This is a genomic window from Burkholderia sp. BCC0044 (assembly GCF_902832955.1).
In the GTDB taxonomy this organism is placed as follows: Bacteria; Pseudomonadota; Gammaproteobacteria; order Burkholderiales; family Burkholderiaceae; genus Burkholderia.
Window position 1 is genome coordinate 1,821,471 of record NZ_CADFDO010000001.1, and the last position, 111,161, is coordinate 1,932,631.

The window sequence follows — 111,161 nt, forward strand, 5'->3', positions numbered from 1 at the left end:
GCGCGTCAGGCGCCCTGCGCGCACACGAATACGTGCAGGTCGCGTGCGAAGCCGTCGAGTTCCTCGGCGAGCTGCCGGACGAGCCGGCCGAGGATGTTGTACGCGAGCACCGCGGGAATCGCGACGACCAGCCCGAACGCGGTCATGATCAGCGCCTCGCCGACCGGCCCCGCGACGTTCTCGATCTGCGCCTGCCCGCTCGCGGCGATGCTGCCGAGCGCGTGATAGATGCCCCATACGGTGCCGAGCAGCCCGACGAACGGCGCGGTGCTGCCGATCGACGCGAGCAGCACCTGGCCGAATTCGAGGCGCCGCTGCGAGCGCAGCATCGCATGACGCAACGCGCGCAGCACGCGTTCGCTACGCTCGACGCGCGCGGCGAGCGCGGTGGGGTCGTGGTCGTCGGCCGCGTCGCGCGCGGCTTCGGCGAGCGGCACGAACACGCGCTCGCGATCGGCGCCGGCCAGCGCGGCGATGCCCGCGTCGAGCGACGGCGCACGCCAGAACGCGGCGAGCGCGCGCGGCCCCTGCCGCTTCGCGCGGACCAGCAGCCAGGCTTTCATGAAGAGGAAGCACCAGCTGGCGACGGACATCGCCAGCAGCACATAGGAGACGGCGTGCGTGATCGCATCGCCGCTTTCGAGGTAGTGGACAACGCCGGTGGGAATCGCCATCGGAGTTTCCTCGCGGTGTCAGCGCAGGCCGAGCACGTCCTGCATGTCGAACAGGCCGGCGCCGCGCGCCGACAGGAAGCGGACCGCACGCAACGCGCCCTGCGCGTACGACACGCGGCTCGACGACTTGTGCGTGATCTCGATGCGCTCGCCGATCCCGGCGAACAGCACGGTGTGATCGCCGACGATGTCGCCGCCGCGCACCGCGGCAAAGCCGATCGACGACGGATCGCGTTCGCCGGTCACGCCGTGGCGGCCGTACACCGCGCAGTCGTCGAGCGAGCGGCCGAGCGCGCCGGCGACGGCCTCGCCCATCATCAGCGCGGTGCCCGACGGCGCATCGACCTTGTGGCGGTGATGCGCTTCGATGATCTCGATGTCGTAGCCGTGCGAGAAATGCTGCGCCGCGAATTCGAGCAGCTTCAGCGTGACGTTCACGCCGACGCTCATGTTCGCCGCGAACACGATGCCGATCTTGCCCGCCGCGGCCTGCAGCCCGGCCTTCTGCTCGGCGGTGAAGCCGGTCGTGCCGATCACGAGCTTCACGTCGTGGCGCAGCGCGGCCTCGATGTGGGCCATCGTGCCTTCCGGACGCGTGAAATCGATCAGATAGTCGGCCTGCGCGAACACGGCGTCGAGGTCGTCGGTCAGCTTGACGCCGGTGTCCTTGCCGAGGAACGCACCGGCGTCCTGGCCGAGGAACGGCGAACCGGCGCGGTCGAGCGCGCCGACGAGCTGCGCGTCGGCATCGTTGAGAACGGCTTCGATCAGCATCCGGCCCATTCGGCCCGATGCGCCGGCAATCGCAATCTTCATGGCTTTCTACACGACAGGTCTAAAGGCGGGCGGCGCATGCCGCCCCGTTTCCGCAGGCCGGCCGCTTACTGCGCCGGGGCGGTGAGCGGCTGGTTCTGCAGGTTGTCCGAGCCTTGCGGGCCGACCGGCGGCGGCGCCTCGTTCGACACGTTCGGCTGCGGCGGACGATGGAACTGGAACTGCGGCTGGATCGCCGGCGCGGCGCCCGGCGGCTGGCCGCCCGGCACCGGCGCGCCGCCCGAGGCCTTCGCGGCCGGCGTGAACCGGCGCGAACCCGAACCCTGCCCCGACACCTGGTTGGTCGCGCGGTTCGCCGCGCGCGCCGCCTGGGCGTTCGCATCCTGGTCGACCACCGCGCCGGGCGCCGGCTCGGCGGCCGGGCTCGCGGCCGCGGCAGCCTGCGCGGCGCTCGCGGCGGCGGCAGCTTCCGAAGCCTTCTTCGCCGCGGCAGCGGCCTTCGCCTTCTTGCCGCCGCGATCGCCGTCGATGTCGGCCAGCAGGTCGAGTTCGGACGGCAGGTTGTCGGCGCCGGTCCAGCTCGCGACCCGATCGCCCGAGAAGGTCACCACGAGGTCGCGCTGCTGGACGATCGACGTCGAGCCGCGCTTGAAGTAGAAGAGGTAATCCCAGCGATCCGCGTGGAACATGTCCGCGAGCAGCGGCGTGCCGAGCAGCGCGCGGACCTGCTCGCGCGTCATGCCGACCTGCAACTGTGCGGCCTTCTCCTGCGACACGAAGTTGCCTTGCACGACGGTGATCCGATACGGCGTGATGCTCTGCGCGATGCGCTGCGTCACGCTGTCGTACGACGAACAACCCGCCAGCGCGACAACGGCGGCGGCAGCGATGATGGCACTCCGCATGCGACTCCTCTGAAAGTGCGAAAGCGATTCTGGGATCATTTCCTTCACCGTGCTGGCCCGCGTGCAGGCCGCGCGTATATCTGGAACGGCGAAAAGCCGGTAACATTGAAGCCCTGCATTGTACTCTAGGGATGCCTAGCCATGACCAATCCGACGGATCTCAAGAATATCGGGCTAAAGGCCACCCTACCGCGCCTCAAGATTCTCGAGATCTTCCAGCAGAGCCCCGTGCGCCACCTGACGGCCGAAGACGTCTACCGCAACCTGCTCAACGAGCAGCTCGACATCGGGCTCGCCACCGTCTACCGCGTGCTCACGCAGTTCGAGCAGGCCGGCCTGCTGTCGCGCAGCAACTTCGAATCCGGCAAGGCGGTGTTCGAGCTGAACGAAGGTTCGCACCACGACCACCTCGTGTGCCTCGATTGCGGCCGCGTCGAGGAATTCTTCGACGCCGAGATCGAGAGCCGCCAGCAGGCGATCGCGAAGGAGCGCGGCTTCCGGCTCCAGGAGCACTCGCTCGCGATGTACGGTTCGTGCACGACCGAGAACTGCCCGCACCGCAAGCACTGAATCGCGCCAACTCGCGCACGCAGCACGGCCCGGCCGGCATCTCGCCGCCCGGGCCGTGTGCTTTTCCGGCGCGCGCCGGGAATCCTTACGAAAGCCCTTCGGCGCTCGCGCAGGCCGGCTCGAAATCGAGCGCCCACGCGCGTTCCAGCGGGATCTCGTCGCAGTTCGGCTGCGGCCCGCCGCGATCGACGATCACGAAATCGCTGACCGCGTCGAGCGCGAGCAGCGGATGGTGCCAGACGCCCTTCGCATAATTGACGCCCTGCCAGCCCTCGGCCAGGAACGCGCGCATCGCGTCGGGCCGGAATTCGCCGGCCGGCGCGACGACGATCGCGTAGCGCGACACGGCCGCCAGCGGGATGAACGCCTGGCTGCCGTGCGGGTGACGCTCCATCAGCGTGACCGCGACCGGCAGCGCGCGCGGCTGCGCGCGAAACACGCTGACGAGCGGCCGGCCGCCGTCCGCGCACACGTCGATCGTCGCGAGATCGTGAAAGCGCTCGGTCGTGCCGCCGTTGATCGGGAAATGCCGCGCGCCTTCGAGCGCGATCACGTCGCCGAACGGCGCGAACGCTTCGCGGGTCAGGCGCTCGACGCGCAGGATCGGGGTTCCGCTCATGCCGCCGCCCTCCTTCAAGCCGGTTCGCCCCACAGACGCAGGCGCGACACGCCGCCGTCCGGGAAGATGTTGAAGCGCACGTGCGTGACGGGGCCGAGCGCCGCGAGCTGATCGAACGTGTGCACGTGGTCCATCTGCAGCTTCTGCTCGCCGAGCAGTTCGGCCCAGAACATCGCCTGCGTGACGAGCGAATCGTCGGTGCCGCCCGTGACGTGCGCGGCCTGCAGCGAGCAGCGGTCGGGGAAATTGCCCTTGAAGAAGGCCGTATCGACCTCGACGCGCCGGATGATGCCCGGCCGCGCGAGCGCGACGATCGCCCAGTCGTTGCCGGGCTCGCGGCGCCGCCGCGTTTCCCAGCCGTCGCCCATGTTCACGCCGCGCCCCGGCATCAGCATCTGCGAGGCCGGGCCGAAGTGCTGGTTGTTCGCGGTCACGAGATAAGCGCCGTTCTCGATCGCCGCGAGATCGACGAGCTCGCCGGCCGGCACGTGGCGCCAGTCGCGCTGCGGCTGGCCGTACACGCGCAGCCGCGCGAGCCCGCCGTCGGGGTACAGGTTCACGCGCAGGTGGGTGACCGGCTGCGCATCGTCGACGCTCACGTAGTGATGCGAATTGCCCTGCAGCGTCGTCGCGGGGACGATCGTGCGCCATGCGGCGTCGTCCGGCGGCGTGTCGCCGTCCGCCGCGCACCCCTCGATCGACGCGGCCGGCGGGAAGTTGCCGGTGAAGTGGCTCGTATCGAGATCGACGCCGTGGATCACGCCCGGCCGCGCGAGCCGCACCACGCAGAAATCGTGGCCGGTCGTGCGCTTGCGGCGCGTTTCCCAGCCGTCCATCCACTTGCCGTGGTCGTCGTACTTGCCGGGAATGAACACGGCCGGCTCGGGATTGAGCATGCGCTCCTTCGGCGCGAAGAATTCGTCGCTGGCGAAGAGCGCCTGCGCGCCCAGGCGCGGGTCGGCGAGGTTCATGTAGCGCCGCGTGAAAGCCGGCGCGTTCGGATCGAGGATGGGGGCTGCCATGTCGTCTCCCTTATTTTCACAAGCGCCGGCGCGTCAGCGCGCCGGTCGCATGAAGGTCGGTCGCGCACCGCGGCCGGGGAAGCCGCGCCGCGCGAGCGTCGTGTTCAGAGCGCGTGGGCCTGGTCGCCTGCGACCGGTGCGGCGCTGCCCGGCGCATCGGCCACGTAGCGCAGCTCGCGGTTCAGCACGCGCGTCGCGCGGGCGCGGTCGATGTCGTTCTCCCACACGGCAACCACCACCGTCGCGACGCAGTTGCCGATCAGGTTGGTCAGCGCGCGGGCGATGCCGACGAACCAGTCGACCGGCAGGATCAGCACGAGGCCGAGCACCGGAATCGCGGGAATCGCCGACAGCGTCGCCGCGAGGATCACGATCGCCGAGCCGGGGATACCGTGCGCGCCTTTCGACGTGACGAGCGACACCAGCAGCACGACGATCAGGTCGTGCGTGGACAGCGGCGTGTTGGTGGCCTGCGCGATGAACAGCACGGCGAGCGTCAGGTAGATCGAGAAGCCGTCGAGGTTGAACGAATAGCCGGTCGGGATCACGAGGCCGACCGTCGAATCCTTGATGCCCATGTATTCGAGCTTGCTCATCACCTGCGGCAGCACCGCGTCCGACGACGCCGTGCCGAGCACGATCGACAGTTCCTCGCGCAGGTAGCGGATCAGCTTGAACACCGAGAAGCCCGCGAGCCGCATCACCACGCCGAGCACGACCGTGACGAACACGATGCAGCTCAGGTAGAACACCGCGACCAGGTAGCCGAGCTGCTTGAGCGACGACACGCCGTACTTGCCGGTCGTGAACGCGATCGCGCCGAGCACGCCGAGCGGCGCGAGCTTGATGATGAAGCCGATGATCTTGAAGAACACGTGCGACAGTTCCTCGATCAGCGAATTGACGCGCTGCGCCTTGTCGCCGAGCAGCGACAGCGCGGAGCCGAACAGCACCGCGAACACGAGGATCTGGAGGATGTCGCCCTTCGCGAACGCGTCGATCGCGGTCTCCGGGATGATCTTCATCAGGTAGCCGGCCGTGTCCTTCAGGCTTTCGGCGTTCTTCGCGTACGTCGACAGCGACGCCGCGTCGAGCGAGCGCAGGTCGATGTTCATCCCGACGCCCGGGCGCGTGACCCAGGCGAGCACGAGCCCGATGCCGAGCGCGAGCGTCGTCATCACCTCGAAGTAGATCACGGCCTTCAGGCCGACCCGGCCGACCTTCTTCAGGTCGCCCGCATTGGCCATCCCGCTGACCACGACGCAGAACACGATCGGGCCGATCACCATCTTGATCAGCTTCAGGAAGCCGTCGCCGAGCGGTCGCAGCGACTCGGCGAAATGCGGGAAGAACGCGCCGAGCGCGACCCCCAGTATCAATGCGACGACTACCCGGCCAAACAGCGAATTGAGGAATTTCGACACGGCGCTCTCCCGATCCAACGGTTGCAGTTTCGTCTGTTCATACTGGTAAGACCAGTGATGTTATGGTGGATAGTAGGAAGCCGATATAGTGGCGTCAAGGACGGACAAAATAGGGATTTCCCGCCCCTCGCCGGGGTCGGAACGTGCCGGAATCGGCTTGATCGTGGCTTACCCGTAGGCCGTTCATGCACTGCCCGCGTGCGGATTACAATGCTGGTCAGACCGGCCATCGCTCACATCATGAAGAACGTTCCGCATACCGTGACCGACGCCGCCATCGCGACGATCCGCGACCGGATCGAGGCAGGCGTGTATCCGGTCGGCAGCCTGCTGCCGGCCCAGCGCCAGCTCTCCGAAGAGCTGGAGATCAGCCGCGCGTCGCTGCGCGAGGCGCTGTCGACGCTCGAGGCGCTCGGGATGCTGCGCATCCGCGCCGGCAAGGGCGTCTATGTCGAAAGCGCGCAGGCGTCGGCCGCGCATCCGTGGCAATTCGCCGAGCAGTCGTCGCCGCCCGACACCTACCAGATGCGCTATGCGCTCGAAGGGTTCGCCGCGCGGATGGCCGCGCGCGTCGTGAGCGACGACGACATCGCGTGGTTCGAGGACAATCTCGCCGACCTGCACGTCGCGCTGACCGAAAGCGCGCTCGACGAGGCATCGCGGCTCGACTTCGACTTCCACATGCGGATCATCCACCTCGCCGGCAACGCGGCGATCGAGTCGATCCTGCGCAGCAGCGCGGACATCATGAAGGAAAGCCAGCGCATGCCGTTCTACCGACGCGAGCTGCTGCTGTCGACGTGGCACGAACACCGCACGATCGTCGACGCGCTGATCGCGCGCGATGCGGCGGCCGCCGGCACCGCGATCGAAACGCACATCGCGAACGCCGCGCAGCGCGCGGGCGTCTTCTTCCCGACGCCCGGCGCGTAATCCTCCCGCGCCGCGGCGGCCTGCCGCCCGGCCGTGCCGGTCACCGTTCCGACGGATCGCGATACGCGAGCACGCGCTCGATGAATGCGCGCGCCGCGACGCTGCGGTACGCGCCCTTGCGCGTGAGCAGCGCGGCCGTGCGCGTCGGCAGCGGCGGATCGATCTCCAGCGCGCACAGGTCGCCGCTCTCGCGCGCGACCGCGTCGGGCAGCACCGTCGCGAGCCGGCCGCGCCGCACGAGTTCCAGCACCGCGCTGACCGTATTCGTCTCGATCGCGATCCTGGGCTGCGCGCCATGCTCGACGAAATACCGGTCGATGCGCTCGCGTGTCGCGAACGCGCGGCTCAGCAGCACCAGCGGCTCGCCGCCGAGCTCGGCCGGCGTCAGCGCGCGACGCCGGCGCGCGAGGCGGTGCGTGCGGCCCGTCACCAGCGCGAGCGGCTCGTCCCACAGCGGCAGCGCTTCGATGTCCGGCGCGCGCGGCGGCATGAACGCGAAGCCGGCGTCGAGCCGGTCGTCGGCGAGCAGCGCCTCGATCTGCGCCTGCGGCATCGCGTCGATCGTCAGCGCGACGTTCGGATGGTCGGCATGGAACGCGTCGATCAGCGAGCCGCTCAGGTAGGCCGCGAAAGTCGGCATCATCGCGAGCCGCAGCGAGCCGCTGCCGAGATCGGCGACGTCGTGGAGCGCGCGCTGCCCGGTATCGAGTTCGCGCAGTGCGGCGCGCGCATGGCGCGCATAGATCTCGCCGAATTCGGTGAGCCGCACCGTGCGGCCCGAGCGGTCGAACAGCTGCACGCCGAGCGTGTCCTCGAGCTGGCGGACCTGCTGCGACAGCGTCGGCTGCGACACGTGCAGCACGTCGGCCGCGCGCGTGAAACTGCGCTCGTCGGCGACGGCCAGGAAATAGCGGATGTGGCGAAGGAGCATCGCGGCCAACGTATTGGTTTTGCCAATAGAGACCATAACGATCCAGTCTTGGACGCTATGGGTCGATTCCCGCATCATACGCACATCCGCTTTCCGTGCAGCGCCGCTGTCGCCGCCCCGAAGCGGCACGCCCGGGCCTGCCCTGCCTTCGCCCGCCGCACGACGATCCGCCGCCCGCCCGATCCGGGCCCGGCCGCGATCCGCCCGGCGCGCATCGGCTCACCGCCGATCCGTCGACGCCGGCCCCGATTTCCGTTACCTCCGCGCAGCCGACGGCCCCGTGCCGCCGGCCAGCGCCGCCGTTTTTTCGCGACCATGGAACCGCATCACGACAACCATCCTCCCCTCACCCGCGGCATGACGCTGCTGTTCGCGTGCGCGTGCGGCATCGTCATCGGCAACATCTATTACGCGCAGCCGCTGCTCGCGGCGATCGCGCACAGCTTCGGGCGCGCGCCGACCGAGCTCGGCTATCTCGTCACGCTGACGCAACTCGGCTATGCGGCCAGCCTGCTGCTGATCGTCCCGCTCGGCGACGCGGTCAATCGCCATACGCTGATCGTGCGGCTGCTGATGCTCAACGTCGTCGCGCTGGTCGCGGTCACGTTCAGCACGAACTTCACGATGTTCGTCGTCGCGAACGTCGCGGTCGGCTTCGTCACCTGCTCGACGCAGCTGCTGGTGCCGTTCGCGGCGTCGCTCGCCGATGCGCGCTCGCGCGGCCGCGCGGTCGGCACCGTGATGAGCGGGCTCCTGCTCGGCATCCTGCTCGCGCGCGTCGCGGCCGGCGCGATCGCCGACGGGTTCGGCTGGCGCGCGGTGTACGGCATCGCCGCGGCGATGGTGCTCGCGCTGACCGCCGTGCTCGCCGTGAAGCTGCCGAAGGATCGCCGCGACGCGCGCGTCGACTACGCGGCGCTGATGAAGTCGCTCGTCGCGCTGGTGCGCGCGCAGCCGCTGATCGCGCTGCGCTCGACCTACGGCGCGCTCGTGTTCGCGTGCTTCAGCCTGCTGTGGACGGGCCTCACGTTCTTGCTGAGCCAGCCGCCGTACAGCTATTCCGAAGGGCAGATCGGCCTGTTCGGCATCGTCGGCGCGGTGGGCGCGCTCGCGGCGACGTCGGCCGGCCGGCTCGTCGATCGCGGTCACGGCAATGCGGCCACGGGCCTGTTCGCGGCGGCCGTGCTCGCGTCGTTCGCGCTGATCGCGGCCGGCGCGCATTCGCTCGCGGCGCTGATCGCGGGCATCCTGCTGCTCGACGTCGGCGTGCAGGGCATGCACATTACGAACCAGAGCGTGATCTACGCGCTGGCCGGCAACGCGCGCAGCCGCGTGACGACGATCTACCTGACGAGCTACTTCATCGGCGGCGCGCTCGGCTCGTTCGCGGCGAGCGTCGCGTACGGCGTCGACGGCTGGCGCGGCGTGTGCATCGCGGGTGCCGCGCTGTCGGGCGTGCTGATCGCGCTGTGGCTCGCATCGCAACGCATCGGCGCGCGGCAGGTCACGCAGTGAGGCGGTAGTCCGGCCATCCGGCAGTCCGCTTCCGCCGCACGACGAAAAAGGCACGCGCCGCGCATCGCGGGCGTGCCTTTTTTTGCCAATGGCGCCGCTGCCGTCGCGACGCGCTAACGCCGTACCGTCACGCGGCCTCGTTCGCGAAATCGATCAGCACCTTCATCGCACGCTGGCGGTCGCCCGCCAGTTCGAACGCGAGATTCGCATCGCGCATCGGGAACACGCGCGTGACGGCCGGCCGCAAATCGACGCGCCCCGCGTTGATCAGCTGCACCGCGAGCGCGAATTCCGCGTGGAAGCGGAACGATCCGCAGATCGACAGTTCCTTCGCGACCACCACGTTCTGCGGCAGACTCACGTCGCCGCCGAGCCCGAGCTGCACGACGACGCCGCGCGGACGCATCACGTCCAATCCGTCGCGCAATGCACGCGCATTGCCCGAACACTCGATCATCACGTCGAACGTGCCCTTGTCGGCGCTGTAGCGTTCGATCCAGCCGGCATCGGCCGCCGCATTGATCGTGCGGTCCGCGCCGAGCGCGCTCGCCACAGCCAGCGGCGCGTCGACGACATCCGTCGCGACGATCTCCGCCGCGCCGTGCACGCGCGCCGCCGCGACCGCCAGCACGCCGATCGGCCCGCAACCCGACACGAGCACGCGCTTGCCGATCAGCGGGCCCGCGCGCGACACCGCGTGCAGCCCGACCGCGAACGGCTCGGCGAGCGCCGCGAGCGACAGCGGCACGTGGTCCGCCACCTTCACGCACTGCACCGCGTCGCACACGAGCGCGTTGCGGAACGCGCCCTGCACGTGCGGCATCCGCATCGCGCTGCCGTAGAAGCGCATGTCGAGACACTGGTTCGGCAGCCCTTCGAGACAGTAGCGGCACGCGCCGCACGGCCGGCTCGGATTGACCGCGACGCGATCGCCGACCTGCACCGACGTCACGTCCGGCGCCACTTCCGCGACCGTGCCGGCGACCTCGTGGCCGAGCACCATCGGCTGCTGCAGCCGGATCGCGCCGAAGCCGCCATGCCGGAAGTAATGCAGGTCGGAACCGCAGATCCCGCCCATCGCGACGTCGACGCGCACCTGGCCCGGGCCGATCTCGCCCGCGTCCTGCTCCTCGACCCGCAGGTCGTTCGGCCCGTGGATCACGACACACATGCAACGCATACGCATGACACGCTCCTTGTCAGACGGCACTCGTCAGCCCGCCATCCACGAACAGCGTCTGCCCGTTCACGAAATCGGATGCGGCCGACGCGAGGAAGATCGCCGCGCCGCACAGCTCGTCGACCTGCCCCCAGCGGCCGGCCGGCGTGCGCTTGCACAGCCAGTCCGAAAACGCCGCGTCGTCGACCAGCGCGCGATTCAGTTCGGTTTCGAAATAGCCGGGCGCGAGGCCGTTCGCCTGGATGCCGTGGCGCGCCCAGTCGGCGCACATCCCCTTGGTCAGCATTCGGACCGCGCCCTTGGTCGCCGCATACGGCGCGATCGTCGGCCGCGCGAGCTCGCTCTGCACCGAGCAGATGTTGATGATCTTGCCGCGGCCGCGCGCGATCATGTGGCGCGCCACCGCCTGCGCGACGTTGAACACGCCGTCGAGGTTCACGCGCATCAGCGCATGCCAGTCGTCCGGTTCGAATGCGTCGAGCGGCGCGCGGCGCTGGATGCCCGCGTTGTTCACGAGAATGTCGATCGCGCCGACGCGCGCCTCGAAATCGTCGACCGCCGCGCGCACCAGCGCGTGCTCGGCCACGTCGAACACCGCATGGTCGGCCGCGAAGCCTTCGTCGCGGAACTGGCGCGCGAGCGTCGCGGCCTTCGCTTCATTGCGATCGTTGATGACGATTGCCGCGCCGGCTTCCGCGAGCCCGCGGGCGAGCGTCAGCCCGATCCCGCGGCCGGAGCCGGTGATCAGCGCGCGGCGGCCGTCGAGGCGGAACCGGTCAAGTGCGTGGGTCATGGATGTCTCCTCGTGCCAGTCGAGCCGGCTGCCTGTCGCGGCCGGTCTCGCGTTGACGGTATCTTCGGCCGCCGGCCCGGTCCGCGCCAATGGTCTTTTTTGATCCGGTTATCATGAAAATTGATTACCGTCTGCTCTCGTGCCCCTCCCCCATGGAACTCAAGCAATTGCGCGCCTTCGTCACGCTCGCGGAAGAGCTGCATTTCGGGCGCGCCGCGCAGCGCCTGTGCATCGTGCAGCCCGCGCTGAGCATGCAGATCAAGGCGCTCGAGGCCGAACTCGGCGCGCGCCTGTTCGAGCGCGACCGGCACAAGGTCGAACTGAGCGACACGGGGCGCGTGTTCCTGCCCGAAGCGCGCGCGACGCTGCAGCAGGCCGCGCGCGCGGAACAGATGGCGCGGCTGTCGAGCCGCGGCGAAATCGGCACGCTGCGGATCGCGTTCGTGTCGTCGGTGTTGCCGGCGCTGCTGCCGGCCGTGCTGCGCACGATGCGCGAGCGCTATCCGTTGATCGCGCTCGAACTGAAGGACATGCCGACGCCCGACCAGATCGCCGCGCTGCGCGACCGGCGGATCGACTTCGGGATGATCCGGCTGCCGGCCGCGTATGCGGGCATCGACATGCGCGTGGTGCTCGAGGAAGGCTTCGTCGTCGCGCTGCCGCTCGACCACCCGCTCTCCGCGCACGCCACGATCGCGCCGGCCGCGTTGCGCGGCCACCCGGTGTTCGTGCTCGCGCGCCGCTACGCGCCCGGCTTTCACGACGACATGCTGCTCGCGCTGAGCCGCGCGGGCACGACGCTCGAGATCGCGCAGGAGTTCGGCGAATTCACGACGATGCTCGCGCTCGTCGCGGCAGGAATGGGGATCGGGCTGATCCCGGCGGAAGCGGCCAGCGCGCTGCCGCCGAACGTGCTCGCGCGGCCGCTCGACCTGGCCGGTCACCGCAGCGGCATCGGCCTCGCGTGGACCGATCTCGACAGCCCGCTGAAGCGCGCGTTCGTCGACGCGATCGAGCACGTGACGGCGAACGCCGGGCAATAAAAAACCCGGCCGGGAAACCCCGGGCCGGGTTCGTTCGCCACGCGGGCCGCCTTGCAGCGGCCGCGCAACGTGCAGGATTACTTCGCGTTCGCGAATGCGATTGCCGTATCGAGCATGCGGTTCGAGAAGCCCCACTCGTTGTCGTACCAGCTCGACACCTTCACGAGACGGCCCGACACCTTCGTCAGCGTTGCGTCGAACGACGACGAAGCCGGGTTGTGGTTGAAGTCGATCGACACCAGCGGTGCGTCGTTGTAGCCGAGGATGCCCTTCAGCGCGCCTTCCGATGCTTCCTTCATGATCGCGTTGACTTCCTCGACCGTCGTGTCGCGCTTCGCGATGAACGACAGGTCGACGATCGACACGTTGATCGTCGGGACGCGGATCGCGTAGCCGTCGAGCTTGCCGTTCAGTTCCGGCAGCACGAGGCCGACGGCCGATGCGGCACCCGTCTTCGTCGGGATCTGGCTGTGCGTGGCCGAACGCGCGCGGCGCAGGTCTTCGTGATAGACGTCCGTCAGCACCTGGTCGTTCGTGTACGCGTGGATCGTCGTCATCAGGCCGGTTTCGAGGCCGATCTTGTCGTTCAGCGGCTTGACGAGCGGCGCGAGGCAGTTCGTCGTGCACGATGCGTTCGAGATGACCGTGTGCTCGGCCTTCAGCACGTCGTGGTTCACGCCGTAGACGATCGTCGCGTCGACGTCCTTGCCGCCCGGCGCCGAGATGATCACCTTCTTCGCGCCGCCCTTCAGGTGCGCGCTCGCCTTTTCCTTCGTCGTGAAGAAGCCCGTGCATTCCATCACGACGTCGACGCCCAGCTCGCCCCACGGCAGTTCGGCCGGGTTGCGGTTCGCCAGCACGCGGATCTTGTCGCCGTTCACGACGAGGTAGTCGCCGTCGACCGACACTTCGCCCGGGAACTTGCCGTGCGCGGTGTCGTACTGGGTCAGATGCGCGTTGGTCTTCGCATCGCCCAGGTCGTTGATCGCGACGATCTCGAGATCGTGCTTCTTGCCGTTTTCATAGAACGCGCGCAGCGTGTTGCGGCCGATACGGCCGTAGCCGTTGATTGCGACGCGAATCGTCATGGTCTATCTCCTGATGGCTGAAAAAATTCGTTTCGTGCAGCTTCACGGTGCGACGCGCGCAACGGGTGGCGCGCGCCGCGTATGCTTTTAGGCCAGCACGGCCTTGGCCGTCTCGACGACGTGCTCGACGGTGAAGCCGAAGTACTTGAACAGCACGCCGGCCGGCGCCGATTCGCCGAACGTGTCGATCCCGACGACGCCGCCGTCGAGGCCCACGTACTTGTGCCAGAAGCTCGTCACGCCCGCTTCGATCGCGACGCGGCGCACGCCGTGCGGCAGCACGCGTTCGCGGTATTCGGCGTCCTGGCGGTCGAACACGTTGGTCGACGGCATCGACACGACACGGGCCGCGATGCCCTGCTGCGCGAGCGGCTCGACGGCCTTCATCGCGAGTTCGACTTCCGAGCCCGTCGCGATCAGGATGATCTTGCGCGCGACGATTTCCTCGTCCCAGTCCTTCAGCACGTAACCGCCCTTCTCGATGTTGGCGATCTGCGCATCGGTACGCGGGTTGAACGCGAGGTTCTGGCGGCTGAAGATCAAGCTCGACGGACGGTCGGCGGCGATCGCGTGGGTCCAGGCAACAGCCGTCTCGACCGTGTCGGCCGGACGCCACACGTCGTGGTTCGGGATCAGGCGCAGGCTCGACACGTGCTCGATCGACTGGTGCGTCGGGCCGTCTTCGCCGAGGCCGATCGAATCGTGCGTGAATACGAAGATCGACGGCACCTTCATCAGCGCGGCCACGCGCAGCGCGTTGCGGCTGTAGTCGGAGAACGTCAGGAACGTGCCGCCGAACGGCTTGTGGCCGCCGTGCAGCGCGAGGCCGTTGATCGCGGCGCTCATGCCGAATTCGCGCACGCCGTAGTTGATGTGGTTGCCGAGCTGCACGCCCGCGCCTTCCGGATTCGCACGGACCGCCTTCGACGCCTTCCAGTTGGTCAGGTTCGAGCCGGTCAGGTCGGCCGAGCCGCCGAGCAGTTCGGGCAGTGCGGCGGCGAGGCCTTCGATCGCCTGCTGCGATGCCTTCCGCGTTGCGACCGTCTCGGCGCGCTCGTTCGCGCCGGCGATGATCGCCGCAGCCTTCTCGGCCCAGTCGGCCGGCAGCTGGTTCGCCATCCGGCGCTCGAATTCGGCGGCTTCCGCCGGGAACTTCGCGCGATACGCGGCGAACGTCGCGTCCCACTCCGACTCGGCGCGCTTGCCGGCTTCCTTCGCATCCCAGGCCGCGTAGACTTCCTGCGGAATCACGAACGGCTCCCACTTCCAGCCGAGCGCTTCGCGCGTCTTCGCGATTTCTTCCGCGCCGAGCGCCGCGCCGTGCACGTCGTGGCCGCCGGCCTTGGTGGCCGCGCCCTTGCCGATCACCGTCTTGCAGCAGATCAGCGTCGGCTTGTCCGACAGCTTCGCCTTCGCGATGGCCGCATCGACCGCATCGACGTCGTGGCCGTTCACGTTCGGGATCACGTTCCAGCCGTATGCCTCGAAGCGCTTCGGCGTGTCGTCGTGGAACCAGTTGACGACGTCGCCGTCGATCGAGATGCCGTTGTCGTCGTACAGCGCGATCAGCTTGTTCAGCTTCAGCGTGCCCGCGAGCGAGCAGGCTTCGTGCGAGATGCCTTCCATCAGGCAGCCGTCGCCGAGGAACACGTACGTGTGGTGATCGACGATCTTCGCGCCGTCACGGTTAAACTCGTCGGCCATCAGCGCTTCGCCGAGCGCCATGCCGACCGCGTTCGCGAGACCCTGACCGAGCGGGCCGGTGGTCGTCTCGACGCCCGGCGTGATCCCGTACTCCGGGTGGCCCGGCGTCTTCGAGTGCAGCTGGCGGAAGTTCTTCAGCTCTTCGATCGGCAGATCGTAGCCGGTCAGGTGCAGCAGCGAGTACAGCAGCATCGAGCCATGGCCGTTCGACAGCACGAAACGGTCGCGGTCGGCCCAGTGCGGGTTCGTCGGGTTGTGCTTCAGATGGCGCGACCAGAGCGCGACGCCGATTTCGGCCATGCCCATCGGCATGCCGGGGTGGCCGGAGTTCGCTTGCTGGACGGCGTCCATCGCGAGCGCACGGATCGCGTTGGCCATCAGGGTGGTGGAGGCGGGAGACGAAGTCGTCATGTCGAGTCCGGAGAACGAGTCGAGGAAACGGGGGCACGGCGGCATCCGGAAGCTCGAGCGTCAATCGTTCCCGGCGCGCGGTGCGGCGCCTGACGGACGCGAAGCGGACGGAGCCAACGGACGAGGCTGCAAAGCTCGTCATTTTAACAGATGGGCCGGCATTTCCCTTGTCGGCGCGCAGTGTTCCGGCACGGTTTTCCGTCAAACCATCCGCCTCCTATAATTCAGGCGTCGGAACTGCCTGCCCCAGCGGCCCGCCCGTGAGCACCACCCTTCTCTTTCACCCGACCCCCGACGCCACCTACGGCTTCCCGAATGCGCGGCGGCTCGCGCACGTCGCGTCCGCGCACCAGCAGATCGAGGTCTGGGACACCCCGCAGCTCGGCCGGCTGTTCACGCTGGACGGCCGGCCGATGACGTCGGTCGGCGACGAGTTCGTCTATCACGAGTGCATGACGCACCCGGCCGCGCTCGCGCATCCGGCGCCGAGGAAGGCGCTCGTGCTCGGCGGCGGCGACGGCGGCGCGGCGCGCCAGTTGCTCAAGCATGCGTGCATCGAGCGGATCGTGATCGCGGAACTCGACGACGAGGTGGTCGGGATGGCGCGCCGCTATCTCGACGACGTGCACCAGGGCGCGCTCGACGACCCGCGCGTCGAGCTCGTGATCGGCGACGCCGCGCATTTCGTCGCGTCGACCGTCGAGCATTTCGATCTCGTCGTGTTCGACCTCACGCCGCCCGACTCGCCGGCGGCCGGACTCTACACGCGCGCGTTCTACGCACGACTCAAGCGAATCCTGACGCCGCGCGGCGCGATCTCGATGCATCTCGGCTCGCCGGTGTTCCATGCGGCGCGCATCGCCGCGCTGCTCGACGACCTGCGCGCGAGCTTCGCGGTCGTCGATCCGTTGTCCGCGCACGTGCCGCTGTACGGCTCGCAGTGGCTGATGGCGATCGCGAGCGACACGCTCGATGCGGCCGCGCTGTTCGCGCACGACGTCGACGAACGGCTCGCGGCCCGCCGCGTCCATGGCCTGCGCTACTACGATGCGCGGCTGCATGCGTCCCTCTTTGCCCTGCCGCGCGCGCTGCGCGATACACTGGGCGTTCGCCGCTGAACCTCCGGACGGCCGCAACGTTCCATTGTTCCCGCATGAGACCGGTGCAGGCGCGCAAGCGCCGACACCGTGCAACAGGAGATTTTCATGACCGATCCACGTCCGGCCAACGTGCCTTGGTTGACGCCCTACCTGGCCGTACGCAATGCGCGCGCGGCCATCGAGTTCTTCAAGGCCGCATTCGGCTTCACGGTGCGCGACGTGCACGACGAGGACGGCGCGATCATGCACGTCGAGATGGCCTATCGCGGCCAGCTGATCGTGATGTTCGCGCCCGAAGGCGCGTTCGGCTCGCCCGCGCTCACGCCGAAGCGCGCGAACGCCACCGCGCCGCAATCGTTCTATCTGTATGTCGACGACGTCGACGCCACCTGGCAGCGCGCGCTCGACGCGGGCGCGAAATCGCTGAGCGCGCCGCAGGATCAGTTCTGGGGCGACCGGTTCGCGCAGATCGAGGATCTCGACGGCTACCGCTGGGCGCTCGGGTGCCGTCTCGACGCATGACCGAAACCGCCACACGCATGAACGAAGCCACCACCACCGCGGCCGTGCCGCGCTTTTTCGTCGATGCCGCGTTGCGCGTCGACGCCACGCTCGCGTTGCCGGCCGACGTCGCGCGCCACGTGCAGGTGCTGCGCCTGCAGCCCGGCGACGTGCTCGCGTTGTTCGACGGCACGGGCGGCCAGTACCGCGCACGGCTCGTCGAAGTCGACAAGCGCAGCGCGCTCGTGCAGGTCGATACGTTCGAGCCCGCCGAGGCGGAGCCGCCCTATCGCGTGACGCTCGCGCAGGGAATCGCCGGCGGCGACAAGATGGACTGGGTGATCGAGAAGGCCGTCGAGCTCGGCGTCGCGGCGGTCGTGCCGCTGTCGACCGCGCGCGGCGTCGTGAAGCTGTCCGGCGAGCGCGCGGACAAGCGCGTCGCGCACTGGCGCGGCGTCGTGCGCGCGTCGTGCGAGCAATGCGGACGCAACCGCGTGCCCGACGTCGCGCCGGTGGCCGGCTTCCACGCGTGGCTCGATGCGCTGCCGGCCGCGCCGGCCGACGGCGAGTTGCGGCTGCTGCTGTCGCCGCGCGCGAGCATCCCGTTCGCGTCTCTGCCCGACGCGCCGCCCGCGGCGGCCGTCACGCTGCTGATCGGGCCCGAAGGCGGGCTGTCGCCCGACGAGGAAAATGCGGCCCGCGCACGCGGGTTCACCGCGCTGTCGCTCGGGCCGCGCGTGCTGCGCACCGAGACGGCCGGCGCGGCCGTGCTCGCGGCGTTGGCGGCGCGATGGGGCGGGTGGTGAAGCGCGTCGGCGCGCCGCGTTCAACGGCTCGGGATGCCGGCGTCGTGCCACGCACGCCACACCACGTCATGTAGCCGAGCGCGAATCGCGGACGCAAAAAAGCCCGCTCGAGGCGGGCTGATTGCCGGGTCGGCCGCGGGCCGACGTCCGCTGATGCGCTTACGCGAACGAGTAGAACACCCGGAACGCGACCTTGCGCTCGGCCCAGAATTCGGCCGCCTCGCGGAACACGTCGAGCAGCGTCTCGCGCCCTTCCTTGTCGAATTTCTGCGCAATCGGCAGCCCTTCGAGGACGATCACGAAACCGGGCTGCGCGCCGGCCTTCGCGACGAGGTCGGTCAGGCAGTCGTACAGCGCGTCGTAGTTCTTCCCGAAATGCTTCGGAAACAGGAACGAGGTCGCGATCGTTTCCATCACTTCCTGCTTCGACTGCGCGGCGCCGCAATACGCATACAGGAAATGCTGGCCGAGCCGACCGGCTTCGTCGGCGAGATCCTGCACGCGGAACGCGCGGATCGACTGCACGAGATTGGGTCGCACGGTCGTGAAAAGGCTCATAGGCTCCTCGTTCGATGAAAGCCCGGGCTCGGCTTCCTGTTGCTCCGGCGTGCCGCCGGCCTGCGCCGCCGCGTGCAGCTGAATCACACGCTGAAACAGATTGCCGTCGCCGGCCGCGAACAGTTCCGCCGCCGCCGTATCGTGCGCGTAGATGGAGTCGCTCATGCCATTCGTCCCGAAGTCATTCAACAATACGTTTAAAACTGTTGTAGTGGTCGCCCGTGTAATAACAGTTGTCGATCCGGCGCAACGGCCCGCCACAGACGATCCGGCGCGCGCCGCGATTGCGCGCACGCGGCGTCGGCACCGTGTACTCATGGTAGTAGCCGCGCTTCGCCTTCGGCAGGATTCGCTCGCGATTGCCGAACACGACGCCGTCTTTCTCGTACGGATAGGGACCGCCGGCGCCGATCAGGCCCAGCGTGGTCACGGCCTCGCGCGGAAGACGGGCGGTCGGGATCGTATCGAGCCCGCTCGCGGCCACGTCGGCCGAAACGGCCTCCCGTGCGTAAGCGGCGGAAACCAGACTGCCCGTCGGCGTGCCGACGATACCCATCGCGAACATCGCGAAGACGGACGCGAGCGCGCCGTTGCGGAGCCACTTGCGTGCCATGAACCAGGGTTCCCGCTGTTAAATCAAGTAGTTGACGACCAACAAAGGCGTTAGCGTAGCGTTATTGGCCGCGCGAATCAATGTCCGTTTGGGATTCGAAAGCCTCGCGATACCCGTCATTCCGTATTTCTTACCGAAATTACACTACATTTATCTTACATGAGATAAAATGCGTGCGGCATCTTTCATATGGCGAGACTCTGCCTCCTTGCCACACTCCTTACCCGAAGTGGAAAGATGCTGCTGTTGCTTTAGGGGAGGCGCGGTTGCGCCCTGCCCGCGGCGTGCCCATTGCGGGCACGCCTCTTTTTGCTTTTGTTTACAATTTTGCCCGACGCGCGGCACCGGTTCGACCGGCGCCGCGCGTTCGTTTCGGCTCAGCGCGCGGCGTTGACGTCGGCGACCAGCAGCGCCGCCATGTTGACGATGCGACGAACGGTCGCCGATTCGGTCAGCACGTGCACCGGCTCCGCGGCGCCCAACAGGATCGGCCCGATCGCGATGTTGTTGCCCGCGGCCGTCTTCAGTAGGTTGTACGCGATGTTCGCGGCGTCGATGTTCGGCAGGATCAGCAGGTTCGCGTCGCCTTCCAGCGTCGATTCCGGCAGGATTTCCTTGCGCAGCGCCGCGTCCAGCGCGACGTCGCCGTGCATCTCGCCGTCCACCTTCAGGTCCGGCGCGGTTGCCTGCAGGATCGCGAGCGTATCGCGCATCTTCTTCGCCGAAGGGGCGTTGCTCGTGCCGAAATTCGAGTGCGACAGCAGCGCGACCTTCGGCTCGATGCCGAAGCGGCGCACTTCTTCCGCGGCCATGATCGTGATCTCGGCCAGTTCTTCCGGGGTCGGATCGACGTTCACGTGCGTATCCACGAGGAAAATCTGGCGGCCCGGCAGCACGAGGCCGTTCATCGCCGCGTACACGCTGCAGCCCGGGCGCTTCCCGATCACCTGGTCGATGAAGTGCAGGTGGCGGTGCGTGGTGCTGATCGTGCCGCAGATCATCCCGTCCGCTTCGCCCTTCTTCACCAGCATCGAGCCGATCAGCGTCGTGCGGCGGCGCATTTCGACGCGCGCGAGCTGCTCGCTGATGCCCTTGCGCGCCATCATCTTGTGGTACGTCTGCCAGAAGTCGCGGTAGCGCTCGTCGTGCTCGGTGTTGACGACCGTGAAATCGGTGCCGGGCGTGAGACGCAGCCCGTAGCGCTGAATACGATGCTCGATCACCGACGGGCGGCCGATCAGGATCGGCTTCGCGAGTTTTTCGTCGACGATGATCTGAACGGCGCGCAACACGCGCTCTTCCTCGCCTTCCGCGAACACGACGCGCTTCTTCTCTTCCGGCGCGGCGCGCGCGATCTGGAAGATCGGCTTCATCGTCGTGCCGCTGTGATACACGAACTGCTGCAGGTGCTGCTTGTACGCGTCCATGTCCTCGATCGGGCGCGTCGCAACGCCGCCGTCCATCGCGGCCTGCGCGACGGCCGGCGCGATCTTCACGATCAGGCGCGGATCGAACGGCTTCGGAATCAGGTATTCGGGCCCGAACGACAGATCCTGGATGCCGTACGCGGTCGCGACGATGTCGCTCTGCTCGTGCTGCGCGAGTTCGGCGATCGCGTTGACTGCGGCGATCTCCATTTCACGCGTGATCGTCGTCGCGCCGACGTCGAGCGCGCCGCGGAAGATGAACGGGAAGCACAGGACGTTGTTGACCTGGTTCGGGTAGTCGGTGCGGCCGGTCGCGAGAATCGCGTCGGGGCGCACTTCGAGCGCCGCTTCCGGCAGGATTTCCGGCGTCGGATTCGCGAGCGCGAGGATCAGCGGGCGTTCGGCCATGCCCTTCACCATCTCCTGCTTCAGCACGCCGGCGGCCGACAGGCCGAGGAAGATGTCCGCGCCGTCGATCACTTCGGCGAGCGTGCGGGCGTCGGTTTCGCGCGCGAAGCGCTCCTTGTCCGGATCCATCAGCTCGGTGCGGCCCTTGTAGACCACGCCGGCCAGGTCGGTCACCGTGATGTTCTCGAGCGGCAGGCCGATGTCGACCAGCAGGTCGAGACAGGCGAGCGCGGCCGCGCCCGCACCGGATGCGACGAGCTTGACCTTCTTGATGTCCTTGTCGACGACCTTCAGGCCGTTCGTGACGGCCGCGGCCACGACGATCGCGGTGCCGTGCTGGTCGTCGTGGAACACCGGAATCTTCATCCGCTTGCGCGCTTCGCGCTCGACGATGAAGCAGTCCGGCGCCTTGATGTCTTCGAGGTTGATCCCGCCGAAGGTCGGCTCCAGCGCGGCGATCACGTCGACCAGCTTGTGCGGGTCCGACTCGTTCAGCTCGATGTCGAACACGTCGATGCCCGCGAACTTCTTGAACAGCACGGCCTTGCCTTCCATCACCGGCTTCGACGCGAGCGGGCCGATGTTGCCGAGACCGAGCACCGCCGTGCCGTTCGTCACGACGCCGACCAGGTTGCTGCGCGCGGTGAAGCGCGCCGCGTTCAGCGGATTCTCGACGATCTCCTCGCACGCGAACGCCACGCCCGGCGAATACGCGAGCGCGAGGTCGCGCTGGTTGATCATCTGCTTGGTCGGGGCGATCGCGATTTTCCCGGGGGTCGGGAATTCGTGATAGTCGAGGGCGGCTTCGCGGAGCTTGGCTTTGGAGGAGGCTTGGGTGGACATGTGTCTCGTGACGGGCGGATTAGAATAACTGTTCGACGGCATTGTAGCGCCAATCATCGGCCGCCAGACCGGCGATTCGGGTGCGACAGCCGCGACAAAAATGTACCGGATGGTGCAGAAGCGCCGCCGCCCGCCTCGTACAATGCCGTTCCTTCAACCGTTTCGGATCGCCCGCCGTGCCAGCCGCCCTCTCCGAGTTTTCGCTGATCGAACGCTTCTTCACGCGCCGCGCCGCGCAGGGTGCCCGCGCGTCGACGCTCGGCATCGGCGACGATTGCGCGCTGATTACGCCCCGATCCGGGAAATTGCTGGCCATTTCGACGGACATGCTGGTGGAAGGCCGCCACTTCTTCCCCGATGTCGCGCCCGACGCGCTCGGCCACAAGACGCTCGCGGTCAATCTGTCGGACCTCGCGGCGATGGGCGCCGAGCCGCGCGCGTTCACGCTCGCGTGCGCGCTGCCGCGTGCCGACGCCGCGTGGCTCGAGGCGTTCAGCGACGGCCTCTTCGCGCTGGCCGAACGCTACGGTTGCGAACTGATCGGCGGCGATACCACAAGCGGGCCGCTGAACCTGTGCGTGACCGTGTTCGGCGAAGTCGCGCCCGACGCGGCGCTGCGGCGCGATGCCGCGCGCGACGGCGACGACGTGTGGGTGTCCGGCACGCTCGGCGATGCGCGCGCGGGCCTCGGCGTCGCCCGCGGCGAATGGACGGCCGGCGCGGATGAAGCCGCCGCCTTCCGGCAGGCGCTCGAGCGGCCCGAACCGCGCGTCGCGCTGGGGCTCGCGCTCGCGGGCGTCGCGCACGCGGCGCTCGACCTCTCGGACGGCCTCGCCGGCGACCTCCAGCACATCCTGACGCGCTCGAACATGCGCGCCGAAATCGACGCCGACGCAGTGCCGCGCTCGGCCGCGCTCGCGACGCTGCCGCCCGACGTGCAGCGCCGCTGCACGCTGGCCGGCGGCGACGACTACGAACTGTGCTTCACCGCGCCGGCGGCGGCCCGTGCGGCGGTCGAAGCGGCCGGCGCCAAGGCCGGCGTGCCGGTCACGCGAATCGGTACAATACGCGCGTTGTCCGCGCCGTCGGCGCAACCCGCCATCGCGTGGCGCGACGCCGCCGGCGCGCCCCTCGCTCTCACGTTGCACGGTTTCGACCACTTCCATGCAGACTGATCCGACGCCCGCACACGCCGCGGCCGAGCCCGGCGCCGCGCAGCCCGCGCCGACCCGCGTGACGGCCCGCTTCATGCTGTCGCACCCCGCGCATCTCGTGTCGCTCGGCTTCGGCAGCGGCCTCGCGCCGATCATGCCGGGCACGTTCGGCTCGCTGTTCGGCTGGCTCACGTTCGTCGTGCTCAACCGCTATCTGACGGTACCCGAATGGTGGGCGCTGATCGCCGTGGGCTTCGTGGCCGGCACGTGGGTCACCGGTTTCACCGCGAAGAAGGCCGGCGTGGCCGATCCGGGCGCCGTCGTCTGGGACGAGATCGTCGCGATCTGGCTCGTGATGCTGTTCGTCACGCCCGCGACCTTCGTCGGCCAGCTGTGGGCGTTCGTCGCGTTCCGCTTCTTCGACATGCTCAAGCCGCCGCCGATCCGCTACTTCGACCGCCGCCTGCAAGGCGGGCTCGGCATCATGGTCGACGACCTCGTCGCCGCGTTCATGACGCTGCTCGTGATCGCCCTGTGGCGCTCCGTCGCCGGCTGACCGATTTCCCGACTCGTTTCCCGACGCGCATGCCAACCGATTCCGTCGTCCATCAGCTTGCGATCCGCGCAGGCAACAAGCTGCGTGACGAGCACCTGACGCTCGCCACCGCCGAATCCTGCACCGGCGGCATGATCGCCACGGCGATCACCGACATTTCCGGCAGCAGCCAGTGGTTCGAGCGCGGCTTCGTCACGTATTCGAACCAGGCCAAGATCGAGATGATCGGCGTGCCGTCCGACCTGATCGACAAGCACGGCGCGGTCAGCGAGCCCGTCGCGCGCGCGATGGCCGAAGGCGCGCTGCGCAACAGCCGCGCACAGGTCGCGCTGTCCGTCACCGGCATCGCGGGCCCGGGCGGCGGCAGCGAGACGAAGCCGGTCGGCACCGTGTCGTTCGCGTGGAGCAACCGGCTGCATACCGACGTCGAAACAGTCGTGTTCAAGGGCGATCGCGAACAGATCCGCACGCAGGCGGCCGCGCATGCGCTGCGCGGGCTGCTGAAGCTGCTCGACGAGCGCGAACGCTGATCGGGCCGCGCCCCTCGCGCTCTTATTGAATCGCGTCGGGCTTCACGACGATCCAGTTCTTGTCCGCCGTCACCGGCAGCCCGAGCGCCTTCTGCTTCGCGGCCGATTCGTCCGACCACGCGCGGATCTGCGTCATCTGCTTGTCCTTCTTGTTGACCCACACGCGCACGCCGCCGCGCGCGACGTCGGTCGCGTTCAACAGCATGTAGCCGTCGGACGTCGGCGTGTCGCCCGCGACGAGCACCGGCTTCTTCCACTGGTCGATCCAGCCGACGATCGAACCGAGCTTGCCTTCGTACCACGTCATCGGGTTCATCAGGAACGGCGTGATCACGAGGTTGCGGTTCTCGGCCTCGTCGTACTTGCCGGCCTTGATCTGCAGCCGCGACGTGGTCAGCGCGCCGGTCGCCGGGTTGCGCAGCAGCGTCGTCACGCCGATCACGTTCTGCGGCTTCACGTTGTAGCCGTACTTCGGGTCGGCCAGCACGAGCCGCGCGAGCTCCTCGTGCGCGGCCGTCATCACGTAGACGTCGATGCCGTTTTCGCGCAGCGCGTTGTACAGCTCCTGCATCCCGCGGAAGAAGCGCGGCGGGTTCACCGTGCCGTCGACGACCTTGTCGCCCTGCCAGTAGCGGATCGGGATCGGCTTGCCGTCGGCGAGCATCGCGTCGATATGGCGCTTCAGGTCGGCGAGCGACTGCCCGGCGAATGCCTGCGCGATCCACGGGTAACAGACCAGATCGTCGATCTCGCACAGCCGGTAGTAATAGCTCGTCAGCGATTCCTTGTAGTCGGCGGAATCCTTGAACGGGATCAGCTTCAGCGACGGGTCGAGCGAATCGCGCGTCAGCACGCCGCGGTTCTCGAGGTACGGCAGCAGCGCTTCTTCGAGGTCGTAGCGGTAGGTCGTGTTGTCGGCGTCGAACACCGCGTAGTCGCCGCGGTTCGCGTGCGCGGCGATCATCGCGTTCAGCGCCTTCGCGCTGTCGGCCGGCCAGTGCGACAGATCCGCCGCATGGGCGAAGGTCATGCACAGCGACGCGGCGAACGCGCTCAGAAGACGGCGGGACAGCTTGGGCATGGCGTCGCTCCTTTTCTTGACATTTTTGTGACGGATCGGTGACAAGAAGCAGCATCGCGCGACTAAATTGCGCACATGCGATACGGAAGCGACGGGAAATTGTTCGCGTGCGCCAGGACGGCGAACACGCGATGAAGGCGCGCGGCCCGCGAACGCGGGCCCGGCGATGCGAGGCCGCCCGGGCGGGCGGCCCGTATGTCAGCGATGCGCGTTGATCGTGTCGCGCGTCTTCTGCGCGGCGAGCGCCGCGGCTTCCGCGAAATCCTCGCCCTTGCTCGCGTACAGGATCGCGCGCGACGAGTTGATCATCATCCCGGTGCCGTCGGCCGTGCGGCCCGCGTTGACGGTCGCCTGCACGTCGCCGCCCTGCGCGCCGATGCCGGGGATCAAGAGCGGCATGTCGCCGACGATCCCGCGCACGATCTCGATTTCCTTCGGGAACGTCGCGCCGACCACGAGGCCGAGCTGGCCGTTCCGCGCGTTCCACTTGTTCGCCGCGAGATCGGCGACGACCTGGTACAGCGGCCGGCCGTTGGTATCGAGGAACTGCAGGTCCGAGCCGCCCGGATTCGACGTGCGGCACAGCACGATCACGCCCTTGCCTTCGTGCTCGAAGTACGGCTCGACCGAGTCGTAGCCCATGTACGGGTTCACCGTGACGGCGTCCGCGCGATAGCGCTCGAACGCCTCGCGCGCGTACTGCTCGGCCGTGCTGCCGATGTCGCCGCGCTTCGCGTCGAGGATCACGGGCAGGCCCGGATGCTGGAGATGGATGTGCGCGATCAGCCGCTCGAGCTGGTCTTCCGCGCGATGCGCGGCGAAGTACGCGATCTGCGGCTTGAACGCGCTCGCATACTGCGCGGTCGCGTCGACGATCTGCCGGCAGAACTCGAAGATCGCGTCGGGCTGGCCGTCGAACTGCACGGGAAAGCGCGACGGCTCGGGATCGAGGCCGACGCACAGCAGCGAATTCGTGCGCTGCCACGCGGCGCGCAGCGATTCAATGAAAGTAAGCGGGGAAGACATGGCGGATACTCGCGGCAAACCGTTGGTAGACCGCGTATTTTACCCGCGTCGCCGGGCTCCCTCGCGTGTCGCGGCATGGCTGCGCGTATCGGTGCGCTCGACCGTGAACGCGAAACGCCGCGTGAGCCGCTCGCCGGGCGCGAGCAGCGTCATCCCGTGCGCGGTCGCGCCGCCCGGCAGGTTCACCGCGTTGATCGGATGATCGACCGGCTCGAAGCAGAAGAAATCCTCGCCCGGCGGCGTATAGAGCACGTACGCGTCGGCGTCGGCCGCGACGGTCAGCGACAGCCGGCGGTGCGGCCAGCTCACCGTCGCGTGACCGCCCCAGCCGGTGAACGCATGATTGACGAGCGCGGCCGGCAGCGGATACGCGACGCCGAACTGCCAGGCCGGCGGCACGCTGACGTGCCGCACCGGCAGGAAATCGGCGCCCGACAACCACAGCCCGCCCGCCGCCGCGGCCAGCTCGGTCACCGCATCGCGCACCAGGAACGGATGCACGCCGAGCCCGAACGGCAGCCGCGCGCGGCCCGCGTTCTCGATCGTCAGCGCGATCGACAGCGTCGCGTCGTCGAGTTCGAACGACTGGATCGCGCGGAACGCATACGGCGCGCCGCCGGCGCGGTCGAGCGACAGTTGCAGCGACGTGTCGGTCGCATCGTCCACCTGCCACGGCGCGAGCCAGCCGTCGCCGTGGATCGGCAGCGGCTCGTCGCGGCGGTTGCACGGCACCGCGATCTTGCGCCCGTCGCATTCGAAGCGCCCGTCGCCGATCCGGTTCGAGTACGGCAGCAGCGGATAGCACGCAAGCTCGTTCGGGTCCGTCGCCGCCTCCGGCTGCTCGCAACGGCGGAACACCGGCATCAGCACGCCGTTGTCGCCGCGCCAGTCGAAGCGCGCGATGCCGCCGCCGAGGTGCGGCAGCACGTCGAGCCGCAGCGACGCGTTCGACAGCGTGACGACCGCCGCATGCGCGGTGCCGACGCCCTGCGCGAACACGGCCGTCTGCGGGCCCGGGCTGACCGGCTGGGCGGCGGCGGCCAGACGCGCGCGGCGCGACTGGCTGGTGGACGACGACGATGCGCGCGAGGACGTGGCGGTCATGGTGAACTCCTTTCCTTCGTCGAAGAAACGATGCAGGTCGTGCGAACGGTCAGGCCCAGCCGCCGTCGACGATCACGTCCTGCGCGGTGATCATCCGGCTGTCGTCGGCCGCGAGAAACAGCGCCATCCGCGCGAGGTCGGCCGGCAGCAGTTCGGCGTCGATGCACTGGCCGGCCTTGATCGCCGCGCGGCCCGCGTCGTCGAGCCACAGCCGGCGCTGCTTGTCGGTCATCACCCAGCCGGGCACCAGCGAATTCACGCGGATGCCGAACGGGCCGAGGTCGCGCGCGAGGCCGCGCGTCAGGCCCTGCACGGCCGCCTTCGCCATCACGTAGACGGGATAGCCGCCGTTCTTCAGCATCCAGCTGATCGAGCCGAGATTGACGATCGAGCCGCCGCCCTGCCGCTTCATGTCGTCGATCACCGCCTGCGCGGCGAAGAACTGATGACGCAGGTTCACCGCGATGCCCGCGTCGAACGACGCGGGCGTCACGTCGCCGATCGCATGGCGCGTGTCGTTCGCCGCATTGTTCACGAGCACCGCGATCGCGCCGATGCGCGCGCGGATCGCGTCGATCGCGCGGCGCAGCGCGTCGACGTCGGTCAGGTCGCAGGACAGGAACAGCGGCGCATGGCGCGCATGCGCGAGGCGTTCGGCCAGCGCGGCGCCGGCCGCCGCGTCGAGGTCGACGAACGCGACGCGCGCACCCTGTTCGGCGAAGTGCTCGACGAACGACGCGCCGATGCCGGTCGCGCCGCCCGTGATCAGCACCGCGCGATCCTGGAGGCTCGGGTATCGTGCGTAGCGCGCGTCGCTCGCCGCGGCATGCGGATCCTGCGCGGGTGTTTCGATGGTCATGCGGATCGTCTCCGTGGAAACAGGTCGGTCAGTCGCGTACGCCGCGGTTCTTCAGCTGGTCGAGCAGCACGGCCGCGAGCAGGATCGCGCCGCGCACCAGGTACTGGTAGAACGCGTCGATGTTCAGCAGGTTCATCACGTTCTCGACGGTGCCCATGATCAGCACGCCGATCACGACGCCCGAGATCGTCGCCCGCCCGCCCATCAGCGACACGCCGCCGAGCACGCATGCGGAGATCACGTTCAGCTCGAAGCCCTGCGCGGCGTTCGGCTGGCCCGACGTGATGCGCGACGCGAGGATCACGCCCGCGAGCGCCGTCACCGCGCCCTGGATCAGGAAGATGTACACGCGCGTGCGTTCGACGTTGATCCCCGCGAGCCGCGACGCTTCCGGGTTGCCGCCGATCGCGAGCGTGTTGCGGCCGTACACGGTCTGGTTCAGCAGCACGCCGAAGCCGATGAAACACAGCAGCGTGACCCAGATCGGCAGCGACACGCCGAACATCGACAGCCCGCCGAGCGCGATGAAGGTATCCGACGACACGCCGACCGCCTGGCCCTTCGACACGATGAAGCCGAGCCCGCGCACGATCTCCATCGTCGCGAGCGTCGTGATCAGCGCGTTGATCCGCAGGTATGCGATCACCGCGCCGTTCACGAAGCCGATCGCGGCGCCGGCCGCGACCGCCGCGACGATCGCGACGAACGTGTTGTCGGTCGCGTTCAGCACCATCGCGCACAGCACGCCGGAGAACGCGACGGTCGAGCCGATCGACAGGTCGAAGTCGCGCGACGCGAGACAGAACATCATCGTGCACGCGACCATGCCGATCTGCGAGATCGACAGCGCGAGGCCGAGCATGTTGTCGATCGAGAAGAAGTGATCGACGGTCAGCGACATCGTGATGAACATCACCGCGAAGATCGCGATCAGGCTGTATTCGGTCAGATGCTGCCACCACTTCTGGCGGTCGCTCTGCTGCGGAACCAGCGCGTCGGCCGACGGCTTCACGGCGGCGCTGCCAAGGTTTTCGTTGACTTGCATGGTGTGTCTCCTGCTCCTGCATCGCGCGGCCCGCGCCGCGCGTGTTCGATTCGAATGTCCCGGGCTTGTCCCGACGTAGCCGGCCGCGTCAGGCCGCCTCGACCACGCTCGTCTGCGGCAGCGCGAGGTTCAGCACCGCGTGCTCGTTCGCCTGTTCGCGCGGCAGCTCGCCGGCGATCCGGCCTTCGCGCATCACGACGACGCGGTCGGACACGCCGAGCACTTCCGGCAGTTCCGACGACACCATCACGATCGCGCAGCCGCGCTCCGCGAGCCGGTAGATCACGTCGTAGATCTCGTGCTTCGCGCCGACGTCGATCCCGCGCGTCGGCTCGTCGAGGATCACGACCTTCAGGTCGGGCTCCGCGAGCCAGCGCGACAGGATCGCCTTCTGCTGGTTGCCGCCCGACAGGAAGCGGATCTTCTGCCGCCGGTTCGGCGTCTTGATCTTCAGCCGCTGGATGAAGCGGTCGGCCGTCGCGCTTTCTGCCTTGCCGTTGATGAACAGCCCCGCGCGCAGCGAATGGCGCCGGCAGCTGATGTTGATGTTCTCGGCGACCGACGCGATCGCGATGATCCCTTCTTCCTTGCGGTCCTCGGGGCACAGCACGATGCCGTGACGGATCGCGTCGCCGGTGCGCTTCACGTCGATGCGCTTGCCGTCGAGCGTCAGCACGCCCGCGCGCCGACGGTCCGCGCCGTACACGAGCCGCATCAGCTCGCTGCGGCCCGCGCCGACGAGCCCGAAGAAGCCGACGATCTCGCCCGCGCGCACCGAGAAGCTCGCCGGTTCGCGCAATGCCGGGCCGTCGACGCCTTCGGCGGAGAACCGCACGTCGCCGAGCGCGCGCGGCGCGTAATGGTAGATGTCCGCGATCTCGCGCCCGACCATCTCGGCGACGAGTCGCTCGCGCGGCACGTCGGCCAGCGCTTCGTGCGACGCGATCTTGCGCCCGTCGCGAAAGATCGTGCACGCGTCGCACAACCGGTAGATCTCGTCCATCCGGTGCGAGATGTAGATCAGCGCACGGCCCTGCGCGCGCAGGTCCTCGACCAGCTTGAACAGCACTTCCGTCTCGCGGTGCGACAGCGAGCTCGTCGGTTCGTCGAGCGCGATCACGCGCGCATTGCGCATCAGCGCCTTGCAGATCTCGACCATCTGCCGCTGCGCGATCGACAGCCGCCCGAGCCGCGCGTCGGGATCGAGATCCACGCCCATCTCGGCGAGCCGCTCGCGCACGTAACGCTTCGCCTCGCGCTTCCTGACCCAGCCGAACGCGTTCGGCAGGCGGCCGAGCAGCAGGTTTTCCGCGACCGTCAGGTCGGGCACGTACTGCAATTCCTGGTGAATCACCGCGATGCCGGCCGCGATCGACGCGGCCGCATTCGCGAACTGCACGGGCTGGCCGTCGACCAGCACGCTGCCCGCATCGGGCTGATATTCGCCGCCGAGAATCTTCAGCAGCGTCGACTTGCCCGCGCCGTTCTCGCCCATCAGGCCATGCACCTCGCCCGCATGCACGTCGAACGAAATGCCGTCGAGTGCGCGCACGCCGGGAAATACCTTGCCGATATTGTCAAAACGCAGTGCCGCTGACACGTCGTCTCCCCACTTCCGGATCCATCGACCGCCGGCCGCGCGTCGCCGCGGCAGCCGGCGGGCCGCTTACTTCGATGCGAGCCCCATCTCCTCGCGCACCTTCGACACGTTGTCGCGCGTCGCGAGCATGCCCGTCGTCAGCGTCAACGGCGGCGGCGCCTTGCCCTGCGTGATCCACGTGTACATCAGGTCCGAGGTTTCCTCGCCGTGGCGCTTCGGGCTGATGATCACGGTGCCGTAGAAGCCCGTCGGCTGCGGCTTCTTGAACTCGTTCAACGCCGAATCGGAACCGCCGATGCCGATGCCGATCATGTTGTCGGCCTTGAAGCCGCGCCCTTCGGCCGCGCGCACCGCGCCGAGCACGGCCTCGTCGTTCAGACCGTACGCGACCCAGTGCTTGAACTGCGGGTTCTTCGTGAGCGCGATGTTCGCCGCGTTGAACGCGTTCTCGGTATCGGTCTTCGCCTGCGGCGCCGCGATCACGTTCGCCTTCGGGAAGCCGGCGGCGACCAGCGCGTCGGTCGCGCCGCTCGTGCGGTCGTGCGCGGTCGGCAGTTGCTCGTACGTGATGTCGATCGCGCCGACGTCCTTCATGTCCCAGCCGCGCTTCTTGATCTCGGCCGCGATGCCGTCGCCGACCTGCTTGCCGATGTTGTACGCGGAGATCCCCATGTGCGGCACCGCGTCGATCGGCTTGCCCGCGCCGTCGACGAGGCGGTCGTCGACCGTCATCATCTTCAGGTTGTGCGACTTCGCCTTCGCGACGATGCCCGGCCCGAGCTTCACGTCGGGCGTGCAGATGATGAAGCCCTGCGCCTTCTGCGCGGACAGGTTGTCGATCGCGCTCATCACCTTCTCGCCGGACGGCGCGCCGATCTTCACGAGCGTGAAGCCCTTCTGCTTCGCGGCGATCTCGGCGAATTTCCACTCGTCCTGGAACCACGGCTCTTCCGGCTGCTTCACCAGGAAGCCGATCTTGACCGGGTCGGCCGCGTGCGCGACCGGGCTGCCCATCACCACCGCCGCCGCGGCGGCCAGCGTTACGAACGTTCTGCGTTTCATCTCCAGTGTCTCCTTGTTTTCATCGAACAGGATGCAGCCGCTTGTTGGTTTCGACGCAGCGTGCGCGCGGCCGTCGCACGTGCGGTCTTTCAAATCGTTACGTCAGTCGTGTCAGTCGTGATACAGCGCCGCGCGCCCGCCATCGACGGTGATGCACGCGGCATTGATGAACGGCGCCTCGTCGGACGCCAGGAACACGGCCGTCATCGCGACCTCCTCCGGTTTCCCGATCCGCTTCATCGGCTGCAGCGCGAGCGTCTCGGCGCGCGCGGCGGCCGGATCGGGCTGCGCGTCCCACCAGTCGCGCGTCAGTTGCGTCTCGATGTAGCCCGGCGCGATCGCGTTCACACGCACGTTGCGCGCCGCGTATTCGATGCCGAGCGCACGCGTGAGGCCGAGCACGCCGTGTTTCGCGACCGGGTACGGAAAGCAGCCCGGGATGATCCTGAACGCATGCGTCGACGCGATGTTCACGATGCTGCCGCGGCCGCGCTCGACCATGCCTTCCAGCGCCGCGCGGCAGCCGTGCCACACGCCGTCGAGATCGACCGCGAAGCAGCGGCGCCAGTCGTCGTCGGTCATCGTCAGCGGATCGGCGAACACGTTGATGCCCGCGTTGTTCACGAGCACGTCGAGCGGGCCGAATGCGGCTTCGGTCTGCGCGAGCGCATCGCGCACCGCCTGCTGCCGCGCGACATCCGCCTGCAGCGGCAGCACGCGCGCGCCGTCGCATTCGCGTGCGATCGCGGCGGCCGTGTGCTGCGCCTGCGGGAAGTCGAGATCGACGAGCGCGACGGCCGCGCCTTCGCGCACGAACGCACGCGCGATCGCGGCGCCGATGCCGCGGCCCGCGCCCGTCACCATCGCGACCTTGCCCGCGAGGCGTTCCATCATGCGGCTCCGTCGCGCGCCGCGCGCAAGCCGGCCTGGAACGCGCGCGCGTTCGCCGCGGTCGTGTCGGCCGACTGGCCGGGCCGGTACAGCGCCGAGCCGAGCCCGAAGCCGTTCGCGCCGGCGTCGAGGAACGGCTGCATGTTGTCCGGCGAAATGCCGCCGACCGGAATCAGCGGCACCGCGCGGTCGACCACCGCGCGCCACGCCTTCACGACCGTCACGCCGAGCTGCTCTGCCGGGAACATCTTCAGCACGTCGGCGCCGTTCGTCAACGCGGCAAACGCTTCGGTCGGCGTCGCGACGCCCGGCGCGCTCGCCAGCCCGCGCTCGCGTGCGCGGCGGATCACGGCCGCGTCGCTGTGCGGCATCACGATCAGCGCGCCGCCCGCGTCCTGCACGCGGTCGACGTACTCGGCGCGCAGCACGGTGCCCGCGCCGACGATCATGTCGTCGGGCAATGCGCGCCGCAGCGCCGCGATGCTGTCGAACGGATCCGGCGAGTTGAGCGGCACCTCGACGATCCGGAAGCCGGCTTCGTACAGCGCACGGCCGTGGTCGGCCGCTTCGGCGGGCGTGATGCCGCGCATGATCGCGATCAGCGGACACGCATCGAACGCGCGCATCAAGGCGGCGTGAGGCGTGTACGGCGCGGGCAATGTCAGGTCGGACGGCATCGAAGATTCCTCTGCAAGCAGTTCACTGGTCGGCGCAGACGGGCTCGCCGTCCGCGCGCACGAGCCCGGCGCGCGACGCGATCCGCCACAGGCCGAGCTCGGTCGCGTGGGCGGCGACACGCGCATGCGCATGGCCGAATACCTGGAGCGCATCGACGTAGCGCGAACACAAGCCGTCGTCGCCGATCAGCAGCAGCGGCTGGTTCGCGAGCGCGATGCCGCGCTCCGCGAGCATCGCGTCGAGCGCATTGAGTTCATGGCCGATCAGCAGGCCGGACAGGTAGTCGCCCTGCGCATCGGGGGCGAGCCGGTCGGTCAGCCCGAGCGTGCGCGTGCTGAAAATCGTCGCGAGCAGCCCCGTGTGCTGCGCGCCGCGGGCGACCGATACGCCGCGCACGAACGCCGCGCGATCGGGCGATTCGCCCGCGCGCATCGTGCGGCCGAGGATCGTGTGATCGCGCAGCACCGCGAACAGCTCGCCGGTCATGAAGGTCTGGAAGCGTTCGATCAGCCCGTCCTTCACCCATGCCCATTTCGCATGCGTGCCCGGCAAGCCGATCAGTACGCCTGAACGATCGGCGCCAAGCGTGGGATCGCTCGCGAGTGCGCCGACGATCTGCGTTTCTTCGCCGCGCATCACGTCGGGCAATTCGCCGGTCGCGATCACGCCCGGCACGATCGAGACCGTCGTGCCGCGCGCCGTCGTCACGGTGATGAGGCCCGCGACGAGCGCGTCGGCGCCGGCCGGCACCGCGACGTACGGCGCTTCGCGCCAGCCCTGCGCGCTGCCGACCATCCCGGCGGCGAGCACCGGCAGGCCGGGCGTGCGGTCGAGCCAGTCGCCGCACGCTTCCTCGAACACCGCGTCGAACGCACGCGCGCCGCCGCCCGGCACGTGCATCACGCCGGCCGCCCGGCTGCGCGTGTCGATCGGCACGCCGTGCGCGTCGAACAGATACGCGCGCAGCGACGTGGTGCCCCAGTCGAGCGCGATCAGCGACGGGGAGGCGGAACTGGCATCCGGAACGGGCCGGGTCGAAGTCGTCATCGTTTGATCCTGCGGGTACCCTGCGGCGGGCTCCAGCCCAGTTCCGCGGAAATGGCTCGCGCTTCGCGCTGCACGAGCGGAATCAGTTCGTCCATCCGGTCGTGCGGCATGTACGGAATCGTGCTCGCGACCGACACTGCCGCGACGATCGCGCCCGACGCGTCGCGGATCGGCGCGGCCACGCAGCGGATCGACGCCTCGTTTTCCTCGAGATCGAACGTATAGCCGCCGGCCGCGTAATGCGCCATGCGCTGCAGGAACGCACTCGTCTCGGGCCGGTTGTCGGGCTTGAAGTTGACACCGGCCAGCGCGCGCCGCGCGGCTTCGAACAGCGAGCGCCACAGGTCCGGATCGAGGTCGAGCATCATCGCCTTGCCGATGCCGGTCGACGCGAGCGGCATCCGGTGGCCGACGCGCGAGCGCATCTCGAGGCCGCGCGTGCCGGGAATCTTGTCGATGTACAGCACGTCGTCGCCGTCGCGCACGCCGAGATGGATCGTGTCGAGCGTCGCTTCCGCGAGCGCTTCCAGGTGCGGGCGCGCGACCGCGGTGAGCGGCATCTGCTCGAGCGCGATCGTGCCGAGCTCGATCAGCTTCGGGCCGAGCAGGTAGCCGCCCTGCACCTGGCGCAGATAGCGCGCCTGCACGAGGCTGCTGACGAGACGGTGCGTCGTGCTGCGCGTCGTGCCGAGCGCGGCGCCGATCGCACGCATGTCGCGCGCGCCGTTCGCGATCGCCTCGAGGATCGCGAGGCCGCGCAGCAGCGTCTGCGTGCCGGCCTGCTGCGCGGCGAGGTCGAGCGGCGTGCTGGTCGCGCCGATGCTGTCGGTCAGCGACGTATCGGCCGGCATCGCGCGCCGGGCGTCGAGGGTAAGGGAATCGGGCATCTTGGTCATGGGGCGGGGCTTCTTCAACGGAATCGGTGAAGCCGCTCGCGCGGCGCCGGAACTGCGTCCGGTGCTGCGGCGTGGCGGCGGTCGATGCACCGAGTAAAGCGCCCGGCGAACTTCATGGAAGGTGTCTCCGTGTGCGACGGGCGCCGCGCGATGCGTGGGTCCGAAGCTGTCGATGTGCTTCGGATTGTAGGAGCGCACGCACTCGTCTCCAATATTTGAATGCGTTGTCCAGATAATGAGAATTCCGACGGAACCGGCCACGGGCTCGACACGGCGGCCGCGCCATGTGCACGGGGGCGGAACCCGCCGTGTCGCAGGTTCCGCCCCCGTATGTTCACGCCGTCCCGCGCTTACTGCTGGCTCGTGCTGCGCGCCTGCATGTAGCGCTGTACGTCGGCGAACGACACGCGGCCGCTGCCGCCGGCGTCGATCTGCCGGAAGTGGTTCGCGACATAGCCGAGGCCGGCCGCGCGCGCCTGCGACTCGGTGATCGCGCCCGTGTTCTGCGTGTCGGCCGCGCTGAACTGCCGCGCGAGCTTGCGCACCACCTGCGCATGCAGCGCGGCGCCGGTCGTCTGCGTGCCGGCGGTCGCGTGGCGCGCGGCCGGCGGCACGTACGGATCGCCGAGCTGCGCCTGGCGCGCACGCGCCGGCGCGGCGGCGGCGTCGCTCGCCTGCGCGAACGCGGAGAGGGAAGCGGCGGCCCCGACGCATGCGAGCGCCGCGGCAACGACGATGAAACGATTCTTCATATCAGGCTCCAGTCTGGAATGAGGTCGTCGACGGCCGGCGAGCGGCGCCGCCGAGGGCGCCCGTCGCCGGCGTCGCGCATCAGTGCGCGGCCGCGTTGTAGAAGGTCACGAGGTCAGCTTTCTCCTGCGGACGCGACGTATCGTCGAGATAGACCATGTGCCCGCCCTGATAGTCCTTGATCGTCAGGTTCGGTTGCGTGCCGAGCCGCGCGAGGTCGAGCTCGGTCTGGTAGAACGGCGTCGCGATGTCGTGATACCCGTTCAGCGACAGCACCTTCAGCGCCGGGTTCAGCGTCAGCGCCGCGGCCAGGTCGGGGATCGTGTCGGGCATCGCGAGGCCGTCGTGCGTCCAGTCCCACGTGTTGATCGCATTGCTGCTCACCGAGTAGGCCGACTGTGCGGTGTACTTCAGCTCGTTCGGCAGGTAGCTGCCGATCGTATCGGTGAACGGCTTCGTGATGAACGAGCTGGACGGATCGCCGTCGGCCGCGAGCGGGCTCGACACCGGCACGTTCACGCGTGCGTCGTAGCGGCCGATCAGCGTGCCCGGCACCAGCGACAGCTGGAAGCTGTTGTCGAAGAAGGTCGGGACCACGTTGAAGTCGGCATTCCACAGCGACTGCTTCACGCCGGTCGAATTCACCATCGTCGTGACGAGGTTCGGCGGCGGCGGCGTGTGGCTCGCCAGGTACGCGTTCACGGCGGGCGCGTAGCTGCCGGCCGTCAGCAGGCGCATCTGGTCCGCATACTGCGGCAGGTTCGACGGGTTCGGGTTGTCGAGCTGATAGTACGCGCCGACCGTGCCGTACGACGGCACGAAGCCCGCGCAGCTCACCGGGCTCGCGCCGTTGTTCGAGTTGCCGACATAGTCGCTCGCCATGTCGCAGTTGGTGTTGTAGTTCAGGATCGACGACTGCAGCACGACGCCGTCGAGCTTCACGCCGGCCGTCTCGAGCAGGTTCGCGAGCACGTCGGTGCGCGGCGTGCCGTACGACTCGCCGAACAGGTATTTCGGCGAATCGTTGCGCTGGTTCACGCTCAGGTAGCGCGTCACGAAATCGCGGAACGCGCCGGCGTCCTGGTCGACGCCCCAGAACGTCTGGTTCGTGTTCGGCGCGACCGCTTCCGAGAAGCCGGTGCCGATCGCATCGACGAACACGAGGTCGGTCGTGTCGAGCAGGGTTTCCTGGTTGTCGACGAACGGGAACGTCGACGTGTTCGCGTTCGGGTCGCCGGTCTGGATCCGGCGCGGGCCGAACGAGCCGAGGTGCAGCCATACCGACGCCGAGCCGGGGCCGCCGTTGTACAGGAACGTGACGGGCCGCTTCGCCGCGGGCTGGTTGTCGGCCGTGTACGCGACGTAGAAGAACGACGCTTCGGGCGCGCCCGTCTGCGGATTGCGGGCGACGAGGTGGCCGGCGGTGGCCGTGTACCGGATCGTCTTGCCGTTCAGCGTGATCTGATGGTGCGTGACGGCGGCCTTTTCGACCGCGGCGGATGCGTCGAGCGACGCGGTCGCGCTCGACGAATAACTGTTTGGATCGTTGTACGCGCGGTCGACCTGACCGGCAGAATCGGCTGAATTCGCGGCGCTCGCTGCAGACGACGACGTCACGTCGTCGTTGCAGGCCGTCAGAATCAGCGAAGAACACACCACTCCCAACAACAGCTTCGCTTTGCTCGCTGGCATCGTTGCGTTCCTTCTTCTCGGATGTTTTTTGTGTCGAGCAGCCGGATAAGCCACCCCCCGCCTCGATTGCGGCCGATAAGCCGAGGCGCTGGCCAATATACGCGAGCCCGTCAGCTTTGAAAAATTTTGAAATATTTGGCGCTCAGCCGGTGCAGCGCACACCTTTCAGGAATGCTTCGATTCGCGAAACGTTGTATTTCACGTCGCTTTCATCGACTTTCGCGTTTACCCGCGACGACTAAAAAAGCACCGATTTCGTGCGATGCCGGCCAACAAAATCGCGCGGTCGTCGGCATTGCTCAACAAAGCGAAATAGACGGATTCGTCTAACGGATGTGGCCCGAAATGGCGGCGACGCGAATGCGCTGCAGCGCACCAATCGCGCCGGCGCGGCGGAACGGACAATGCAGCGGCGCGGGCGCGCCGCTTACTCCGATTGCGGCAGCTCGGCCGCGCCCATCCGGCGTGCGATGACGGCCGCCCGCTGCGCCTGGTAGGCCGAGCCGCGATGCGCATCGAACCAGCGCGGCTTCGGCAGCATCACCGCGAGGCGCGCCGACTGCCACGCACCCAGCCGGCTCGCGGGAATCTTGTAGTAATAGCGGGCGGCCGCTTCGGCGCCGTACACGCCGCGGCCCCATTCCACCGAATTCAGGTAGATCTCGAAGATGCGCTCCTTGTCGAGCACCGTTTCGAGCATCCACGTGATGATCAGCTCCTGCCCCTTGCGGATGTAGCTCTTCTCGCGCGACAGGAACAGGTTGCGTGCGAGCTGCTGCGTGATCGTCGAGCCGCCCGCGACGATCCTGCCGCGCGCCTTGTTCTTCTCCCACGCCTGCAGGATCGCGTCGACGTCGTAGCCGTTGTTGGTCGCGAAGGTCGAATCTTCGGACGCGATCAGCGCACGCTTCAGGTTGCGCGAGATCTGGTCGTACGGCACCCACTGGTGGCGGATCTGCGCGGGCGGCGTGTCGCGCGACAGCCACCACGCGTCGGTACGCATGAACGCGGTCGAACCCGGGTTCACGAACGACCACAGCGCGATCTGCGCGAGATAGAACAGCTGCGTCGCGAGCCACGCGAGCGCGAACACCGATCCCGCGTAGACGATCCAGCGCGTGACGCTCACCGTCCGCGTGCGCTGCGTGCCGCTCACCGCCACCACGTGCCGCGCTCCGTTCAGCTCGCCGCGAGCGCCTGGCGCAGCGCGGCCAGCACCGGTGCGCCGTCCGGCCGCACGCCGCGCCAGATGAAGAACGATTCGGCCGCCTGCTCGACGAGCATCCCGAGCCCGTCGGCCGTGCGCGCGCCGAGCGATGCCGCGTGCTGCATGAACACGGTCGGCTGCGCGCCGTACATCATGTCGTACGCGAGCGTGCCGGCGCCGAACGCGGCCGCGTCGCACTCCGGCAGCGCGGCATCGAGGCTGCCGGCCGTCGCATTGATCACCACATCGTACGGCTCGGCCCGCACGACGCCGGAGCCGCCGCCCGCGAGCGTGCAGCCGGCATCGTGCGCGGCCTGCATGAACTGGCTGACGAGCGCCTCGGCCTTGCTCGCGGTGCGGTTCACGATCGCGATCGACAGCGGCGCGCGGTCGAGCAGCGGCAGCACGACGCCGCGCGCGGCGCCGCCCGCGCCGAGCAGCAGGATGCGCGCACCCGCGAGCGACACGCCGAGATTCGCTTCGATGTCGCGCACGAGGCCGACGCCGTCGGTGTTGTCGCCGTAAAGGCGCCCGTCGGCGTCGATGCGCAGCGTGTTCACCGCGCCCGCCGCCGCCGCGCGCGGCGACAGCGTGTCGGCGAGCGCATGCGCGTCGAGCTTGAACGGCACCGTCACGTTCGCGCCGCGACCGCCTTCGGCGACGAACGCGCGCACCGCGGCCTCGAACCCGTCGACCGGCGCGAGCCGGTGCGCGTACTCGATCGGCTCGCCGGTCTGCGCGGCGAATTGCGCGTGGATGAACGGCGACTTGCTGTGCGCCACCGGGTTGCCGAACACGACATAGCGGTCGGCGCCGCTCGTCGACGCAGCTGCGTTCATGATGCGCGCCCCTCTTCGCCGTCGTTGCCGCTCGCGGCTTCGCCGCCCGCTGCCGCCGCATCGCCCGATTCGGCCAGCGCTTCGGCCTCGGCTTGCGCCGACGCATCTTCCGCGTCGACCAGCGTGTCGTCGCCGCCTTCGGCGTCATCCTCTTCGTCGGCCTCGGCCGTATCGCCGCTCGTCACGGTCGGCGCGTCGAGCACGTTCAGCAGGCGCACCGATGCCTCGATCGTCAGCTCGTCGAGCGACATCACGTCGAGCAGCACGCGCGTGCCCCGCGCATGCACGCCGAGCCCCGGCACGTGCAGCAGCAGCGGGATGTCCTCGAGGCGCACGAGATCGCCCTTCACGACGCTCGCGACGACCTGCTTCTTCTGCTCCTGCTTGAGCCAGCGCAGGCACCAGAAATATTCCATCCGGCGCTGGTAGTCGGCGTAGGCCGTGTACGTATCGTCGAAGCCCTGCACGACCGCGTAGAGATCGGCGTCCTTCGGCTTGAACGGCGCGGCGAGCTTCGCGGTGACGCCGTGCTGCACGCACGCGAGCAGTTGCCACTGGTTCACGAGGTCGACGTAACGGCGCAGCGGCGACGTGCTCCACGCGTACTGCGCGACGCCGAGGCCTTCGTGCGGCGCGGCCGTCGTCTGCATCCGCGTGCGCTTCGGGCCCGGCGCGCCGAAGCCGCGCTGCGAGCGGTAGATGCCCGGCACCGTGTGGTCGTGCAGGAACGCGCCCCAAGTCGAGTTCGCGAGAATCGCGAGCTCCGACACGATCAGGTCGAGCGGCGAGCCGCGGCGGCGCGGCGTGATCGTCACGTGCTCGCCTTCGACGTAGAAGTTGTAGTCGGTGTTGCGCTGCACCTCGCGCTTCAGGCCGTAGCCCGCGCGCGCGACCTGGCGCTTCTCGAACAGCGCCTGCGCGAGCGGCCACAGCACGGCGATGTCGTCCTTGTGCGGATAGTCGCCGGTGCCGGCCGCGAGCGTCTCTTCGTTGACGAGCTCGTCGAGCGTGTTATGGCGCAGGTTGTTCTTCACGTACACGAGCTCGGCGCGCGTCTCGTTCGCGACGATGTCCTGCGTCTCGCGGTTGACGATGATGTACAGCGACAGCGCCGGGCGGTAATCGCCCTCCTTCAGCGTGAACACGTCGACGACGTCGTCCGGCAGCATCGTGATCTTGTCGCCCGGCATGTAGACGGTCGACAGGCGCGTACGCGCGATCGCGTCGACCGGATCGCCGCGCACGATGCCGAGCGCCGGCGCCGCGATGTGCACGCCGATCCGCACCCGGCCGTCGGCCAGGTGCTCGACCGAGAACGCATCGTCGATTTCGGTGGTCGTGATGTCGTCGATCGAGAACGCCTCGACGTTCGCGCGCGGCAGGTCGTCCGGCAGCGGGCCGACCGTGACGGGCGGAAAACCGGTGCCGTGCGGGAAGAATTCCGCGAGGAAGCGCGCTTCGTGCAGCGCACGCGGCGACTCGATGCCGCCGCAGTCGAGCATCAGCCGCGCCGGCGACACGCCGCGCGCGCCGGCCGCCGCTTCCATCGCCTTGTATTCGATCGAATTCTTGTCCGGCCGCGTCAGCAGCCCGAGCACCTTGCCCGCGAACGCTTCCGGCAGCTTGCCGGCCTTCAGCTCCTCTTCATACTGCGCCTGCACGAGCGCCTGCTGGCGCTTGCGCTCGAGCGACGCGAGCGCCATCTTGAGCTGCTCTTCCGGCGCGCGCTGGTACTGGCCGCGCCCCTTGCGGCGGAAGTAGACGGGCGAGCCGTGCAGCCGCAGCACCAGCGCCGCGCGCTCGACCGGGCCGTACGTCGCGCCGAAGTACTCGGCGGCCAGCGCCGTATAGGCGAACTCGTCGGCCGGCGCGCATTCCCACAGGAAGTCCAGATCGATCTGCTGCGCGGCCGTGTCGGCCTCCTGCATCAGTTCGCCCGCGGCCGGCTTGTCGAATTCGATCAGCACGTCTTTCGCGCGCACCTTCGCGCGCCGCCCGCCGGGCAACTCGACCTGAAATGCGTCGCCCTGGCGCGACAGCACGCTGCCCGCCTTGAAACTGCCCGATTCCTCGAAGAAAACGTTCACTCAGTACTCTCGTTCAGACTGCCGGGCGCCGCATCGGCGGCGCCGCATGATGATGGGAATTCGATCGGCACGCGGCCGGTTTAGGACGTCTTTCCGTCGCAAAACGCGAGAACGTCGTCGACATAGTCGGCAAATTCGCTGATTCCGTGATCGCTGCCGTCGATCACGCGGGTTTTCGCGCCCGGGTAATGGGCGAGCATCTCGCGATAATCGAGCACCTCGTCGCCGGTCGCCGCGAACAGATAGTAGCGGTCGGCGCGCGTGATCGCCGGCACGCGCAGCGCGTCGAGTTCGTGCAGGTGACGGCGCTCGACGACGATCGTGCCGCCGCCGTGCCACAACTGCTGCTCGCCCAGATGCTGTTCGAGATCGCGCTGCGGCACGATCGCCGGATTCAGCAGCACGGCCTTCCAGCCATGCTTTTCGGCGAGCCACGTCGCGTAATAACCGCCGAGCGAGCTGCCGATCACGGTCACGTCGCGTGCGCCCGCGACCTCGGCTTCCGCCACCGCGATCGCCTCGAGCGGCGACACCGACAGCGACGGGCACCGCCACTCGCCGGTGCGGCCGAGTTCGGCCATGCGCGCGGCGAGCAGCCGCGACTTCTGCGATTCCGGCGACGACCGGAAGCCGTGCAGATACAGGATCACGTGCGGCTCCCGAGCGCATCGAGCAGCTTCTGGTGCACGCCGCCGAAGCCGCCGTTGCTCATCACGAGCACGTGGTCGCCCGGACGCGCGGCCTCGACCACCGCCTTCACCAGCAGATGCAGATCGTCGAATGCGCGTGCGCGCTCGCCGAGCGGCGCGAGCGCTTCGGCCAGATTCCAGCCGAGCGCGTCGCGCCCGGTCGGCGCGCCGTAGCCGAACACGAGATCGGCATCGGCGAGGCTCGCCGGCAATTGCGACTTCATCACGCCGAGCTTCATCGTGTTCGAGCGCGGTTCGAGCACGGCGAGGATGCGGGCATTCTGGCGGCCGATGCGGGCACGAAGGCCGGCGATCGTGGTGTCGATCGCGGTCGGATGGTGCGCGAAATCGTCATAGACGGTCACGCCGTCCACGCTGCCGCGCACTTCCATCCGGCGCTTCACGTTGCGGAACGACGCGAGCGATTCGGCCGCCTGCGCGGGCGGCACGCCGACGTGGCGCGCGGCGGCGATCGCCGCGAGCGCGTTCATCCGGTTGTGATCGCCCTGCACCTGCCACGCGACTTCGCCGACGCGCTCGGCGTGCGAATACACCGCGAAGCGCTCGTCGACCGGCACGCCGTCCTCGGCCGGCAGCGCCTGCCAGCCGCCGTCGACGCCGAAGCGCTCGACCTCGCTCCAGCAACCGCGCGCCAGCACGCGCTCGAGCGCGTCCGACCGGCCGTTCGTGACGATCCGCCCGACGCCCGGCACGGTGCGCACCAGATGATGGAATTGCGTCTCGATCGCGGCGAGATCGGGGAAGATGTCGGCGTGATCGAATTCGAGGTTGTTCAGCACCGCGGTGCGCGGCCGGTAGTGCACGAACTTCGAGCGCTTGTCGAAGAATGCCGTGTCGTACTCGTCGGCCTCGATCACGAAGAAGCTCGAATCGGTGAGCCGCGCGGACACGCCGAAGTTCAGCGGCACGCCGCCGATCAGGAAGCCCGGGTTGAGGCCCGCGTCTTCCAGCAGCCACGCGAGCATCGACGACGTGGTCGTCTTGCCGTGCGTGCCCGCGACCGCGAGCACCCATTTGCCGGCGAGCACATGCTCGCCGAGCCATTGCGGGCCCGACACGTAAGGCAGGCCGCGATCGAGGATCGCCTCCATCAGCGGATTGCCGCGCGTGACGACGTTGCCGATCACGAACAGGTCCGGTTTCAGGTCGATCTGCTCGGCGCCGTAGCCTTCGATCAGCGTGATGCCCTGCGCCTCGAGCTGCGTGCTCATCGGCGGATAGACGCCCGCGTCGCAACCCGTCACCGTGTGGCCCGCCTCGCGTGCGAGTACGGCGAGACCGCCCATGAAGGTGCCGCAGATGCCAAGAATGTGGATGTGCATAGAGGAATGCTTTCGCGCCGCCGGGCGCCGTCGATTCGGAAAGGATGCGTGTGCGGCGCGCCGGACGAGCCGTGCGGCCGGCGCCCGGCCAACGACCTGGCCGCGACGCAAAGAGCAGTATTGTAACTGACGGCCTGCGATGCCCGGCGGCCCGAACGATGCGCGCGAACGGTGCCGGCGCCCCCGGACGACGGGCTGCCGCACCCGTGCTCGGGCGCGGCGACGATCGAGTATGATTGCCGGATCATGTCTCGCAAACCTCTTGTCGACCCGCGGCGCGTCCGCGAGGAAATCGCCCAGTCCGCCGCCCGCCTGATCGCGGAGGACGGCCTGGACTATGCCGGCGCGAAACGCAAGGCCGCGCGCCAGTTGCTGGGCGATTCGCGCGTTGCTGGCGAATGGCTGCCGGATAACGACCAGATCGAGGAAGAACTCCGCGAATACCTCGCGCTGTTCCAGAGCGACACGCAGCCGGACGAACTGCGCCGCCTGCGCGAGATCGCGCTCGACTGGATGCGCCGGCTCGCCGAGTTCCATCCTTATGTGACGGGCGCCGTGCTGAACGGCACCGCGAACGCGCATTCGGATATCCATTTGCAGGCATTCACCGACAACCCGAAGGACGTCGCGATCTACCTGCTGAACCAGAACGTCCAGTACGACGTGTCCGAGACACGGCATTTCGCGGGCCGCGGCGAGGTAGAAACGCTCAGTTTCCTGTGGCGCCCGCGGCGCGACGTGGACGCGATCGGCATCCACCTTGCGCTGTATGCGAGCGACGACCTGCGCGGCGCGGTGAAGGCCGACGCGCGCGGCCGCGTCGCCCGCGCGGACGCCGCAGCGCTGCGCGCGCTCGTCGACGCAGGCCAGGCCCCTTCCGAACCGGAATGATTCAACGATGATGATGAAACGCATGTTGGCGCTCGCGGTGGTCGCGGCCGCCGCCGTTGCCGGCGGTGTCGCCGCCGGCCACTGGTTCCGCGGTACGGCCGACGACGGCGTCGCCGTCGCCGCGCCGGCCGTCCATGGCAGTCCGGTCGACCAGCTGTGGGCGTCGTCGCTCACCGGCGTCGACGGCAAGCCGGCCACGCTGGCCGCATTCAAGGGCCACAAGGTCGTCGTCAATTTCTGGGCGTCGTGGTGCGGCCCGTGCGTGGAGGAAATGCCGGAGCTCGTCGCGCTGTCGCATCAATATAAGCAGAAAGGCATCCGTTTCGTCGGGATCGGCGTCGATTCCGAGCAGAACGTGAAGACCTTCCTGCAAAAGGTGAAGGTCGACTATCCGGTCTTCGTCAGCGGTTATGCGGGCGCCGATCTGGCCCGTAATTTCGGAAATACCGCCGGCGCGCTGCCGTTTACCGTCGTGATCGACGAAACCGGCAAGATCCGCGAGACAAAATTGGGACAAATCCAGCCGGCCGAGCTGAAAAAGACGCTCGACGCGCTGTAACCCGCCCGAACGGCAGTCCGCGCGTTGGCGGCGATTTGCAGGTCGATCGCCGCAATTTCGCGTGAATTCGCCGATACTTTGCGCCCGCACCGGTAATTCTTGCAGACCCGGCGCACTTGGCCGTTCGGCAAAACTAGACAAATTTCTCTAAATAGCGCTAAAGTTCGCGCAATTCCGCAGAAATAGAAGCGACCATGACACGATTGCTGGTGTTGCACGGCCCCAACCTGAACCTTCTCGGCACCCGGGAACCGGAGGTGTACGGCCGCGTCACGCTCGCGCAGATCGATCAGGCGCTTGCCGCGCGCGCCCGGGAAGCCGGCGCCGACCTGTCGTCGTTCCAGAGCAACCATGAAGGCGCGCTGGTCGACCGCATCCAGGCCGCGCGGGAGGAACAGACCGATTTCATCCTGATCAATCCGGCCGCGTACACGCATACGAGCGTTGCGATCCGGGACGCGATCGCCGGCGTCGGCATCCCGTTCGTCGAGGTTCACTTGTCGAACGTGCATCGCCGCGAAGCGTTCAGGCACCACTCCTACTTTTCCGACCAGGCCGAAGGCGTGATCTGCGGGCTCGGCTGGAAAGGTTATCTGTACGCGCTCGAGTACGCGCTGGACAAGCTGCAAGGCGCGTCGCGCGACTGATTTCGCGATCTAGATTCAGCGCCGGCCCCTCACCGGCGCTTTCACGTATTGAAAGGGGAATTCCCGATGGATCTTCGTAAGCTGAAAACTCTGATCGACCTCGTTTCCGAATCCGGCATCTCCGAGCTGGAAGTGACGGAAGGCGAAGGCAAGGTGCGCATCGTCAAGAACGCACCGCCGGTCTACGTACAGCCGACGGCTGGGTATGCCCCGCAAGTCAGCGCGCCGGCTCCGTCGGCCGCGCTGCCGACCGACGGCGCTGCCGCGCCGGCAGCCGCCGCCCCGGCCGTCCCGCAGGGCCACGTCGTGACGTCGCCGATGGTCGGCACGTTCTATCGCGCGCCGTCGCCGGGCGCCGACCCGTTCGTGCAGGCCGGCGACACGGTCAAGGAAGGCCAGACGATCTGCATCATCGAAGCGATGAAGCTGCTCAACGAGATCGAGTCGGACAAGGCCGGCGTGATCAAGGAAATCCTCGTCGAGAACGGCCAGGCCGTCGAATACGGCCAGCCGCTTTTCGTGATCGGCTAAGCCCGCCGCGCGGTCCTGCCGGCCGCGCGCCGCCGAGATGCTCGCCAGGCGCCGTTCGCGCGCCCCTCGAAGAGACGAATACTCGCTATGTTTGAAAAAATCCTCATTGCCAACCGCGGTGAAATCGCGCTGCGCATCCAGCGTGCGTGCCGCGAACTCGGCGTCAAGACGGTGGTCGTCTACTCGGAAGCCGACAAGGAAGCCAAGTACGTGCGCCTCGCGGACGAAGCCGTCTGTATCGGCCCGGCCCCGTCGAACCTGAGCTACCTGAACATGCCGGCGCTGATCAGCGCCGCGGAAGTCACCGATGCCGAGGCGATCCACCCCGGCTACGGCTTCCTGTCGGAGAACGCCGATTTCGCGGAACGCGTCGAGCAGTCGGGCTTCACGTTCATCGGCCCGCGCCCGGAAACGATCCGCATGATGGGCGACAAGGTCACCGCGAAGCAGACGATGATCAAGACCGGCGTGCCGTGCGTGCCGGGCTCGGAAGGCGCGTTGCCGGACGATCCGAAGGAGATCGTCAAGATTGCGCGCGCGATCGGCTATCCGGTCATCATCAAGGCGGCGGGCGGCGGCGGCGGGCGCGGGATGCGCGTCGTGCACACCGAGGCCGCGCTCGTCAACGCGGTCAACATGACCCGCGAGGAAGCCGGCCGTGCGTTCGGCAACCCGCAGGTGTACATGGAGAAGTTCCTCGAGAACCCGCGCCACATCGAGATCCAGGTGCTGTCGGACGCGCACAAGAACGCGATCTGGCTCGGCGAGCGCGACTGCTCGATGCAGCGCCGCCACCAGAAGGTGATCGAGGAAGCGCCGGCGCCCGGCATTCCGCGCCGCCTGATCGACCGCATCGGCGACCGCTGCGCGGACGCATGCAAGAAGATGGGCTACCTCGGCGCGGGCACGTTCGAATTCCTGTACGAAAACGGCGAGTTCTACTTCATCGAGATGAACACGCGCGTGCAGGTCGAGCACCCGGTATCGGAACTGATCACGGGCGTCGACATCGTGCAGGAGCAGATCCGCATCGCGGCCGGCGAGAAGCTCACGCTGCGCCAGCGCGACATCCAGTTCCGCGGGCATGCGATCGAGTGCCGGATCAACGCCGAGGACCCGTTCAAGTTCACGCCGTCGCCGGGCCGGATCACGTCGTGGCATACGCCGGGCGGCCCGGGCGTGCGCGTCGATTCGCACGCCTACAATGGCTATTTCGTGCCGCCGAACTATGATTCGATGATCGGCAAGCTGATCACCTACGGCGCGACGCGCGAGCAGGCGATCCGCCGGATGCGCATCGCATTGTCAGAAATGGTCGTCGAAGGCATCCAGACCAACATCCCGCTGCACCGCGAGCTGATGATCGACGCGAAGTTCGTCGAAGGCGGCACCAGCATCCATTACCTCGAAAACCGGCTCGCGCAGAAGCAGCAGGTCGCACCGGAAGAAGCGTAAGCATGAGTTATCGCGAACTCGTCGTCGAACTGGCCCGCGAGCATGCGGAGGCCCTGTCCGACGCGCTGCTCGATCTCGGCGCGCTGTCGGTGTCCGTCGAAGACGCCGACGCCGACACGCCCGACGAACAGCCGCTCTTCGGCGAGCCGGGCCTCGTGCCCGATCGCACCGCGTGGCAGCACTCGCGCGTGGTCGCGCTGCTGTCGGCCGATCACGAGCCGGCCGTGCTGCTCGCGGCGGCCGCGAACGAGATCGGCCTCGCCGAGACGCCGAAGTTCGTCGTGCGCGAAGTCGAGGAGCAGGACTGGGTGCGGCTCACGCAGTCGCAGTTCGAGCCGATTCCGATCGGCGAGCGGATCTGGGTCGTGCCGTCGTGGCACGATGCGCCCGATCCCGATGCGCTCGTCCTCGAGCTCGACCCCGGCCTCGCGTTCGGCACCGGCAGCCACCCCACGACCCGCTTGTGCATGGAGTGGCTCGAGCAGTCGGTAAAGCCCGGTCAGTCGGTGCTCGACTACGGCTGCGGCTCGGGCATTCTCGCGATCCTCGCGAAGAAATGCGGGGCGAACCCCGTGATCGGCATCGACATCGACCGCCAAGCAGTCGAATCGGCGCGCCAGAACAGCGAACGCAACCGGGCGGAAGTCACGTACGGGCTGCCCGATGCGTGCCCGGACGGCGAATTCGACATCGTCGTCGCGAACATCCTGTCGAATCCGCTGAAGCTGATGGCGTCGATGCTCGCATCGAAGGTCAAGCCGGGCGGGCGCATCGCGCTGTCGGGCGTGCTCGCGCGCCAGGCGGACGAAGTCGCGGCCGTTTATGCGCGCTACGTCGACATCTCGGTCTGGCGCGAACACGAAGGTTGGGTATGCCTTGCCGGAACCCGCCGCGAAAGCCATTAGAATAGCGCTGTCCTTCACTCTGGCCAGCAGGCCGCCCGGCTCGACATGCTTCTTGCGACGCGCTGCCCTCATTGCGAAACCGTCTTCCGGCTGCAGCAGGAACAGCTCTCGCTGCATCAGGGGCTCGTGCGCTGCGGCCATTGCCACGAAGTCTTCAACGCCGCCGAATCGCTCGTTCCCGAGTACGCGCAGCACCCCGAGCCGGCATTGACGGAACCGGCTGCCGCGCCGCACGGCGGCGACGCGCATCAGCAGGCCGCGCCGGCCCGGCTGTTCACCGCCGACGCGCCGCCCGAATCGCCGACCGGCACCGATTACAAGCCGGAAGGCTGGGACATGTGGGCGCCGTGGCTCGACGCCGGCGTCGATCCGTCGCTGCAGCACAGCGTCGAGACCGTGCGCACCGAGCCGCTGATACCGCTCGCGCTGCCGTCCACTGAAGCCGGCGTCGTTCACCTGTCGGGCACGCCGGAGCCGTTCGCGTCGTCGCCGGCCGAGCTCGATGCTTCGGCTGCCGTCGAGCAACCGACCGAACCGCATTCGCCGCAGGCGCAGCACGCACCGCACGAAACCGAAGAAGCCGCAGCCTCGCCCGCGCCGGTCGAGCGCGACCCGCGCGAGCCTCGCTTCGTCGCCCACCTTCCGTCGGAAACGGAAACTGCCGCCGAGCCGGCCGAACCCGTCGTCCCCACGCACTTCGCTGCGCCGGACGACGAACGCGCGCCGCGCGAACCGCGTTTCGCGTTCACGCCCGCACCGGCCTTCACCGAAGCCGAGACAGCATCGGAACCCGACAGCTTCACCCGGCACGACAACGCGTCGACCGCAGCGGCAGCCGATGAACCGGTCGCCCGGACGGTCACCCAACCGGCGGCCCAGCCCGACGTCCAACCGCCCGCCCAACCGGTCGCCCCCTTCCCCGCCGCACTGACCGACGACGATCGTCCGCACTTCGCCGTCACGCGCGAGACGCGCGCGCCGCAGCGACGCGGGATGCTCGGCGGCTTTTTCGGCGGCCTCGTCGCGGCCGCGCTGGTGGGCCTGCTCGTCGCGCAACTGGCGTGGTGGCAGCGCGAAACGGTGATGATCTACTGGCCCGTCACGCAGGGCTGGTTCCGGCAGGCGTGCGCGCCGCTCGGCTGCACGGTCACGCCGCCGCGCGCGATCGACGGGCTGCGGCTCGACGCGACCGACCTGCGCCAGCTCGACGGCCCGCGCGAGCTCGAACTGAAGGTGCCGCTGACGAACCGCTACCGCGTCGCGCTCGCCTACCCGTCGCTCGAACTCACGCTGCTCGACGACACCAATCACGTCACCGTGCGCCGCGTGCTCGCGCCGCGCGACTACGTGCGCCCGGGCACGCCGATCGACGCCGGGCTGCCGCCCGGCACGACGCAAACGATGGTCGTCCGTCTCGAAACGAACGGCGCGCCCGCCTCGAATTTCCGCGTCCAGATCTTCTATCCGTGACGCGCCGTGGCGCGCTTGCGCGCCCGTCTCAACCCGCGCGCCCGAGCGGCGCGCTATTTCGGAGCACGAACATGAGCAAAGTTACGCTGGGTGGCAACCCGATCGATCTCGCCGGCACGTTCCCGGCCGTCGGCGCGCAAGCCGCCGATTTCAAGCTGGTCGGCAAGGACCTCGCCGATCTGTCGCTCGCCAGCTTCGCCGGCAAGCGCAAGGTGCTGAACATCGTGCCGAGCCTCGACACGCCGACCTGCGCGACGTCGACCCGCAAGTTCAACGAAGCCGCGTCGTCGCTCGACAACACGGTCGTGGTGGTCGTGTCCGCCGACCTGCCGTTCGCCGCCACGCGCTTCTGCACGACCGAAGGCCTCGCGAACGTCGTGACGGCCTCGACGTTCCGCACCGGCCGCGCGTTCGCGAACGCATACGGCGTCGACGTGACGAGCGGCCCGCTGAACGGCCTGACCGCACGCGCGGTGGTCGTGCTCGATACGCAGGACAAGGTGATCCACGCGGAACTCGTCGGCGAAATCAAGGACGAGCCGAACTACGATGCAGCGCTCGCCGCACTGAAGTAAGCTTTCTTCCGCTTCCCCTGCCGCGCCGCGCCCTTCGCGCGGCGTTGTCGCGCAGGGCCCCTCATTTCTACAGGAACGCACACCTTGGCTACGCTGATTTGCGGCTCGATCGCCTACGACTCCATCATGACCTTCGAAGGGCGGTTCCGCGAGCACATCCTGCCCGACCAGGTGCACCTCATCAACCTGAGCTTCCTCGTGCCGACGATGCGCCGCGAATTCGGCGGCTGCGCGGGCAACATCGGGTACGCGCTGCACCTGCTGGGCGGCGATGCGCGCATCATGGGCACGATGGGCGCGCTGGATGCGCAGCCGTATCTCGACCGGCTCGACCAGCTCGGCCTGCGCCGCGACCACGTTCGCGTGCTGCCCGATACGTACACCGCGCAGGCGATGATCACGACCGATCTCGACAACAACCAGATCGCGGCGTTCCACCCGGGCGCGATGATGCAGTCGCACCTGAACCACGCGGGCGACGCGCCGGACATCAAGCTCGCGCTCGTCGGCCCGGACGGCTTCGACGGGATGGTGCAGCACGTGGAAGAGCTGGCCAAGGCCGGTGTGCCGTTCGTGTTCGATCCGGGCCAGGGTCTGCCGCTGTTCGACGGTGCGACGCTGCGCCGCAGCATTGAACTTGCGACCTACGTAGCGGTCAACGACTACGAGGCCAAGCTGGTGAGCGACAAGACGGGATGGTCCGAAGATGAAATCGCCAGCCGGGTCGACGCGCTCGTCATCACACGTGGCGAGCACGGCGCGACCATCCGCCACAAGCAGGGCGCGGAGCAGATTCCGGTCGTGCCGGCCGAGCGCATCGCCGATCCGACCGGCTGCGGCGACGCCTTCCGGGGCGGCCTGCTGTACGGCATCGAGCATGGCCTCGACTGGGCAACCACCGGCCGCCTCGCGAGCCTGATGGGCTCCCTCAAGATCGCCCATCAAGGGCCCCAGACTTACGACCTGACGCGCGCCGAAATCGACGCACGCTTCGAGACTGCATTCGGTTACAGTCTCAAATGAATATTGTGGGAGAGCAAAGATGTTGACGAAAAAAACCCTCACGCTCGCGGCCATGCTGACGGCCACGCTGACCCTCGCCGGCTGCTTCACGGCACCCGGTTCGGCGGATGTCTATAGCGTCGGCCAGGCGCAGCGCGAACAGACGGTCCGCATGGGCACGGTCGAAAGCGTCCGCGCGGTGCGCATCCAGTCGGACGGCGGCGGCAGCGCGATCGGCACGCTCGGCGGCGGCGCGCTCGGCGCGGTCGCGGGCAGCGCGATCGGCGGCGGCAAAGGCTCGATCCTGACGGCGATCGCCGGCGGCCTCGTCGGCGCGGTCGCGGGTAACGCGGTCGGCGAAAACCTCAGCACGGCGAACGGTGTCGAAATCACCGTGCGCCTCGACAACGGCGATCTGCGCTCGATCACGCAGGCAGCCAACGGCGAAGCATTCCGCGCCGGCGAGCGCGTCCGCCTGCTGTCGAGCGGCGGCGTCACGCGCGTCACGCACTAACCGGTATCCTCAGCACGCGGCGCAAGCCGCGGTCGAACGCATGTGCGAAGCCGCACATGCGTTTTTTTTCGTCCGCCCGTTTCCGGTCCGCGCTCGCATCGGCCAGCCGAGCGGCGACCTATCGGCGGCTCATACGGACGAAAAAAATCCCGCCACCTGAGCCAGATGGCGGGACTGATTGAGTAGCGCTACTCAACCCACGGACACCACGTGAGTGTCCGGGTGATGCTGCTCAGCCGCGATTACGGACGGCTGCCGGTCGGGAACGGCCATGCTGCTGCCGGGTTGAGCGCGGTCTTCACGCCCGATGCCGGCGCAACCGATGCGGTCGACGCGGTCGTTGCCGGCGCAGCCTTCTTCACGACGGCCTTCTTCGGCGCAGCAGCCTTCTTCGCCGGAGCGGCAGCCGTCTTCGCAGGGGCAGCCTTCTTCGCAGGCGCAGCCTTCTTCGCGGCAGCCTTCTTCGCAGGCGCGGCCTTCTTCGCAGCAGCCTTCTTCGCCGGCGCAGCCTTCTTCGCAGCAGCCTTCTTCGCCGGTGCGGCCTTCTTCGCAGCAACCTTCTTCACTGCGACTTTCTTGGCTGCAACCTTCTTCGCGGCGGCCTTCTTAGCCGGTGCTGCCTTCTTTGCAGCAACCTTCTTCACCGCGACTTTCTTCGCTGCGACCTTCTTGGCTGCAACCTTCTTCGTTGCGACCTTCTTCGTTGCGACCTTCTTTGCAGCGGCCTTCTTCGCCGGTGCTGCCTTCTTCGCGGCAACCTTCTTCACCGCGACCTTCTTCGCAGCAACCTTCTTCACTGCGGCCTTCTTCGCCGGCGCAGCAGCCTTCTTCGCAACGGTCTTCTTGGCAGCAACCTTCTTAGCAGCCGGTTTCTTCTTGGCAGTAGCCATGTTGTTCTCCTTCAGGTTCAGATGAGAGTCAGTTCAAACTACACCCTTCGTCAAAACCCGCTTCCCGCGGACGCTGTTCAGGACGTGCGCTTCGAAGCGGGCTATTCATCGGCGTACGCAGATACCGCGCGCTTACGCTAATGAATACGGTATGGCGCGCGTGACCACCCGGCCTCGCGCGCCAAATCAAGTCGGTAGCCGGCGCACCTCGCGCCGCTACCCCTAATCGCTTGATCAAGCGGACCGCCACACGGCCGTCCGCTTTTTCCGGAGGGAAGTTTGCCCATCCCACTGAAGGGTTCGCAAAGTGCCTGTCGTATCGTTGGGCCGTTAAGGCACCGGGCATGCTTTGCATCAGGCGTTCTTGCTCCTAAACCTTGGGCCGGGGCCGAGAGGCCACCGGCTGCTCCATCATGTAACGGGTTCGCTGCTGCGGGTTATTCCCAGGACAGCGCGCCCCCCGTCTGATACTCGATCACACGCGTCTCGAAGAAGTTGCGTTCCTTCTTCAGGTCGATCATCTCGCTCATCCACGGGAACGGGTTTTCCTCGTTCGGATACAGCGGGTCGAGGCCGATCTGCTGGCAACGGCGGTTGCTGATGAAGCGCAGATAGCTCTTGAACATCGACGCGTTCAAACCCAGCACGCCGCGCGGCATCGTGTCTTCGGCGTAGCGGTATTCGAGTTCGACAGCCTGCTTGAACAGCTCGCGGATCTCGGCGCGGAATTCCGCGGTCCAGAGATGCGGGTTCTCGAGCTTGATCTGGTTGATCAGGTCGATGCCGAAGTTGCAGTGCATCGACTCGTCGCGCAGGATGTACTGATATTGCTCTGCAGCACCCGTCATCTTGTTCTGGCGGCCGAGTGCGAGGATCTGCGTAAACCCGACATAGAAGAACAGGCCTTCCATGATGCAGGCGAACACGATCAGCGACTTCAGCAGCTTCTGATCCGCTTCGAGCGTGCCGGTCTTGAAGGCCGGGTCCGTCAGCGTATGAATGAACGGGATCAGGAATTCGTCCTTCGCGCGGATCGACGTGACCTCGTGATACGCGTTGAAGATCTCGCCTTCGTCGAGACCGAGCGATTCGACGATGTATTGGTACGCGTGCGTGTGGATCGCTTCCTCGAACGCCTGGCGCAGCAGGAACTGCCGGCACTCGGGCGCCGTGATGTGGCGGTACGTGCCGAGCACGATGTTGTTCGCCGCGAGCGAATCGGCCGTCACGAAGAAGCCGAGGTTGCGCTTCACGATGCGGCGCTCGTCCTCGGTCAGACCGTTCGGGTCCTTCCACAGTGCGATGTCGCGGGACATGTTGATTTCCTGCGGCATCCAGTGGTTCGCGCAACCGGCCAGATACTTTTCCCACGCCCACTTGTACTTGAACGGCACCAGCTGATTGACGTCAGTCTGGCCGTTGATGATGCGCTTGTCGGCGACATTGACCCGCGCTTCCGTACCGCCGGCGGGAACAGCCGATGCTTGCGGCGGCACCGCGAGATCGCCTTCGAAAATGTCACGGACCTGATGGGCGGCAGGCGTTGCAGCCTGCATTCCGACAGCCATCCCGGCGGAGGTGCGCATCGCGTTTTGCTGCGCTCCGCTCGCGGGGGTTACGGCAGTCTTCTCGTCATCCCAGTTGAGCATAAATTCTCACCATCAATTTAGAACGGTTTGTACCATCTTTTCCTGAGCGATAAAAGGGTTCGCTCACGAAAAATCCTTTTTTCGATTCGCGTTGCGACCTCGATACAACACTTTGAGCAACGCATCGTCGTTCATGCAGCGCGCGATGTGAGTCGCGCTTGTATCGCGAGGTGCGCTCGACGCATCGAACGCTGATCGAAACGCGACGTCGTCGGGGATGTTTCGATCGCTGGTCATTGCCTGCAACGCAGGTGTCGCGTTACAGATTCCTTATCATTTTTTTAGTTGAGAGCGGCGCACACTTCAACCTCGATCGGTCGTCGTGTGCGCCGCGCAGGCCTGCTTCTCAGGTCAGGCGCACTGCGTTACTGGCACGCTTCGCACTCGTCGAAGCCGGGGTCGCCCGGACGCATCGTGCACACCGGGCCGTCTGCTTCGACCGGCGCGAGCGCCGCTGCAGCGTTGACCGCGCCCGACGACGCAGCGCCGCCTGCCGCACCGAAGCCGCCCGCTGCGCCTTGCGCGCCGCCGCTGCTCGAGCCGCCGCCTGCACCGCCCGTCGGCACCGCGTTCAGCGCGCCGTGTGCGACCGTCGACTTCTCGACGTGCGTCGCCGCCATCGTGCGGAGGTAGTAGGTCGTCTTCAGGCCGCGCAGCCATGCGAGCTTGTAGACCTCGTCGAGCTTCTTGCCCGACGCGCCGCCCATGTAGATGTTCAGCGACTGCGCCTGGTCGATCCACTTCTGGCGACGCGATGCCGCTTCGACCAGCCACGTCGGGTCGACCTCGAACGCGGTCGCGTAGATCGCGCGCAGGTCGGCCGGGATGCGGTCGATGCGCGACAGCATCCCGTCGAAGTACTTCAGGTCGGCGACCATCACTTCGTCCCACAGGCCGCGTTCCTTCAGGTCACGGACGAGGTACTCGTTCACCACCGTGAATTCGCCCGACAGGTTCGACTTCACGTACAGGTTCTGGAAGGTCGGCTCGATGCAGGCCGACACGCCGATGATGTTCGAGATCGTCGCCGTCGGCGCGATCGCGACGCAGTTCGAGTTGCGCATGCCGTGCGTGGCGATCCGCGCACGCAGCGCCGTCCAGTCGAGCGATTCCGACGTGTCGACCTCGACGTAGCCGCCGCGCGCTTCGGCCAGCAGCTTCAGCGTGTCCTGCGGGAGGATGCCGCGATCCCACAGCGAGCCGCGGTAGCTCGAGTAGCGGCCGCGTTCCTCGGCCAGTTCGGTCGACGCGTGGTACGCGTAGTAGCAGACGGCTTCCATCGAACGGTCGGCGAACTCGACCGCCGCTTCCGACGCGTACGGCGTGCGCAGCAGGTGCAGGCAGTCCTGGAAGCCCATGATGCCCATGCCGACCGGGCGGTGCTTCAGGTTCGAGTTACGCGCCTTCGGCACCGCGTAGTAGTTGATGTCGATCACGTTGTCGAGCATGCGCATCGCGACGCTGATCGTGCGCTTGAGCTTGTCGTGGTCGAGCGCGTAGCTGCCGTCGGCCTGCTTCACCAGGTGGGCGACGAGGTTCACCGAGCCGAGGTTGCACACCGCGATTTCGGTGTCGCTCGTGTTCAGCGTGATTTCCGTGCACAGGTTCGACGAGTGGACGACGCCGACGTGCTGCTGCGGCGAGCGCACGTTGCACGGATCCTTGAACGTGATCCACGGGTGGCCCGTCTCGAACAGCATGCCGAGCATCTTGCGCCACAGCTGCGCCGCCGGGATCTTCTTGAACAGCTTGATCTCGCCGCGCGCGACCTTGTCTTCGTAAGCCGTGTAAGCCTTCTCGAAATCGGCGCCGAACTTGTCGTGCAGGTCCGGGCAGGTCGACGGCGAGAACAGCGTCCAGTCGCCGCCTTCCATCACGCGCTTCATGAACAGGTCGGGAATCCAGTTCGCCGTGTTCATGTCGTGCGTGCGGCGACGGTCGTCACCGGTGTTCTTGCGCAGCTCCAGGAACTCCTCGATGTCGAGGTGCCACGATTCGAGGTACGCGCAGACCGCGCCCTTGCGCTTGCCGCCCTGGTTCACCGCGACGGCCGTGTCGTTCACGACCTTCAGGAACGGGACCACGCCTTGCGACTTGCCGTTCGTGCCCTTGATATGCGAGCCGAGTGCGCGCACGCGCGTCCAGTCGTTGCCGAGGCCGCCGGCGAACTTCGACAGCAGCGCGTTTTCCTTCAGCGCTTCATAGATGCCGTCGAGATCGTCCGCGACCGTCGTCAGGTAGCACGACGACAGCTGCGAGCGGTGCGTGCCCGAGTTGAACAGCGTCGGCGTCGAGCTCATGAAGTCGAAGCTCGACAGCACATTGTAGAACTCGATCGCGCGCGTTTCGCGGTCGATCTCGTTCAGCGACAGGCCCATCGCGACGCGCATGAAGAATGCCTGCGGCATTTCGATGCGGGTGCCTTCGACGTGCAGGAAGTAGCGGTCGTACAGCGTCTGCAGGCCGAGGTAGCCGAACTGCAGGTCGCGGTTCGCGTCGAGCGCGTCGCCGAGGCGCTTCAGGTCGAACTGCAGCAGCTTGTCGTCGAGCAGGCCGGCGTCGACGCCGCGCTTCAGGAACTGCGGGAAGTATTCGGCGTAGCGGGTCGACATCTCGGCCTGCACGACTTCCTCGCCGAGAATCTCGCGGCGGATCGTGTGCAGCAGGATGCGGGCCGTGACCTGGCTGTACGCCGGATCCTTTTCGATCATCGTGCGCGCAGCGAGGATCGCCGAGTCGTAGACCTGGCTCATCGGCACGCCGTCGTACAGGTTCTTCACCGTCTCCGCGACGATCGGGTCAGGGTTAACCGCAGCGCCGAGGCCGTCGCATGCCGACACGATCAGCGCGCGCAGCGCGTTCAGGTCGAGCGGGCGCGTGACGCCGTTGTCGACGACGTTGATGCCGGTGCTCGACTCGCCGCCCGCTGCCGCCGCTTCCTCGCCCGCATGCTGGCGCTCGAGGTGACGCTTCTCGCGATACAGCACGTACGCACGCGCGACGTTGTGCTCGCCGCCGCGCATCAGCGCGAGTTCGACCTGGTCCTGGATGTCTTCGATATGGAACGTACCGCCGTTCGGGCGGCTGCGCACGAGCGCGCGCACGACGTTGTGCGTCAGTTGTTCGACCTGCTCGCGTACGCGAGCCGATGCCGCGCCCTGCCCGCCGTTGACGGCCAGGAAAGCCTTGGTCACCGCGATCGCGATCTTCGAAGGTTCGAACGACACCACGCTGCCGTTGCGGCGGATCACCTTGTAGTCGGCGAACGTGGCCTGCGGCGCGAGCGCCTTCGCGCCCTGTTCGGTCCCGCCGAGCGGACGGCTCGAGGCGCTCTCGTACTGGGACGTCGCGTTGTCGGTGGTTTGCATGTGCAAAGCTCCTGGTGTTGGATGGTGCGGAGAGAACCGCGGATTAAAACGAACGCTGCGCAATGCGGTGCGCGAGCGGTAAGAGGCGAGCGATGCGCCGGGGAAGCCGGTTCGGTCGATGCGCGACAACCCAGCCGGTCGTGTGCTTCGTCATGTATACCCTGCCCCGTCGATGTTCGCTGCGCTGGTCGCGACGCCCGGACCGCCCGGCCTGACGCGCCGCCCTGAGAACCCTGTCCGCCGGCGTTGCCCGCCGGCCGGTGCCGCTCGGGTTTTCCCCTGCGACACACACTATATCTAGTACAGAACTGCTCAACTGGCACCAAGTATAGTGGACATTCGGAGGACGTCCAAACGGATAATTTTTGATGGAGGTCTTGACATCGCTCGCGCGCAGACGCGGCAAGGCATTGGTCGGAGAAAAAACTTTCTCCGCTCAAAAAACCCCGCGATCAGTGCTGACGGAAAGGAAAGTATTCGGCGGAAAAACCGGCATCGCTCGCGAAGCGTTGCCAATCGAAATGCGGGCCCGGGTCGGTCTTGCGGCCCGGCGCGACGTCCGAGTGCCCCGCGAACGCGTCGACCGGATAGCGCGCGGCGAGCGCGCGGGAAAGCGATGCGAGCACCGCGTATTGGGCATCGTCGAACGGCACGTCGTCCGCGCCCTCGAGCTCGATGCCGATCGAGAAGTCGTTGCAGCGCGTGCGGCCGAAGAATTCGGACGAGCCCGCATGCCACGCGCGCTCGTCGCACGACACGAACTGCACGAGCTCGCCGTCGCGGCGAATCAGGAAATGGGCGGACACGCGCACGCCGCGCAGGTGGCTCTGGTAATAGGGGTGCGCATCGCAGTCGAGGCGATTCAGGAACAGCGCCTCGATCGCATCGCCGCCGAATTCGCCGGGCGGCAGGCTGATGTTGTGGACCACCACGAGCGTCGGCACCGCGCCGGCGGGCCGCGCCTCGAAGTTCGGCGACGGCGCATGGCGCGCTTCGCGCACCCAGCCGCTCGCGTCGACCGACAACACCGGCGCGTCGATCATCGCGCGTCGCGGCCGTTCACGCGCGCGGCGTGGCGCTGCGCATGCTCGGCGCTGCAGAAGTATTCGCCGCTCGCGGCGACGGCGTCGCCCTTCGGCGCATGCACGCCGCATTCGGCGCAGCGCACCATCGGCTCGGGCAGCGACCGCGCGTCGCCGTTCGGGCGCGCGGCGCCGGCACCGGCGCCACTACCGGCACCCGCACCGGGCGCACCGTCGTAACCGGCGCCGCGGCCGGCGCGTGCCTGCGCCTGTTCCTGCGCGTGACGCAGCTTGCGCGCGAGCCACGAACCCGCGAAGAAGAGAAGGATCAGGAGAAGAATCTGTCGCATCGGGAACCTGCGGTCAAACGACGGAGCGGTGCAGCAGCACCTCGAACACGAACCGGCTGCCGACATACGCGAGCAGCAGCGCGGCGAACGACACGAGCACCCAGCGCGCGGCGCCGCGGCCGCGCCAGCCCGACGTCTTGCGGGCCACCAGCAGCCCGCCGAACATCAGCCAAGACAGGATCGCGAACACCGTCTTGTGGTCGAGCCGCAACGCGCGCGCGTCGACCTGCTCGCTGAACAGGATGCCCGACGCGAGCGTCAGCGTCAGCAGCACGAAGCCGGCGCCGATCAGGCGGAACAGCAGCTTCTCGAGCGTGAGCAGCGGCGGCAGCGTTTCGAGCCAGCTCGCGATCCAGCCCGTCGAGCCGTCGCGCCCGCCGCTCCTCAGCGACTGCAGGCGCCGCTCGACCATCAGCATCAGCACCGCGTGCAGCGCCGCGATCGCGAAGAGGCCGTACGCGATGTTCGCGATCAGGAAGTGCAGCTTGAACAGCGGCGCCGCGGCATAAGGCAGCACCCGCACGCCACCGAACACGAGCGGCAGCAGCGACGCGCCGCACGCGAGCGGCAGCACCAGCAGGCGCAGGCTGTCGAGCGGGAAGAAGAAGCTCTCGATCCAGTAGATGCCGGCGCCGAGCCAGAACATCGCGGACAGCGCGAACGCGAAGCCGAACACCATCGCGTCGTTCGGAAAGATCGTCATGTGCAGCAGCACGCCGTGCGCGAGCAGCGCGGCGAACAGCAGCGCGCGGCCGGCCCCGCTCATCCCGGACGCGGCCGACGCGGGAACCGGCACGGCCGGCACGCTCGCGACGAGCGGCGTCGCGCCCTGGCGGTGCGCGCGCCAGCCTGCGACGGCGAGGCCGCCGTACAGGAATGCGGTGAGGGCATACAGTACAATATCCATGTTCGAAGTTTACACTAGGCCCCCTTCCCGCGACGGCTCCCTTTTGTTCGGTTCCGCCGCGCCTTCGGGCCCCACTGTCCATCGCTCCCCATGCTCGACAATCTCACTCAACGGATGGCGCGCGTCGTCAAGACGCTGCGCGGCGAGGCCCGGCTCACCGAGGCGAACACGCAGGAGATGCTCCGCGAGGTGCGTCTCGCGCTGCTGGAAGCCGACGTGTCGCTGCCGGTCGTCCGCGAATTCATCGCCAAGGTCAAGGAAAAGGCGCTCGGCGAAGAAGTGATCAGCAGCCTGTCGCCGGGCCAGGCGCTCGTCGGCGTGGTCCAGAAGGAACTGACCGCCGTGATCGGCGGCGACTACGAAGGCAAGGCCGCCGAGCTGAACCTCGCGGTCACGCCGCCCGCGGTGATCCTGATGGCCGGCCTGCAGGGCGCGGGCAAGACCACGACCGTCGGCAAGCTCGCGAAGCTGCTGCGCGAGAAGTACAAGAAGAAGGTGCTCACGGTGTCGTGCGACGTGTATCGCCCGGCCGCGATCATGCAGCTGAAAACGGTGACCGAGCAGGTCGGCGCCGACTTCTTCCCGTCCACGCCGGACCAGAAGCCCGTCGACATCGCGCTCGCCGCCGTCGACTGGGCGAAGCGCCACTACCATGACGTGCTGCTCGTCGACACGGCCGGCCGCCTCGGCATCGATGAAGCGATGATGCAGGAAATCGCCGCGCTGCACGGTACGCTGAAGCCGGCCGAGACGCTGTTCGTCGTCGACGCGATGCTCGGCCAGGACGCGGTCAACACCGCGAAGGCGTTCAACGACACGCTGCCGCTCACCGGCGTCGTGCTGACCAAGCTCGACGGCGACTCGCGCGGCGGCGCCGCGCTGTCGGTGCGCCACATCACGGGCAAGCCGATCAAGTTCGTCGGCGTCGCCGAGAAGCTCGACGGCCTCGAGGTGTTCCACCCGGACCGGATGGCGAACCGGATCCTCGGGATGGGCGACATCCTCGCGCTCGTCGAGGAGGCGCAGCGCGGCGTCGATGTCCAGGCCGCGCAGAAGCTCGCCGACAAGGTCAAGAAAGGCGGCGATTTCGACCTGAACGATTTCCGCGCGCAGATCTCCCAGATGAAGAACATGGGCGGCCTGTCGTCGCTGATGGACAAACTCCCCGCGCAGTTCCAGCAGGCGGCGGCCGGCGCCGACATGGGCCAGGCCGAGAAGTCGATCCGCCGGATGGAAGGCATCATCAGCTCGATGACGCCCGCCGAGCGCGCGAAACCCGAAATCATCAAGGCGACGCGCAAGCGCCGCATTGCCGCCGGCGCGGGCGTGCCGGTGCAGGAAGTCAACCGGATGCTGAACCAGTACGACCAGATGCGTACGATGATGAAGAAGCTGAAGGGCGGCAACATGCAGAAGATGATGCGCGGCATGAAAGGCATGATGCCCGGCATGCGCTGATTTCGTCCGTCGGCCGGCGCGCGGGTTTTTGCCGTAGCGCGCGCCTGCCGTTCTGCTTCATCCTTATTTGTATACCGACTGCCCGCCAGAACACATGAACCGCGAAGAAGCCCTCCACATTTTCGACCACTCTGAAGAGATCGTCTCGGCCGACGCCGTCAACGCGTCGATCTCGAAGATGGCCGACGCGATCCGCGCCGAGATCGGCGACGCGTTCCCGCTCGTTCTCTCGGTGATGGGCGGCGCCGCGGTGTTTACCGGGATGCTGCTGCCGCATCTCGATTTCCCGCTCGAATTCGACTACATCCACCTGACCCGCTACCGCAACACGACGCAGGGCAGCCCGGAGATGCACTGGCGCGTCGCGCCGCGCGAATCGGTGAAGGATCGCATCGTGCTCGTGCTCGACGACATCCTCGACGAAGGCGAGACGATGGCCGCGATCCGCGACCGCATCCTCGACATGGGCGCGCAGCGCTTCATGTCGGCCGTGCTGTGCGAGAAGACGCTCGCGAAGGCGAAGCCGCTGCACCCCGACTTCTGCGGCTTCTCGGTGCCCGACCGCTACGTGTTCGGCTGCGGAATGGATGCGAAGGGCTACTGGCGCAACCTGCCGACGATCCGCGCGCTGACCGCGAACGTCTGATCGCCGGGCTGTCCGCGCTATACCCGCTATATAAATGGAAAGCGGCGCTCCGGTTACCCGGAGCGCCGCTTTTTCGTGCGCACGCCGCGTGCGTTACAACTGGTGCACGAACGCGCGGATGCCGGCCAGCAGCATCTCGACCGAGATCGCGACCAGCACGAGGCCCATCAGCCGCTCGAACGCCGCGACCGTCCGTTCGCCGAGCCATTGCTGGATCCGCTCGGCCAGCACCAGCGTGATCGCGCAGACGATCATCGTGACCGTCAGCGCGCCGACCCATTCGAGCATCTTGCCGGGCGCCTGCGACGTCATCAGCATCACCGTCGCGAGCGCGGACGGCCCGGCCAGCGCGGGAATCGCGAGCGGCACGATGAACGGCTCGCCGCCCGCGCGCGGATCGCTGCCGAGCGCGCCGTCCGGATGCGGGAAGATCATCCGCAGCGCGATCAGGAACAGCACGATCCCGCCGCCGAGCCGCAGCGACAGGTCGGTGAGGCTCATCATCCGCAGGAAGCGGTCGCCGACCAGCATGAAGAACAGCAGGATCACGAACGCGATCCCCACTTCGCGCAGGATCAGCTTCACGCGCCGCTCGCGCGGCACATCCCGCATCGCCGAAATGAACAGCGGGATGTTGCCGAGCGGATCCGTGATCAGCACGAGGAGCACGGTGGCCGACAGGAACGTGTATTCCATCGTGTCGCCCGGTCGCCGCGCTTAGTGCGCGAGCGCGGCGCGGATCTTCTCCGCGACCGCCGCCGCGGCCGTGTCGGCCGGCAGCAGCGTCGCTTCGGCGTCGCGGCGGCCCTGGTACTCGATCTTGCCTTCCTTCAGGCCGCGCTCGCCGATCACGAGACGATGCGGCACGCCGATCAGCTCCCAGTCGGCGAACATCACGCCCGGACGCTCGCCGCGATCGTCGAGGATCACGTCGATGCCGGCGGCCGTCAGTTCCGCGTACAGCTTGTCGGCCGCTTCGCGCACCATGTCGCTGCGGTCATAGCCCATCGGGCACAGCACGACCTCGAACGGCGCGATCGACTCGGGCCAGATGATGCCCTTCTCGTCGAAGTTCTGTTCGATCGCCGCGCCGAGAATGCGCGTGATGCCGACGCCGTAGCAGCCCATCAGCATCGGCTGCGGCTTGCCCGACTCGTCGAGGAACGTCGCGCCCATCGCTTCCGAGTACTTGGTGCCGAGCTGGAACACGTGGCCGACTTCGATACCGCGGCAGATGTCGATCGCGCCCTTGCCGTCCGGCGACGGGTCGCCCTTCTTCACGTTGCGCACGTCGGCGACTTCCGGCTCCGGCAGGTCGCGGCCCCAGTTCACGCCCGCGATGTGATAGTCGACCTCGTTCGCGCCGACGACGAAGTCGCTCATGTTCGCGACCGTGCGATCGGCGATCACCTTCACCGGCTTCTTCGTGCCGACCGGGCCGAGGTAGCCCGGCGGCGTGCCGAACCACTCGACGATTTCCTGCTCGGTCGCGAAGCGGTGGTTCTTCAGGCCCGGCAGCTTCGACACCTTGATCTCGTTCAGGTCGTGATCGCCGCGCAGCATCACGAGCCAGATGGTCGGCTCGGCGCCTTCGTTGTCGGTCGCGAGCACGATCGACTTGATCGTGCGCTCGAGCGGGATCGACAGCAGTTCGGCGACGGCTTCGCACTTCGCCTTGCCGGGCGTCGCGACCTTTTCCATCGCTTCGGCCGGCGCCGCGCGCTCCGCAATCAGCGGCAGCGCTTCGGCCGCCTCGACGTTCGCCGCGAATTCGGACGTCGGGCAGTACGCGATCGCGTCCTCGCCGGTATCGGCGATCACGTGGAACTCGTGCGAGAAGTTGCCGCCGATCGAGCCGCTGTCGGCCGCGACCGCGCGGAACTCGAGGCCGAGGCGCGTGAAGATGCGCACGTACGCGTCGTACATCTTGCGGTACGACTCGTTCAGGCCGGCCGCGTCCTTGTCGAACGAATACGCGTCCTTCATGATGAATTCGCGGCCGCGCATCACGCCGAAGCGCGGACGGATCTCGTCGCGGAACTTCGTCTGGATCTGGTAGAAGTTCACCGGCATCTGCCGGTAGCTCTTGATCTGGTTGCGCGCGATGTCGGTGACGACTTCCTCGTGCGTCGGCCCGATCACGAAATCGTTGTCCTTGCGGTCCTTGAAGCGCAGCAGCTCGGGACCGTACTGCTCCCAGCGGCCCGACTCCTGCCACAGCTCGGCCGGCTGCACGGCCGGCATCAGCAGCTCGATGGCGCCCGCCCGGTTCATTTCCTCGCGCACGATCGCCTCGACCTTGCGAATCGAACGCAGGCCGACCGGCAGGTAGTTGTAGATGCCGCCGGCGACGCGACGGATCATGCCGGCGCGCACCATCAGCTTGTGGCTGACGATCTCTGCGTCGGCCGGTGCTTCTTTGAGGGTGCCGATAAAGAAACGGGAAGCTTTCATGCGGACGGTTCCAAAAACGGCGCCCCCAGGCGGGGCGCCCGAAAAAGTTTCAAGGTGAAAAAGCGGCGCGCCGCGAACGACGATGGCGCAGATGACGTAGCAGACTAATCAGGGACAATTCAGCCGGTGTACCCCGCGCGGATTCGCTCCGTCACGGTGCGCAGCGCCCGTTATCTGTTTATAATCAAAGCAATTTTAAAGGATTCGAAGGTGGTTGTATGCTGGATCGTGAAGGCTTTCGCCCGAACGTCGGCATCATCCTCTTGAACGCGCGCAACGAGGTGTTTTGGGGCAAGCGGCTCCGCGAGCATTCCTGGCAGTTTCCTCAAGGTGGGATCAAGTACGGCGAGACCCCCATGCAGGCGATGTACCGGGAACTGCACGAGGAAACGGGCCTGCATCCGGAACACGTCAAGATAATCGGCCGCACCCGCGACTGGTTGCGTTACGAGGTGCCTGACAAGTTCATCAAACGCGAAGTACGCGGTCATTACCGCGGCCAGAAGCAGATCTGGTTCCTGCTGCGGATGGTCGGACGCGATTGCGACATTTGCTTGCGCGCGACCGACCACCCGGAGTTCGATGCGTGGCGCTGGAACGAGTATTGGGTGCCGCTCGATGCGGTGATCGAGTTCAAGCGGGATGTCTATCAGTTGGCGCTGACGGAACTGTCGCGCTTCCTGCGCCGCCCGGCGCAGCGAGCCGAGAAGCCGCGCGGGCCGCGTGTGTCGCGCTATCCGCGCGTGATTGGCGCACAGGCCCAGACGCTGACGATTGTCGACACATCGGTAGTCTGTTCGGAGATCGAAGTGGAAGCGAGCACGCTCGACGAGATGCCGCCCCACGTGATCGTCGGCAAATGACGAGTCGGACTGCATGACCGGGCGCGACCTTGGTGTCGCGCCCTTTTTTTACGAGGAATGCATATTGAAAGCGATTGCTCTCGCGCTCGCATCGATCGCCGCGATGGCCGCCCTGGCCGGCTGCGCGAACTCGAAAGCGCCGTCCAACAAGGATGACAGCGAGTTCGTGTACCTGCTCGACCGTCAGGGAACCTGGAAGGAAAACGCCGTCGACACGCTGCCGCCGCTGCCGCAAACGAGCGATCTGCTGCCGTTCAACGTGTCGCAGAACACGCCGCTGAAGTTCTTCGTCGATGCGAAGTCGCTCGACGTCGGCTCCGACGGCGTCGTGCGCTACGCAGTCGTCATCACGAGCCCGGCCGGTGCGCGCAACGTGAACTACGAAGGTATCCGCTGCGACACCTACGAATGGCGCCAGTACGCGGGCCTGAACTCGGACCACAACGGCTGGGATCGCACCGTCGAGAACGACTGGCGGCGCATCGAGAACGGCGAGCTGAACGCCTACCACTCCGCGCTCTACCAGGACTACTTCTGCGCGAACAAGATGCCGCAGGGCTCGACCCGGCAGATTCTCGAAAACATCCGGTTCCACCGCACCGCGATGACCCAGTTGCGCTGACGGCACGCGATGCGGTTCGCCCGCATCGTCCCGCGCACGAAAAAGCCCGCATCGCGCGGGCTTTTTCATTTGAACGGCGGCATTTGGCCGGCGCTCACACCAGCACGAGGTTGTCGCGATGAATCAGTTCGGGCTCCAGCATGTAGCCGAGCACGGTTTCGATCTCGCCGCTCGGCTTGCGGTGAATCAGCTTCGTTTCCGCGCTGCTGTAGTTCGTGAGCCCGCGCGCCACCTCGCGCCCGTCCGGGCCGACGCACGCGATCACCTCGCCGCGCGCGAACGCGCCCTGCACGTCGATCACGCCGATCGGCAGCAGGCTCTTGCCGCCGGCCGTCAGCTTCTCGACCGCGCCCGCGTCGATCACGACGTGGCCGCGTACCTGCAGATGGTCGGCCATCCATTGCTTGCGTGCCGCCATCCGCGCGGTACGGGCGATCAGTTGCGTGCCGATCGCTTCGCCGGCCGCCAGACGCACGAGCACGTCGGCCTCGCGACCGCTCGCGATCACGGTATTCGCGCCGCTGTGCGCCGCGCGCTTCGCCGCGAGGATCTTCGTCAGCATCCCGCCGCGACCGAGGCTCGAACCGGCCCCGCCCGCCATCGCCTCGAGCTCCGGTGCGCCCGCATTCGCCTCGCCGACGAGCGTCGCGTTCGGATCCTTGCGCGGATCGGCCGTGAACAGCCCCGACTGGTCGGTGAGGATGATCAGCGCATCGCCTTCGATCAGGTTCGCGACGAGCGCACCGAGCGTGTCGTTGTCGCCGAACTTGATTTCGTCGGTGACGACCGTGTCGTTTTCATTGATGATCGGCACGACGCCGAGCCGCAGCAGCGTGAGCAGCGTCGAGCGCGCATTCAGGTAGCGCTCGCGGTCCGCCAGATCGGCGTGCGTGAGCAGGATCTGCGCGGTGCGGATGCCGTGCTCGGTGAAGCGGCTCTCGTAGACTTGCGCGAGCCCCATCTGGCCGACCGCGGCGGCGGCCTGCAGCTCGTCGATTTCCCGCGGCCGCTTGCTCCAGCCGAGCCGTTGCATCCCTTCGGCAATCGCGCCCGAACTGACGAGCACGACTTCCTTGCCCTGCGCGCGCAGCGCAGCGATCTGGGCCGCCCAGCGGCCGATCGCGGCATGATCGAGCCCCTTGCCGTCGTTGGTCACGAGGCTGGAGCCCACTTTCACCACCAATCGCTTCGAATCCGCGATGATCGAACGCATCCTGCACTGTCTCCTGTATCTGATGCCTGCCCGGGCTGGGCGCGATTGAACGCCGACGCCGGGCGGCCCGCCCGGCGCGTGACCGAACGTTCAGACGTCGTCGCCCGGCGTCGCACCGCCCTTCGCCGGCGGCGCATCGCGGAAACGCACGTCCGCCGCGAGATCTTCCGCCTCCGCCGCGCGATGCGCGTCCGAATGTTCGGAAAGGTAGTCGTAGATCGCGTAGCACAGCGCTTCGCAGCCCTGGCCCGTCAGCGCAGAGATCTCGAACACGGGGCCGTCCCAGCCGAAGCGGTCGAGGAAATCCGCGACGCGCGCCTCGCGCTCGTCTTCCGGCACCATGTCGAGCTTGTTGAGCACGAGCCAGCGCGGCTTCTCGTACAACGCCTCGTCGTACTTGCGCAGCTCGCCGACGATCGCCGTCGCTTCCGCGACCGGATCGACGCTTTCGTCGAACGGCGCGAGATCGACCAGATGCAGCAGCACGCCGGTACGCTGCAGGTGACGCAGGAATTGATGCCCGAGGCCCGCGCCTTCGGCCGCCCCTTCGATCAGCCCCGGGATATCGGCGATCACGAAGCTCTTGCTCGGGCCGACACGCACCACGCCGAGATTCGGCGCGAGCGTCGTGAACGGGTAATCGGCGATCTTCGGCCTCGCGTTCGACACCGACGAGATGAAGGTCGACTTGCCCGCGTTCGGCATGCCGAGCAGGCCGACGTCGGCGAGCACCTTCAGCTCGAGCTTCAGCATGCGTCGCTCGCCCGGTTTGCCGTCCGTCTTCTGGCGCGGCGCGCGGTTCGTGCTCGACTTGAAATGCAGGTTGCCGAGACCGCCGGCGCCGCCCTGCGCGAGCATCACCTGCTGGTCGTGCTCGGTCAGGTCGGCGATCAGCTCGCCCGTATCCATGTCGCTGATGATCGTGCCGACCGGCATGCGCAGCGTGACGTCGTCGCCGCCCTTGCCGTAGCAATCCGAGCCACGGCCGTTTTCGCCGTTGCGCGCGAGGTGCTTCTTCGCGTAGCGGTAGTCGATCAGCGTGTTGATGTTGCGGTCGGCGATCGCGTAAACGCTGCCGCCCCGGCCGCCGTCGCCACCGTCCGGCCCGCCGAACGGGACGAATTTCTCGCGGCGCATCGACGCGCTGCCATCGCCTCCGTCGCCGGCGATGACTTCGATTCGTGCTTCGTCAATGAACTTCATTCGTCACTCCGCCCAGTATTTCCGCTATTGTGCCGCGCGCCGGCACGCTTGAACAATCTGCCGTTCGGCCGATCGTACGCCGGCGGCGCGAGGGTCGCCGGTACGCACGTGCGCCCGGCGACCCAATAAAAAAAGGCCCCGCGAAGACTGCGGGGCCTTTCGGCTACGAAGCCCGTGGGTGCCTGACTTAGGCAGCCGCCGGGACGACGATGACCAGATGCTTCTTGTCCGCGCCCTTCGTCGCGAACTTGACGTGACCGTCGACCAGCGCGAACAGGGTGTGATCCTTGCCCATGCCGACGTTCTCGCCAGCGTGCATGCGCGTACCGCGCTGACGCACGATGATGCCGCCAGCGTTGATCGCCTGGCCGCCGTACACTTTCACGCCGAGACGCTTCGACTCGGAGTCGCGGCCGTTCCGGGAAGAGCCGCCTGCCTTTTTGTGTGCCATCTGATTGCTCCTTTACCGAGGCGCTTACGCGTTGATCGCGTCGATGCGCAGCTCAGTGTAGTTCTGGCGGTGGCCGCCGTGCTTTTGGTAGTGCTTCCGGCGACGCATCTTGAAGATGGTGACCTTGGCATGACGACCGTGCGACACAACGGTGGCCTTGACGGAAGCCCCACTGACCAGCGGCGTACCGAACTGAATCGATTCGCCTTCGCCCACTGCGAGAACCTGGTCGAGCGTGATTTCAGCGTCAATGTCAGCCGGTATCTGTTCTACTTTGAGTTTTTCGCCAACGGCAACCTTGTACTGCTTGCCGCCGGTTTTTATGACCGCGTACATTGAGAACCTCACTCTGGATCCAATTTTTCCGCACACCACGCGCGGAAAACACGTGATTATACATGGGCTTAGCACCCAAGTCAAAGCCGATCGACGATTGCCGCGCGCGGGCCTCGGCCGGACGGCCAAAATCGCGCCGCGGCGCGTCCGACAGACCGGCATATCGCGGATTCGACTTATAATCCGCGGCATCACCCAATTCCATCATCATGTCGTCGTCCACCGCCTCCCCCACCCTCAGCGCCGCCCACCTGCTCGCCCCGATCACCAGCGACATGGAGCAGGTGAATCGCGTTATCCGGCAAAGCCTCGCGTCCGACGTGCTGCTGATCAACCAGATCGCCGAGTACATCATCGGCGCGGGCGGCAAGCGGCTGCGTCCGGCGTTGCTGCTGCTCGTCGCCGGCGCGCTCGGCGAAACGTCGCACCAGCGGCACGTGCTGGCCGCCGTCGTCGAGTTCATCCACACGGCCACGCTGCTGCATGACGACGTCGTCGACGAATCCGAGCTGCGCCGCGGCCGCCAGACCGCCAATGCGCTGTTCGGCAACGCGGCGAGCGTGCTGGTAGGCGATTACCTCTACTCGCGCTCGTTCGAGATGATGGTCGGCGTCGGCAAGATGCGCGTGATGGAGATCCTGTCCGAAGCGACGACGATCATTTCGGAAGGCGAGGTGCTGCAGCTCCTGAACATGCACGACGCGGACGTCGACGAAGCGCGCTACATGCAGGTGATCCGCTACAAGACGGCGAAGCTGTTCGAGGCGTCGGCGCGCCTGGGCGCGGTGCTCGCGGGCGCCGATGCGCCGACCGAGGCCGCCGCCGCCGAATACGGTCGCCGGATCGGCACCGCGTTCCAGATCATGGACGACTGGCTCGACTATGCAGGCACCGCCGAGGCGATGGGCAAGAATGCCGGCGACGACCTGCGCGAAGGCAAGCCGACGCTGCCGCTCATCTATCTGATCGAACGCGGCACGCCCGAACAGTCGGCGCTCGCACGCGAGGCGATCGAACAGGGCGGCACCGATCGCTTCGACACGATTTTCGAGGCGATCACGCGCTCGGGTGCGCTCGACCACACGCTCGAATGCGCACGTCAGGAAGCGCAGGCGGCGGCGGCGGCGATTGCCGCGTTCCCCGATTCGATCTACAAGGAAAGCCTGCTCGGGTTGTGCTCATACTCGACGTCGCGGCAATCGTAACCACGCCGCGAACGCGAAGCGATGCGTTGTCTCGAAAATTTTCTTCGCCGAAGTATTCCCTTTTAGAAAAAACATCGTTATAGTTACGTTCTTGCTTGTGACGACGCAGCGATTCTTAACGAAGACGGCGAAGTCCGAAGAGCAAAAATCGGGGTGTAGCTTAGCCTGGTAGAGCGCTACGTTCGGGACGTAGAGGCCGGAGGTTCGAATCCTCTCACCCCGACCAGATTTAAAAAAACCGTGCACCCTGTGCACGGTTTTTTTTCGTCCGGCCGCCGCGGGCCCCGTCGTGTCGCGCGCGACACATCGCGGTCGCCGGCCTCTGCTATATTTCCCCCATCCCTGTCCTTCACTGCCCTTTCCAACGCGTGGACCAAATTCCCTTATGGGCGCAAATCGGCGCCGTCTTCCTGCTTCTCCTCTGTTCCAGCTTCTTTTCCATTTCCGAGACCGCGATGATGGCGCTCAATCGCCATCGGCTGAAGCATCTCGCCGGCCAGGGCGTACTCGGCGCGAAAACCACGCAGGGGCTGCTCACGCGCACTGACTTGCTGCTCAGCGTGATCCTGATCGGCAACAACCTGTTCAACACGATCATCCCGGTCCTCACGACGTCGCTCGCGCTCCATACGTTCGGCCGCAACAACCTCGCGCTGTCGATCGCGACCGGCGTCGTCGCGTTCCTGATCATCGTGTTCGCGGAAATCGCGCCGAAGATCGTCGGCGCGACGTTCCCCGAACGCATCGCGCTGCCCGCGAGCCTCGTGATCGCCCCGCTGATGCGCGTGTTCAAGCCGGTCGTCTGGTTCGTCAATGCCCTCGCGAACGGCGTGCTGTGGGTGCTGCGCATCAACACGAAGAAGGGCCGCGACCAGCGGATGTCGGCCGACGAACTGCGCGCCATCGTGCTCGAATCGAGCAGTTTCATGCCGACCAAGCACCGCAGCATCCTGCTCAACCTGTTCGACCTCGAGAACATCACGGTCGACGACGTGATGGTGCCGCGCCGCCAGATCGAGTCGCTCAACTTCTACGCGCCGCTCGACGACATCCTGCATCAGCTCGAAACCTGCTATCACAACCGCCTGGTCGTCTACGAAGGCGACATCGACAAGGTGCTCGGCGTGCTGCACGTGCGCAAGACGCTCACCGGGCTGCACAACCAGGATTTCGACCGCGAGACGCTGCGCGCGCTGCTCGCCGAACCGTACTACGTGCCGTCGGGCACGCCGGTCGTCCAGCAGCTCCAGTTCTTCCAGGAAACCCGGCAGCGCACCGCGCTCGTCGTCAACGAGTACGGCGAGCTCGAAGGGCTCGTCACGCCCGAGGACATCATCGAGGAACTGATCGGCGAATTCACGACGTCGATGCCGCGCAGCGAACGCGCGGGCGGCTGGGACGAGAACGGCGAATGCATCGTCTCGGCCAGCATGCCGCTGCGCGAACTGAACCGCTGGCTGCACCTGAAACTGCCGACCGACGGGCCGAAGACGCTGAATGGGCTGGTACTCGAGATCCTCGAGGAAATTCCGGAAGACGACGTGTGCCTGAAAATCGGCGACGTGATGCTCGAGGTGATGCGCAGCGACGATCAGGCGGTGCGCACCGTCAAGCTCTTCAAGCCGCGCGGCACGCGCGCCGGACGCGCCGCCTCGCGCTAGGGCCTGTTCACGCTAACAAGGCCCTAGCCGAACGGCCGACTGTCGGCGCCGCCTGCGCCGCGCGATCATCTGCGCATCACGGTCAACAGGCGGCCAGCGTGCCGGCTCACATGCATTTCCCTTCCTCCGCGGCGCCGCCGCACACGCAGTCGGCGCCCGCACACGCCGACGCGTCGGCCGCCGCCGCACGTCCAGCGCTCGATGCGGCCCAGCTCGACGATGCCCCCGCCGTACGGCTGCTGACGGACACGCTGCACGCGGCGCGCGTGCGCGACGCGTCGGACATCCACGTCGAGCCGTTCGAAGCCGGCTGGCGCATCCGTCTGCGCATCGACGGCGTGCTGCATGAACACGCGCGGCCACCGCTGCACCTGCGCGACGCACTCGTCACGCGGATCAAGGTGCTCTCGCGCATGGATATCGCCGAGCGGCGGCTTCCGCAGGACGGCCGGCTGCGCATCGCGATCGACGGCGGCACGCGCGGCGACTATCGCGTCAGTTCGCTGCCCACGCTGTTCGGCGAAAAGCTCGTGCTGCGGCGGCTCGAAACGCTGCCGCCCGATCTCACGCTTGCGAACCTCGGCTTCGATGCCCGGCAGGCGGCCGCGATGGAGGCCGCGATCCGCGCGCCGCATGGCCTCGTGCTCGTCACCGGCCCGACCGGCAGCGGCAAGACGCTATCGCTCTACTGCGCGCTGCAGATGCTCGATCGCGACGCGCACAACGTCTGCACGGTCGAGGATCCCGCCGAGATCCAGCTCGACGGGATCAACCAGGTCGGGGTCGCCGACAAGGCGGGGCTCACGTTCGCGACGGCACTGCGCGCACTGTTGCGGCAGGATCCGGACGTCATCATGGTCGGCGAGATTCGCGATGCGGAGACGGCCGATGTCGCGATCAAGGCCGCGCAGACCGGCCATCTCGTGCTGTCGACGCTGCACACGAACGACGCGCCGGCCGCCGTCGCGCGGCTGCTCGACATCGGCGTCGCGCCGTACAACCTGGCGGCCGCACTCCACCTCGTCACCGCGCAGCGCCTCGTCCGGCGCCTGTGCGTCGCGTGCCGCGTGCATTCGGACGCATCGGCGCGCGCGCTGCGGGAAGCCGGCTGCGATCCGGCGGCGCTGGCGGCCGGCTGGCGGCCGTTCGTCGCGCGCGGCTGTTCCGCCTGTCACGGGATCGGCTATCGCGGACGCATCGGCCTGCATCAGACGATGCCGGTATCGCCCGCGCTGGCCGAGCGCATCGTCGCGCGGGCGAGCGTCGGCGAACTCGCGCAATGCGTGGCGGCCGAGGGCGTGCGCACCCTGCGCGACGCGGCTTTCGCGCGCGTCATGGACGGCACGACGAGCCTCGCGGAAGCCGTCGCCGCCACCCCGGCGGCATGAGCATGCGCACGCCGCCGCGCGAAACCCGCTTTGCATGGCGCGGCCGCGATCGCGACGGCTCGCCGCGCCGCGGGACAGTCATCGCGTTCGATGCCGCGGCCGCGCGCGCCACGCTCTCGCGCGACGGCATCGCGGTCCTGTCGCTCGACGTCCGCGGCCCGGCCCGTCCGCCTGCGGCGGCCGCGCGCGACATCACGCGCTTCACGCGCCAGCTCGCGAGCCTGCTGCAGGCCGGCCTGCCGCTCGCGCCGTCGCTCGAGATGCTCGCGCGCACCCGCACGCGCGACGGCGTGCCGCGCATTGCCGCGGGGCTCGCCCGCGAGATCGTCGGCGGCCGGCGTTTCGCCGATGCGCTCGCACGCTATCCATCGCAATTCGGCACGCTGTATCGCCAGTTGATCGAAGTCGGCGAGGCGTCCGGTTCGCTGGACATCGTGCTGACGCGGGTCGCGGAACATCGCGAGCGTGCCGATGCGCAATGGCGCAAGCTGCGCGCCGCGCTCGCGTATCCGGCCGCCGTCATCCTGTTCGCGCTCGCGATCTCGGCCGCATTGATGGTGTGGGTCGTGCCGACCTTCCGGCAGATCTTCGACGGTTTCGATGCCGCGCTGCCGGCGCCGACCCGTGCGCTGCTCGCGGTGTCCGCCGCGCTGTCGGCGTGGGGCGGAGTCCTTCTGGCCGGCGCGGCCGCGATGGGGCTTGCCGCGCAGCATGCGCTTCGTCGCTCGGCCGCGCTGCGTCATGCGCTCGCGCGGCGCCTGCTGCACGCTCCGGTCGCGGGCAGCGCGCTGGAGCGGTTCGCGGCCGCTCGCTGGTGCCGGTCGCTGGCGACGCTGCTCGGCGCCGGCGTGCCGCTCGCCGATGCGTTCGCCACGCTCGAGCGCACGGCCGGCCATCCGGTGTTCGCGCACGCCACCGCGCATATCGCCGCACGCGTGCTGCGCGGCGTGCGTCTGGCCGATGCGATGCATTCGGCCGGCTGCTTTCCGGACGATGTCGTGCAGCCGATCGCCGTCGCCGAGGAATCCGGTGCGCTCGACACGATGCTCGCCGACATCGCCGCGCTGTGCGAACGCCAGCTCGACGCGCGCCTCGAGGCGCTCGCGGCGCTCGGCGAACCGTTGATCGTGATCGTCCTGGGCGCCCTCGTCGGCGGCCTCGTGATCGCGATGTACCTGCCCATCCTTCAGCTCGGCAACGTGGTGTAGCATCGCAACCGATTCTGTCGCCTTTTAAGTCCGAACCTTGAGCCTCATGACGCCAGCGCCCCTGTCCGCCGTTTCCGATTCGCCCGAGAGCACGCTGCTCGCGCTGGCGATGCTGCCGCCCGCGCTGCAGTATGCGTTCGCGGTCGTCATCGGCCTTTGCATCGGCAGCTTCCTGAACGTGGTCGTGCACCGGTTGCCCGTGATGATGCAGCGCGCGTGGCAGGCCGAGATCGCCGAAGCGACGGGCAACGCGAGCGCCCCGCCCGACGACGGCTATCCGCCGCGCTACGATCTGTGGCGCCCGCGCAGCGCCTGCCCGCACTGCGGCCACGTATTGCGCGCGTGGGAAAACATTCCGCTCGTCAGCTACCTGATGCTGCGCGGGCGCTGCCGGCGTTGCGGCCATGCGATCGGGCTCCGCTATGTGCTCGTCGAGATCGCGTGCGCACTACTCGCCGCCGGCTCGCTCGCGGCGTTCGGCCCGACCGTCGCCGCGCTTGCCGCGTTCGCGCTGTGCGCGGCGCTGCTCGCGATGAGCGCGATCGATATCCGGACCGGCTACCTGCCCGACTCGATGACGCTGCCGCTGCTGTGGGCCGGGCTCGTGCTGAACCTCGGCGGCACCTTCACGTCGCTGCGTTCGGCCGTGATCGGCGCGATGGCCGGCTACCTGTTCCTGTGGTCGATCTACTGGCTGTTCAAATGGCTGCGCGGCATCGAGGGCATCGGTTTCGGCGACCTGAAGCTGCTTGCCGCGCTCGGCGCATGGATGGGCTGGGCCGCGCTGCCGCAGGTCGTGCTGTTCGCCGCGGTGACCGGCGCGATCGTCGGGCTCGTCGCGACCTGGCGCGGCCGCATGCGCTTCGAGGAGCCGATTCCGTTCGGCCCGTTCCTCGCGGCCGGCGGCGTCGCCACGCTGTTTTTCGGCACCCCTTTCTATGCGGCGCTCGGAGGCTGACATGTTTTCCGTAGGACTCACGGGCGGCATCGGCAGCGGCAAGACGACCGTCGCCGACCTGTTCGGCGCCCGCGGCGCATCGCTCGTCGATACCGACCTGATTGCGCACCGCATCACCGCGCCGGGCGGCCTCGCGATGCCGGCGATCGAGCAGGCTTTCGGTCAGGGCTTCGTGGCCGCCGACGGCTCGCTCGATCGTGCACAAATGCGCACGCTGATCTTCAGCGACGACGACGCGCGCCGGCGCCTCGAAGCGATCACGCACCCGTTGATCCGCGCGGAGACCGATCGCGAGGCGCGCGAAGCACAAGGCCCGTACGTGATGTTCGTCGTGCCGCTGCTCGTCGAGTCGGGCACCTGGAAGGCGCGCAGCAATCGCGTGCTCGTCGTCGACTGCCCGGTCGAAACACAGATCGCGCGCGTGATGCGGCGCAACGGTTTCACGCGCGAACAGGTCGAAGCGATCATCGCGCGACAGGCGACGCGCGAAGCCCGCCTCGCGGCGGCCGACGACGTGATCGTCAACGACGCGGTCACGCCCGATGCACTCGCCGCGCAGGTCGATGCACTGCACCAACGCTACGTCGGATTCGCGGCCGCCGCACACTGAGCATCGCGGGCAATCGTGATGGTGTACGAAATTGGCGCGTTGCTAGGGTAGAGAGGGGGCATTAGAATGTCTTTCATTGTTTCAATCCCTACCCAAGAGGCGAGCGCGCTTGATTCTTTACGAGTATCCGTTCAACGAGCGAATTCGCACGCTGTTGCGTCTCGAAGATCTGTTCGAGCGCTTCGCGTTCTTTTTGGCTCAGGAGGACCCGCGTGAACACCACGTCGCACTGACGACGCTGTTCGAAATCGCCGAGGTAACGGGCCGCGCGGACCTGAAATCGGATCTGATGAAGGAGCTCGAACGTCAACGCCAGACGCTCGCCCCCTTTCGCGGCAATCCGGGCATCGAGCAGAACGCGCTCGAGGCCGTGCTCGGCGAAATCGAGCAGACGCTCGCGAATCTCGCGCAGATGCAGGGCAAGACCGGCCAGCATCTCATCGACAACGAGTGGCTCGCCAGCATCCGCAGCCGCGCAGTGATTCCGGGCGGCACGTGCAAGTTCGACCTGCCGTCGTACTACGCGTGGCAGCAATGGCCCGCCGAGCAGCGGCGCCAGGACATCACGAAGTGGATCCTGCCGATGCTGCCGTTGCGCGACGCCGCGGCGATCGTGCTGCGGCTCGCGCGCGAATCGGGTCAGGCGTCGAAGGTCATGGCGATGCAGGGCAGCTACCAGCAGATGCTGTCCGGGCGCAGCTACCAGTTGATGCAGGTGCGCGTGTCGCCGGAGCTGCGCGTGATTCCCGAGGCGAGCGCCAACAAATACATGCTGTGGGTACGGTTCACCATGCAGGACGGCGACGTGCGGCCGCGCGCGGTGGACATCGACGTGCCGTTCCATCTGACCCTGTGTAATCTGTAACGGCCGCGAGCCGGTTCAACGCTTTCGTATGACTACCGTTGTGAAATGTCCTTCGTGCGGCGCGGAAGTGCGCTGGACGCCTGAAAACAAGTTCCGTCCCTTCTGTTCGGCCCGCTGCAAGCAGCTCGACCTCGGCGCATGGGCGGCGGAAAAGTATCGGATCGGCGGTTCTTCCGACGAGGGTCCTTCGTCGGAAGAAGACGGCACCGACAACCGCCGCAACAGCTGAGCGGCGCGCGGCGCCGCCGTCCGCCGTGCCGTCCGCCCGATATGGCCCGCGTTTCAGGCAGGCCGCCGCGGCGTCATTGCGACGCCGCTTCCTTCTCGAGCAGTTCGAGCACCGGCAGCGCCGCCGGCAACAGCGGCGCGACCTCGACCGGCAGTTGCTGCCACACGAACGCCTGCCCTTCCTTGCTGTGCGGCTCGCCCGTCCAGCCCGTCACCTTGCAGAAATAGAGCCGCACGTACGCGTGCGGATAATCGTGCTCGAGCGTGTGCCAGCGATGGCTGGCCGTGACTTCGATGCCGAGTTCCTCGTGCAGCTCGCGCGCCAGCGCGTCCTCGACGCTTTCGCCGGCCTCCAGCTTGCCGCCCGGAAACTCCCAGTAACCTTCATACGGCTTGCCCTTCAGCCGCTGCGCGAGCAGATATCGACCATCCGGCTGCACCATCACGCCGACCGCGACTTCCGTCACCTTGCGACCATCCGGCGCCCGCACGGCGTCCTGTGCCCGATCCGCGCTCATGCCTGCTCCTTGCGGCCCGACCAGTCCCGCGCGAACTGCCACGCGACACGGCCCGAGCGCGAACCGCGCTCGAGCGCCCATACGAGCGCGTCGCCGCGCGCGGTCTCGATCTCCGCATCCGGGCAGCCGAAGTGACGCAGCCAGTGCGCGACGATGCCGAGGTAGTCGTCCTGCTTGAACGGATAGAAGCTGACCCACAGGCCGAAGCGCTCCGACAGCGAGATCTTCTCCTCGACGACTTCGCCGGGGTGAATCTCGCCGTCCGGCAGATGCTTGTACGACTCGTTGTCGCTCATGTACTCGGGCAGCAGATGGCGGCGGTTCGACGTCGCGTAGATCAGCACGTTGTCCGACTGCGCGGCGATCGACCCGTCGAGCGCGACCTTCAGCGCCTTGTAGCCCGATTCGCCATCCTCGAACGACAGGTCGTCGCAAAACACGATGAACCGCTCCGGACGCTGCGAGATCAGGTCGACGATGTCGCCGAGATCGTGCAGGTCGTCCTTGTCGACTTCGATCAGGCGCAGCCCGTCGTTCGCGTACGCATTCAGGCACGCCTTGATCAGCGACGACTTGCCGGTACCGCGCGCGCCGGTCAGCAGCACGTTGTTGGCCGGCTTGCGCTGCACGAACTGCCGCGTGTTCTGGTCGATCAGCGCCTTCTGACGATCGATGTTGTGCAGGTCGCCGAGCGTGATCGACGACACGGCCGGTACCGGCTGCAGGTAACCGCGCCCCTGGCGCTTGCGCCAGCGGAACGCATGCGCCGCATTCCAGTCGATGGCCGCCGGTGCGGGCGGCAGCATCCCTTCGAGACGGCCGAGCAGCGCTTCCGCGCGCGTCAGAAACTGTTCAAGCTTGTCCATGTCGTTCGAGCGCTCCCGATCAGGAGCGGTAATCCGCGTTGATGCTCACGTAATCGTGCGACAGGTCGCACGTCCAGACGGTGGCCTGCGCGTCGCCACGGCCGAGCAGCACGCGGATCGTGATCTCGCTCTGCTTCATCACGCGCTGGCCGTCCTCTTCCTGGTAGGCCGGGTTGCGGCCGCCTGCCTTCGCGACGAGCACGTCGTCCAGATAGAGGTCGATCTTGCCGACGTCGAGATCCGCGACGCCCGCATAGCCGATCGCCGCGAGAATCCGGCCGAGGTTGGGGTCGGATGCGTAGAAGGCCGTCTTCACGAGCGGCGAATGGCCGATCGCGTACGCGATCTGGCGGCATTCGGCGACGCTCTTGCCGCCTTCGACCTGCACCGTCATGAATTTCGTCGCGCCTTCGCCGTCGCGCACGATCAGTTGCGACAGCACCTGCGCGACTTCCGTCACCGCGTCGCGCAGCGCCGCATAGGCGGGCGAATCGGTCGACGTGATCGCCGGCAGCGTGCTCTTGCCCGACGCGATCAGGATGAACGAGTCGTTGGTCGACGTGTCGCCGTCGATCGTGATGCAGTTGAACGAGCGGTCGGCGACTTCCTTCACGAGCGTGTCGAGCACCGGCTGCGCGACGTTCGCATCGAACGCGAGGAAGCCGAGCATCGTCGCCATGTTCGGCTTGATCATGCCCGCGCCCTTGCTGATGCCCGTCAGCGTGACCGTGTGACCGTCGATCGTCACCTGGCGCGACGTCGCCTTCGGCAGCGTGTCGGTCGTCATGATCGCCTGCGCGGCGTCGAACCAGTTCGCGGCCTGGCGGTTCGCGAGCGCGGCCGGCAGACCGGCCTTCAGGCGGTCGATCGGCAGCGGCTCGAGGATCACGCCGGTCGAGAACGGCAGCACCTGCGCCGGCTCGATGCCCGCGAGACGCGCGAGTTCCGTGCAGGTCTCGCGGGCGTTCACGAGGCCCGGCTCGCCGGTGCCCGCGTTCGCATTGCCCGTATTCACGACCAGCGCGCGGATGCCCGCGCCGCCCGCACGTACCTTCGCCAGATGCTCGCGGCAGACGGTGACCGGCGCTGCGCAGAAACGGTTTTCGGTGAACACGCCCGCGACCGTCGCGCCTTCGTCGACGGAAATGACCAGCACGTCCTTGCGATTCGGCTTGCGGATGTTCGCTTCCGCCCAGCCGAGCGTGACGCCGGCGACGGGATGCAGTTGGGCGGGATCGATCGACGGAAAATTGACAGCCATGGGGCACACCTGCCGGATGGAAAATGCCGGCACGCGCCGGCATCGATTGGAAGACCGGCGGCCACGAGCGGGCCGCCACAACTCACATCACTGACTCGACGCTGCGAACGACGCGGCACGCGTGACGCGCGCCGCCGCCGATCATGACAGCTTCCCGTGACATTGCTTGTACTTCTTGCCGCTGCCGCACGGGCACGGATCGTTGCGGCCGACCTTCGGCATTTCGCCGCCGGGGCCGCTGTGCGTCATCGCGCTGCCGACCATGTCGGCCGTCGCCGTGGCCGCCGCGGCGGCCGTGACGTTCGCCACCGGCGCGCCGGCGTCCGCGTAGTCGGCATGCTGGTATTCGACGTTCTCGAGATGACCGCCGCGTTCCTCGATCTGCTCGGCCGCCTCTTCGAGCTGCTCCGGCGACTGGATCTGCACGTTCATCACGATGCGCGTGACTTCCTGCTTGATCGCGTCGAGCATCGCGGCGAACAGCTCGAACGCCTCGCGCTTGTACTCCTGCTTCGGGTTCTTCTGCGCATAGCCGCGCAGATGGATGCCCTGACGCAGGTGGTCGAGCGCCGCGAGGTGCTCGCGCCACAGGCGGTCGACCGTCTGCAGCATCACCGAACGCTCGAACGCGCTGAACGATTCGCGGCCGACCAGCGCGACCTTCGCGTCGTACTGCTCGTCGGCGGCCGTCGTCACCGCGTCGAGAATCTCCTCGGCCGTGATCGACGAGGACTCGTTGACCATTTCCTGGATCGCGAGATCGAGCTGCCAGTCGTTGCGCAGCGCTTCCTCGAGCTCGGGCACGTCCCACTGCTCCTCGATGCTGCCTTCCGGCACGAACTGGCGGACGACTTCAGTGATCACGCCGTGACGCATCGCGGTGATCGTCTCGGTGATGTCGTGCGCCTCGAGCAGTTCGTTGCGCTGCTGGTAGATCACCTTGCGCTGGTCGTTCGACACGTCGTCGTATTCGAGCAGCTGCTTGCGGATGTCGAAGTTGCGCGCTTCGACCTTGCGCTGCGCCGATTCGATCGACCGGGTGACGATGCCCGCCTCGATCGCCTCGCCTTCCGGCATCTTCAGGCGATCCATGATCGAGCGCACGCGGTCGCCCGCGAAGATGCGCAGCAGCGGATCGTCGAGCGACAGGTAGAAGCGCGACGAGCCCGGATCGCCCTGGCGACCCGCACGGCCGCGTAGCTGGTTGTCGATCCGGCGCGATTCGTGGCGCTCGGTGCCGATGATGTGCAGGCCGCCCGCGGCCTTCACCTGCTCGTGCAGCGTTTCCCACTCGTCATGCAGTTGCTTGATGCGGCGCGCCTTTTCGTCGGCGGGGATCGCATCGTCGGCCTCGATGAACGCGGCCTGCTTCTCGGCGTTGCCGCCGAGCACGATGTCGGTACCGCGACCGGCCATGTTGGTCGCGATCGTCACGCGGTTCGGACGGCCGGCTTCCGCGACGATCGCCGCTTCACGCTCGTGCTGCTTCGCGTTCAGCACTTCGTGCGGCAGCCCGGCCTGCTTCAGCAGGTGCGACAGCAGTTCGGAGTTCTCGATCGACGTCGTGCCGACCAGCACCGGCTGGCCACGCTCGTAGCAGTCGCGGATGTCGCGGATCACCGCGTCGTAGCGCTCCTTGGCCGTCTTGTAGATCTGGTCCTGCTTGTCGATCCGCTTCGGCGGGCGGTTGGTCGGGATCACGACCGTCTCGAGACCGTAGATCTCGTTGAATTCGTACGCTTCGGTGTCCGCGGTACCGGTCATGCCGGCCAGCTTCGCGTACATCCGGAAGTAGTTCTGGAACGTGATCGACGCGAGCGTCTGGTTCTCGCTCTGGATCTTCACGTGCTCCTTCGCCTCGACCGCCTGGTGCAGGCCGTCGGACCAGCGGCGGCCGGCCATCAGGCGGCCCGTGAATTCGTCGACGATGACCACTTCGCCGTTCTGCACGACGTAGTGCTGATCCTTGTGGAACAGCGTGTGGGCACGCAGCGCCGCGTACACGTGGTGCATCAGCGTGATGTTCTGCGGCGCGTACAGGCTCTCGCCCTCGCCGATCAGGCCCCATTCGGCGAGCAGGCGCTCGGCCTTCTCGTGGCCCGCTTCCGTCAGGAACACCTGGCGTGCCTTCTCGTCGAGCGTGTAGTCGCCCGGCTTCTCGACGCCCGTGCCATCGGCCTTCTCTTCGCCGATCTGGCGCTCGAGCAGCGGCGGCAGTGCGTTCATCCGCACGTACAGTTCGGTGTGATCCTCGGCCTGGCCCGAAATGATCAGCGGCGTACGCGCTTCGTCGATCAGGATCGAGTCCACTTCGTCGACGACCGCGAAGTTCAGCGCCCGCTGCACGCGCGCGTCGGTCTCGTAGACCATGTTGTCGCGCAGGTAGTCGAAGCCGAATTCGTTGTTCGTGCCGTACGTGATGTCCGCCGCGTACGCCTGCTGCTTCTGGTCGTGCTCCATGCCGGACAGGTTGATGCCGACCGACAGACCGAGGAAGTTGTAGAGGCGCGCCATCCATTCGGCGTCGCGCTGCGCGAGGTAGTCGTTGACGGTCACGACGTGCACACCGCGGCCGGCCAGCGCATTCAGGTACACGGGCAGCGTCGCGACGAGCGTCTTGCCCTCGCCGGTGCGCATTTCCGCGATCTTGCCGTAGTGGAGCACCATGCCGCCGATCATCTGCACGTCGAAGTGCCGCATCTTCAGCACGCGGCGGCTCGCCTCGCGGCAGACCGCGAAGGCCTCGGGCAGCAGCTTGTCGAGCGACTCCCCGGCCGCGACCCGCTGGCGGAATTCATCCGTCTTGCCGCGCAACTGGTCGTCCGTCAGCTTCTCGATCTGCGTTTCGAGCGCATTGATCGTCGCGACGGTCTTTTGGTATTGCTTGACGAGCCGCTGGTTGCGGCTGCCAAAAATTTTCTGGAGAAAACCGGTTGTCATCGGATCGGATCCTGCGTCGCAGCACCGGCGCCCGGCGCGTGTTGCGCGCCCCGGCGCCCGAGCCTCGGCGGCTTAGCGAATTAGTGGACTCAAACGTCGAATTTTAGCACGCGGGGACGCGTGCGCCTGCGTCCCGGCCGGACGGCCATTGCGCGCCGGGGCCGGGCGGACGGCGCCGAAAGCCGCCCGTGCACAGGCCGGCGCGGGTACAATCGGCTGCAACGTCCGCGCGCGTGCGCGCTCGAAGAATGCCTCGATGAACCGATTTTCCAAGCGTTTCGGCCCACTCGCCGCCTATCGCCCGCAACCCGTGTCCGAAGTGCTCGGCCGTACCGACGCGTTCGCGGCGCTGCGCGCCGGCGTCGAGCAGATCGCGTCGCTGCAGCGCGACCTGGGCGAGTGCCTGCCCGACTATCTGGCGAATCACGTCGAACCGGGCTTCATCAAGGACGGTACCCTGACCCTCTTTGCCGCGCACAATGCGCTCGCCGCCCGGCTGCGACAGGTCGAAGTGCGGCTGCTCGGCGATCTCCAGAAGCGCGGCTGGCCCGTGACGACGCTGCGCGTGCGCGTGCGGCCGAAGGACGCGCCGGAACCGCCGCACGTGAAACAGGCGCGGATGACTTCGGCCGGCGCCGCCGCGCTGCGCGACCTCGCCGACCACCTCGAACCATCGCCGCTGCAGGCGGCGCTCGCGCGGATGGCGGCGCGGCACGGCGCGAAGCCGCGTTGACCGTACATGCCGCCGCCGACGGGCGGCCGGCCAACGAAAAAGCGACCCGAAGGTCGCTTTTTTATCGCTTGCGCTGAACGCCGATCACGCGAAGGCCGTCTGCGCGTCGAACGCGAACCCCTTCGGCGCAGCCTGCGGATCGTCGAACGTCACGATCTCGTACGCGTCTTCGTGTGCGAGCAATTCGCGCAGCAGCGCGTTGTTCAGGCCGTGGCCCGACTTGTACGCGGTGTACGACGCCAGCAGCGGATGACCGATCACGTACAGGTCGCCGATCGCGTCGAGCATCTTGTGCTTCACGAACTCGTCGTCGTAGCGCAGCCCGTCGTTGTTCAGGATCCGGTACTCGTCGAGCACGATCGCATTGTCCATGCTGCCGCCGCGCGCCAGGCCGATCTCGCGCAGCATCTCGGCCTCGTGCGCGAAGCCGAACGTGCGCGCACGCGCGATCTCGCGCACGTACGACGTGGTCGCGAAATCGACTTCGAGCTCCTGGCCGGTCTTGTCGACGGCCGGGTGGCGGAAGTCGATCGAGAACTTCAGCTTGAAGCCGAAATACGGATCGAGACGCGCGAACTTGTCGCCATCGCGGATTTCGACCGGCTTCGTCACCTTGATGAAGCGCTTCGGCGCGTTCTGCTCCTCGATGCCGGCGGACTGGATCAGGAACACGAACGTGGCCGCGCTGCCGTCCATGATCGGGATTTCCTCGGCCGTCACGTCGACATACAGGTTGTCGATGCCGAGCCCCGCACACGCGGACATCAGGTGCTCGACCGTCGACACGCGCACGCCATCCTTCTGCAGCACCGACGCGAGCCGCGTGTCGCCGATCGACATCGCCGATGCGGGAATGTCGACCGGCGTGGGCAGGTCGACGCGTGAAAACACGATGCCCGTGCCGGGCGCGGCGGGACGGAGCGTCAACTCGATCTTGCGGCCCGAGTGGACACCGATACCCACGGTCTTCACGATGGATTTGATGGTGCGCTGCTTCAACATGGTCTTCTTCGTCTTGATTGAAGATATCAATCAGGAGTTATATTCGATAGGCGGGATTATAGCGTAATTCCCAATTCAACGCTGTTTGAAACTGCGTATCAATCTGTTTCGACAGTTTACCCGCGCCGATACGGGACGGGCCGATGCCCGGAACGGAGGCGTTTCCGGTCATCGGCCCGTGTTACAACTGCCCCGAGGCCGGTGAGCAACGTTGCCGGAAGGCAACGGCGCACCGCACGATCAGGACGTCAACGTCGCGAGAACACTCACCGCATCGCTCACTTCGAATTTGCCCGGCGCCTCGACGGCCAGCGTCTTGACCACACCGCCGTCAATCACCATCGCGTAGCGCAGGGAACGAATTCCCATGCCACGCGCGGACAAATCCTGCGTCAGCCCCAGCGCATGAGTGAAAGCCGCGCTGCCGTCCGCCATCATGCGCACCTTGCCCGCGGTGTGCAGATCACGTCCCCATGCGCCCATCACGAATGCGTCGTTGACGGACACGCACCAGATCTCGTCGACACCCGCCGCGCGCAGTTGCTCGGCGTGCTCGACGTAGCCCGGCACATGCTGCGCCGAGCAGGTCGGCGTGAACGCGCCCGGCAATCCGAAGATCACCACCCGCTTTCCCGCAACCTGGTCGCGCACGCTGAAGGCATTCGGCCCCAGCGTGCACCCTTCGCGCGCGTCGTCGACGAATTCGAACAATTGCGCGTCGGGCAGCGCGTCGCCCACTTGAATCATGGCTGGTCCCTCATAGCGATACGGTTTTTCAGCGTGTCGCGGACAGCACGGCCCATCCCGCTTCGCTCACGCGAAGAGGGCACGTTTCCCGGCCCGGCGTCGCATCCGACGCGGCCTGTCGTGGTCCGTGGCATCCGTCACGCCGGCGTTACCGCGGCAACTTCGCCGCGGCTTCGCCTGTGTGCGTCGTCAGTCAGCCTGCTTGCGCAGGAAAGCCGGGATGTCGTACGTGTCGACCCCCTTCTCCTGCAGCGCCTGCACGTGCGATGCCGCGGTTTCGCGCGAGTTGCGCCACACCGCCGGCGTATCGAGCGCGCCGTAGTCGGCCGTGCTGACGTGATGCGCCGGCGCATAGCCGTGCGATACCGCGCTGACCGGCTGGTTGTCCGTACCGGTGCGCAGCAGCGTCATCGGTGCCGACTGCTGCTTCTTCGCCGCACGGCCCAGACCCGTCGCCACGACCGTCACGCGCAGCGCATCGCCCATCGCGTCGTCGTACACCGCACCGAAGATCACCGTCGCATCTTCCGCCGCGTAGCTCTTGATCGTGTTCATCACTTCGCGCGTTTCCGACAGACGCAGCGAACGGCTCGACGTGATGTTGACCAGCACGCCGCGCGCGCCCGACAGATCGACGCCTTCGAGCAGCGGGCTCGCCACGGCCTGTTCCGCCGCGAGGCGTGCGCGATCGACGCCGGCGACCGTCGCCGTGCCCATCATCGCCTTGCCCTGCTCGCCCATCACCGTCTTCACGTCTTCGAAGTCGACGTTCACGAGGCCGTCGACGTTGATGATTTCCGCGATACCCGCCACCGCGTTGTTCAACACGTCGTCCGCGCACTGGAAGCACTTGTCCATCTCGGCGTCATCGCCCATCACGTCGAACAGCTTGTCGTTCAGGACGACGATCAGCGAGTCGACGTGATCCTCCAGTTGCTGCGAGCCTGCTTCGGCGACGCGCATGCGCTTGCCGCCTTCGAACTCGAACGGCTTGCTGACGACACCGACCGTCAGGATGCCCATCTCCTTCGCGATCTGCGCGACCACCGGTGCCGCGCCCGTGCCCGTGCCACCGCCCATGCCGGCCGTGATGAACACCATGTGCGCGCCGCGCAGTGCGTCGGCGATGCGCTCGCGCGCTTCTTCCGCTGCCGCACGACCCATTTCCGGCTTCGCGCCGGCGCCCAGACCCGTGTTGCCGAGCTGGATCACCGACGATGCGCGCGAACGCGACAGCGCCTGCGCGTCCGTGTTCATCACGATGAAGTCGACGCCCTGCACGCCGCGGTTGATCATGTGCTGGACGGCATTGCCGCCAGCGCCGCCAACGCCGACCACCTTGATGATGGTGCCGTTGGTTTCGGTTTCCAGCATTTCGAATTCCATGTTGCCTCCGTCAAGAGAATGACTGCTACTCGGCCGTTATTCGGCAGGAGATCGGGCAACCCCCTGTCGCGCGCCAGCCGCCGGCACCAGCGCGAATTTCGATTCGGTTCGTCAGAAGTTGCTCAGGAACCATTCCTTCATCCGCGAGAACACCTGCCCCGCGTTGCCGGACTGCACGGCGACCTTGCGGCCGCGCATGCGCTGCGCACTGCCTTCGACGAGCAGCCCCATCGCCGTCGAGTAGCGCGGATTGCGCACGACGTCGGAGAGGCCGCCTGCATATTCCGGCGCGCCGATGCGCACCGGTTTCAGGAAAATGTCTTCGCCGAGCTCGACCATGCCGGGCATCATCGACGCGCCGCCGGTAATGACCACGCCGGAGCTCAGGAGTTCTTCGTAACCCGACTCGCGCACGACCTGCTGCACGAGCGAGAACAGTTCCTCGACGCGCGGCTCGATCACGGCCGCGAGCGCCTGGCGCGACAGCGTGCGCGGGCCGCGTTCGCCGAGGCCCGGCACTTCCACCATTTCGTCCGGATCGGCGAGCGCCTGCTTCGCGATCCCGTAGCCGACCTTGATGTCTTCCGCATCCGGCGTCGGCGTGCGCAGCGCCATCGCGATGTCGCTCGTGATCTGGTCGCCGGCGATCGGGATCACCGCCGTGTGACGGATCGCGCCTTCCGCGAAGATCGCGATGTCGGTCGTGCCGCCGCCGATGTCGACCAGCACCACGCCGAGATCCTTCTCGTCTTCCGTCAGCACCGCCAGCGACGACGCGAGCGGCTGCAGGATCAGGTCGTTCACTTCCAGCCCGCAGCGGCGCACGCACTTGACGATGTTCTGCGCGGCGCTCACCGCGCCCGTCACGATGTGCACCTTCACTTCCAGCCGGATGCCGCTCATCCCGATCGGCTCGCGCACGTCTTCCTGGCCGTCGATGATGAATTCCTGCGTGAGGATGTGCAGCACCTGCTGATCGGTCGGGATGTTGATCGCCTTCGCGGTCTCGATCACGCGCGCGACGTCCGTCTGCGTGACTTCCTTGTCCTTGATCGCGACCATCCCGCTCGAGTTGAAGCTGCGGATGTGGCTGCCCGCGATCCCCGTGAACACGTTGGTGATCTTGCAGTCGGCCATCAGCTCGGCTTCCTCGAGCGCGCGCTGGATCGACTGCACGGTGGCCTCGATGTTGACCACCACACCTTTCTTCAGACCCTTCGACTCGCTCTGGCCGAGACCGATCACCTCGTAGTGACCCTCGCCCTTCAGCTCGGCGACGATGGCCACCACCTTCGACGTGCCGATGTCGAGGGAAACCAGCAGATCCTTGTAGTCTTTGCTCATAAAGTGCTCTTGCGTGTGATCTCTCGTTACTTCTTGCGCTTGTCGGTATCGGTCAGGAACCGCATGCCTGCCGCGCGAATCGCGAATCCGTTCGGATAGCGCAGATCCGCGTACTCGATGTCGTTGCCCCAACGCTCCGTGACGGCCGGCCACGCGGCCACCAGACGCTGGCTCCGGTCATGCAGCGTGTCGCTGTTGCGTTCCTTGCCCAGCTCGACCTGCATGCCGTTCGACAGCTTCACCGTCCACGCGTACCGCGCCGACAGCGTCACTTCTTCCGGCGCCGCCTTCAGCGGCGCAAACCATTTCCCGAAGTCGCGATACCGCGTGACGACTTCCTTCGCACTGCCTTCCGGGCCGTCGAACGCCGGCAGTTCCTGCTCCAGCTCGCCCTGGTTCGCGGTGAACAGCTCGCCGTCGACGCTCACCAGCTGATCGCTGCCCCAGGTCCCGAGCGGTTTGTACTCCTCGAGCGTGACAGCCAGCGCATTCGGCCACACCCGGCGCACGCTCGCGTGACGCACCCACGGCATCTGCTCGAACGCGGCGCGCGCCGTATCGAGATCGACCGTGAAGAAATTGCCCTTCAGCCGGCCGACCACGCCCGCGCGCACCGTCGGCGAGTTGATGTGCTCGGTGTCGCCGTCGATCCGGATCTCCCGCAGCGCGAACGTCGGGCGCTGGATCAGCCAGTAGCAACCGGCCGCCGCCAACACGAGCAGCAGCAGCGCGTACAGCGCGCTGGCGGCAAGGTTGAGTTGGCGAACGTTGTTCCACATACGTCGTTCCGTTCCTGCGTCAGTCGTTGAGCGTGAGCGACAGCACCTTCACGACCAGCTCCGAATAGCCGATGCCGACCGCGCGCGCGGCCTTCGGCGGCAGCGAGTGGTCGGTCATCCCGGGGGCCGTGTTCACTTCCAGGAAATACGCATTGCCGGCCGCGTCGAGCATGAAATCCGCGCGGCCCCAGTCGGTGCAGCCGAGCACGTCGAACGCGCGGCGCGCGATGCGCTTCAGTTCCGCTTCCTGTTGCGCCGGCAGGCCGCACGGGATCAGGTACTGCGTATCGTCGGCGACGTACTTCGCGTGGTAGTCGTAGAACTCGCCCGCCGGCACGATCTTGATCAACGGCAGGTCGAGATCGCCGGCGATGCACGCGGTGTATTCGCCGCCGCCCTCGATGCTCTTCTCGACGATCACGATCTTGTCGTGCGTCGCGGCTTCCGCGAGCGCGGCCGGCAGCGCGTCGGCCGTCTTCACCTTCAGCACCGCGACGCTCGAGCCTTCGCTCGCCGGCTTCACGAACAGCGGCAGGCCGAGCTTCGCGACGATGTCGGTCGCGCGCGCGGCCAGGTCGTCGCCGCGCATCACCGTCTCGAACGGCGGCGTCGGCACGCCCGTCTGCTGCCACACGAGCTTCGTGCGGAACTTGTCGAGGCCGAGCGCCGAGCCGAGCACGCCGCTGCCCGTGTAGCGGATCCCGTAGAAATCGAGTGCGCCCTGGATCTGGCCGTTCTCGCCGTAGCCGCCGTGCAGCGCGTTGAACGCGCGCACGAAACCTTCGTCCTTCAGCGCCGACAGCGGCCGCTCGGCCGGGTCGAACGGATGCGCATCGACGCCCGCGTCACGCAGGCCCTGCAGCACGAGGCGGCCCGAGGTGAGCGACACCTCGCGCTCGGCGGATTCGCCGCCGAACAACACCGCCACCTTGCCGAAACGTTTCGGATCGATTCCGCTCATGTCATCCCTTCTGTTGCGTGTTCTGCGCGACCTTCGCCGGCACGCCGCCGATCGAACCCGCACCCATCGTGATCACCACGTCGCCGTTCTGCGCGACCTTCGCCAATGCGTCCGGCACGTCGTCGACCGTCGCGACGAACACCGGGTCGACCTTGCCCACCGCGCGCAGCGCACGCGACAGCGCGTCGCCGCTGGCGGTCGGGATCGCGGCCTCGCCGGCCGCGTAGACTTCCGTCAGCACCAGCGCATCGACCGTCGACAGCACGTTGACGAAATCGTCGAAGCAGTCGCGCGTGCGCGTGTAGCGGTGCGGCTGGAACGCCAGCACGAGGCGGCGGCCCGGGAATGCGCCGCGCGCGGCCGCGATCGTCGCCGCCATCTCGACCGGGTGGTGACCGTAATCGTCAATCAGCGTGTACTGGCCGCCGTCCGCGCTCGGCACCTCGCCGTAACGCTGGAAGCGCCGGCCGACGCCGTTGAATTCCGCCAGCGCCAGCTGGATCGCGTCGTCCGACACGCCGAGATCGGTCGCGATCGCGATCGCCGCAAGCGCGTTCTGCACGTTGTGCAGGCCCGGCATGTTCAGCACCACCGCGAGCGGTGCGCGCCCTTCGCGGATCACCGTGAAATGCATGCGGCCGTCGCGCGCGTCGATGTCTTCCGCGCGCACCTGCGCATCCGGCGACAGGCCGTAGCGCACGACCGGCTTCGAGATGAACGGGATGATCTGCCGCACGTTCGGATCGTCGACGCACACGACCGCGCTGCCGTAGAACGGCAGGCGCTGCGTGAATTCGATGAACGCCTGCTTGAGCCGCGCGAAATCGTGGCCGTAGGTGTCCATGTGGTCGGCGTCGATGTTCGTGATGACTTCGATCACCGGATACAGGTTCAGGAACGACGCGTCCGACTCGTCTGCCTCGGCGACGATGAAATCGCCCGTGCCGAGCCGCGCGTTCGCGCCGGCGCTGATCAGCCGGCCGCCGATCACGAAGGTCGGATCGAGCCCACCGGCCGCGAGCACGCTCGCGACGAGGCTCGTCGTCGTGGTCTTGCCGTGCGTGCCGGCGATCGCGATGCCCTGCTTCAGGCGCATCAGCTCCGCCAGCATCACCGCGCGCTGCACGATCGGCACGCCCTGGTGGCGCGCGGCCAGCACTTCCGGGTTGTCCGAGCGCACGGCCGTCGACACGACAACCGCGTTCGCGCCCTCGATGTTCGCCGCGTCGTGGCCGATCGCGACCCGTGCGCCCAGCGCCTCGAGGCGATCGGTCACCGCATTGCGCGACAGGTCGGACCCGCTGACCTCGTAGCCGAGGTTGACGAGCACTTCGGCGATGCCGCTCATGCCCGCGCCGCCGATCCCGACGAAATGAATGTGTTTGACGATGTGTTTCATGTCAGCCTCCGCCGGGCCGCCCCAAGGAGGCTGACCGCCCCCTCGGGGGGCAGCGAACGAAGTGAGCGTGGGGGTTGTTTCATTTAAGTTGTTCCAGGTTCGCGCCGGCCGCCTTCGCGCACACGCGCGCGACTTCATCGGTGGCCTCGGGCTTCGCGAGCGAGCGCGAACGTTCCGCCATCTCCGCGAGCGATGCCCGCGACTGGCTGCGCAGCCAGTCGGCGAGCAGTTCCGCCGACAGGTCGCGTTGTTGCACCAGCACGGCCGCGCCCGCATCGGCGAGGAACGCGGCGTTGGTCGTCTGGTGATCGTCGACCGCGTACGGGAACGGCACGAACAGCGCCGCCACGCCCACCGCCGCGATCTCCGACACCGTCATCGCGCCCGACCGGCAGATCACCAGATCCGCTGCCGCATACGCGGCCGCCATGTCGTCGATGAACGGCACGAGCCGCACGTCTTCGCCGGCCGCGAAACCGGCCGCTTCATAATTCGCCTTCAATGCTTCGATATGCTTCACGCCGGCCTGGTGCACGACGCGCGGGCGCTCGCCCGGCGCCAGCAGCGCCAGCGCGCGCGGCACGACTTCGTTCAGCGCGGCCGCCCCGAGGCTGCCGCCGACGACCAGCACGTTCAGCGGGCCGCTGCGCGACGCATAGCGTGCTTGGGGCGGTTCCGTGTGCGCAAGTTCCGCGCGAATCGGGTTACCCGTCCATTCCGCGTGCGGCAGCGCGCCGGGGAACGCGACGAGCACGCGCTTCGCGAGTTTCGCGAGCACCTTGTTCGTCAGGCCCGCGATCGAATTCTGTTCATGCAGCACGAGCGGACGCCCCGACAGCGCGGTCATCACGCCCGCCGGGAACGTGATGTAGCCGCCCATCCCGAGCACGACGTCCGGCCGCACGCGGCGCAGCGCGCCGAGGCTCTGCCAGCATGCGCGCAGCAGGTTGAGCGGCAGCGTCAGCTTGGTCTTCAGGCCCTTGCCGCGCAGCCCGCCGAACCGCACGTACTCCATCGGAATGCCGTGCTTCGGCACGAGCGTCGCTTCCATCCCGGCCGGATTGCCGAGCCATACGACGCGCCAGCCCGCCGCTTCCATCCGGTGCGCGACCGCGAGCCCCGGGAACACGTGGCCCCCGGTGCCGCCTGCCATCACCATCAGCGTGCGTTGCGACGCGGTCATACCTTCCCTCCGCGCATCAGCACCCGGTTCTCGTAGTCCACCCGCAGCAACACCGCGAGCGCGACGCAGTTCAGCAAGATGCCCGAACCACCGTAGCTCACGAGCGGCAACGTCAGCCCCTTGGTCGGCAGCAGTCCGAGGTTCACGCCCATGTTGATGAACGTCTGCGCGCCGAACCAGATGCCGATGCCCTTGGCCATCAGGCCCGCGAACGTGCGATCGAGCGCGAGCGCCTGGCGGCCGATCTCGAACGCGCGGCGCACGATCCAGTAGAACAGCAGGATCACGACCAGCACGCCGACGAAGCCGAGTTCCTCGCCGATCACCGCGAGGATGAAGTCGGTGTGCGCTTCCGGCAGGTAGTTCAGCTTCTCGACGCTGCCGCCGAGGCCGACGCCGAACCACTCGCCGCGGCCGAACGCGATCAGCGAGTGCGTGAGCTGGTAAGCCTTGCCCTGCGCGTAGCGCTCGTCCCACGGATCGAGATACGCGAAGATCCGCTCGCGACGCCACGGCGACAGCCACACGAGCATCGTGAACGTGCCGACCGCCGTCGCGACGAGGCCGCCGAACAGCTTGCCGTTCACGCCGCCGAGGAACAGCACGCCCATCGCGATCGCGGCGACCACCATGAACGCGCCCATGTCGGGCTCGAGCAGCAGCAGCGCGCCGACCAGGCCGACCGCGAACGCCATCGGCAGGAAGCCCTTCGCGAAGCTCTGCATGTATTCCTGCTTGCGCACCGTGTAGTTCGCCGCGTAGATCGTCACCGCGAGCTTCATGATTTCCGACGGCTGCATGTTGGTGATGCCGAGCGGAATCCAGCGGCGCGCCCCGTTCACGCCCTTGCCGACGTGCGGGATCAGCACGATCACGAGGCCGACGAGCGCGATCAGGAACAGATGCGGCGCGTATTTATCCCAGGTCGACACCGGCACGCGGAACGCGATCACCGCCGCGATGAACGCGACGGTGAGCGACACGCAGTGGCGCATCAGGAACGCGTAATCGTGATACGACGCGTATTTCGGCGAATCGGGCATCGCGATCGACGCCGAATACACCATCACGACACCGAGCCCGAGCAGCGCGATCGCGACCCACAGCAGCGAATAGTCGAAATCGAGCATCCGCGAACGGCTCGGACGCACGCCGTTGACGACGCTCGCGAGGCCGCCCGTCGCGGCGCGCGTGGCCGATGCGACGCGGCCGCCCGCGGCATTGCCGCCGGTGTCGCGCCGGTCGTTGAAACGGGAGACGAGGCGATCGGACCAGCTCATGACGTCGCTCCTTTGTCGATGGCGACTTCATCCACCGCCGCGCGGAACACTTCCGCGCGATGGGCGTAGTTCCTGAACATGTCGAGGCTCGCGCACGCGGGCGACAGCAGCACCGCATCGCCCGGTTCGGCCAGCTCGGCCGCCGCATGCACCGCGCCTTCGAGCGTCGGGTGGTCGGCGAGCGGCACGCCCGTTTCGGCGAGCGTGTCGCGGATCGCCGGCGCGTCGCGGCCGATCAGCATCACCGCGCGGCACCAGCGCGCGACCGGCGCGACCAGCGGCGCGAAATCCTGCCCCTTGCCGTCGCCGCCCGCGATCAGCACGATCTTCTGCGCGAGCCCGTCGAGTGCGGCCACCGTCGCGCCGACGTTCGTGCCCTTGCTGTCGTCGACGTAATCCACATCGTCGATCGTCGCGATCACTTCGACGCGATGCGCTTCGCCGCGGTATTCGCGCAGCGCGTGCAGCAGCGGCGCTGCGGCCAAGTCGATCGCCCGTGCGAGCGCGAACGCGGCCAGCGCGTTCGCCGCGTTGTGCAGCCCACGGATGCGCAGCGCGTCGGCAGGCATCAGGCGCTTCTGCGCGATGTCGGGTGTATGCGCGTCGCGCTTGCGCCGGCGGGTCGCCGTCGCTTCATCCGGCGCGTCGCGATCGACGGCCTCCACCAGCCATGCGATGCCGTTGTCGCGCGACAGCCCGTAGTCGCCGTCCTGCGTCGGTTCGTTCAGGCCGAACGTGACCGTGCGCGGCGCGTCGGCCGCGCCGGCTGCCGGCGCGAATTTCATCACGGCCGCGTCGTCGCGGTTCAGCACGCGCGTCGTCGTCGCGCCGAAGATCCGGCCCTTTGCCTGCGCGTACGCGTCGAAGCTGCCGTGCCAGTCGAGGTGGTCCTGCGTGATGTTGAGGATCGCGGCCGCATCGGGCGCAAACGTGCGCGCGGTCTCGAGCTGGAAGCTCGACAACTCGAGCACCCATACATCGGGCAGCGCGGTTTCGTCGATCGCGCTCGCGAGCCGGTCGAGCATCGCCGGGCTGATGTTGCCCGCGACCGCGACCTTCTTGCCCGAACGCTGGCACAGCAGGCCCGTGAGGCTCGTCGTCGTGGTCTTGCCGTTGGTGCCGGTAATCGCGAGCACCTTCGGCTGGTAGCCGCTCGTGCCGAGCGCGCGCAGCGCCTGCGCGAAGAATTCCAGCTCGCCCCACACCGCGATACCGCGCTCGTTCGCGGCCGCGACCAGCGCCGCGAGCGCCGGCTCCAGCGGCGACAGCCCCGGGCTCAGCCCGACGATCTCGACGCCGCCGTCGAGCAGCGCGGGCGTAAACGCCCCGCCGACGAATTCCGCATCGATGCCTTCGGCCTGCAGCGCGGCAAGGTTCGGCGGCGCCTCGCGGGTATCGGCAATACGCAGCCGGCACCCGTGCCTCGCGCACCATCGCGCGATCGCGAGACCCGATTCCCCGAGCCCCAGTACGAGCACCATCGGCCGTTGCCGATCTCCAAACATCTCGCCAGACATCCTTGTTACCTTTCCTTTACCGCAGCTTGAGGGTGGTCAGACCGAACAGGCACAGCATCAGCGTGATGATCCAGAAACGCACGACCACCTGCGTTTCCTTCCAGCCGGACAATTCGAAATGGTGATGCAGCGGCGCCATCTTCAGCAGGCGCCGCCCTTCGCCGTAACGCTTCTTCGTGTACTTGAACCACGACACCTGCAGCATCACCGACAGCGTTTCCGCGACGAAGATGCCGCCCATGATGAACAGCACGATTTCCTGGCGCACGATCACCGCGACCGTGCCGAGCGCGCCGCCCAGCGCCAGCGCGCCGACGTCGCCCATGAATACCTGCGCGGGGTGCGTGTTGTACCAGAGGAACGCGAGCCCGGCCCCGCCCATCGCGGAACAGAAGATCAGCAATTCGCCCGCGCCCGGGATATGCGGGAACAGCAGGTATTTTGAATAGACCGCGCTGCCCATCACGTACGCGAACACACCGAGCGACGCGCCGACCAGCACGACCGGCATGATCACGAGACCGTCGAGGCCGTCGGTCAGGTTCACCGCGTTGCTCGCGCCGACGATCACGAAGTAGGTCAGCACGATGAAGCCCCACACGCCGAGCGGGTAGCTGATCGACTTCAGGAACGGCAGCATCAGGTCGGCGCGCGCCGGCAGCCCCATCGACAGGCCGCTCCGCACCCACGCCATGAACAGGTCGAACACGCGCACGTTGTTCGCCTCGGACACGCTGAATGCGAGATAGACGGCCGCGAACAGCCCGATCACCGATTGCCAGAAATACTTCTCGCGCGACGACATCCCGCGCGGGTCCTTGTGGACGACCTTGCGGTAATCGTCGACCCAGCCGATCACGCCGAAGCCGAACGTGACGAGCATCACGATCCAGATGAACCGGTTCGTCAGGTCGCCCCACAGCAGCGTCGCGACCGCGATGCCGATCAGGATCAGCACGCCGCCCATCGTCGGCGTGCCGGACTTGACGAGGTGGGTCTGCGGGCCGTCCTTGCGCACGGCCTGCCCGACCTTCATTTGCGTCAGCTTGCGGATCACCCACGGTCCGCACACGAGCCCGATCCCGAGCGCGGTGATGGTGGCCATCACCGCCCGGAACGTGAGGTACGTGAACAAGCGCAAAAAGCTTGCGTCACCTTGCAGCCATTGCGCCAGCGCCAGCAGCATGCTTCCTTCCTTCTACTCAGTGTGCGGCGGGCACGGTGCCCGCCGCGGGTTGGTTCGTCAGCGCGTCGACCACGCGCTCCATCTTCATGTACCGCGAGCCTTTCACGAGCACCGTCGCCTGCGCGCCGTAACCGGCCGCGAGCAGCGCCGACACGAGCGCGCCGACGTCGCCGAAATGACGTGCGGTGTCACCGTATGCCGTGCACGCGTCGCGCGATGCGTCGCCGAGCGCGAACAGCGCGTCGATCCCGCGTTCGCGCGCATACGCGCCGATCTCGCGATGGAATGCCGGCCCTTCGTCGCCGACTTCGCCCATGTCGCCGACCACCAGCACGCGCGGCGCCGGATGCGCGGCGAGCACGTCGATCGCGGCACGCATCGAATCGGGGTTCGCGTTGTACGTATCGTCGACGACCGTCGCGCCCGCGAGGCTGCCGACGCTCGCCTGCTTCACCTGCAGCCGGCCCTTGACCGGTTCGAACGATTCAAGCCCCTGCCGGATCGCCGACAGCGCGACGCCGGCGCCGAGCGCCGCGGCCGTCGCGGCCAGCGCGTTACGCGCGTTGTGCTCGCCGAGCGCACGCAGCCGCACCGTGACGACGCCGACCGGCGTGTCGATCGCGAGTTCGCCCGCGTGCACACGACCGACGACCTGCGCGTCGTTCTGCCGTTCAGCGTCGTGCAGCGCGAAATCGAGGATCCGGTTGCCGGTCGCCGCGACGCGCCAGATGCCTGCATATGCATCGTCGGCCGGGAACACCGCGACGCCGTCCGGCGGCAGCGCGTGGATCACGGCCGCGTGTTCGAGCGCGACGGCTTCGACCGTCGCCATGAATTCCTGGTGCTCGCGCTGCGCGTTGTTGACGAGCGCGACCGTCGGCGCGGTGAGGCGCGCGAGGACTTCGGTTTCGCCCGGGTGGTTCATGCCGATCTCGATCACCGCGAGACGATGCGCGGCCGACAGGCGCAGCAGCGTCAGCGGCAGGCCGACATCGTTGTTCAGGTTGCCGGCCGTCGCGAGCCGCGCGTCGGCGCCGACCGCCGCCGCGAAGATCGACGCGATCATTTCCTTGACGGTCGTCTTGCCGTTGCTGCCCGTCACCGCGACGACCGGCAGCGGGAATCGCATCCGCCAGCCGTGCGCGAGCGCGCCGAGCGCGGCACGCGTTTCGCCGCCTTCGATCATCGGCATCGCGACGCCCGCCGGCGCGTGCGCGACCAGCGCGGCGGCCGCGCCGCGCGCGGCGACGTCGCCGAGGAAGTCGTGTGCGTCGAAGCGCTCGCCCTTCAGCGCGACGAACAGGTCGCCCGGGCCGACCGTGCGGCTATCGGTCGACACGCGGTCGAACGTGACGCCCGCGTCGCCGTGGACGGTGGCGCCGGGAATCAGGCGGGCGGCTTCGCCGAGACTGAGCATCGTCATTCGCCGCCTCCCTTGCCGTGCGTCGCGCGCGCCGCGAGCGCGAGCCGTGCGTGATCCTGGTCGGAGAACGCGCGCTTCTTGCCCATGATTTCCTGCGTGGCTTCGTGGCCCTTGCCGGCCAGCACGACGACGTCCTCGCGTGCGGCGCCGCGCACGGCCTGCAGGATCGCGCTCGCGCGATCCTCGATACGGCGCGCGCGATCGGGCGCGGTCATGCCTGCGACGACCTGGTCGATGATGTGCTGCGGATCTTCGCTGCGCGGGTTGTCGCTCGTGACGACGACTTCGTCGGCGAGCCGCTCCGCGATCGCGCCCATCAGCGGACGCTTCGTCGCATCGCGATCGCCGCCGCAGCCGAACATGCAGACGAGCCGGCCGCCGCGCGCCGCAGCGATCGGACGCAGCGCGTCGAGCGTCTTGTCGAGCGCGTCGGGCGTATGCGCGTAGTCGATCACGACGAGCGGTTCGTCGTTCTGCAGCCGGCCGCCGAGCCGCTGCATCCGGCCGTTGACGGATTCGAGCCGCTCGATCTCGGCGAGGGCCGCGTCGAACGGCACGTCGGCCGCGAGCAGCGAGCCGAGTACCGCGAGCAGGTTGCTGACGTTGAACGTGCCGAGCGTGCCGACCTCGACGTCCGCGTCGCCCCACGACGAGCGCAGGCGGAATGCGGTGCCGGTCGCGGTCGCGCGCACGTCGAGCGCGACCAGTTCGCGATCGGCATCGGGTGACGGTGCGTCGCCGATCCCGTACGCGATCGTGCGTACGCGGCCGGCCAGTTTTTCGAGCAGGCGACGGCCAGCCGCGTCGTCGCGGTTGATCACCGCCGCGCGCAGGCCGCGCCACGCGAACAGCTTCGCCTTCGCGGCCTCGTACGCATCGAACGTGCCGTGATAGTCGAGGTGATCCTGCGTGAGGTTCGTCCACACCGCGATGTCGAACGCCGTCCCGTTCACGCGCCCCTGATGCAGCGCGTGCGACGACACCTCCATCGCGACGGCCTGCGCGCCCGCGTCGCGCAATTGTGCGAGGCTGCGCTGCAGCTGCGGCGCGTCGGGCGTCGTGAAGCCGGTCGGCACGAGCTGGCCGGGCATCCCGGTGCCGAGCGTGCCGATCACCGCGCACGGCTGGTGCAGCGCCGTCAGCGCGGTGGCGATCCATTGCGTGCACGACGTCTTGCCGTTCGTGCCGGTGACGCCGATCGCGAGCAGGCTGTCGCTCGGATCGCCGTACCAGCCGCTGGCGATCTCGCCGGCGAGCTGGTCGAGCGCCGGCACCGCGAGCGCGACGGGTACGGCCGGCGCGGCCGGTGCCGCGCTCAGCCCTTCCGGCTGATACAGCACGGCGGCCGCACCGCGCGCGACGGCGTCGGCCATGAAAGCGCGGTTATCTGCCCCGTCGACCGCATACGCGACGAACACGTCGCCAGCCTCGAGGCTGCGCGTGTCGGCATGCAGTTGCGCCGCGGGGGTCACATGCTGACGCAGCCACGCAAGCGCGGCTGCGATCTGCTGATGCGCCGGATGGGAACTGCGGGCGGCGCTCATCGAACAACTCCTGGTGAATTACGCGTCGTGCTGGATACGATCATATGCTTCGCGCCGCTACCCGCGCCCAGCTTTTGCGGGCCCTTTGCGGCAGGCGATTCCGGCGAATCGTCGGACACGACGAGCTGCTTGATCGGCATGTTCGGCGGAACGTTCAGCGCACGCATCGTGTCGCCGGCGATCGCCGAGAATACGGGGCCGGACACCTGGCCGCCGAAGTGGCTGCCGGCAGTCGGTTCGTCGACCGACACCGCGACGACGATGCGCGGATTCGGCATCGGCGCCATCCCGACGAACGACGCGCGGTACTTGCGCGTGTAGCCGTGACCTTCGTGCTTGTATGCGGTACCGCTCTTGCCGCCGACGCGATAGCCCGGCACGGCCGCATCCGGCGACGTGCCGCCCGGCGCGACCACGGTCTCGAGCATCGCGCGGACTTCGCGCGCGGTGGTCGGGTTGAACACCTGCGTGCCCGCGATCGGCTGATTGGGGTCGGTCTTGAAAATGGTCACGGGCATCAGCTCGCCGTCGTGCGCGATCGCCGTGTACGCCCGCGCGAGCTGGAACAGCGACACCGACAGGCCATAGCCGTACGACATCGTCGCCTGCTCGATGCGGCGCCAGCTCTTCCACGGACGCAGGCGGCCAGCCACCGCGCCCGGGAACCCGACCTTCGGCGCCTGGCCGAGGCCGATGCTCGTATACATATTCCACATTTCCTCGGGCCGCATTGTCATCGCGATCTTCGTCGCGCCGATGTTGCTCGACTTCTGGATCACGCCGCCGACCGTCAGCGTGCCGAAACCCGCGTCGTCGGTGATCGGTGCACCGTCGAGCACGAAATGCCCGTTGCCCGTCTCGACGAGCGTGTTCGGCGTCACGCGGTGCAGGTCGAGCGCGAGCGACACGGTGAACGGTTTCATGATCGAGCCCGGCTCGAACACGTCGGTCATGATCCGGTTGCGCAACTGCTCGCCCGTCATGCGCGAGCGGTCGTTCGGGTTGTACGTCGGGTAGTTGACGAGCGCGAGCACTTCGCCGGTACGCACGTCGACGACCATCGCCGCGCCGGCCTTCGCCTTGAACTTCTCGACGGCGGCCTTCAGGTTCGCGTACGCGATGTACTGGATCTTGCTGTCGATCGACAGGTCGACGTCGGTGCCGTTGTGCGGCGGAATCTGCTCGGCGACATCCTCGATGATGTGCCCCATCCGGTCCTTGATCACGCGACGCATGCCCGACGTGCCGGACAGCATCTTCTGGTCGCCCAGTTCGACGCCTTCCTGCCCTTCGTCCTCGACGTTCGTGAAACCGATCAGGTGAGCGGTGATCTCGCCTTCCGGATAGAAGCGCTTGTATTCGTTGCGCTGATAGATGCCGGGAATGTCGAGCGCGGCGACCTTGTCGGCGACGTCGATCGGCACCTGGCGCTTCACGTAGACGAAACCCTTGTCTTCCGACAGCTTCACGCGCAGTTCCTTCGACGTCATGCCGAGAAGCTTGCCGAGCTGGTTGACCTTGTCCGCGTCGAGATCGTCCGGCACCGCGTCGGGAATCGCCCAGATCGCGCGCACCGGCAAGCTCGTCGCGAGCACGAGCCCGTTACGGTCGAGAATCTTGCCGCGCGTGGCCGGCAGCTCGAGCGTGCGCTGGTAGCGGCTTTCGCCCTGCTTTTGATAGAACGCGTTGCCGGGCCCCTGGATCCAGAACGCTCGCGCGGTCAGCGCGACGAACGCCATGAACAGCAGGAACACGACGAGCTTCGAGCGCCACATCGGCAAATGAACGCCCAGCACGGGGCTCGACGAGAACTTCACGTTCTGGCGCTTCGGGGACGGCTTCATCGCGCGCCCCCCTTGCCCTTGCCGGCCGTGTCGGCCGATGCCGCGATCGGCGCGTCGATCGCCTTCGCGGCGCCCGGCGGCAGCGTCAGGTATTGCGTGCGGCCGGTCGAGATCGGCTGCATTTTCAGCGAATCGTTCGCGAGCTGCTCGATGCGCGACGTCTTCGACAGCGCGCTCTGCTGATATTGAAGCTGCGCGTAGTCCTGCTGGAGCTGACGCTCCTGCGACTGCGCGCGCTGCAGCTGGATGAAGATCTGGCGCTGCTGGTTCGTCGAGTTGACGACCGACAGCGCGCAACCCATCACGATGATCAGCAGGAAGATGTTGAGGCGGCTCATGGCGTGACGCGCTCCGCGATGCGCATCACGGCCGAGCGGGCGCGCGGATTCGCGGCGACTTCCGCTTCGCTCGGAAACTGGCGGCTGATGATCTTGAGCGGCGGGCTCGGGAGGTCGACGGCGCGGATCGGCAGGCGACGATCGACCGCAGGCGCACTCGCGTGCGCCTGCATGAATCGCTTGACGATCCGGTCCTCGAGTGAATGAAAGCTGATGACCACCAGCCGCCCCCCTTGCTCCAGCAACGACAGTGCCGCGTCTAGTACGACTTGCAGGTCCGCAAGCTCTTGATTGACGTGAATCCGTATAGCCTGAAAGGTGCGGGTTGCCGGATCCTTGCCCTTCTCACGGGTTTTGACGACGTGACCCACGATTTGGGCAAGCTCGCCCGTGGTGTCGAGAGGCCCAAGACGGTCGGACTCTGCCCGGCGAGCAACAAGCGCCTTTGCAATCTGAAAAGCAAACCGTTCTTCCCCATAATCCCGTATCACCTCCGTCAATTCCTGCACCGAAGCCCGCGCGAGCCATTCGGCCGCCGACTCGCCGCGCGTCGGATCCATTCGCATGTCCAGCGGACCATCGGCGCGGAAACTGAAGCCGCGCGCCGGATCGTCCACCTGCGGCGAGGACACGCCCAGGTCCAGCAACACCCCCGACACCTTCTCGACGCCGCGCGCCGCAAGCGCGTCGCGCATCGATGCAAAGCTGTCATGCACGATCGAGAAGCGCGCATCCTCGATGCCCTGCGCCGTCTCGATCGCCCTCGGATCCTTGTCGAACGCGATCAGCCGCCCGGCCGACGCCAGCCGCGCGAGCACCGCGCGGCTATGGCCGCCGCGCCCGAACGTGCCGTCGACATACACGCCGTCCGGCCGCGTGACGAGCGACTCGACTGCTTCGTCCAGCAGGACGGTCCGATGCTGCAATTCGTTTCCCATCGCGGGCGTCTCCGTCACCGCAATCAGAACGTGAAATTCTTCAGCGCGTCGGGCATGCCCTGCGCCATCGCTGCCTGCTCCTTCGCGTTGTAGGTCTGCGAATCCCACAGCTCGAAGTGACTACCCATTCCCAACAACATGACTTCCTTTTCCAGTCCGGCTGCCATGCGCAGCTCGGGCGATACGAGAATCCGGCCCGCGCTGTCGAGATCGACATCCATCGCATTGCCGAGAAAAATTCGCCGCCACCAGTGCGCGTCCATCGGCAGCGCGGCGATCTTGGCGCGGAACACTTCCCATTCGGGGCGCGGAAACAGCAACAGGCAGCCGTCCGGGTGCTTGGTCACAGTCACCCGTCCTTCTGCCTGTCCTTGCAGCGCTTCGCGATAGCGAGCCGGCACCGACATCCGCCCTTTCGCATCGAGCGTCAGCGCCGACGCCCCTTGGAACACTTTCCGCTCTCCCGTTCAGGGCGCCGAAGCACCCGCTCAATGCTGAGAATTTAGCCGGAACAGCCTGCTAAATCACACAAAAATACACTTTCTCACACTGTCTCCCACTTTAGAGGAAGGGTGTGGCACGGTCAAGGGAGCGGCCCGCTTTTTTGACGAATTTTGTTAGTTAGAACAAGGACTTACGCGCACATGCTCATGCGGCCCCTCATTCCAAAAACCGTTATAAATGAATGAGCTAGTGCAACTTGTGAAGGTGATACGTGAGAAAGACGGGCCAGACGGGCGTGCGGACGGGGCTTTCGGGGGCGGGAAAACGAGGAGTGAGCGGGTGATATCGAGGATGGCGGACCGGCGCGGCGTCCCACGCCACCCCGGCGCAAATCTCAGAGATAGTATGCAGTGCTCGTCATGACTTTCGACGCGGCACGCATCAGCATCCGCGCGGGCAGCGGCAGTTCGATCCCGCCGGCGTCGGTCGCGGCCTTGCCGTGCTTCACCTCGTCGATCCGCATCTGGTCGACGATCGCGCGCGACGCGGTGTCGGTCGCCGGCAACTCGGACATGTGACCTTCGAGATGGCTCTCGACCTGCCGTTCGGTCTCGGCCATGAAGCCGAGGCTGACCTTGTCGCCGAGCGTGCCGGCCGCCACGCCGATCGCGAGCGCGCCGGCATACCACAGCGGGTTCAGCAGGCTCGGGCGCGAATCGAGTTCCTTCAGGCGGTGCGCGGTCCACGCGAGGTGATCCTCCTCCTCGCGCGCGGCTTCCTCGAACATCGCCTTCGCCGACGCGGTGCGCGCGGTGAGCTTCTGCGCCTGGTAGAGCGCCTGCGCACAGACCTCGCCGACGTGATTCACACGCATCAGCCCGGCCGCGTGCGTGCGTTCGGCGGGCGTCAGTTCGACGTCCGTCGTATCGGCCGGCACGGGCACCGGCCGGCTCATCCGGCTAATGCCGGTCAGCGATCGCAGGCCGCGATCGAATTCGCTGATCAGTTCATCCAACACCATCCTGTTCTCCTGGCTGCAGGTGCCGCTGCGCGCGGCAAGGGCACGAGTGCGCTGCGTAACCGACTTGATTATTCAGCGGAAATTGCGGTTAACCCGTGATTTTAACCATTGTTGCATAAAGGAAACATGGCGGCGTTGAGCTGCAGCATTTCGCTTTGTGGCAAAAACCGGCTTTGCTACATTACGTGCGACTTCTTGCGAAGTTGATGGGGCCCGTCGACAGAACATAACTATCTGCCCCGCCAAAAAAATTCAGTGATTCTTGGAGATCCGTTAATGAAAAAGTCGCTTCTCGCGCTCGTCGCGCTGGGCGCGTTCGCTGGCGCTGCCCAAGCGCAAAGCAGCGTGACGCTTTACGGCATCATCGATGAAGGCTTCATCTTCAACAACAACGCAGGCGGCAAGCACCTGTACGGCCTCGCCAGCGGCGTGATGCAAGGCAGCCGCTTCGGCCTGCGCGGCACCGAGGACCTCGGTGGCGGCCTGAAGGCGATCTTCACCCTCGAAAACGGTTTCGACGTGAACAGCGGCCGGCTCGGTCAGGGTGGCCTGATGTTCGGTCGTCAGGCTTACGTCGGCCTGTCGAGCCCGTACGGTACGGTCACGCTGGGTCGTCAGTACGACTCCGTCGTCGACTTCGTCGGCCCGCTCGAGGCAGGCGACCAGTGGGGCGGCTACATCGCCGCTCACCCGGGCGACCTCGACAACTTCAACAACGCGTATCGCGTGAACAACGCGGTCAAGTTCACGAGCCAGAGCTACGGCGGCCTCACGTTCGGCGGCCTGTACAGCTTCGGCGGCCAGGCAGGCCAGTTCTCGAAGAACCAGGTCTGGTCGCTCGGCGCAGGCTACAACAACGGCCCGCTGGTCCTCGGCGTCGGTTACTTGAACGCACGTACGCCGAACCAGTTCGGCGGCATGTTCAACAACGGTTCGACGTCGTCGTCGGTCTCGTCGCCGATCTACGGCGCGTACGCGAACAACGCGAACACGTACCAGGTCATCGGTGCAGGCGGCGCGTACACGTTCGGCGCAGCGACGATCGGCGCGACGTACTCGAACACGAAGTTCAAGGGCTTCTCGGCAGGCCCGTTCGTGAACCAGACCGCGACGTTCAACAACGGCGAAGTCAACTTCAAGTACCAGTTGACCCCGGCGTTGATCCTCGGCGCGGCGTACGACTACACGCAAGGCAGCAAGATCGACGGCAACTCGGCAGCCAAGTACCACCAGGGCTCGCTGGGCGTCGACTACTTCCTGTCGAAGCGCACCGACGTCTACGTGATCGGCGTGTACCAGCACGCATCGGGCAACGTGCTCGATGCGAACGGCAACGTCCTGAAGGCAACGGCAGCGATCAACGGTCTGGCCGGGTCGAGCTCCAGCAACCAGGTCGCGGCACGCGTCGGTATCCGTCACAAGTTCTAATCAGCTTGTCTGACAAGCCGCAGCATATTGAAGGCGCCTTCGGGCGCCTTTTTCTTTTCTGGTGAGGCGGGGATGTTGGCGGGTGGTGGGTTGGCGAGTTGGCAGATCGACTGGTCGGCGGGCGACGGTAGACGCACGTCCCGGTGCGCCGCCCCCGGCCGTCAGGTCAAAACGCGAGGCTTGCCGCCTCCCGCACGAAACAGTGCTTCCGGTCACCTATCCGCAGCCGCAAACAAAAAACCCGGCGCAGGCCGGGCTTTTCGTTCAACCGTATCGTTGCGGACGTTACGCGCGTCCGTCGCGCAGTTCGCGCCGCAGGATCTTGCCGACGTTGGTCTTCGGCAATTCCGTGCGGAACTCGACCAGCTTCGGCCGCTTGTACCCGGTGAGCCGCTCCTTGCAGTAGGCAAGGATGTCCTTGTCGGTCAGCGCCGGGTCCTTTTTCACGACGAACAGCTTCACGGCTTCGCCGGAATGCTCGTCCGGCACGCCGACTGCCGCCACCTCGAACACGCCCGGATGCGACGCCACCACGTCCTCGACTTCGTTCGGATACACGTTGAAGCCCGACACCAGAATCATGTCCTTCTTGCGGTCGACGATCTTCACGTAGCCGCGCGCATCCATCACGCCGACATCGCCCGTCTTGAAGAAGCCGTCCGCGAACATGACTTTCGCGGTCTCGTCCGGCCGGTTCCAGTAGCCGGCCATCACCTGCGGCCCGCGGATGCAGATCTCGCCGGGCTCACCGAGCGCGACGTCGTTGCCGGCATCGTCGCGGATCGCGACTTCGGTCGACGGCAGCGGCAAGCCGATCGTGCCGCTGTATTCGGTGGCCGTCACCGGGTTGCAGGTCGCCACGGGTGACGTTTCGGACAACCCGTATCCTTCGATGATCGCGGTACGGGTCTTTTCATACCAGCGCTTCGCGACGCCCTCCTGGATCGCCATGCCGCCGCCGTTGGCGATCACGAGCTTCGACAGGTCGAGCTGACCGAATTCGGGATGGTTCAGCAGCGCGTTGTACAGCGTGTTGACGGCCGGAATCGTCGAGATCTGGTAGCCCTTCAGCTCCTTGATCATGCCGGCGATATCGCGCGGGTTCGGGATCAGGACGCCCATGCCGCCCGTGCGCATCGTCAGGAAACCGCAGACGGTCAGCGCGAACACGTGATACAGCGGCAGCGCGACAACCGTCACGAACTGTTTCACCTCCGGATACTTGTCGTGAGCCGGCTGATGCCAGGCGCCGGCCTGCAGCACGTTCGACACGATGTTCCGGTGCAGCAGCGTCGCGCCCTTCGCAACGCCGGTCGTCCCGCCCGTGTACTGCAGGAACGCGACGTCGTCGGGGCCGATCTTCTGCGGCTTGAACGCCTGTCGCGCGCCCTCGGACAGCGCGGCCTTGAAGCGCGTGAACGACGGCAGTTGCCACGCAGGCACCATCTTCTTCACGTTGCGCACGACGTAATTGACGAGCCACCCCTTGATGCCCAGCAGGTCGCCCATCGATGCGACGACCACGTGCTTGACGGCGGTGTTGGCGATGACGGCCTGCAGCGTCGACGCGAAATTCTCCAGGATGACGATCGCCTCCGCACCGCTGTCCTTCAGCTGATGTTCGAGCTCGCGCGGCGTATAGAGCGGATTGACGTTGACGACGGTATAGCCGGCGCGCAGAACTGCGGCGATCGTCACCGGGTACTGCAGCACGTTCGGCATCATGATCGCGACGCGCGCCCCGCGAGCCAGGCCGCGGGATTGCAGCCACGCGCCGAACTCGCGCGACAGCTTGTCGAGTTCGCCGTACGTGATGCCCTTGCCCATGCAGACGAACGCGGTACGGTCGCGATACTGCCGGAAGCTCTCGTCGAGCAGGTCCGGGACGGACGGATAAGGAGAGGAGTCAATTTCGGCTGGAACGCCGGGTGGGTACGATTTCAGCCAAATTTTGTCCATACCGCGCGTCTCCTCACAGATTTTCGAATGGTCGTGCTAAAACGCATCGTAACGGCTCCCCCGCCCCGAGACAACAGGGTTAGATGTCCACTTCGAACTGGCATATCAATTTCGTCTGATCATACGGCGATATTCGATCAAATCCGCTCAACTTCCACAAGACAATCGTAAAACGTCGCCGAATTGCCCAGGTCGGTCAGTGCCTGGCTCGTCACCTCGTTCGCGTTCCTGCCGTCCGGCGACAGCTTCTTCCACCAGATCGACAGCCCGACCACGAGGCCGGCACGCGCGCGATCGGTCACTCGCGCGAGCGCCTGCATCGATCCACGGTCGTTGAAGATGCGGACGACGTCGCCGTCTGCGATGCCGCGCGCGCTGGCGTCGGACGGGTGCATGTCGAGATGCGGCTCGCCTTCCGTCGAACGCAGGCTATCGACGTTCACGAACGTGCTGTTCAGGAAGTGGCGGGCGGGCGGCGAAATCATCGCCAGCGGATAACGTGCGGCGAGCTCGGGCGCGGCTTCGGCCGATTCGAACGGCGGCAGGTAGTCGGGGACGGGGTCCATGCCCATCTGCTCGAGCCGCGGGCTGTAGAACTCGCACTTGCCGGAAGGCGTCCGGAAACCGCCGTTCGCGAACGGCGCCTCCGGCAGCTTGAGCTTCAGCCAGCCGGCCCGCTTCAGCGTGTCCCAGTCGCTGTCGAGCGATGGATCGTCCCAGCGAAGCGCCGCGCGCGCGACCTCTTCGTCGCTGTGATGGAGCGCGGGCTCGTCGAGTCCCATGCTGCGTGCGATCCCGCGAAAGATCTCCGTGTTCGGCCGCGCGTCTCCCACCGGCGGAATCGCCGGCAGGTTCGCCATCACGTAGGTATGGCCGTACGATTTATGGACATCCAGATGTTCGAGCTGTGTGGTCGCCGGCAATACAATGTCGGCGAAATCGACCGTATCTGTCTTGAAGTGCTCGAGAACGACCGTGAATAAATCGTCGCGAGCAAAGCCCGCGGCGACCTTCGACGAGTCCGGCGCGACCGCCACCGGATTCGAGTTGTACACGATCACTGCTTCGACTTTCGGCCCGAACGTCGCGTCGCCCGGATGCAGCAGCGCATCGCCGATCGCGTTCATGTTGATGATGCGCGGCAGCTTGTGCGGCCAACCCGGCATCAGATCCGGGCGCAGCAGCGCCGTCTGGTTGATGGGCGCCGATTCCGACGACGAGAGCAGCAAGCCACCCGCCCGATCGCGCCACGCCCCGGTCAGCGCCGGCAGGCTTGCGATCGCGCGCACGGCATTGCCGCCGCCGCGAACGCGCTGCATGCCGTAGTTGAGGCGGATCGATGCCTTACGGGTGGCGCCGTAGCGACGCGCAAGATCGACCAGTTCCGACGCGTCGATGCCGCAGATCTGCGCAACGCGTTCCGGCGGATAGGACAGGGCGCGCGCCTTGAGCGCGTCATAGCCGAGCGTATGGTCGGCGATGTAATCGTGATCGAGCAGGTTTTCGGTAATCAGCACGTACATCATGCCGAGCGCAAACGCGCCATCGGTACCGGGCTTCAGTGCGATGTGCTGATGGCATTTCTCCGCGGTCAGCGAACGATACGGGTCGATCGCGACAAGACGTGCGCCACGGCGCTTCGCTTCCTGCGCGCGAGTCCAGAAGTGCAGGCTCGATGCAATCGGATTCGCACCCCATATCAGGATCAGCTCGCTTTCCTCGAAATACTCGAGGTGCATGCCGACACTGCCGCCGTACGTGTATCGCAGCCCCGCTGCGCCGGCCGCCGCGCAGATCGTGCGCTCGAGCCGCGAGGCGCCGAGCTTGTGGAAGAAGCGCTGGGCGATGCCCTCGCCTTGCACGAGCCCCATCGTTCCCGCATAGCTGTACGGCACGATCGCTTCCGGCGCGCGCGCGGCGATTTCACCGAGGCGGTGTCCGATCTCGTCGAATGCCTCGCTCCAGCTGATCGGCACGAAGCGCCCTTCCCCCTTGGCGCCGACACGCTTGAGCGGGACCGTGAGGCGATCGGGATGATGAACGCGATCCGCGTATCGGCTGACTTTCGTACACAACACGCCCTGAGTCGGCGGATGGTCGGGGTCGCCCGTGACCTTGATTGCCTTGCCGTTCTCGACGGTCACCCGCATAGCGCACGTGTCCGGACAATCATGCGGGCAAACGGCCCGGGCTACCTGGGTGGCGGCGTTCATCGTTTTGAAGGCGGGGATGGGGATTCGCAAATTTTACGTGGACACGCCGAATAAAGCGTTCATTTCCCGGCGATTTTCGATGATCTGACCGAAGACGGAGGGGACGAGGTAGCGGTCGCCAGGAAGCGGAAGGCGGGTCGCGCCATCACGTTTGTCGAGACGTTGCGGGGAGCAAATTGCGGTCTTGATCGAAGATAGGATCAATACTCGATTGAATCGCTGGAGATCGAAGCGATTGAGGGAACTTGATACTTGTGATGGATTGCGTCAGCTGGAAGCCGGCATATGTGGTCTCGGTACCGCTTCGCCACTTCACGCATATTTCCGCCGCCGAAATGCAAAAACCCCCGCCTTGTCGGGCGGGGGTTCTTGGCTTAGGGAGCCTGACGATTACCTACTTTCACACGGGAATCCGCACTATCATCGGCGTAGAGTCGTTTCACGGTCCTGTTCGGGATGGGAAGGGGTGGGACCGACTCGCTATGGTCATCAGGCAAAGAGGGTTGTTCTGCTGGCGTGGCCAACAGAACCAATCTTGGAAGAAGCAGTAATTTTGAGTTGTGTGTATCACACACGAGAATCCAACATGTCTCGTCTTGCTACGCAGGTCACCGGTACTTCAACCGGCGCGCCGCATCGATCAGCTTCGCTGCTCGACGCTCTGCGTGGGATGCTCGTAAGTGCTGAAGCACTAACGATCATCGACACAAGGCAGACTTGTTATAGGATCAAGCCTTACGGGCAATTAGTATCAGTTAGCTGAACGCATTACTGCGCTTACACACCTGACCTATCAACGTCCTGGTCTCGAACGACCCTTCAAGG

103 protein-coding genes, 1 tRNA gene and 2 rRNA genes are annotated in these 111,161 nt (G+C 67.1%); 35 read left to right on the forward strand and 71 right to left on the reverse strand.

Going from position 1 to position 111,161, the window contains the following annotated elements; genetic code table 11:
* Nucleotides 1-5: 5 nt before the first annotated feature.
* The 3 genes from HWX14_RS08170 to bamE all read right to left on the reverse strand — a co-directional run bounded on the left by HWX14_RS08170 (nucleotide 6) and on the right by bamE (nucleotide 2,353).
* Nucleotides 6-674, reverse strand: a complete 669-nt coding sequence (locus HWX14_RS08170; protein WP_023478171.1) for a MotA/TolQ/ExbB proton channel family protein — start codon at nucleotides 672-674, stop codon at nucleotides 6-8.
* A gap of 18 nt (nucleotides 675-692) precedes the next feature.
* Nucleotides 693-1,490 carry a 4-hydroxy-tetrahydrodipicolinate reductase gene (gene dapB / locus HWX14_RS08175; protein WP_175882252.1) on the reverse strand — a complete coding sequence of 266 codons (798 nt, stop codon included), beginning with the start codon at nucleotides 1,488-1,490 and terminating at the stop codon, nucleotides 693-695.
* A gap of 65 nt (nucleotides 1,491-1,555) precedes the next feature.
* The gene (bamE, locus tag HWX14_RS08180) at nucleotides 1,556-2,353 is read right to left on the reverse strand and encodes an outer membrane protein assembly factor BamE (protein ID WP_175882253.1); all 798 of its coding nucleotides are present in this window, start codon (nucleotides 2,351-2,353) and stop codon (nucleotides 1,556-1,558) included.
* Nucleotides 2,354-2,494: 141 nt separating this feature from the next.
* Here bamE and fur point away from each other — a divergent pair, with 141 nt between their 5' ends.
* Nucleotides 2,495-2,923, forward strand: a complete 429-nt coding sequence (gene fur, locus HWX14_RS08185; RefSeq protein ID WP_006400349.1) for a ferric iron uptake transcriptional regulator — start codon at nucleotides 2,495-2,497, stop codon at nucleotides 2,921-2,923.
* A gap of 85 nt (nucleotides 2,924-3,008) precedes the next feature.
* On the opposite strand, the gene HWX14_RS08190 is transcribed toward fur, so the two are convergent.
* The 3 genes from HWX14_RS08190 to HWX14_RS08200 all read right to left on the reverse strand — a co-directional run bounded on the left by HWX14_RS08190 (nucleotide 3,009) and on the right by HWX14_RS08200 (nucleotide 5,988).
* Entirely contained in the window at nucleotides 3,009-3,542 is a 534-nt protein-coding gene (locus tag HWX14_RS08190) for an ureidoglycolate lyase (RefSeq protein ID WP_175882254.1), read from the reverse strand.
* Nucleotides 3,543-3,556: 14 nt separating this feature from the next.
* The gene (gene alc, locus HWX14_RS08195) at nucleotides 3,557-4,564 is read right to left on the reverse strand and encodes an allantoicase (protein WP_175882255.1); all 1,008 of its coding nucleotides are present in this window, start codon (nucleotides 4,562-4,564) and stop codon (nucleotides 3,557-3,559) included.
* Between the two features lie 104 nt (nucleotides 4,565-4,668).
* Complete coding sequence (locus HWX14_RS08200) at nucleotides 4,669-5,988, reverse strand: C4-dicarboxylate transporter DctA (protein WP_175882256.1); 1,320 nt, start codon at nucleotides 5,986-5,988, stop codon at nucleotides 4,669-4,671.
* A gap of 210 nt (nucleotides 5,989-6,198) precedes the next feature.
* Here HWX14_RS08200 and HWX14_RS08205 point away from each other — a divergent pair, with 210 nt between their 5' ends.
* A complete protein-coding gene (locus tag HWX14_RS08205) occupies nucleotides 6,199-6,921 on the forward strand; it encodes an FCD domain-containing protein (protein WP_175882257.1) in 723 nt (240 codons plus the stop codon).
* 40 nt (nucleotides 6,922-6,961) lie between these two features.
* Here HWX14_RS08205 and cynR read toward each other — a convergent pair whose 3' ends face one another.
* Nucleotides 6,962-7,852 carry a transcriptional regulator CynR gene (gene cynR, locus HWX14_RS08210; protein ID WP_175882258.1) on the reverse strand — a complete coding sequence of 297 codons (891 nt, stop codon included), beginning with the start codon at nucleotides 7,850-7,852 and terminating at the stop codon, nucleotides 6,962-6,964.
* 315 nt (nucleotides 7,853-8,167) lie between these two features.
* Between cynR and HWX14_RS08215 the strand changes: the two genes are divergently transcribed.
* The gene (locus tag HWX14_RS08215) at nucleotides 8,168-9,367 is read left to right on the forward strand and encodes an MFS transporter (protein ID WP_175882259.1); all 1,200 of its coding nucleotides are present in this window, start codon (nucleotides 8,168-8,170) and stop codon (nucleotides 9,365-9,367) included.
* A 127-nt stretch (nucleotides 9,368-9,494) separates the two neighbouring features.
* Here the strand turns inward: HWX14_RS08215 and HWX14_RS08220 are convergent, their stop codons facing one another.
* Nucleotides 9,495-10,553: an L-idonate 5-dehydrogenase gene (locus HWX14_RS08220; protein ID WP_175882260.1), complete on the reverse strand. Its 1,059-nt coding sequence runs from the start codon at nucleotides 10,551-10,553 to the stop codon at nucleotides 9,495-9,497.
* Between the two features lie 13 nt (nucleotides 10,554-10,566).
* Nucleotides 10,567-11,340, reverse strand: a complete 774-nt coding sequence (locus tag HWX14_RS08225) for an SDR family NAD(P)-dependent oxidoreductase (protein WP_175882261.1) — start codon at nucleotides 11,338-11,340, stop codon at nucleotides 10,567-10,569.
* 152 nt (nucleotides 11,341-11,492) lie between these two features.
* Between HWX14_RS08225 and HWX14_RS08230 the strand changes: the two genes are divergently transcribed.
* On the forward strand, nucleotides 11,493-12,383 hold the full coding sequence (locus HWX14_RS08230; RefSeq protein WP_175882262.1) for a LysR family transcriptional regulator: 891 nt from the start codon (nucleotides 11,493-11,495) through the stop codon (nucleotides 12,381-12,383).
* A gap of 77 nt (nucleotides 12,384-12,460) precedes the next feature.
* On the opposite strand, the gene gap is transcribed toward HWX14_RS08230, so the two are convergent.
* Both gap and tkt read right to left on the reverse strand, forming a co-directional pair.
* Nucleotides 12,461-13,471 (reverse strand): type I glyceraldehyde-3-phosphate dehydrogenase, encoded by a 1,011-nt coding sequence (gap, locus tag HWX14_RS08235; RefSeq protein WP_175882263.1) that lies wholly within the window; start codon nucleotides 13,469-13,471, stop codon nucleotides 12,461-12,463.
* A gap of 87 nt (nucleotides 13,472-13,558) precedes the next feature.
* Nucleotides 13,559-15,631, reverse strand: a complete 2,073-nt coding sequence (gene tkt / locus HWX14_RS08240; protein WP_175882264.1) for a transketolase — start codon at nucleotides 15,629-15,631, stop codon at nucleotides 13,559-13,561.
* 215 nt (nucleotides 15,632-15,846) lie between these two features.
* On the opposite strand from tkt, the gene speE reads away from it, so the two are divergent.
* From speE to HWX14_RS08255, 3 genes are all read left to right on the forward strand, one after another.
* The gene (gene speE / locus HWX14_RS08245; protein WP_175882265.1) at nucleotides 15,847-16,704 is read left to right on the forward strand and encodes a polyamine aminopropyltransferase; all 858 of its coding nucleotides are present in this window, start codon (nucleotides 15,847-15,849) and stop codon (nucleotides 16,702-16,704) included.
* Nucleotides 16,705-16,791: 87 nt separating this feature from the next.
* Nucleotides 16,792-17,208: a glyoxalase/bleomycin resistance/extradiol dioxygenase family protein gene (locus tag HWX14_RS08250; protein WP_069616776.1), complete on the forward strand. Its 417-nt coding sequence runs from the start codon at nucleotides 16,792-16,794 to the stop codon at nucleotides 17,206-17,208.
* Between the two features lie 17 nt (nucleotides 17,209-17,225).
* Nucleotides 17,226-17,993, forward strand: coding sequence for a 16S rRNA (uracil(1498)-N(3))-methyltransferase (locus HWX14_RS08255; RefSeq protein WP_175882266.1), 768 nt, complete (start codon nucleotides 17,226-17,228; stop codon nucleotides 17,991-17,993).
* A gap of 159 nt (nucleotides 17,994-18,152) precedes the next feature.
* Here HWX14_RS08255 and HWX14_RS08260 read toward each other — a convergent pair whose 3' ends face one another.
* From HWX14_RS08260 to HWX14_RS08270, 3 genes are all read right to left on the reverse strand, one after another.
* A complete protein-coding gene (locus HWX14_RS08260) occupies nucleotides 18,153-18,716 on the reverse strand; it encodes a barstar family protein (protein ID WP_006476945.1) in 564 nt (187 codons plus the stop codon).
* A 16-nt stretch (nucleotides 18,717-18,732) separates the two neighbouring features.
* On the reverse strand, nucleotides 18,733-19,164 hold the full coding sequence (locus HWX14_RS08265) for a ribonuclease (protein WP_034182701.1): 432 nt from the start codon (nucleotides 19,162-19,164) through the stop codon (nucleotides 18,733-18,735).
* A 377-nt stretch (nucleotides 19,165-19,541) separates the two neighbouring features.
* Nucleotides 19,542-21,842 carry an NADP-dependent malic enzyme gene (locus HWX14_RS08270; protein ID WP_175882267.1) on the reverse strand — a complete coding sequence of 767 codons (2,301 nt, stop codon included), beginning with the start codon at nucleotides 21,840-21,842 and terminating at the stop codon, nucleotides 19,542-19,544.
* Between the two features lie 176 nt (nucleotides 21,843-22,018).
* Between HWX14_RS08270 and thiL the strand changes: the two genes are divergently transcribed.
* The 3 genes from thiL to HWX14_RS08285 are packed head-to-tail and all read left to right on the forward strand — an operon-like array spanning nucleotide 22,019 to nucleotide 24,082.
* Entirely contained in the window at nucleotides 22,019-23,017 is a 999-nt protein-coding gene (gene thiL / locus HWX14_RS08275; protein ID WP_175882268.1) for a thiamine-phosphate kinase, read from the forward strand.
* A complete protein-coding gene (locus HWX14_RS08280; protein ID WP_175882269.1) occupies nucleotides 23,007-23,552 on the forward strand; it encodes a phosphatidylglycerophosphatase A in 546 nt (181 codons plus the stop codon). Before thiL ends, HWX14_RS08280 begins: the two co-directional genes overlap by 11 nt.
* Before the next feature lie 29 nt (nucleotides 23,553-23,581).
* Nucleotides 23,582-24,082 (forward strand): CinA family protein, encoded by a 501-nt coding sequence (locus HWX14_RS08285; protein WP_175882270.1) that lies wholly within the window; start codon nucleotides 23,582-23,584, stop codon nucleotides 24,080-24,082.
* Nucleotides 24,083-24,104: 22 nt separating this feature from the next.
* On the opposite strand, the gene HWX14_RS08290 is transcribed toward HWX14_RS08285, so the two are convergent.
* The 18 genes from HWX14_RS08290 to mpl all read right to left on the reverse strand — a co-directional run bounded on the left by HWX14_RS08290 (nucleotide 24,105) and on the right by mpl (nucleotide 43,978).
* Nucleotides 24,105-25,163, reverse strand: coding sequence for a haloacid dehalogenase-like hydrolase (locus tag HWX14_RS08290; protein ID WP_175882271.1), 1,059 nt, complete (start codon nucleotides 25,161-25,163; stop codon nucleotides 24,105-24,107).
* Nucleotides 25,164-25,361: 198 nt separating this feature from the next.
* Entirely contained in the window at nucleotides 25,362-26,189 is an 828-nt protein-coding gene (gene pyrF, locus HWX14_RS08295; protein WP_050013849.1) for an orotidine-5'-phosphate decarboxylase, read from the reverse strand.
* Between the two features lie 39 nt (nucleotides 26,190-26,228).
* Nucleotides 26,229-27,293 carry an aldose 1-epimerase gene (locus HWX14_RS08300; RefSeq protein WP_175882272.1) on the reverse strand — a complete coding sequence of 355 codons (1,065 nt, stop codon included), beginning with the start codon at nucleotides 27,291-27,293 and terminating at the stop codon, nucleotides 26,229-26,231.
* 49 nt (nucleotides 27,294-27,342) lie between these two features.
* Nucleotides 27,343-28,152, reverse strand: a complete 810-nt coding sequence (locus tag HWX14_RS08305; protein WP_175882273.1) for an SDR family oxidoreductase — start codon at nucleotides 28,150-28,152, stop codon at nucleotides 27,343-27,345.
* 28 nt (nucleotides 28,153-28,180) lie between these two features.
* Nucleotides 28,181-29,197, reverse strand: coding sequence for an L-arabinose ABC transporter permease AraH (araH, locus tag HWX14_RS08310; RefSeq protein ID WP_089444923.1), 1,017 nt, complete (start codon nucleotides 29,195-29,197; stop codon nucleotides 28,181-28,183).
* Between the two features lie 88 nt (nucleotides 29,198-29,285).
* Nucleotides 29,286-30,797 (reverse strand): L-arabinose ABC transporter ATP-binding protein AraG, encoded by a 1,512-nt coding sequence (araG, locus tag HWX14_RS08315; protein WP_175882274.1) that lies wholly within the window; start codon nucleotides 30,795-30,797, stop codon nucleotides 29,286-29,288.
* A gap of 66 nt (nucleotides 30,798-30,863) precedes the next feature.
* Complete coding sequence (locus tag HWX14_RS08320; RefSeq protein ID WP_050013854.1) at nucleotides 30,864-31,859, reverse strand: arabinose ABC transporter substrate-binding protein; 996 nt, start codon at nucleotides 31,857-31,859, stop codon at nucleotides 30,864-30,866.
* A gap of 111 nt (nucleotides 31,860-31,970) precedes the next feature.
* Nucleotides 31,971-32,750 carry an SDR family oxidoreductase gene (locus HWX14_RS08325; RefSeq protein ID WP_175882365.1) on the reverse strand — a complete coding sequence of 260 codons (780 nt, stop codon included), beginning with the start codon at nucleotides 32,748-32,750 and terminating at the stop codon, nucleotides 31,971-31,973.
* Nucleotides 32,750-33,427 (reverse strand): 2-dehydro-3-deoxy-6-phosphogalactonate aldolase, encoded by a 678-nt coding sequence (locus HWX14_RS08330; RefSeq protein ID WP_175882275.1) that lies wholly within the window; start codon nucleotides 33,425-33,427, stop codon nucleotides 32,750-32,752. Before HWX14_RS08330 ends, HWX14_RS08325 begins: the two co-directional genes overlap by 1 nt.
* Nucleotides 33,428-33,449: 22 nt before the next feature.
* Nucleotides 33,450-34,475, reverse strand: a complete 1,026-nt coding sequence (locus HWX14_RS08335; protein ID WP_175882276.1) for a 2-dehydro-3-deoxygalactonokinase — start codon at nucleotides 34,473-34,475, stop codon at nucleotides 33,450-33,452.
* Entirely contained in the window at nucleotides 34,472-35,371 is a 900-nt protein-coding gene (locus HWX14_RS08340; RefSeq protein WP_175882277.1) for an IclR family transcriptional regulator, read from the reverse strand. Before HWX14_RS08340 ends, HWX14_RS08335 begins: the two co-directional genes overlap by 4 nt.
* Before the next feature lie 350 nt (nucleotides 35,372-35,721).
* The gene (locus HWX14_RS08345) at nucleotides 35,722-36,123 is read right to left on the reverse strand and encodes an EF-hand domain-containing protein (protein ID WP_175882278.1); all 402 of its coding nucleotides are present in this window, start codon (nucleotides 36,121-36,123) and stop codon (nucleotides 35,722-35,724) included.
* Nucleotides 36,124-36,202: 79 nt separating this feature from the next.
* Nucleotides 36,203-37,813, reverse strand: coding sequence for a peptidase S10 (locus HWX14_RS08350; RefSeq protein ID WP_175882279.1), 1,611 nt, complete (start codon nucleotides 37,811-37,813; stop codon nucleotides 36,203-36,205).
* Between the two features lie 427 nt (nucleotides 37,814-38,240).
* A complete protein-coding gene (mtgA, locus tag HWX14_RS08355) occupies nucleotides 38,241-38,978 on the reverse strand; it encodes a monofunctional biosynthetic peptidoglycan transglycosylase (protein WP_175882280.1) in 738 nt (245 codons plus the stop codon).
* A 14-nt stretch (nucleotides 38,979-38,992) separates the two neighbouring features.
* Complete coding sequence (aroE, locus tag HWX14_RS08360; protein ID WP_175882281.1) at nucleotides 38,993-39,859, reverse strand: shikimate dehydrogenase; 867 nt, start codon at nucleotides 39,857-39,859, stop codon at nucleotides 38,993-38,995.
* Entirely contained in the window at nucleotides 39,856-41,946 is a 2,091-nt protein-coding gene (locus HWX14_RS08365) for an RNB domain-containing ribonuclease (protein WP_175882282.1), read from the reverse strand. Before HWX14_RS08365 ends, aroE begins: the two co-directional genes overlap by 4 nt.
* Before the next feature lie 80 nt (nucleotides 41,947-42,026).
* Nucleotides 42,027-42,596, reverse strand: a complete 570-nt coding sequence (locus HWX14_RS08370; protein WP_175882283.1) for a YqiA/YcfP family alpha/beta fold hydrolase — start codon at nucleotides 42,594-42,596, stop codon at nucleotides 42,027-42,029.
* Nucleotides 42,593-43,978, reverse strand: a complete 1,386-nt coding sequence (gene mpl / locus HWX14_RS08375) for a UDP-N-acetylmuramate:L-alanyl-gamma-D-glutamyl-meso-diaminopimelate ligase (RefSeq protein ID WP_175882284.1) — start codon at nucleotides 43,976-43,978, stop codon at nucleotides 42,593-42,595. Before mpl ends, HWX14_RS08370 begins: the two co-directional genes overlap by 4 nt.
* Before the next feature lie 246 nt (nucleotides 43,979-44,224).
* Here mpl and HWX14_RS08380 point away from each other — a divergent pair, with 246 nt between their 5' ends.
* The 10 genes from HWX14_RS08380 (at nucleotide 44,225) to HWX14_RS08425 (ending at nucleotide 52,527) form a co-directional block, all read left to right on the forward strand.
* A complete protein-coding gene (locus tag HWX14_RS08380; RefSeq protein ID WP_175882285.1) occupies nucleotides 44,225-44,869 on the forward strand; it encodes a UDP-N-acetylmuramate--alanine ligase in 645 nt (214 codons plus the stop codon).
* A gap of 7 nt (nucleotides 44,870-44,876) precedes the next feature.
* Nucleotides 44,877-45,428, forward strand: coding sequence for a TlpA disulfide reductase family protein (locus tag HWX14_RS08385; RefSeq protein ID WP_175882286.1), 552 nt, complete (start codon nucleotides 44,877-44,879; stop codon nucleotides 45,426-45,428).
* Nucleotides 45,429-45,622: 194 nt separating this feature from the next.
* Nucleotides 45,623-46,075: a type II 3-dehydroquinate dehydratase gene (gene aroQ / locus HWX14_RS08390; protein WP_175882287.1), complete on the forward strand. Its 453-nt coding sequence runs from the start codon at nucleotides 45,623-45,625 to the stop codon at nucleotides 46,073-46,075.
* A gap of 66 nt (nucleotides 46,076-46,141) precedes the next feature.
* A complete protein-coding gene (gene accB / locus HWX14_RS08395; protein ID WP_175882288.1) occupies nucleotides 46,142-46,606 on the forward strand; it encodes an acetyl-CoA carboxylase biotin carboxyl carrier protein in 465 nt (154 codons plus the stop codon).
* 87 nt (nucleotides 46,607-46,693) lie between these two features.
* Nucleotides 46,694-48,061 carry an acetyl-CoA carboxylase biotin carboxylase subunit gene (gene accC / locus HWX14_RS08400; RefSeq protein WP_050013869.1) on the forward strand — a complete coding sequence of 456 codons (1,368 nt, stop codon included), beginning with the start codon at nucleotides 46,694-46,696 and terminating at the stop codon, nucleotides 48,059-48,061.
* Between the two features lie 2 nt (nucleotides 48,062-48,063).
* Nucleotides 48,064-48,966 carry a 50S ribosomal protein L11 methyltransferase gene (gene prmA / locus HWX14_RS08405; RefSeq protein ID WP_175882289.1) on the forward strand — a complete coding sequence of 301 codons (903 nt, stop codon included), beginning with the start codon at nucleotides 48,064-48,066 and terminating at the stop codon, nucleotides 48,964-48,966.
* A gap of 45 nt (nucleotides 48,967-49,011) precedes the next feature.
* Entirely contained in the window at nucleotides 49,012-50,436 is a 1,425-nt protein-coding gene (locus HWX14_RS08410) for a zinc-ribbon and DUF3426 domain-containing protein (protein WP_175882290.1), read from the forward strand.
* A 71-nt stretch (nucleotides 50,437-50,507) separates the two neighbouring features.
* Entirely contained in the window at nucleotides 50,508-51,011 is a 504-nt protein-coding gene (tpx, locus tag HWX14_RS08415; RefSeq protein ID WP_175882291.1) for a thiol peroxidase, read from the forward strand.
* 84 nt (nucleotides 51,012-51,095) lie between these two features.
* Nucleotides 51,096-52,034: a carbohydrate kinase family protein gene (locus tag HWX14_RS08420; protein ID WP_175882292.1), complete on the forward strand. Its 939-nt coding sequence runs from the start codon at nucleotides 51,096-51,098 to the stop codon at nucleotides 52,032-52,034.
* Between the two features lie 19 nt (nucleotides 52,035-52,053).
* Complete coding sequence (locus HWX14_RS08425) at nucleotides 52,054-52,527, forward strand: glycine zipper 2TM domain-containing protein (RefSeq protein ID WP_027783487.1); 474 nt, start codon at nucleotides 52,054-52,056, stop codon at nucleotides 52,525-52,527.
* A 242-nt stretch (nucleotides 52,528-52,769) separates the two neighbouring features.
* Here the strand turns inward: HWX14_RS08425 and HWX14_RS08430 are convergent, their stop codons facing one another.
* From HWX14_RS08430 to ccsA, 7 genes are all read right to left on the reverse strand, one after another.
* Nucleotides 52,770-53,417: a histone H1-like DNA-binding protein gene (locus HWX14_RS08430; RefSeq protein WP_084044092.1), complete on the reverse strand. Its 648-nt coding sequence runs from the start codon at nucleotides 53,415-53,417 to the stop codon at nucleotides 52,770-52,772.
* Nucleotides 53,418-53,445: 28 nt separating this feature from the next.
* Nucleotides 53,446-53,772 (reverse strand): hypothetical protein, encoded by a 327-nt coding sequence (locus HWX14_RS08435; RefSeq protein ID WP_084044093.1) that lies wholly within the window; start codon nucleotides 53,770-53,772, stop codon nucleotides 53,446-53,448.
* An 82-nt stretch (nucleotides 53,773-53,854) separates the two neighbouring features.
* On the reverse strand, nucleotides 53,855-55,066 hold the full coding sequence (locus tag HWX14_RS08440; RefSeq protein WP_012327871.1) for a ribonucleotide-diphosphate reductase subunit beta: 1,212 nt from the start codon (nucleotides 55,064-55,066) through the stop codon (nucleotides 53,855-53,857).
* A gap of 365 nt (nucleotides 55,067-55,431) precedes the next feature.
* Nucleotides 55,432-58,434 carry a ribonucleoside-diphosphate reductase subunit alpha gene (locus tag HWX14_RS08445; RefSeq protein WP_175882293.1) on the reverse strand — a complete coding sequence of 1,001 codons (3,003 nt, stop codon included), beginning with the start codon at nucleotides 58,432-58,434 and terminating at the stop codon, nucleotides 55,432-55,434.
* A 452-nt stretch (nucleotides 58,435-58,886) separates the two neighbouring features.
* Entirely contained in the window at nucleotides 58,887-59,477 is a 591-nt protein-coding gene (gene ampD / locus HWX14_RS08450) for a 1,6-anhydro-N-acetylmuramyl-L-alanine amidase AmpD (RefSeq protein ID WP_175882294.1), read from the reverse strand.
* Nucleotides 59,474-59,806, reverse strand: a complete 333-nt coding sequence (locus tag HWX14_RS08455) for a PP0621 family protein (protein ID WP_175882295.1) — start codon at nucleotides 59,804-59,806, stop codon at nucleotides 59,474-59,476. Before HWX14_RS08455 ends, ampD begins: the two co-directional genes overlap by 4 nt.
* A gap of 13 nt (nucleotides 59,807-59,819) precedes the next feature.
* On the reverse strand, nucleotides 59,820-60,713 hold the full coding sequence (gene ccsA, locus HWX14_RS08460) for a cytochrome c biogenesis protein CcsA (protein WP_175882296.1): 894 nt from the start codon (nucleotides 60,711-60,713) through the stop codon (nucleotides 59,820-59,822).
* 90 nt (nucleotides 60,714-60,803) lie between these two features.
* On the opposite strand from ccsA, the gene ffh reads away from it, so the two are divergent.
* Complete coding sequence (gene ffh, locus HWX14_RS08465; RefSeq protein WP_175882297.1) at nucleotides 60,804-62,171, forward strand: signal recognition particle protein; 1,368 nt, start codon at nucleotides 60,804-60,806, stop codon at nucleotides 62,169-62,171.
* A 94-nt stretch (nucleotides 62,172-62,265) separates the two neighbouring features.
* Complete coding sequence (locus tag HWX14_RS08470) at nucleotides 62,266-62,817, forward strand: hypoxanthine-guanine phosphoribosyltransferase (RefSeq protein ID WP_006489240.1); 552 nt, start codon at nucleotides 62,266-62,268, stop codon at nucleotides 62,815-62,817.
* A gap of 93 nt (nucleotides 62,818-62,910) precedes the next feature.
* On the opposite strand, the gene HWX14_RS08475 is transcribed toward HWX14_RS08470, so the two are convergent.
* Entirely contained in the window at nucleotides 62,911-63,513 is a 603-nt protein-coding gene (locus tag HWX14_RS08475; RefSeq protein ID WP_011694138.1) for a MarC family protein, read from the reverse strand.
* A gap of 21 nt (nucleotides 63,514-63,534) precedes the next feature.
* Entirely contained in the window at nucleotides 63,535-65,271 is a 1,737-nt protein-coding gene (locus tag HWX14_RS08480) for a proline--tRNA ligase (protein WP_175882298.1), read from the reverse strand.
* 218 nt (nucleotides 65,272-65,489) lie between these two features.
* Between HWX14_RS08480 and HWX14_RS08485 the strand changes: the two genes are divergently transcribed.
* Together HWX14_RS08485 and HWX14_RS08490 are read left to right on the forward strand one after the other, a co-directional pair.
* Nucleotides 65,490-66,134, forward strand: coding sequence for an RNA pyrophosphohydrolase (locus HWX14_RS08485; RefSeq protein ID WP_006476994.1), 645 nt, complete (start codon nucleotides 65,490-65,492; stop codon nucleotides 66,132-66,134).
* 13 nt (nucleotides 66,135-66,147) lie between these two features.
* A complete protein-coding gene (locus HWX14_RS08490; protein WP_175882299.1) occupies nucleotides 66,148-66,756 on the forward strand; it encodes a CNP1-like family protein in 609 nt (202 codons plus the stop codon).
* A 94-nt stretch (nucleotides 66,757-66,850) separates the two neighbouring features.
* Here the strand turns inward: HWX14_RS08490 and proB are convergent, their stop codons facing one another.
* From proB to rplU, 4 genes are all read right to left on the reverse strand, one after another.
* A complete protein-coding gene (proB, locus tag HWX14_RS08495; RefSeq protein WP_006476997.1) occupies nucleotides 66,851-67,969 on the reverse strand; it encodes a glutamate 5-kinase in 1,119 nt (372 codons plus the stop codon).
* Between the two features lie 90 nt (nucleotides 67,970-68,059).
* A complete protein-coding gene (gene obgE, locus HWX14_RS08500; RefSeq protein WP_175882300.1) occupies nucleotides 68,060-69,172 on the reverse strand; it encodes a GTPase ObgE in 1,113 nt (370 codons plus the stop codon).
* 187 nt (nucleotides 69,173-69,359) lie between these two features.
* Entirely contained in the window at nucleotides 69,360-69,623 is a 264-nt protein-coding gene (rpmA, locus tag HWX14_RS08505) for a 50S ribosomal protein L27 (protein WP_006476999.1), read from the reverse strand.
* Nucleotides 69,624-69,647: 24 nt separating this feature from the next.
* Nucleotides 69,648-69,959, reverse strand: coding sequence for a 50S ribosomal protein L21 (gene rplU / locus HWX14_RS08510; protein ID WP_004194344.1), 312 nt, complete (start codon nucleotides 69,957-69,959; stop codon nucleotides 69,648-69,650).
* Between the two features lie 209 nt (nucleotides 69,960-70,168).
* On the opposite strand from rplU, the gene HWX14_RS08515 reads away from it, so the two are divergent.
* The 9 genes from HWX14_RS08515 to HWX14_RS08555 all read left to right on the forward strand — a co-directional run bounded on the left by HWX14_RS08515 (nucleotide 70,169) and on the right by HWX14_RS08555 (nucleotide 78,083).
* Nucleotides 70,169-71,164 carry a polyprenyl synthetase family protein gene (locus tag HWX14_RS08515; RefSeq protein WP_034206340.1) on the forward strand — a complete coding sequence of 332 codons (996 nt, stop codon included), beginning with the start codon at nucleotides 70,169-70,171 and terminating at the stop codon, nucleotides 71,162-71,164.
* Between the two features lie 149 nt (nucleotides 71,165-71,313).
* Nucleotides 71,314-71,390, forward strand: a tRNA-Pro gene (locus tag HWX14_RS08520).
* 142 nt (nucleotides 71,391-71,532) lie between these two features.
* Nucleotides 71,533-72,825, forward strand: a complete 1,293-nt coding sequence (locus HWX14_RS08525; RefSeq protein ID WP_175882301.1) for an HlyC/CorC family transporter — start codon at nucleotides 71,533-71,535, stop codon at nucleotides 72,823-72,825.
* A gap of 110 nt (nucleotides 72,826-72,935) precedes the next feature.
* Nucleotides 72,936-74,213 carry an ATPase, T2SS/T4P/T4SS family gene (locus HWX14_RS08530; RefSeq protein ID WP_175882302.1) on the forward strand — a complete coding sequence of 426 codons (1,278 nt, stop codon included), beginning with the start codon at nucleotides 72,936-72,938 and terminating at the stop codon, nucleotides 74,211-74,213.
* On the forward strand, nucleotides 74,210-75,421 hold the full coding sequence (locus HWX14_RS08535) for a type II secretion system F family protein (RefSeq protein ID WP_175882303.1): 1,212 nt from the start codon (nucleotides 74,210-74,212) through the stop codon (nucleotides 75,419-75,421). Before HWX14_RS08530 ends, HWX14_RS08535 begins: the two co-directional genes overlap by 4 nt.
* Nucleotides 75,422-75,467: 46 nt before the next feature.
* Complete coding sequence (locus HWX14_RS08540; RefSeq protein WP_175882304.1) at nucleotides 75,468-76,379, forward strand: A24 family peptidase; 912 nt, start codon at nucleotides 75,468-75,470, stop codon at nucleotides 76,377-76,379.
* 1 nt (nucleotide 76,380) lies between these two features.
* On the forward strand, nucleotides 76,381-76,989 hold the full coding sequence (gene coaE, locus HWX14_RS08545) for a dephospho-CoA kinase (protein WP_175882305.1): 609 nt from the start codon (nucleotides 76,381-76,383) through the stop codon (nucleotides 76,987-76,989).
* 109 nt (nucleotides 76,990-77,098) lie between these two features.
* On the forward strand, nucleotides 77,099-77,854 hold the full coding sequence (gene zapD / locus HWX14_RS08550) for a cell division protein ZapD (RefSeq protein ID WP_126359588.1): 756 nt from the start codon (nucleotides 77,099-77,101) through the stop codon (nucleotides 77,852-77,854).
* 28 nt (nucleotides 77,855-77,882) lie between these two features.
* A complete protein-coding gene (locus tag HWX14_RS08555) occupies nucleotides 77,883-78,083 on the forward strand; it encodes a DNA gyrase inhibitor YacG (RefSeq protein ID WP_175882306.1) in 201 nt (66 codons plus the stop codon).
* 73 nt (nucleotides 78,084-78,156) lie between these two features.
* On the opposite strand, the gene HWX14_RS08560 is transcribed toward HWX14_RS08555, so the two are convergent.
* From HWX14_RS08560 to secA, 4 genes are all read right to left on the reverse strand, one after another.
* Nucleotides 78,157-78,600 carry an NUDIX domain-containing protein gene (locus tag HWX14_RS08560; protein WP_175882307.1) on the reverse strand — a complete coding sequence of 148 codons (444 nt, stop codon included), beginning with the start codon at nucleotides 78,598-78,600 and terminating at the stop codon, nucleotides 78,157-78,159.
* Nucleotides 78,597-79,466, reverse strand: a complete 870-nt coding sequence (locus tag HWX14_RS08565; protein WP_126359585.1) for an ATP-binding protein — start codon at nucleotides 79,464-79,466, stop codon at nucleotides 78,597-78,599. The genes HWX14_RS08560 and HWX14_RS08565 overlap by 4 nt, the downstream gene beginning before the upstream one ends.
* A gap of 19 nt (nucleotides 79,467-79,485) precedes the next feature.
* Complete coding sequence (argJ, locus tag HWX14_RS08570) at nucleotides 79,486-80,727, reverse strand: bifunctional glutamate N-acetyltransferase/amino-acid acetyltransferase ArgJ (RefSeq protein ID WP_175882308.1); 1,242 nt, start codon at nucleotides 80,725-80,727, stop codon at nucleotides 79,486-79,488.
* A gap of 141 nt (nucleotides 80,728-80,868) precedes the next feature.
* The gene (secA, locus tag HWX14_RS08575; protein ID WP_175882309.1) at nucleotides 80,869-83,667 is read right to left on the reverse strand and encodes a preprotein translocase subunit SecA; all 2,799 of its coding nucleotides are present in this window, start codon (nucleotides 83,665-83,667) and stop codon (nucleotides 80,869-80,871) included.
* A 256-nt stretch (nucleotides 83,668-83,923) separates the two neighbouring features.
* Here secA and HWX14_RS08580 point away from each other — a divergent pair, with 256 nt between their 5' ends.
* Nucleotides 83,924-84,400 (forward strand): DUF721 domain-containing protein, encoded by a 477-nt coding sequence (locus tag HWX14_RS08580; protein WP_175882310.1) that lies wholly within the window; start codon nucleotides 83,924-83,926, stop codon nucleotides 84,398-84,400.
* Between the two features lie 84 nt (nucleotides 84,401-84,484).
* On the opposite strand, the gene lpxC is transcribed toward HWX14_RS08580, so the two are convergent.
* The 18 genes from lpxC to coq7 form a co-directional block, all read right to left on the reverse strand.
* On the reverse strand, nucleotides 84,485-85,402 hold the full coding sequence (gene lpxC / locus HWX14_RS08585; protein WP_011544505.1) for a UDP-3-O-acyl-N-acetylglucosamine deacetylase: 918 nt from the start codon (nucleotides 85,400-85,402) through the stop codon (nucleotides 84,485-84,487).
* A 240-nt stretch (nucleotides 85,403-85,642) separates the two neighbouring features.
* On the reverse strand, nucleotides 85,643-86,149 hold the full coding sequence (locus HWX14_RS08590; protein WP_175882311.1) for a peroxiredoxin: 507 nt from the start codon (nucleotides 86,147-86,149) through the stop codon (nucleotides 85,643-85,645).
* 189 nt (nucleotides 86,150-86,338) lie between these two features.
* Nucleotides 86,339-87,535 (reverse strand): cell division protein FtsZ, encoded by a 1,197-nt coding sequence (gene ftsZ / locus HWX14_RS08595; RefSeq protein ID WP_021159911.1) that lies wholly within the window; start codon nucleotides 87,533-87,535, stop codon nucleotides 86,339-86,341.
* Nucleotides 87,536-87,646: 111 nt separating this feature from the next.
* A complete protein-coding gene (ftsA, locus tag HWX14_RS08600; RefSeq protein WP_006487138.1) occupies nucleotides 87,647-88,879 on the reverse strand; it encodes a cell division protein FtsA in 1,233 nt (410 codons plus the stop codon).
* Nucleotides 88,880-88,905: 26 nt separating this feature from the next.
* Complete coding sequence (locus tag HWX14_RS08605; RefSeq protein ID WP_006477014.1) at nucleotides 88,906-89,658, reverse strand: cell division protein FtsQ/DivIB; 753 nt, start codon at nucleotides 89,656-89,658, stop codon at nucleotides 88,906-88,908.
* Nucleotides 89,659-89,677: 19 nt separating this feature from the next.
* Entirely contained in the window at nucleotides 89,678-90,619 is a 942-nt protein-coding gene (locus tag HWX14_RS08610; protein ID WP_034206326.1) for a D-alanine--D-alanine ligase, read from the reverse strand.
* Between the two features lies 1 nt (nucleotide 90,620).
* Nucleotides 90,621-92,018: a UDP-N-acetylmuramate--L-alanine ligase gene (gene murC / locus HWX14_RS08615; protein WP_175882312.1), complete on the reverse strand. Its 1,398-nt coding sequence runs from the start codon at nucleotides 92,016-92,018 to the stop codon at nucleotides 90,621-90,623.
* Nucleotides 92,019-92,097: 79 nt separating this feature from the next.
* Nucleotides 92,098-93,201 (reverse strand): undecaprenyldiphospho-muramoylpentapeptide beta-N-acetylglucosaminyltransferase, encoded by a 1,104-nt coding sequence (murG, locus tag HWX14_RS08620; protein ID WP_175882313.1) that lies wholly within the window; start codon nucleotides 93,199-93,201, stop codon nucleotides 92,098-92,100.
* Nucleotides 93,198-94,481 (reverse strand): putative lipid II flippase FtsW, encoded by a 1,284-nt coding sequence (gene ftsW, locus HWX14_RS08625; protein ID WP_174386157.1) that lies wholly within the window; start codon nucleotides 94,479-94,481, stop codon nucleotides 93,198-93,200. The genes murG and ftsW overlap by 4 nt, the downstream gene beginning before the upstream one ends.
* A complete protein-coding gene (gene murD / locus HWX14_RS08630; protein WP_175882314.1) occupies nucleotides 94,478-95,986 on the reverse strand; it encodes a UDP-N-acetylmuramoyl-L-alanine--D-glutamate ligase in 1,509 nt (502 codons plus the stop codon). The genes ftsW and murD overlap by 4 nt, the downstream gene beginning before the upstream one ends.
* Before the next feature lie 28 nt (nucleotides 95,987-96,014).
* The gene (gene mraY / locus HWX14_RS08635) at nucleotides 96,015-97,184 is read right to left on the reverse strand and encodes a phospho-N-acetylmuramoyl-pentapeptide-transferase (RefSeq protein ID WP_006477019.1); all 1,170 of its coding nucleotides are present in this window, start codon (nucleotides 97,182-97,184) and stop codon (nucleotides 96,015-96,017) included.
* A 16-nt stretch (nucleotides 97,185-97,200) separates the two neighbouring features.
* Entirely contained in the window at nucleotides 97,201-98,607 is a 1,407-nt protein-coding gene (murF, locus tag HWX14_RS08640) for a UDP-N-acetylmuramoyl-tripeptide--D-alanyl-D-alanine ligase (RefSeq protein WP_175882315.1), read from the reverse strand.
* Nucleotides 98,604-100,151 (reverse strand): UDP-N-acetylmuramoyl-L-alanyl-D-glutamate--2,6-diaminopimelate ligase, encoded by a 1,548-nt coding sequence (locus HWX14_RS08645; protein WP_175882316.1) that lies wholly within the window; start codon nucleotides 100,149-100,151, stop codon nucleotides 98,604-98,606. The genes murF and HWX14_RS08645 overlap by 4 nt, the downstream gene beginning before the upstream one ends.
* Entirely contained in the window at nucleotides 100,148-101,995 is a 1,848-nt protein-coding gene (locus HWX14_RS08650; protein ID WP_175882317.1) for a penicillin-binding protein 2, read from the reverse strand. The genes HWX14_RS08645 and HWX14_RS08650 overlap by 4 nt, the downstream gene beginning before the upstream one ends.
* Nucleotides 101,992-102,333, reverse strand: a complete 342-nt coding sequence (ftsL, locus tag HWX14_RS08655; protein WP_089434496.1) for a cell division protein FtsL — start codon at nucleotides 102,331-102,333, stop codon at nucleotides 101,992-101,994. Before ftsL ends, HWX14_RS08650 begins: the two co-directional genes overlap by 4 nt.
* Entirely contained in the window at nucleotides 102,330-103,271 is a 942-nt protein-coding gene (rsmH, locus tag HWX14_RS08660; protein WP_175882318.1) for a 16S rRNA (cytosine(1402)-N(4))-methyltransferase RsmH, read from the reverse strand. Before rsmH ends, ftsL begins: the two co-directional genes overlap by 4 nt.
* Nucleotides 103,272-103,294: 23 nt before the next feature.
* Nucleotides 103,295-103,723, reverse strand: coding sequence for a division/cell wall cluster transcriptional repressor MraZ (gene mraZ, locus HWX14_RS08665; protein ID WP_006487094.1), 429 nt, complete (start codon nucleotides 103,721-103,723; stop codon nucleotides 103,295-103,297).
* 386 nt (nucleotides 103,724-104,109) lie between these two features.
* A complete protein-coding gene (coq7, locus tag HWX14_RS08670) occupies nucleotides 104,110-104,736 on the reverse strand; it encodes a 2-polyprenyl-3-methyl-6-methoxy-1,4-benzoquinone monooxygenase (RefSeq protein WP_175882319.1) in 627 nt (208 codons plus the stop codon).
* Nucleotides 104,737-105,012: 276 nt separating this feature from the next.
* Between coq7 and HWX14_RS08675 the strand changes: the two genes are divergently transcribed.
* Nucleotides 105,013-106,164, forward strand: a complete 1,152-nt coding sequence (locus HWX14_RS08675) for a porin (protein WP_175882320.1) — start codon at nucleotides 105,013-105,015, stop codon at nucleotides 106,162-106,164.
* A 285-nt stretch (nucleotides 106,165-106,449) separates the two neighbouring features.
* Here HWX14_RS08675 and HWX14_RS08680 read toward each other — a convergent pair whose 3' ends face one another.
* The 4 genes from HWX14_RS08680 to HWX14_RS08695 form a co-directional block, all read right to left on the reverse strand.
* Nucleotides 106,450-108,123: a long-chain fatty acid--CoA ligase gene (locus HWX14_RS08680; RefSeq protein WP_175882321.1), complete on the reverse strand. Its 1,674-nt coding sequence runs from the start codon at nucleotides 108,121-108,123 to the stop codon at nucleotides 106,450-106,452.
* Nucleotides 108,124-108,260: 137 nt separating this feature from the next.
* Nucleotides 108,261-110,336 (reverse strand): molybdopterin oxidoreductase family protein, encoded by a 2,076-nt coding sequence (locus tag HWX14_RS08685; RefSeq protein ID WP_175882322.1) that lies wholly within the window; start codon nucleotides 110,334-110,336, stop codon nucleotides 108,261-108,263.
* Between the two features lie 381 nt (nucleotides 110,337-110,717).
* Nucleotides 110,718-110,830, reverse strand: a 5S ribosomal RNA gene (gene rrf / locus HWX14_RS08690).
* Between the two features lie 230 nt (nucleotides 110,831-111,060).
* Nucleotides 111,061-111,161 (reverse strand): 23S ribosomal RNA (locus tag HWX14_RS08695); the annotation flags it as partial.

Coding starts and splice junctions, on each gene's coding strand:
- HWX14_RS08440 (WP_012327871.1), bottom strand. CDS start 55,066: ATGCTCAACTGGGATGACGAGAAGACTGCCGTAACCCCCGCGAGCGGA.
- rplU (WP_004194344.1), bottom strand. CDS start 69,959: ATGTACGCGGTCATAAAAACCGGCGGCAAGCAGTACAAGGTTGCCGTT.
- HWX14_RS08425 (WP_027783487.1), top strand. CDS start 52,054: ATGTTGACGAAAAAAACCCTCACGCTCGCGGCCATGCTGACGGCCACG.
- accC (WP_050013869.1), top strand. CDS start 46,694: ATGTTTGAAAAAATCCTCATTGCCAACCGCGGTGAAATCGCGCTGCGC.
- HWX14_RS08410 (WP_175882290.1), top strand. CDS start 49,012: ATGCTTCTTGCGACGCGCTGCCCTCATTGCGAAACCGTCTTCCGGCTG.
- fur (WP_006400349.1), top strand. CDS start 2,495: ATGACCAATCCGACGGATCTCAAGAATATCGGGCTAAAGGCCACCCTA.
- HWX14_RS08535 (WP_175882303.1), top strand. CDS start 74,210: ATGAGCATGCGCACGCCGCCGCGCGAAACCCGCTTTGCATGGCGCGGC.
- cynR (WP_175882258.1), bottom strand. CDS start 7,852: ATGCTCCTTCGCCACATCCGCTATTTCCTGGCCGTCGCCGACGAGCGC.
- HWX14_RS08610 (WP_034206326.1), bottom strand. CDS start 90,619: ATGAGCGGAATCGATCCGAAACGTTTCGGCAAGGTGGCGGTGTTGTTC.
- aroE (WP_175882281.1), bottom strand. CDS start 39,859: ATGAACGCAGCTGCGTCGACGAGCGGCGCCGACCGCTATGTCGTGTTC.
- HWX14_RS08380 (WP_175882285.1), top strand. CDS start 44,225: ATGTCTCGCAAACCTCTTGTCGACCCGCGGCGCGTCCGCGAGGAAATC.
- HWX14_RS08220 (WP_175882260.1), bottom strand. CDS start 10,553: ATGCGTATGCGTTGCATGTGTGTCGTGATCCACGGGCCGAACGACCTG.
- HWX14_RS08455 (WP_175882295.1), bottom strand. CDS start 59,806: ATGCGACAGATTCTTCTCCTGATCCTTCTCTTCTTCGCGGGTTCGTGG.
- murG (WP_175882313.1), bottom strand. CDS start 93,201: ATGACCGCGTCGCAACGCACGCTGATGGTGATGGCAGGCGGCACCGGG.
- HWX14_RS08170 (WP_023478171.1), bottom strand. CDS start 674: ATGGCGATTCCCACCGGCGTTGTCCACTACCTCGAAAGCGGCGATGCG.
- rsmH (WP_175882318.1), bottom strand. CDS start 103,271: ATGGGAAACGAATTGCAGCATCGGACCGTCCTGCTGGACGAAGCAGTC.
- proB (WP_006476997.1), bottom strand. CDS start 67,969: ATGCGTTCGATCATCGCGGATTCGAAGCGATTGGTGGTGAAAGTGGGC.
- HWX14_RS08515 (WP_034206340.1), top strand. CDS start 70,169: ATGTCGTCGTCCACCGCCTCCCCCACCCTCAGCGCCGCCCACCTGCTC.
- HWX14_RS08250 (WP_069616776.1), top strand. CDS start 16,792: ATGACCGATCCACGTCCGGCCAACGTGCCTTGGTTGACGCCCTACCTG.
- mpl (WP_175882284.1), bottom strand. CDS start 43,978: ATGCACATCCACATTCTTGGCATCTGCGGCACCTTCATGGGCGGTCTC.
- rpmA (WP_006476999.1), bottom strand. CDS start 69,623: ATGGCACACAAAAAGGCAGGCGGCTCTTCCCGGAACGGCCGCGACTCC.
- pyrF (WP_050013849.1), bottom strand. CDS start 26,189: ATGTCTTCCCCGCTTACTTTCATTGAATCGCTGCGCGCCGCGTGGCAG.
- prmA (WP_175882289.1), top strand. CDS start 48,064: ATGAGTTATCGCGAACTCGTCGTCGAACTGGCCCGCGAGCATGCGGAG.
- HWX14_RS08555 (WP_175882306.1), top strand. CDS start 77,883: ATGACTACCGTTGTGAAATGTCCTTCGTGCGGCGCGGAAGTGCGCTGG.
- araH (WP_089444923.1), bottom strand. CDS start 29,197: ATGCAAGTCAACGAAAACCTTGGCAGCGCCGCCGTGAAGCCGTCGGCC.
- alc (WP_175882255.1), bottom strand. CDS start 4,564: ATGGCAGCCCCCATCCTCGATCCGAACGCGCCGGCTTTCACGCGGCGC.
- bamE (WP_175882253.1), bottom strand. CDS start 2,353: ATGCGGAGTGCCATCATCGCTGCCGCCGCCGTTGTCGCGCTGGCGGGT.
- HWX14_RS08345 (WP_175882278.1), bottom strand. CDS start 36,123: ATGAAGAATCGTTTCATCGTCGTTGCCGCGGCGCTCGCATGCGTCGGG.
- HWX14_RS08335 (WP_175882276.1), bottom strand. CDS start 34,475: ATGACGACTTCGACCCGGCCCGTTCCGGATGCCAGTTCCGCCTCCCCG.
- HWX14_RS08685 (WP_175882322.1), bottom strand. CDS start 110,336: ATGAACGCCGCCACCCAGGTAGCCCGGGCCGTTTGCCCGCATGATTGT.
- HWX14_RS08205 (WP_175882257.1), top strand. CDS start 6,199: ATGCTGGTCAGACCGGCCATCGCTCACATCATGAAGAACGTTCCGCAT.
- accB (WP_175882288.1), top strand. CDS start 46,142: ATGGATCTTCGTAAGCTGAAAACTCTGATCGACCTCGTTTCCGAATCC.
- argJ (WP_175882308.1), bottom strand. CDS start 80,727: ATGGCTGTCAATTTTCCGTCGATCGATCCCGCCCAACTGCATCCCGTC.
- HWX14_RS08590 (WP_175882311.1), bottom strand. CDS start 86,149: ATGATTCAAGTGGGCGACGCGCTGCCCGACGCGCAATTGTTCGAATTC.
- HWX14_RS08605 (WP_006477014.1), bottom strand. CDS start 89,658: ATGTGGAACAACGTTCGCCAACTCAACCTTGCCGCCAGCGCGCTGTAC.
- HWX14_RS08230 (WP_175882262.1), top strand. CDS start 11,493: ATGGAACTCAAGCAATTGCGCGCCTTCGTCACGCTCGCGGAAGAGCTG.
- HWX14_RS08320 (WP_050013854.1), bottom strand. CDS start 31,859: ATGAAACGCAGAACGTTCGTAACGCTGGCCGCCGCGGCGGCGGTGGTG.
- HWX14_RS08680 (WP_175882321.1), bottom strand. CDS start 108,123: ATGGACAAAATTTGGCTGAAATCGTACCCACCCGGCGTTCCAGCCGAA.
- HWX14_RS08445 (WP_175882293.1), bottom strand. CDS start 58,434: ATGCAAACCACCGACAACGCGACGTCCCAGTACGAGAGCGCCTCGAGC.
- HWX14_RS08480 (WP_175882298.1), bottom strand. CDS start 65,271: ATGAAAGCTTCCCGTTTCTTTATCGGCACCCTCAAAGAAGCACCGGCC.
- HWX14_RS08645 (WP_175882316.1), bottom strand. CDS start 100,151: ATGAGCGCCGCCCGCAGTTCCCATCCGGCGCATCAGCAGATCGCAGCC.
- HWX14_RS08190 (WP_175882254.1), bottom strand. CDS start 3,542: ATGAGCGGAACCCCGATCCTGCGCGTCGAGCGCCTGACCCGCGAAGCG.
- ftsL (WP_089434496.1), bottom strand. CDS start 102,333: ATGAGCCGCCTCAACATCTTCCTGCTGATCATCGTGATGGGTTGCGCG.
- HWX14_RS08255 (WP_175882266.1), top strand. CDS start 17,226: ATGAACGAAGCCACCACCACCGCGGCCGTGCCGCGCTTTTTCGTCGAT.
- lpxC (WP_011544505.1), bottom strand. CDS start 85,402: ATGTTGAAGCAGCGCACCATCAAATCCATCGTGAAGACCGTGGGTATC.
- HWX14_RS08475 (WP_011694138.1), bottom strand. CDS start 63,513: ATGGAATACACGTTCCTGTCGGCCACCGTGCTCCTCGTGCTGATCACG.
- HWX14_RS08305 (WP_175882273.1), bottom strand. CDS start 28,152: ATGACCATCGAAACACCCGCGCAGGATCCGCATGCCGCGGCGAGCGAC.
- HWX14_RS08290 (WP_175882271.1), bottom strand. CDS start 25,163: ATGCCCAAGCTGTCCCGCCGTCTTCTGAGCGCGTTCGCCGCGTCGCTG.
- HWX14_RS08530 (WP_175882302.1), top strand. CDS start 72,936: ATGCATTTCCCTTCCTCCGCGGCGCCGCCGCACACGCAGTCGGCGCCC.
- murC (WP_175882312.1), bottom strand. CDS start 92,018: ATGAAACACATCGTCAAACACATTCATTTCGTCGGGATCGGCGGCGCG.
- HWX14_RS08430 (WP_084044092.1), bottom strand. CDS start 53,417: ATGGCTACTGCCAAGAAGAAACCGGCTGCTAAGAAGGTTGCTGCCAAG.
- HWX14_RS08560 (WP_175882307.1), bottom strand. CDS start 78,600: ATGAGCGCGGATCGGGCACAGGACGCCGTGCGGGCGCCGGATGGTCGC.
- HWX14_RS08330 (WP_175882275.1), bottom strand. CDS start 33,427: ATGCCGTCCGACCTGACATTGCCCGCGCCGTACACGCCTCACGCCGCC.
- HWX14_RS08270 (WP_175882267.1), bottom strand. CDS start 21,842: ATGTCCACCCAAGCCTCCTCCAAAGCCAAGCTCCGCGAAGCCGCCCTC.
- ffh (WP_175882297.1), top strand. CDS start 60,804: ATGCTCGACAATCTCACTCAACGGATGGCGCGCGTCGTCAAGACGCTG.
- HWX14_RS08490 (WP_175882299.1), top strand. CDS start 66,148: ATGACCGGGCGCGACCTTGGTGTCGCGCCCTTTTTTTACGAGGAATGC.
- HWX14_RS08435 (WP_084044093.1), bottom strand. CDS start 53,772: ATGCAAAGCATGCCCGGTGCCTTAACGGCCCAACGATACGACAGGCAC.
- HWX14_RS08280 (WP_175882269.1), top strand. CDS start 23,007: ATGCAGACTGATCCGACGCCCGCACACGCCGCGGCCGAGCCCGGCGCC.
- HWX14_RS08485 (WP_006476994.1), top strand. CDS start 65,490: ATGCTGGATCGTGAAGGCTTTCGCCCGAACGTCGGCATCATCCTCTTG.
- HWX14_RS08350 (WP_175882279.1), bottom strand. CDS start 37,813: ATGCCAGCGAGCAAAGCGAAGCTGTTGTTGGGAGTGGTGTGTTCTTCG.
- HWX14_RS08565 (WP_126359585.1), bottom strand. CDS start 79,466: ATGGACAAGCTTGAACAGTTTCTGACGCGCGCGGAAGCGCTGCTCGGC.
- ccsA (WP_175882296.1), bottom strand. CDS start 60,713: ATGGATATTGTACTGTATGCCCTCACCGCATTCCTGTACGGCGGCCTC.
- HWX14_RS08215 (WP_175882259.1), top strand. CDS start 8,168: ATGGAACCGCATCACGACAACCATCCTCCCCTCACCCGCGGCATGACG.
- mraY (WP_006477019.1), bottom strand. CDS start 97,184: ATGCTGCTGGCGCTGGCGCAATGGCTGCAAGGTGACGCAAGCTTTTTG.
- ftsW (WP_174386157.1), bottom strand. CDS start 94,481: ATGAGCTGGTCCGATCGCCTCGTCTCCCGTTTCAACGACCGGCGCGAC.
- coaE (WP_175882305.1), top strand. CDS start 76,381: ATGTTTTCCGTAGGACTCACGGGCGGCATCGGCAGCGGCAAGACGACC.
- tpx (WP_175882291.1), top strand. CDS start 50,508: ATGAGCAAAGTTACGCTGGGTGGCAACCCGATCGATCTCGCCGGCACG.
- HWX14_RS08675 (WP_175882320.1), top strand. CDS start 105,013: ATGAAAAAGTCGCTTCTCGCGCTCGTCGCGCTGGGCGCGTTCGCTGGC.
- HWX14_RS08325 (WP_175882365.1), bottom strand. CDS start 32,750: ATGGAACGCCTCGCGGGCAAGGTCGCGATGGTGACGGGCGCGGGCCGC.
- ampD (WP_175882294.1), bottom strand. CDS start 59,477: ATGATCGACGCGCCGGTGTTGTCGGTCGACGCGAGCGGCTGGGTGCGC.
- HWX14_RS08300 (WP_175882272.1), bottom strand. CDS start 27,293: ATGACCGCCACGTCCTCGCGCGCATCGTCGTCGTCCACCAGCCAGTCG.
- HWX14_RS08265 (WP_034182701.1), bottom strand. CDS start 19,164: ATGGCACGCAAGTGGCTCCGCAACGGCGCGCTCGCGTCCGTCTTCGCG.
- dapB (WP_175882252.1), bottom strand. CDS start 1,490: ATGAAGATTGCGATTGCCGGCGCATCGGGCCGAATGGGCCGGATGCTG.
- HWX14_RS08340 (WP_175882277.1), bottom strand. CDS start 35,371: ATGACCAAGATGCCCGATTCCCTTACCCTCGACGCCCGGCGCGCGATG.
- obgE (WP_175882300.1), bottom strand. CDS start 69,172: ATGAAGTTCATTGACGAAGCACGAATCGAAGTCATCGCCGGCGACGGA.
- HWX14_RS08225 (WP_175882261.1), bottom strand. CDS start 11,340: ATGACCCACGCACTTGACCGGTTCCGCCTCGACGGCCGCCGCGCGCTG.
- HWX14_RS08540 (WP_175882304.1), top strand. CDS start 75,468: ATGACGCCAGCGCCCCTGTCCGCCGTTTCCGATTCGCCCGAGAGCACG.
- murD (WP_175882314.1), bottom strand. CDS start 95,986: ATGTTTGGAGATCGGCAACGGCCGATGGTGCTCGTACTGGGGCTCGGG.
- HWX14_RS08580 (WP_175882310.1), top strand. CDS start 83,924: ATGAACCGATTTTCCAAGCGTTTCGGCCCACTCGCCGCCTATCGCCCG.
- HWX14_RS08260 (WP_006476945.1), bottom strand. CDS start 18,716: ATGAGCGACTCCATCTACGCGCACGATACGGCGGCGGCGGAACTGTTC.
- ftsZ (WP_021159911.1), bottom strand. CDS start 87,535: ATGGAATTCGAAATGCTGGAAACCGAAACCAACGGCACCATCATCAAG.
- HWX14_RS08470 (WP_006489240.1), top strand. CDS start 62,266: ATGAACCGCGAAGAAGCCCTCCACATTTTCGACCACTCTGAAGAGATC.
- murF (WP_175882315.1), bottom strand. CDS start 98,607: ATGACGATGCTCAGTCTCGGCGAAGCCGCCCGCCTGATTCCCGGCGCC.
- HWX14_RS08650 (WP_175882317.1), bottom strand. CDS start 101,995: ATGAAGCCGTCCCCGAAGCGCCAGAACGTGAAGTTCTCGTCGAGCCCC.
- HWX14_RS08385 (WP_175882286.1), top strand. CDS start 44,877: ATGATGATGAAACGCATGTTGGCGCTCGCGGTGGTCGCGGCCGCCGCC.
- secA (WP_175882309.1), bottom strand. CDS start 83,667: ATGACAACCGGTTTTCTCCAGAAAATTTTTGGCAGCCGCAACCAGCGG.
- ftsA (WP_006487138.1), bottom strand. CDS start 88,879: ATGAGCAAAGACTACAAGGATCTGCTGGTTTCCCTCGACATCGGCACG.
- coq7 (WP_175882319.1), bottom strand. CDS start 104,736: ATGGTGTTGGATGAACTGATCAGCGAATTCGATCGCGGCCTGCGATCG.
- aroQ (WP_175882287.1), top strand. CDS start 45,623: ATGACACGATTGCTGGTGTTGCACGGCCCCAACCTGAACCTTCTCGGC.
- HWX14_RS08285 (WP_175882270.1), top strand. CDS start 23,582: ATGCCAACCGATTCCGTCGTCCATCAGCTTGCGATCCGCGCAGGCAAC.
- tkt (WP_175882264.1), bottom strand. CDS start 15,631: ATGCCGCCGTGCCCCCGTTTCCTCGACTCGTTCTCCGGACTCGACATG.
- gap (WP_175882263.1), bottom strand. CDS start 13,471: ATGACGATTCGCGTCGCAATCAACGGCTACGGCCGTATCGGCCGCAAC.